Annotated in this window: 96 protein-coding genes (2 of these 96 only partly in view); 50 read left to right on the top strand and 46 right to left on the bottom strand. The window is 68.4% G+C overall.

Annotation, left to right across the window (positions count from 1 at the left end):
* The 8 genes from AB0M24_RS23445 to AB0M24_RS23410 form a co-directional block, all read left to right on the top strand.
* On the top strand, window positions 1-439 hold the 3' end of the coding sequence (locus AB0M24_RS23445) for an ATP-binding protein (RefSeq protein ID WP_363771433.1). It extends 842 nt beyond the left edge of the window; the window shows 439 of its 1,281 coding nt (coding positions 843-1,281); the start codon falls outside the window, past its left edge; its stop codon occupies window positions 437-439.
* A gap of 446 nt (window positions 440-885) precedes the next feature.
* Window positions 886-1,497 (top strand): DUF4360 domain-containing protein, encoded by a 612-nt coding sequence (locus tag AB0M24_RS23440; RefSeq protein ID WP_363771430.1) that lies wholly within the window; start codon window positions 886-888, stop codon window positions 1,495-1,497.
* Window positions 1,498-1,703: 206 nt separating this feature from the next.
* On the top strand, window positions 1,704-2,210 hold the full coding sequence (locus AB0M24_RS23435) for an ATP-binding protein (protein ID WP_363771427.1): 507 nt from the start codon (window positions 1,704-1,706) through the stop codon (window positions 2,208-2,210).
* Window positions 2,211-2,610: 400 nt separating this feature from the next.
* Window positions 2,611-3,240: a DUF4360 domain-containing protein gene (locus tag AB0M24_RS23430; RefSeq protein WP_363771424.1), complete on the top strand. Its 630-nt coding sequence runs from the start codon at window positions 2,611-2,613 to the stop codon at window positions 3,238-3,240.
* Between the two features lie 301 nt (window positions 3,241-3,541).
* Complete coding sequence (locus AB0M24_RS23425; protein WP_363771421.1) at window positions 3,542-4,735, top strand: MFS transporter; 1,194 nt, start codon at window positions 3,542-3,544, stop codon at window positions 4,733-4,735.
* A 6-nt stretch (window positions 4,736-4,741) separates the two neighbouring features.
* Entirely contained in the window at window positions 4,742-6,184 is a 1,443-nt protein-coding gene (locus AB0M24_RS23420) for an L-tyrosine/L-tryptophan isonitrile synthase family protein (protein ID WP_363771418.1), read from the top strand.
* Window positions 6,181-7,536: a hypothetical protein gene (locus AB0M24_RS23415; RefSeq protein WP_363771415.1), complete on the top strand. Its 1,356-nt coding sequence runs from the start codon at window positions 6,181-6,183 to the stop codon at window positions 7,534-7,536. Before AB0M24_RS23420 ends, AB0M24_RS23415 begins: the two co-directional genes overlap by 4 nt.
* Complete coding sequence (locus tag AB0M24_RS23410; protein WP_363771412.1) at window positions 7,533-8,192, top strand: HAD-IA family hydrolase; 660 nt, start codon at window positions 7,533-7,535, stop codon at window positions 8,190-8,192. Before AB0M24_RS23415 ends, AB0M24_RS23410 begins: the two co-directional genes overlap by 4 nt.
* Here the strand turns inward: AB0M24_RS23410 and AB0M24_RS23405 are convergent.
* The 7 genes from AB0M24_RS23405 to AB0M24_RS23375 form a co-directional block, all read right to left on the bottom strand.
* Window positions 8,151-8,975, bottom strand: coding sequence for an extensin family protein (locus AB0M24_RS23405; RefSeq protein WP_363771409.1), 825 nt, complete (start codon window positions 8,973-8,975; stop codon window positions 8,151-8,153). The genes AB0M24_RS23410 and AB0M24_RS23405 overlap by 42 nt on opposite strands.
* Window positions 8,976-9,083: 108 nt before the next feature.
* Complete coding sequence (locus AB0M24_RS23400) at window positions 9,084-9,980, bottom strand: SRPBCC family protein (protein WP_363771406.1); 897 nt, start codon at window positions 9,978-9,980, stop codon at window positions 9,084-9,086.
* 17 nt (window positions 9,981-9,997) lie between these two features.
* Window positions 9,998-10,504 carry a helix-turn-helix domain-containing protein gene (locus AB0M24_RS23395; RefSeq protein ID WP_363771404.1) on the bottom strand — a complete coding sequence of 169 codons (507 nt, stop codon included), beginning with the start codon at window positions 10,502-10,504 and terminating at the stop codon, window positions 9,998-10,000.
* A gap of 113 nt (window positions 10,505-10,617) precedes the next feature.
* Window positions 10,618-10,761, bottom strand: coding sequence for a hypothetical protein (locus AB0M24_RS23390; protein ID WP_363771401.1), 144 nt, complete (start codon window positions 10,759-10,761; stop codon window positions 10,618-10,620).
* Between the two features lie 694 nt (window positions 10,762-11,455).
* Window positions 11,456-12,655, bottom strand: coding sequence for a DUF222 domain-containing protein (locus AB0M24_RS23385; RefSeq protein ID WP_363771398.1), 1,200 nt, complete (start codon window positions 12,653-12,655; stop codon window positions 11,456-11,458).
* Window positions 12,656-13,183: 528 nt separating this feature from the next.
* The gene (paaZ, locus tag AB0M24_RS23380; protein WP_363771395.1) at window positions 13,184-15,205 is read right to left on the bottom strand and encodes a phenylacetic acid degradation bifunctional protein PaaZ; all 2,022 of its coding nucleotides are present in this window, start codon (window positions 15,203-15,205) and stop codon (window positions 13,184-13,186) included.
* Window positions 15,206-15,316: 111 nt separating this feature from the next.
* Window positions 15,317-15,730 carry a pyridoxamine 5'-phosphate oxidase family protein gene (locus AB0M24_RS23375; protein ID WP_363771392.1) on the bottom strand — a complete coding sequence of 138 codons (414 nt, stop codon included), beginning with the start codon at window positions 15,728-15,730 and terminating at the stop codon, window positions 15,317-15,319.
* Window positions 15,731-15,975: 245 nt separating this feature from the next.
* On the opposite strand from AB0M24_RS23375, the gene AB0M24_RS23370 reads away from it, so the two are divergent.
* On the top strand, window positions 15,976-17,766 hold the full coding sequence (locus tag AB0M24_RS23370; RefSeq protein ID WP_363771389.1) for a trypsin-like serine protease: 1,791 nt from the start codon (window positions 15,976-15,978) through the stop codon (window positions 17,764-17,766).
* Window positions 17,767-17,827: 61 nt separating this feature from the next.
* On the opposite strand, the gene AB0M24_RS23365 is transcribed toward AB0M24_RS23370, so the two are convergent.
* Together AB0M24_RS23365 and AB0M24_RS23360 are read right to left on the bottom strand one after the other, a co-directional pair.
* The gene (locus AB0M24_RS23365; protein ID WP_363771386.1) at window positions 17,828-19,351 is read right to left on the bottom strand and encodes a S8 family serine peptidase; all 1,524 of its coding nucleotides are present in this window, start codon (window positions 19,349-19,351) and stop codon (window positions 17,828-17,830) included.
* Window positions 19,352-19,373: 22 nt separating this feature from the next.
* The gene (locus AB0M24_RS23360; protein ID WP_363771383.1) at window positions 19,374-20,924 is read right to left on the bottom strand and encodes a S8 family serine peptidase; all 1,551 of its coding nucleotides are present in this window, start codon (window positions 20,922-20,924) and stop codon (window positions 19,374-19,376) included.
* 137 nt (window positions 20,925-21,061) lie between these two features.
* Between AB0M24_RS23360 and AB0M24_RS23355 the strand changes: the two genes are divergently transcribed.
* Window positions 21,062-23,920 carry an AAA family ATPase gene (locus AB0M24_RS23355; protein ID WP_363771380.1) on the top strand — a complete coding sequence of 953 codons (2,859 nt, stop codon included), beginning with the start codon at window positions 21,062-21,064 and terminating at the stop codon, window positions 23,918-23,920.
* Between the two features lies 1 nt (window position 23,921).
* Here the strand turns inward: AB0M24_RS23355 and AB0M24_RS23350 are convergent, their stop codons facing one another.
* From AB0M24_RS23350 to AB0M24_RS23335, 4 genes are all read right to left on the bottom strand, one after another.
* Window positions 23,922-24,575, bottom strand: a complete 654-nt coding sequence (locus AB0M24_RS23350) for a response regulator transcription factor (protein ID WP_363771377.1) — start codon at window positions 24,573-24,575, stop codon at window positions 23,922-23,924.
* A gap of 1 nt (window position 24,576) precedes the next feature.
* Complete coding sequence (locus AB0M24_RS23345; protein WP_363771374.1) at window positions 24,577-25,785, bottom strand: histidine kinase; 1,209 nt, start codon at window positions 25,783-25,785, stop codon at window positions 24,577-24,579.
* Window positions 25,782-26,894: a glycosyltransferase 87 family protein gene (locus AB0M24_RS23340; protein WP_363771372.1), complete on the bottom strand. Its 1,113-nt coding sequence runs from the start codon at window positions 26,892-26,894 to the stop codon at window positions 25,782-25,784. The genes AB0M24_RS23345 and AB0M24_RS23340 overlap by 4 nt, the downstream gene beginning before the upstream one ends.
* A gap of 92 nt (window positions 26,895-26,986) precedes the next feature.
* A complete protein-coding gene (locus tag AB0M24_RS23335; RefSeq protein ID WP_363771369.1) occupies window positions 26,987-27,895 on the bottom strand; it encodes a LysR family transcriptional regulator in 909 nt (302 codons plus the stop codon).
* Between the two features lie 42 nt (window positions 27,896-27,937).
* Between AB0M24_RS23335 and AB0M24_RS23330 the strand changes: the two genes are divergently transcribed.
* Both AB0M24_RS23330 and AB0M24_RS23325 read left to right on the top strand, forming a co-directional pair.
* Window positions 27,938-28,624, top strand: a complete 687-nt coding sequence (locus AB0M24_RS23330; protein WP_363771366.1) for a nitroreductase family protein — start codon at window positions 27,938-27,940, stop codon at window positions 28,622-28,624.
* Window positions 28,625-28,653: 29 nt separating this feature from the next.
* A complete protein-coding gene (locus AB0M24_RS23325) occupies window positions 28,654-29,517 on the top strand; it encodes an AraC family transcriptional regulator (RefSeq protein WP_363771363.1) in 864 nt (287 codons plus the stop codon).
* On the opposite strand, the gene AB0M24_RS23320 is transcribed toward AB0M24_RS23325, so the two are convergent.
* From AB0M24_RS23320 to AB0M24_RS23305, 4 genes are read right to left on the bottom strand one after another with little or no spacing between them, the layout of a single operon-like run.
* A complete protein-coding gene (locus AB0M24_RS23320; RefSeq protein WP_363771360.1) occupies window positions 29,495-30,658 on the bottom strand; it encodes a hypothetical protein in 1,164 nt (387 codons plus the stop codon). The genes AB0M24_RS23325 and AB0M24_RS23320 overlap by 23 nt on opposite strands.
* A gap of 15 nt (window positions 30,659-30,673) precedes the next feature.
* Complete coding sequence (locus AB0M24_RS23315) at window positions 30,674-31,489, bottom strand: SDR family NAD(P)-dependent oxidoreductase (protein ID WP_363771357.1); 816 nt, start codon at window positions 31,487-31,489, stop codon at window positions 30,674-30,676.
* Window positions 31,490-31,517: 28 nt separating this feature from the next.
* On the bottom strand, window positions 31,518-33,452 hold the full coding sequence (locus AB0M24_RS23310; protein ID WP_363771354.1) for an NB-ARC domain-containing protein: 1,935 nt from the start codon (window positions 33,450-33,452) through the stop codon (window positions 31,518-31,520).
* Between the two features lie 10 nt (window positions 33,453-33,462).
* Window positions 33,463-35,118 carry an AMP-binding protein gene (locus AB0M24_RS23305; protein ID WP_363771351.1) on the bottom strand — a complete coding sequence of 552 codons (1,656 nt, stop codon included), beginning with the start codon at window positions 35,116-35,118 and terminating at the stop codon, window positions 33,463-33,465.
* 94 nt (window positions 35,119-35,212) lie between these two features.
* Between AB0M24_RS23305 and AB0M24_RS23300 the strand changes: the two genes are divergently transcribed.
* Complete coding sequence (locus tag AB0M24_RS23300; protein WP_363771348.1) at window positions 35,213-35,974, top strand: LuxR C-terminal-related transcriptional regulator; 762 nt, start codon at window positions 35,213-35,215, stop codon at window positions 35,972-35,974.
* A gap of 3 nt (window positions 35,975-35,977) precedes the next feature.
* On the top strand, window positions 35,978-36,400 hold the full coding sequence (locus AB0M24_RS23295; protein WP_363771346.1) for a nitroreductase family deazaflavin-dependent oxidoreductase: 423 nt from the start codon (window positions 35,978-35,980) through the stop codon (window positions 36,398-36,400).
* Here the strand turns inward: AB0M24_RS23295 and AB0M24_RS23290 are convergent.
* A complete protein-coding gene (locus AB0M24_RS23290; RefSeq protein WP_363771343.1) occupies window positions 36,356-36,919 on the bottom strand; it encodes a hypothetical protein in 564 nt (187 codons plus the stop codon). The two genes, AB0M24_RS23295 and AB0M24_RS23290, sit on opposite strands and share 45 nt — an antisense overlap.
* Entirely contained in the window at window positions 36,916-37,479 is a 564-nt protein-coding gene (locus AB0M24_RS23285; RefSeq protein ID WP_363771340.1) for a WHG domain-containing protein, read from the bottom strand. The genes AB0M24_RS23290 and AB0M24_RS23285 overlap by 4 nt, the downstream gene beginning before the upstream one ends.
* Before the next feature lie 131 nt (window positions 37,480-37,610).
* Between AB0M24_RS23285 and AB0M24_RS23280 the strand changes: the two genes are divergently transcribed.
* Window positions 37,611-39,047 carry a trypsin-like serine protease gene (locus tag AB0M24_RS23280; RefSeq protein WP_363771337.1) on the top strand — a complete coding sequence of 479 codons (1,437 nt, stop codon included), beginning with the start codon at window positions 37,611-37,613 and terminating at the stop codon, window positions 39,045-39,047.
* A 259-nt stretch (window positions 39,048-39,306) separates the two neighbouring features.
* Window positions 39,307-40,485, top strand: a complete 1,179-nt coding sequence (locus AB0M24_RS23275) for a family 16 glycosylhydrolase (protein WP_363771604.1) — start codon at window positions 39,307-39,309, stop codon at window positions 40,483-40,485.
* A 99-nt stretch (window positions 40,486-40,584) separates the two neighbouring features.
* On the opposite strand, the gene AB0M24_RS23270 is transcribed toward AB0M24_RS23275, so the two are convergent.
* Window positions 40,585-41,040: a hypothetical protein gene (locus tag AB0M24_RS23270; RefSeq protein WP_363771334.1), complete on the bottom strand. Its 456-nt coding sequence runs from the start codon at window positions 41,038-41,040 to the stop codon at window positions 40,585-40,587.
* A 222-nt stretch (window positions 41,041-41,262) separates the two neighbouring features.
* Here AB0M24_RS23270 and AB0M24_RS23265 point away from each other — a divergent pair, with 222 nt between their 5' ends.
* Both AB0M24_RS23265 and AB0M24_RS23260 read left to right on the top strand, forming a co-directional pair.
* Window positions 41,263-44,982 carry an ALF repeat-containing protein gene (locus AB0M24_RS23265; protein WP_363771331.1) on the top strand — a complete coding sequence of 1,240 codons (3,720 nt, stop codon included), beginning with the start codon at window positions 41,263-41,265 and terminating at the stop codon, window positions 44,980-44,982.
* Between the two features lie 55 nt (window positions 44,983-45,037).
* Complete coding sequence (locus tag AB0M24_RS23260) at window positions 45,038-45,433, top strand: hypothetical protein (RefSeq protein WP_363771328.1); 396 nt, start codon at window positions 45,038-45,040, stop codon at window positions 45,431-45,433.
* Here the strand turns inward: AB0M24_RS23260 and AB0M24_RS23255 are convergent.
* On the bottom strand, window positions 45,426-46,283 hold the full coding sequence (locus AB0M24_RS23255; protein WP_363771325.1) for an ornithine cyclodeaminase family protein: 858 nt from the start codon (window positions 46,281-46,283) through the stop codon (window positions 45,426-45,428). The two genes, AB0M24_RS23260 and AB0M24_RS23255, sit on opposite strands and share 8 nt — an antisense overlap.
* A 69-nt stretch (window positions 46,284-46,352) precedes the next feature.
* Here AB0M24_RS23255 and AB0M24_RS23250 point away from each other — a divergent pair, with 69 nt between their 5' ends.
* The gene (locus AB0M24_RS23250) at window positions 46,353-46,991 is read left to right on the top strand and encodes a hypothetical protein (RefSeq protein WP_363771322.1); all 639 of its coding nucleotides are present in this window, start codon (window positions 46,353-46,355) and stop codon (window positions 46,989-46,991) included.
* Here the strand turns inward: AB0M24_RS23250 and AB0M24_RS23245 are convergent.
* Entirely contained in the window at window positions 46,988-47,149 is a 162-nt protein-coding gene (locus tag AB0M24_RS23245) for a DUF397 domain-containing protein (protein ID WP_363771319.1), read from the bottom strand. The two genes, AB0M24_RS23250 and AB0M24_RS23245, sit on opposite strands and share 4 nt — an antisense overlap.
* A gap of 10 nt (window positions 47,150-47,159) precedes the next feature.
* On the bottom strand, window positions 47,160-47,990 hold the full coding sequence (locus tag AB0M24_RS23240; protein WP_363771316.1) for a helix-turn-helix transcriptional regulator: 831 nt from the start codon (window positions 47,988-47,990) through the stop codon (window positions 47,160-47,162).
* Between AB0M24_RS23240 and AB0M24_RS23235 the strand changes: the two genes are divergently transcribed.
* A complete protein-coding gene (locus AB0M24_RS23235) occupies window positions 47,914-48,306 on the top strand; it encodes a zinc finger protein (RefSeq protein WP_363771313.1) in 393 nt (130 codons plus the stop codon). The two genes, AB0M24_RS23240 and AB0M24_RS23235, sit on opposite strands and share 77 nt — an antisense overlap.
* Window positions 48,288-48,530 (top strand): hypothetical protein, encoded by a 243-nt coding sequence (locus AB0M24_RS23230; protein WP_363771310.1) that lies wholly within the window; start codon window positions 48,288-48,290, stop codon window positions 48,528-48,530. The genes AB0M24_RS23235 and AB0M24_RS23230 overlap by 19 nt, the downstream gene beginning before the upstream one ends.
* Before the next feature lie 46 nt (window positions 48,531-48,576).
* Here the strand turns inward: AB0M24_RS23230 and AB0M24_RS23225 are convergent, their stop codons facing one another.
* Complete coding sequence (locus tag AB0M24_RS23225) at window positions 48,577-49,422, bottom strand: hypothetical protein (RefSeq protein WP_363771307.1); 846 nt, start codon at window positions 49,420-49,422, stop codon at window positions 48,577-48,579.
* A gap of 23 nt (window positions 49,423-49,445) precedes the next feature.
* On the opposite strand from AB0M24_RS23225, the gene AB0M24_RS23220 reads away from it, so the two are divergent.
* Both AB0M24_RS23220 and AB0M24_RS23215 read left to right on the top strand, forming a co-directional pair.
* The gene (locus AB0M24_RS23220) at window positions 49,446-52,553 is read left to right on the top strand and encodes a phosphodiester glycosidase family protein (protein WP_363771304.1); all 3,108 of its coding nucleotides are present in this window, start codon (window positions 49,446-49,448) and stop codon (window positions 52,551-52,553) included.
* 48 nt (window positions 52,554-52,601) lie between these two features.
* A complete protein-coding gene (locus AB0M24_RS23215; RefSeq protein ID WP_363771301.1) occupies window positions 52,602-54,266 on the top strand; it encodes a DEAD/DEAH box helicase in 1,665 nt (554 codons plus the stop codon).
* Between the two features lie 61 nt (window positions 54,267-54,327).
* Here the strand turns inward: AB0M24_RS23215 and AB0M24_RS23210 are convergent, their stop codons facing one another.
* The gene (locus tag AB0M24_RS23210) at window positions 54,328-56,253 is read right to left on the bottom strand and encodes an RICIN domain-containing protein (RefSeq protein ID WP_363771298.1); all 1,926 of its coding nucleotides are present in this window, start codon (window positions 56,251-56,253) and stop codon (window positions 54,328-54,330) included.
* 421 nt (window positions 56,254-56,674) lie between these two features.
* Between AB0M24_RS23210 and AB0M24_RS23205 the strand changes: the two genes are divergently transcribed.
* From AB0M24_RS23205 to AB0M24_RS23195, 3 genes are all read left to right on the top strand, one after another.
* Window positions 56,675-57,586, top strand: a complete 912-nt coding sequence (locus AB0M24_RS23205; protein ID WP_363771295.1) for a hypothetical protein — start codon at window positions 56,675-56,677, stop codon at window positions 57,584-57,586.
* A gap of 49 nt (window positions 57,587-57,635) precedes the next feature.
* Entirely contained in the window at window positions 57,636-61,814 is a 4,179-nt protein-coding gene (locus AB0M24_RS23200; protein ID WP_363771293.1) for a hypothetical protein, read from the top strand.
* Window positions 61,815-61,882: 68 nt separating this feature from the next.
* Complete coding sequence (locus AB0M24_RS23195; RefSeq protein ID WP_363771290.1) at window positions 61,883-62,656, top strand: hypothetical protein; 774 nt, start codon at window positions 61,883-61,885, stop codon at window positions 62,654-62,656.
* On the opposite strand, the gene AB0M24_RS23190 is transcribed toward AB0M24_RS23195, so the two are convergent.
* From AB0M24_RS23190 to AB0M24_RS23170, 5 genes are all read right to left on the bottom strand, one after another.
* Window positions 62,653-63,396, bottom strand: coding sequence for a methyltransferase domain-containing protein (locus AB0M24_RS23190; protein WP_363771287.1), 744 nt, complete (start codon window positions 63,394-63,396; stop codon window positions 62,653-62,655). The genes AB0M24_RS23195 and AB0M24_RS23190 overlap by 4 nt on opposite strands.
* Before the next feature lie 155 nt (window positions 63,397-63,551).
* Window positions 63,552-66,926, bottom strand: coding sequence for a S8 family serine peptidase (locus tag AB0M24_RS23185; RefSeq protein ID WP_363771284.1), 3,375 nt, complete (start codon window positions 66,924-66,926; stop codon window positions 63,552-63,554).
* A gap of 85 nt (window positions 66,927-67,011) precedes the next feature.
* Entirely contained in the window at window positions 67,012-67,410 is a 399-nt protein-coding gene (locus AB0M24_RS23180) for a VOC family protein (RefSeq protein ID WP_363771282.1), read from the bottom strand.
* Window positions 67,411-67,415: 5 nt separating this feature from the next.
* Window positions 67,416-68,207 (bottom strand): helix-turn-helix domain-containing protein, encoded by a 792-nt coding sequence (locus tag AB0M24_RS23175; protein WP_363771279.1) that lies wholly within the window; start codon window positions 68,205-68,207, stop codon window positions 67,416-67,418.
* Between the two features lie 10 nt (window positions 68,208-68,217).
* A complete protein-coding gene (locus tag AB0M24_RS23170; protein WP_363771276.1) occupies window positions 68,218-69,192 on the bottom strand; it encodes an ROK family transcriptional regulator in 975 nt (324 codons plus the stop codon).
* A gap of 37 nt (window positions 69,193-69,229) precedes the next feature.
* Here AB0M24_RS23170 and AB0M24_RS23165 point away from each other — a divergent pair, with 37 nt between their 5' ends.
* Entirely contained in the window at window positions 69,230-70,237 is a 1,008-nt protein-coding gene (locus AB0M24_RS23165) for a Gfo/Idh/MocA family oxidoreductase (protein ID WP_363771273.1), read from the top strand.
* Window positions 70,234-70,710, top strand: coding sequence for a heme-degrading domain-containing protein (locus tag AB0M24_RS23160; protein ID WP_363771270.1), 477 nt, complete (start codon window positions 70,234-70,236; stop codon window positions 70,708-70,710). The genes AB0M24_RS23165 and AB0M24_RS23160 overlap by 4 nt, the downstream gene beginning before the upstream one ends.
* Window positions 70,711-70,793: 83 nt before the next feature.
* On the opposite strand, the gene AB0M24_RS23155 is transcribed toward AB0M24_RS23160, so the two are convergent.
* A complete protein-coding gene (locus tag AB0M24_RS23155; protein WP_363771267.1) occupies window positions 70,794-71,948 on the bottom strand; it encodes a transposase in 1,155 nt (384 codons plus the stop codon).
* Between the two features lie 538 nt (window positions 71,949-72,486).
* Here AB0M24_RS23155 and AB0M24_RS23150 point away from each other — a divergent pair.
* The 7 genes from AB0M24_RS23150 to AB0M24_RS23120 are packed head-to-tail and all read left to right on the top strand — an operon-like array spanning window position 72,487 to window position 81,061.
* Window positions 72,487-73,893, top strand: a complete 1,407-nt coding sequence (locus AB0M24_RS23150) for a family 2B encapsulin nanocompartment shell protein (protein WP_363771264.1) — start codon at window positions 72,487-72,489, stop codon at window positions 73,891-73,893.
* A complete protein-coding gene (locus AB0M24_RS23145) occupies window positions 73,893-74,969 on the top strand; it encodes a hypothetical protein (RefSeq protein WP_363771261.1) in 1,077 nt (358 codons plus the stop codon). Before AB0M24_RS23150 ends, AB0M24_RS23145 begins: the two co-directional genes overlap by 1 nt.
* Window positions 74,962-75,957, top strand: coding sequence for a hypothetical protein (locus tag AB0M24_RS23140; RefSeq protein ID WP_363771258.1), 996 nt, complete (start codon window positions 74,962-74,964; stop codon window positions 75,955-75,957). Before AB0M24_RS23145 ends, AB0M24_RS23140 begins: the two co-directional genes overlap by 8 nt.
* A gap of 12 nt (window positions 75,958-75,969) precedes the next feature.
* On the top strand, window positions 75,970-77,370 hold the full coding sequence (locus tag AB0M24_RS23135) for a family 2B encapsulin nanocompartment shell protein (RefSeq protein WP_363771255.1): 1,401 nt from the start codon (window positions 75,970-75,972) through the stop codon (window positions 77,368-77,370).
* 14 nt (window positions 77,371-77,384) lie between these two features.
* The gene (locus AB0M24_RS23130) at window positions 77,385-78,419 is read left to right on the top strand and encodes a family 2 encapsulin nanocompartment cargo protein polyprenyl transferase (protein ID WP_363771252.1); all 1,035 of its coding nucleotides are present in this window, start codon (window positions 77,385-77,387) and stop codon (window positions 78,417-78,419) included.
* Between the two features lie 10 nt (window positions 78,420-78,429).
* Window positions 78,430-79,371, top strand: a complete 942-nt coding sequence (locus AB0M24_RS23125) for a 4-hydroxy-3-methylbut-2-enyl diphosphate reductase (RefSeq protein WP_363771249.1) — start codon at window positions 78,430-78,432, stop codon at window positions 79,369-79,371.
* Window positions 79,364-81,061: a 1-deoxy-D-xylulose-5-phosphate synthase gene (locus AB0M24_RS23120; protein ID WP_363771601.1), complete on the top strand. Its 1,698-nt coding sequence runs from the start codon at window positions 79,364-79,366 to the stop codon at window positions 81,059-81,061. Before AB0M24_RS23125 ends, AB0M24_RS23120 begins: the two co-directional genes overlap by 8 nt.
* Here the strand turns inward: AB0M24_RS23120 and AB0M24_RS23115 are convergent.
* The gene (locus AB0M24_RS23115) at window positions 81,024-82,121 is read right to left on the bottom strand and encodes an acyltransferase (RefSeq protein WP_363771246.1); all 1,098 of its coding nucleotides are present in this window, start codon (window positions 82,119-82,121) and stop codon (window positions 81,024-81,026) included. The genes AB0M24_RS23120 and AB0M24_RS23115 overlap by 38 nt on opposite strands.
* A 406-nt stretch (window positions 82,122-82,527) precedes the next feature.
* Complete coding sequence (locus tag AB0M24_RS23110; RefSeq protein WP_363771243.1) at window positions 82,528-83,649, bottom strand: citrate synthase; 1,122 nt, start codon at window positions 83,647-83,649, stop codon at window positions 82,528-82,530.
* Between the two features lie 42 nt (window positions 83,650-83,691).
* On the opposite strand from AB0M24_RS23110, the gene AB0M24_RS23105 reads away from it, so the two are divergent.
* Window positions 83,692-84,804 carry a citrate synthase/methylcitrate synthase gene (locus AB0M24_RS23105; protein ID WP_363771240.1) on the top strand — a complete coding sequence of 371 codons (1,113 nt, stop codon included), beginning with the start codon at window positions 83,692-83,694 and terminating at the stop codon, window positions 84,802-84,804.
* Between the two features lie 6 nt (window positions 84,805-84,810).
* Here AB0M24_RS23105 and AB0M24_RS23100 read toward each other — a convergent pair whose 3' ends face one another.
* Window positions 84,811-84,960 carry a hypothetical protein gene (locus AB0M24_RS23100; protein WP_363771237.1) on the bottom strand — a complete coding sequence of 50 codons (150 nt, stop codon included), beginning with the start codon at window positions 84,958-84,960 and terminating at the stop codon, window positions 84,811-84,813.
* 70 nt (window positions 84,961-85,030) lie between these two features.
* Between AB0M24_RS23100 and AB0M24_RS23095 the strand changes: the two genes are divergently transcribed.
* A complete protein-coding gene (locus AB0M24_RS23095; protein ID WP_363771234.1) occupies window positions 85,031-85,975 on the top strand; it encodes a helix-turn-helix domain-containing protein in 945 nt (314 codons plus the stop codon).
* Here AB0M24_RS23095 and AB0M24_RS23090 read toward each other — a convergent pair.
* Complete coding sequence (locus AB0M24_RS23090) at window positions 85,880-86,413, bottom strand: MarR family winged helix-turn-helix transcriptional regulator (protein WP_363771231.1); 534 nt, start codon at window positions 86,411-86,413, stop codon at window positions 85,880-85,882. The genes AB0M24_RS23095 and AB0M24_RS23090 overlap by 96 nt on opposite strands.
* Window positions 86,414-86,507: 94 nt before the next feature.
* On the opposite strand from AB0M24_RS23090, the gene AB0M24_RS23085 reads away from it, so the two are divergent.
* Entirely contained in the window at window positions 86,508-87,065 is a 558-nt protein-coding gene (locus AB0M24_RS23085) for a YceI family protein (RefSeq protein ID WP_363771228.1), read from the top strand.
* Here AB0M24_RS23085 and AB0M24_RS23080 read toward each other — a convergent pair.
* The gene (locus AB0M24_RS23080; RefSeq protein ID WP_363771225.1) at window positions 87,052-87,855 is read right to left on the bottom strand and encodes a universal stress protein; all 804 of its coding nucleotides are present in this window, start codon (window positions 87,853-87,855) and stop codon (window positions 87,052-87,054) included. The genes AB0M24_RS23085 and AB0M24_RS23080 overlap by 14 nt on opposite strands.
* Before the next feature lie 84 nt (window positions 87,856-87,939).
* Here AB0M24_RS23080 and AB0M24_RS23075 point away from each other — a divergent pair, with 84 nt between their 5' ends.
* The 3 genes from AB0M24_RS23075 (at window position 87,940) to AB0M24_RS23065 (ending at window position 90,161) form a co-directional block, all read left to right on the top strand.
* On the top strand, window positions 87,940-88,590 hold the full coding sequence (locus tag AB0M24_RS23075) for a response regulator transcription factor (RefSeq protein ID WP_363771222.1): 651 nt from the start codon (window positions 87,940-87,942) through the stop codon (window positions 88,588-88,590).
* A 192-nt stretch (window positions 88,591-88,782) separates the two neighbouring features.
* A complete protein-coding gene (locus AB0M24_RS23070; protein ID WP_363771219.1) occupies window positions 88,783-89,292 on the top strand; it encodes a sigma-70 family RNA polymerase sigma factor in 510 nt (169 codons plus the stop codon).
* Window positions 89,289-90,161 carry a hypothetical protein gene (locus AB0M24_RS23065; RefSeq protein WP_363771216.1) on the top strand — a complete coding sequence of 291 codons (873 nt, stop codon included), beginning with the start codon at window positions 89,289-89,291 and terminating at the stop codon, window positions 90,159-90,161. The genes AB0M24_RS23070 and AB0M24_RS23065 overlap by 4 nt, the downstream gene beginning before the upstream one ends.
* Here the strand turns inward: AB0M24_RS23065 and AB0M24_RS23060 are convergent.
* Window positions 90,154-91,719 carry a GAF domain-containing protein gene (locus tag AB0M24_RS23060; RefSeq protein WP_363771599.1) on the bottom strand — a complete coding sequence of 522 codons (1,566 nt, stop codon included), beginning with the start codon at window positions 91,717-91,719 and terminating at the stop codon, window positions 90,154-90,156. The two genes, AB0M24_RS23065 and AB0M24_RS23060, sit on opposite strands and share 8 nt — an antisense overlap.
* Window positions 91,720-91,875: 156 nt before the next feature.
* On the opposite strand from AB0M24_RS23060, the gene AB0M24_RS23055 reads away from it, so the two are divergent.
* A complete protein-coding gene (locus AB0M24_RS23055) occupies window positions 91,876-92,523 on the top strand; it encodes a hypothetical protein (protein WP_363771214.1) in 648 nt (215 codons plus the stop codon).
* 238 nt (window positions 92,524-92,761) lie between these two features.
* On the opposite strand, the gene AB0M24_RS23050 is transcribed toward AB0M24_RS23055, so the two are convergent.
* From AB0M24_RS23050 to AB0M24_RS23040, 3 genes are all read right to left on the bottom strand, one after another.
* Window positions 92,762-93,451: a family 16 glycoside hydrolase gene (locus AB0M24_RS23050; protein ID WP_363771211.1), complete on the bottom strand. Its 690-nt coding sequence runs from the start codon at window positions 93,449-93,451 to the stop codon at window positions 92,762-92,764.
* 110 nt (window positions 93,452-93,561) lie between these two features.
* Window positions 93,562-94,719: a hypothetical protein gene (locus tag AB0M24_RS23045; protein WP_363771207.1), complete on the bottom strand. Its 1,158-nt coding sequence runs from the start codon at window positions 94,717-94,719 to the stop codon at window positions 93,562-93,564.
* A gap of 82 nt (window positions 94,720-94,801) precedes the next feature.
* Window positions 94,802-95,329 (bottom strand): ABATE domain-containing protein, encoded by a 528-nt coding sequence (locus AB0M24_RS23040; RefSeq protein WP_363771205.1) that lies wholly within the window; start codon window positions 95,327-95,329, stop codon window positions 94,802-94,804.
* A 118-nt stretch (window positions 95,330-95,447) separates the two neighbouring features.
* Here AB0M24_RS23040 and AB0M24_RS23035 point away from each other — a divergent pair, with 118 nt between their 5' ends.
* Both AB0M24_RS23035 and AB0M24_RS23030 read left to right on the top strand, forming a co-directional pair.
* Window positions 95,448-95,882, top strand: a complete 435-nt coding sequence (locus AB0M24_RS23035) for a nuclear transport factor 2 family protein (protein WP_363771202.1) — start codon at window positions 95,448-95,450, stop codon at window positions 95,880-95,882.
* A 5-nt stretch (window positions 95,883-95,887) separates the two neighbouring features.
* Window positions 95,888-96,568 (top strand): MOSC N-terminal beta barrel domain-containing protein, encoded by a 681-nt coding sequence (locus AB0M24_RS23030; RefSeq protein ID WP_363771199.1) that lies wholly within the window; start codon window positions 95,888-95,890, stop codon window positions 96,566-96,568.
* Here AB0M24_RS23030 and icmF read toward each other — a convergent pair.
* Together icmF and AB0M24_RS23020 are read right to left on the bottom strand one after the other, a co-directional pair.
* Window positions 96,565-99,771: a fused isobutyryl-CoA mutase/GTPase IcmF gene (gene icmF, locus AB0M24_RS23025; protein ID WP_363771196.1), complete on the bottom strand. Its 3,207-nt coding sequence runs from the start codon at window positions 99,769-99,771 to the stop codon at window positions 96,565-96,567. The genes AB0M24_RS23030 and icmF overlap by 4 nt on opposite strands.
* 239 nt (window positions 99,772-100,010) lie before the next feature.
* Window positions 100,011-102,731: a BTAD domain-containing putative transcriptional regulator gene (locus AB0M24_RS23020; protein WP_363771193.1), complete on the bottom strand. Its 2,721-nt coding sequence runs from the start codon at window positions 102,729-102,731 to the stop codon at window positions 100,011-100,013.
* Window positions 102,732-103,381: 650 nt separating this feature from the next.
* Here AB0M24_RS23020 and AB0M24_RS23015 point away from each other — a divergent pair.
* Genes AB0M24_RS23015 through AB0M24_RS22990 form a run of 6 tightly spaced genes read left to right on the top strand, consistent with a single transcriptional unit; the run spans window position 103,382 to window position 111,918 of the window.
* A complete protein-coding gene (locus AB0M24_RS23015) occupies window positions 103,382-105,490 on the top strand; it encodes a hypothetical protein (RefSeq protein ID WP_363771190.1) in 2,109 nt (702 codons plus the stop codon).
* Window positions 105,487-107,544 (top strand): hypothetical protein, encoded by a 2,058-nt coding sequence (locus AB0M24_RS23010; RefSeq protein ID WP_363771187.1) that lies wholly within the window; start codon window positions 105,487-105,489, stop codon window positions 107,542-107,544. The genes AB0M24_RS23015 and AB0M24_RS23010 overlap by 4 nt, the downstream gene beginning before the upstream one ends.
* A complete protein-coding gene (gene pelF / locus AB0M24_RS23005; RefSeq protein WP_363771184.1) occupies window positions 107,541-108,959 on the top strand; it encodes a GT4 family glycosyltransferase PelF in 1,419 nt (472 codons plus the stop codon). The genes AB0M24_RS23010 and pelF overlap by 4 nt, the downstream gene beginning before the upstream one ends.
* On the top strand, window positions 108,956-110,269 hold the full coding sequence (locus tag AB0M24_RS23000) for a hypothetical protein (protein WP_363771181.1): 1,314 nt from the start codon (window positions 108,956-108,958) through the stop codon (window positions 110,267-110,269). Before pelF ends, AB0M24_RS23000 begins: the two co-directional genes overlap by 4 nt.
* Before the next feature lie 15 nt (window positions 110,270-110,284).
* Window positions 110,285-111,019 (top strand): sugar phosphate nucleotidyltransferase, encoded by a 735-nt coding sequence (locus AB0M24_RS22995; RefSeq protein WP_363771178.1) that lies wholly within the window; start codon window positions 110,285-110,287, stop codon window positions 111,017-111,019.
* A complete protein-coding gene (locus AB0M24_RS22990; protein WP_363771175.1) occupies window positions 111,016-111,918 on the top strand; it encodes an NAD(P)-dependent oxidoreductase in 903 nt (300 codons plus the stop codon). The genes AB0M24_RS22995 and AB0M24_RS22990 overlap by 4 nt, the downstream gene beginning before the upstream one ends.
* A gap of 54 nt (window positions 111,919-111,972) precedes the next feature.
* Here AB0M24_RS22990 and AB0M24_RS22985 read toward each other — a convergent pair whose 3' ends face one another.
* The 4 genes from AB0M24_RS22985 to AB0M24_RS22970 form a co-directional block, all read right to left on the bottom strand.
* Complete coding sequence (locus AB0M24_RS22985; protein ID WP_363771172.1) at window positions 111,973-112,923, bottom strand: NAD-dependent epimerase/dehydratase family protein; 951 nt, start codon at window positions 112,921-112,923, stop codon at window positions 111,973-111,975.
* Window positions 112,920-114,227 (bottom strand): nucleotide sugar dehydrogenase, encoded by a 1,308-nt coding sequence (locus AB0M24_RS22980; protein ID WP_363771169.1) that lies wholly within the window; start codon window positions 114,225-114,227, stop codon window positions 112,920-112,922. Before AB0M24_RS22980 ends, AB0M24_RS22985 begins: the two co-directional genes overlap by 4 nt.
* 22 nt (window positions 114,228-114,249) lie before the next feature.
* Entirely contained in the window at window positions 114,250-115,035 is a 786-nt protein-coding gene (locus AB0M24_RS22975) for an endo alpha-1,4 polygalactosaminidase (RefSeq protein ID WP_363771166.1), read from the bottom strand.
* A gap of 235 nt (window positions 115,036-115,270) precedes the next feature.
* Window positions 115,271-115,343, bottom strand: the end of a protein-coding gene (locus tag AB0M24_RS22970) for a LuxR C-terminal-related transcriptional regulator (RefSeq protein ID WP_363771163.1). The gene runs 1,163 nt beyond the window's last position; the window shows 73 of its 1,236 coding nt (coding positions 1,164-1,236); its start codon lies beyond the right edge, outside the window — the gene reads right to left on this strand; its stop codon occupies window positions 115,271-115,273.

Genomic DNA, 115,343 nt, shown 5'->3' with positions numbered 1-115,343 from the left:
GCCCGACAACACCGGCGTGGACGCCGCGAGCGTGGTGCGCGAGCGCCTGGTGTTCTGGTCCGCGCTCGCCGACGACCAGGAACGGCCGTGGACCGTCCGCGGCGCCGACAAGCCCGCGCACGTGCCGCTCGCCCGCACCGATCTCGTGGCGGCGCTGGACGCGTTGCTGGGCAACGTCTTCCGCTACACGCCCGAGGGCACGCGGTTCGCCGTGACGCTGGTGCACCAGGCCGATCTGGTGGCGCTGGTGGTCGAGGACGCGGGGCCCGGCATCGCGGACGCCGGACGGGCGTTGCAACGCGGTGCCAGCGGTGGCGGGTCCACCGGGCTGGGGCTCGACATCGCGCGGCGCGCCGCGGAGAGCACGGGTGGTTCCGTCCACGTCGACCGCGGGCCGCTGGGTGGGGCACGCGTGCAATTGAGGCTCCGAAGGCTGTAGGGGCCTCGCAAAAGTCTTGCAGGGCCGTGGAATAACACCGCCGGCGGCGCCGGACCGTGGGACGGGTCCGAACGCCGCCGGCGGGCACCGGCCGGCTGCGCAGCACCGCTGCCGCACCACCGAGTCCCGAGCAGGAGGGAGGAACCCGATGAGCAGTGCGCGCTTGCCTTCCCACACCGGTGTTACGAGGTGGATCTGCCGGGGCTCTCGGCGCCAGGTGTGGGGACCGGCGTATTCAGGTGGTCTGGTTGATCGTTTTTCGCGATCTGTCACGAAGTTAGCCGACGGCTCACCGTCGCCAATCCACCGTTCAGACGATTAATCCGTTTTAAATATATTTAAGTTCGCCCGGTCGGCCGTCCGTCCCTTAAGTCCATTTAAGATAATGTCACCGTCACGCCGCCATCCCCATCCCCCGAAATGAAAGGCGCCTCATGCTCAGTGTGATGGCAGCTACGACTTTGGCTCTGTCGCTCCTCGTCGCCCCCGAGGCGCCGAGCACCGCGGATGTCGTTCCCCCCGGAAAAATCACCGTCGACGTGGTGACCGTGAACGGTTCCGGCTGCCCCGCCGGAACTGCGGCAGTAGCCGTCGCGGACGACAACACGGCATTCACGGTGACTTACAGCGACTACACGGCACAGGCGGGTGCCGGCTCCACACCGACGCAGTTCCGCAAGAACTGCCAGCTGAACCTTCGCGTGCACTACCCGCAGGGCTTCACGTACGGGATCGCGAAGGCCGACTACCGCGGCTTCGCGCACTTACCCAGAGGCGCGAAAGGCATGCAACGCGCGAGCTACTACTTCTCCGGCTCGTCGTCGACCGGCACGAGCACGCACAACATCGCCAGCCCCACGAGCGACAACTGGCAGTTCACCGACGCCACTCCCGTCGCGGAGATCGTTTTCGCGCCGTGCGGGATGGTGCGCAACGTCAACGTGAACACCGAGGTCCGGGTGTCCACGAACTCCTCGAACCAGCCCGCCTTCGTGTCCATGGACTCGACCGACGGCAGCGTCAACACGCGCTACCAGTTCGCTTGGAAGCGATGCTGACCCGATTTGATCACAGAGCGCTCCCGGCGTTCTACCCAGAGTGAGCGCCGGGGCGTCTCGCCGTTACCCGGACGTGACTTTTGACGGGTGAGTCAACCAGGCCATTGCTTCCCGCGTATACCCATGTAGATTCCCGCACACCGCGACGGCCATTCGGGTGACCGTCGCTGGATCGCGCGCCGCACGCGAACGGAGGCTGCATGCCGGTGAACGCCCAGACTGCACAGGTCGACGACCTGACACTCATCGCGCTGCCCACCGCGGTGAACTGCGCAGATCTGTTCGTACGCTTCACACTCGGCGAGTGGCGCCTGCGCAACATGATCGGCGAGTGTTCCGCAGTGGCATGTGCGCTGGTGGAGGCTGCGATCGAGTCCGCAGACCCCAAGACATCACGGCTGATCACGCTGCGTTTGCGGCTGAGCGGCGACTACCTGGTGGTGGAGCTCGAAGCCGCGCGCTTCACGATGCCTCCCACCTCTCCCGACCTGCGCACCGGCGAGCTGCAGCTCGGTGGCGGGGTCAAGCTGATCTGGTGCGAGCTGCCGCTGCCGACGGGCGTCAACGCCAACGCGGTGCCGCTGCCCCGGCGCGAGAAGCGCCGCTCCCCAGCCGCCGAGGCGCTGGGTGACGAGCCGGACGTCGATCCCGAGCTCATCCAGCGGATCCTGTTCGGCCTGGGCGGCTCGATGGGCGGCGGTCCCCAGAGGTAAACCGTTATAGTTCGAGTTTCACCCACAAGGGCGCATCCAACTGAGGATGCGCCTTTGTCGTGTCCAGGGCTTCACGGGTGTGGACGCTTCACCAATTGAGTTCCGCATCTCAGACGGCCATTGCTCCGTTCGATGCGTGTTACATTCGCGCGCGCCGTTGAGCATGACGTTCCTGAATCGCGTTCTTTCGGTACGGGTGGAAATTGACCGACGGGCGCCTCGAGTCGCCTATTAGTGCGGTAACCGATCGACCGCAAAAGGTGACAAATGGTCGATGCGCATTGACCTCGGCTCTTGCCGTCCAATGTTGCTCTGGTTGGCGGACGTTCGTTAACACCCTTTCCGATACGGTCTCGTACCACGCCGCCCGAACTGTCCTGCACATTCGGAAAGGTGTCCCATGATTAGCACGTTGGCTGCGGCCGCCTTGGCTCTGTCCACCATCGTCATTCCACCGGTCGCGGATCCGCCCCCGACGGGCCAGATCACCATCAACGTCGTGACGGTCAACGGCTCCGGCTGTCGCCTCGGCTCGGCCGCGGTCGCCGTCTCCCCTGACAACAAGGCTTTCACGGTCACCTACAGCGACTATCTGGCCCAGGTCGGCCCGCAGTCCAAGCCGACCGATTTCCGCAAGAACTGCCAGCTGAACCTCAAGGTCAACGTTCCCGGCGGATTCACCTACGGAATCGCGCAGGCCGACTACAGAGGCTTCGCCGACCTCCAGAGGGGCGCGAAGGGAACGGTGAAGGCGAGCTACTACTTCCAGGGAATGTCCGACACCGACCAGCGCTCGAAGACCTACAACGGCGCGTTGAGCGACAACTGGCAGGTCACGCACAAGACCGATGTCGCCTCGATCGTCTACCACCCCTGTGGCGAGAAGCGGAACTTCAACATCAACACCGAGCTCCGCGTCGACAAGGGCACGTCCGACCCGAAGAAGACCAGCTTCATGGCGATGGACTCGACCGACGGTTCCATCGAGACGATCTACCACTTCGCGTGGAAGAAGTGCCCGAAGCTGTAGCCCTCGCCAGCTAGCGGACACATCAGCCGAACAGCAAGGCCGCCGGGCCCCTTGGTCTCCTGCCAAATGAGACCAAGGGGCCTCCTTGCGTCTCAATTCAATGCGGCCAGTGCTTTCGTTCCAGGTAACTAGGCGTTTCCCCAGGATCAATCTGGGACAAGTAACCGTCATCTGGGCCGTGTGCCCGGACACACCCGTTGTGTCGATATGAGAAGGTCAAGTAACCTTCCTTCCACAACAGATGTAAAGGGTTACACACAAGCATCATTGTGTTCCTGATTCTGAGTGGACGTGCATCTGAATGAGTATTTCCGCGGCGCCTGCCGGGCAACGCACCAGGAACATGTCGCTGCTCACCGCGGCCCAGACGCTCTACCAGTGCTGCATCAGCGTGGACCTCACGCTCACCGGAATCGTCGGCCTCTCGCTGGCGCCGTCCCCCGTTCTCGCCACCGTCCCGTTCGCGCTGATCAGCATCGTTTCCTGGCTGACCACGTATCCCGCTTCGGCGTTCATGCGCAGGCACGGCAGGCGCGCCGGATTCCTCGTCGGCTCGCTCGCGGCGGTCATCGGCGGGCTCATCTCGGTGCTGGCCGTGACGCTGCACAGCTACCCGCTGTTCTGCCTGGGTGTGGCGTGCATCGGGGTGTTCCAGGCGCTCGCGGGCTACTACCGCTACACCGCCGCCGACATCTCCCCCGCCGACCAGCGCGCCAAGGCCATCTCGACGGTGCTCAGCGGCGGCATCCTGGCCGCGGTCGCAGGCCCGTTCCTCGCGACCGCGGTCTCCGACGTGCTGCCGGTCGTGTTCGCGGGCTCGTACGCGCTGGTCACGGCGCTGGGTCTGGCGTCGACGGCGGTCGTGGCGTTCATGACCGTCGACAGCGCGGAAAAGGCCGTCGAGAAAACCGTTCCCGCCGGTGAGCCGCGCACGTTGCGACAGATCGCGCGGCAGCCGGTGTTCCTCGCCGGTGTCGCGGGTGCCGGCGCGGGCTACTTCACGATGACGCTGGCCATGACCGCCGCCCCGATCGCCGCGTCCGGCTCCGGCCACTCGGTGCACGAGGCCGCGTCGGTCATCCAGTGGCACATGGTCGGCATGTACGCGACGGCGTTCGTCTCCGGCCGTCTCGCGGCACGAATCGGCGCCGCACAAACGGTTCTGGCCGGGGTGGTGGTCAACGCGGCAGGGGCACTGATCGCGTTGAGCAGCTCGTCGCACACCGCCTTCGTGGTCGCGCTCGCACTGATCGGCATCGGCTGGAACCTGATGTTCGTCTCCGGCACGACGCTCCTGGCCGGCTCGTACCTGCCCTGCGAACGGTCCGTCACGCAGGGCGTCAGCGAGATGTTCACGCTCGGTGCCTCCGCGTTGGGCGCTCTCACCGCGGGACCGCTCCTCTCCGCCACCAGTTGGCCCACGGTCAACGCCTTCCTGCTCGTGCCCCTTGCCATCAGCGCCGTGTTCGCGGTGCTCCACCTGGTGAAGAAGTGAAGGCTCATGACGCAAACCCTCCAGAACGCTCTCAACGCCGAGCAGCGTCGCAGCCAGATCTCCGGTGGCCACCGGCTGATCTCCCAGGTCCGCAGCAAACCTTTCCAGCTCTACTCCCAGCGTGAGTTCGCCTCGCGCGCGGTGGCTCTCGACGCGACGTACTGGGTCGACGAGGTCATGCCCGCGCTCGCCCACGCCGTGAGCCGGGCGGCAGCCGCCCGCGTGGACGCCGCACTGGGCCGCGCCCGCAAGCAGGCCAAGGAATACGGCGTCGCGAAGCCCGGTGCGGCCGAGCTCGTCGCCGAGGCGTTGTTCGACGGCAGGTGGTTCAAAGCGCGCAAGGAGAACTTCGGCCGCGCGGAGCTGCGCGACCAGGTGCTCGGCATGATCTCGTCCGGCCGGCCGGTCGAGCTGGTGCTGCCCCTGTTCTCCCGCAAGCCTTTCTCCCCCGTGAAGAATCGCGGCCGGGCACCCGACACGGCCGAGATCCACTCGCTGGCGCGTTGTGCGGCGTTGGCGCACACGTTGAACGCCTTGAGCCCCACGGGTGCCGTGTTCCGCGTTTTGGCGGACGGCCGCAAGTACAACCGCGCCTGCCGCACACCCGACGACCTGGTGCTGGACTACCAGGACTCGCTGCGCTTGTGGGTGCGCGAGCTGGGTGCGTCGGACGTGCTGGAAATCTGCGACTACGAGGACTGGGTGCGTGCCGGCATCACGTCCTCGCACTGGGACCAGCGCGCGTCCCGCTACGCCGAGTGGGTCGTGGATCTGGAGCGCGACCACACGCCGTTCTTCGACGAGACCGACCCCGTGGCGTCGCTGGACGCGATGACCGCTGGTTCCGACGTCGGTTCGCAGCTGGCGTTCACGTTCTGGTCCATCGCGACGTCGGCCTGCTACTCGACGTTCGACGGCCTGCTGGACCGCGACCACGTGGTGAACGCTTACAGCCACTACGTGACGTCGCTGCGGCGGCCGTTGACCGAGGTGGCTCCGCGCGCGGACATCGGCTTCGAGATCGACCACGGTCTTCTTCGTCGCGAGGCCTTCTCCGCGGCCTGCCGGTACGTGGCGATCTCGTTGGCGGACCGGGATCTCGACGTCCTGCGCACCGTCACGCCGGACGCCGTGAAGCTGACGATCCACGGCAAGCCGGGTGAGCTGCACTTCGTCACGGCGACCTCGCGCGACGCCAACATGACCGCGCAGCACTGCACCGGCGGCTACGACTTCGAGGGTGGCGAGGCGAAGCCGACGTTCCGCTACCTGATCGAACGCGAGGCCGCGGGCGAGATCCCGGTGCTCGTGTCGGGCGCTCGGCACCAGCCTGACGGCCGCTTCCGCGCTCTGGCACGGCTGGAGGAAGCGATGCAGCCCATCGCCTACGTCACGGACGCCGCGCCAGTGCTCGCGTTGCACCAACTGCTGGAGAGGGCTGAGGTATGACCATCAGCACCACTGAGAAGGTCGTCAGCGAAAGCCGCCTCCTCACTCTTCTCCGCGAAGACTCCCAGGCCTGGATGACGTCCTCCGCCCTGGACCGTCCCGGCGTCACCGTGTCCGACGACTTCCGGCCTCCCTGGCGCGACGGCGTCCGCAAGCAGGTCAAGCGCTTCACCAAGCGCGCCCGCGGCATGCTCGAAGTCCTCGCCGGTGACGCCCTCTACTCCTCACTGGGTGATCCCGCCGCACGCCGGGCAGCGCTGGTGGCCGAGCTGTTCCGCGACCACGTCATCAGCCGCAACGCCGGTCGCCTCGACGTCCGCACGCTCCAGCAGCGGATCCTCGACCGCTCCGGCTCGCCCTTGCGGTTCGAAATCGCTCTGGGCCAGCCGAAACGCGATGCGGGCGGCCTCAAAACCGCTGGACCGCACGCCGATCTGGCCGAGGTGTTCGCGGTGGGCAGGCTCGTCGCGCTCGTGGAGTCCGCGGCAGAGCTGGCCGAACAACCGGTCTCGTTGGCCGTGCGATCAGGTGGCGAGCGGTTCGCCGACGCGTTGGTCACCGACGCCTGGCCGCGCGAGGCCTACGACGCGCAACGCGAGCAGATCGCGAACTTCTTGGCGGACAAGGCTTCCGTGACGTTCGACGACTTCCGCCAGTCGACGCCGGACGACCCGCGCTGGCCTGACTTCTACGCCGAGGAGGTCGCCGCGATGCCACCGGAAGCCGTCACCGCCAGGGTGCACACCATGGTGATGAACGTCGACTGGGACAACGTGTTCGCGCTGGCGTTGCGAGGTGAGGCGGTGCACGACGTCCTGCTCTCGGAGCCGCTTTCGACTTGGCTGCGGGAAGATCCCACGCGGGTGCGCATCATCACGCGGGCCGGCGTCAGCTCGTTGGTCAACCCGAGGCACCAGGCCGCGTGGCGCGAGGTGATCGGCCACGAGACCGCGGTGGAGGACGGTCTCGCGTTCGTGTCCGCAGTGGCGTGGGAGGCGACAAAGCGTTACGTGGCAATCCATGCGGCGGATCGACGGGTGGCGGCGGCCGGGTCGTCGTCGATTCGGCTGACCGTGCACGAGAAGAAGGACAAGCCCGCGATGCCCGCGATCCTGACGCTGGGAGCGCGCGGCGGCGGGTTGCTGTCGCACCACGTTCTCGCCGTGGCGGACCGCAAGAAGCCGGTGGAGTTCCTGACGATCGCGGAGATCACCGCGCTGACCGAGGCCGTGCCGGTGAGGTTCGCCGGGCAGGGGCCGTTCTCGTGGCTCGACCAGCAGCCGTTGTGCTTCGCGCACGGCACGGAGGAGGAAGTCGTGCGTTCCATCAGCGGTGCGGTGGATCCGGAATGATCGACACGGTGGTCTTCGACCTGGACGGGACGCTGGTCGACACGGTCTCCGGGATCACGCACGCCGTGAACATCGCCCTGCGCGCGCACGGCGTGGCCGAGGTGGAGGACGACGAGACGCGACTCTACGTCGGGCTGGGCGGCAAAGCGCTGGTGCGTGCGGCGCTGGAGAAGGCCGGAGCCCCGGAAGAGTGGGCTCCGGCCGTCCAGGAGGCGTACCTGTCCGCGTACGCCGCCGACCCCGGACACCGCGCCCACGCCTATCCGGGGGTGGAGGAACTGCTCGAACGGCTGCGCGACAGGGGCGTCAGGCTTGCCTTGTGCACCAACAAGTCCGGTCGCATCACCGGCGGAATGCTCGAAGCACTGGGCCTGCGGGCCGCGTTCGACGCGGTGGTGAGCGGCGACGAACTCCCTTACCGCAAACCGGATCCGCGTCATCTGCTCGAAGCGGTCCGGCGCGCGGGCGGCACCTCGGCACTGATGGTGGGTGACAGCATCAGCGACGTCGAGGCCGCCCGCGCGGCGGAAGCGCCCGTCGTGTGCGTGTCGTTCGGCTACGGAATCGCCGGCCTGGAGCCGGATTCCTGGATCGACAGCTACGACGAGTTCGAATCAGATGTTCTGGTTCGCGAAGCCCTTGGTCGCGATCTTTGAACACATCGACTGCCACACCGAGGAGCTGGTGTGCGGGTCGCCGGTCACGCCGAGCGCGGACTTGAGGCCGTTGAACGCGTTCTGCGTGTTGGTGCCCCAGATTCCGTCGATCACGAGACCCGAACCGCGGAAGTTGTTGCACACCGCCTGGACGAACTTGGTGTCGGACTCGGAGTCCTTCAGCACGCGCACCGGCAGACCACCGAAGTCGGAGTGGATGTGGTCGTGGTGGTCGGCGTTGTACCAGCCGTCGAGCACGTACCGGAACCGGCGGCGGCACACGGCCTCCGTGGCGAGGTAGCGCTTGCGGATCGCGGCGTTCGACGACGCGTGGTGCTGGTCCAGCGGGGAGATCGTGTTGCCGCCGGACCAGCGCACGTGGTCGAGGTCCATGGCGGTGCCGGCGCCGTGCTGGCCGGGCTTGTTGACGTAGAAGCCCGCCGACACGATGTAGCTGATCGAGCCGTAGCTCGACGAGAGCGAGCGCAGGTCCCGGATCCAGGCGACGAGCGCGTTGTAGAACGCGTCCGTGGCCTGCCAGTTGCGCGCGGTGGTGTTGCCGCGGTTGGAGCGCCAGTAGTAGACGGGCGTGCCGTCGATCTTCTGGAACGTCATCATCGCCAGCGCGCCGACCTCGGGGGCCATCTCGGCCTCGGTGTGCTGGTCATTGGTCTTCGGTGCGGCACCGGCCAGCCCCGGAGCGATGGTGGACAGACCGGCGAGACCGGCGACGGCCGCCGCGCCCGTGACGAAGCCGCGCCGTGTGACGTTGTTTTCGAACACCCCAGTACTCCCTCTGTGTCCTAGCCGGTCTCACGAACCGGCGCGAGGGAGTCTAGGGATCACGTTTGGTCCGGGGAATCCAGCCTGAGCTGGGGTTTTCCTTCTTCTTTACCGCACGTCGCCCAGGACCCGGATGAGGTTCTTCTCGGTGTCGCTGCCCAGTTTCTCGAGCGCCAGCTTCGCCACCGGTGCCCCGAGCTTCGCGAACCCGCGGAAGTCGACGTGGGCGTGGTAGCGGATGTTCGTGGTGCCGGGCGACGATCCAGGGGTGATCGCGATGTCGTCCGTCGAGGTGGCGGCGTCGTTGGTGCCGACGAACTGCAGGCCTTTCGCGTCGTCCCTGGTCAGCTCGTAGACCAGCTCGGTCTTGCGGCCCAGGAACGTCGAGACGTTGTGCCAGCGCGAGCCGACCTCGACCGGGCCCTCGTCGAGCCGCGTGCAGGAGACCGTGCCGGGGTCCCACTGCTCGGCGCGCGAGAAGTCGCGCAGGTACTCGACGACGTTGCCGGGTTCGGCCGCCACGGTGAAGGTGCGCTCGACGTCGACGCCGGACACGTGGGGCGAGCTGAAGGCCTTGGGGGCGAGACGCAGGCGGTACTGGTCGACGAGGTCCGCCTGGCTCTCGGCACGGCTCAGCAGGCGATCGAAGCGTTCTTCCGGCTGCAGCGTGGTCAGCGCACGCCACAACGCGGCTTTGCCCTCGATGCCGACGCGCAGAGTCTCCAGCTCCAGCACGTCGCTCAACGGCGAGCGACCGAGCAGTCTGCCGTTGAGCTTGAGCCTGCCCGCCTTCTCGGTGAGCCAGCCGATCGCGGCCTTGTGCGGGCGCGGTTCGACGCCGTAGGAGCGCATGACGTCGAGCAGCTCCTTGCGGTCGGACTCGATGTCGTCCGCCACCGCGCGCAGCTCGGGATGCGTGCGGCTGATGCGGCGGGCGAGCTCGGTGCCTGCCATCGCTCCGGCCAGGTGGTCGTTGAGGTAGATGCCCAGCAGCTCCGTGTTCATTCCCGCCGGGTACCCGCTCAGGGGCCCGCCGGACCCAGTTGGTAGCCCTGGTTCCACAAAGTCTTGATCGCAAGGCCGAGCGGAGCGATCCGGCGCCTCAGCCGCATGATGTGCAGGTGCAGCGCGTTGCTGGTGTCGCCGTCCTTGCTCGGCAGGCACAACAGCAGGTCCTCGCGCGTGGTGAGCGCACGGAACCGTCTGAGCAGCTCGGCCACCAGCGCGCGCTCTGTCGGTGAGAGCACCACAGAACGCGTGCGGAAGCGCAGGATGCCGGACATGTCCAGCTCCGGCACGGCATAACGGGCCGCACGGGCACGCAGCATCGCGATGCGCACCGCGAGGTCCTGGTGCGGCACCGGAGCGCGGACCCAGTCCTCCCGCATGTCGGTGAGCACGGGCGCGGGCACGTTCTTCTCCAGCACGAGCAGGCACAACGTCCCGCTGCGCTGACACGCCTCCCGTGCCGCCGCGTCCACCGGCCATCGCACGACCTCGACGGGCAGTTGGTTCACCAGGTTCGACATACGTCCACTTCCCAGCCGTCGCCTTTGGTGGACGGTAGAAGCGCCTGCTATTTCCGCTCTATCGCACGTATCGGTTCGAGGATGATCGGCTGCCCGTGACCAGGTGATCCCCTTCAAGCGCCTTTGATGTCCGCGACCGCGTCACCAGGTGAAATGGTCGCCATCACGCCCTGCTCGAGGTACTTGAACGGCTTGCCGGCACGGCTCTTCAGGCGTGCGGGCTCGGCGATCCCCGGCAGACCGTCCAGGTTCACCACGTCGCCGATCGCGAAGACCTCGTCAGGTCACAGGGCAGTCTGCGGGATTCACCAGAATCCGGCTCTTGCGGTCGACCTCGGCGTTCGCCTCGGCGAGCTTCCGTGCCAGCGGGACGCCCGCGCCTCCGCCCGGTCGCCGTCCTTGGTGATCGAGTCCATCTCGTCGATCGCCTCAAATCGTCGCCGTGGACGCCGGTTCCAGCGGGGTTGGTCGCGTTTTGTGGTTGGGTTGCCTTGCATTGGTGGGCGCGCGGGCAACCTTACGGGCTTTGGTTTCGTCATCGCCGCTTCGCAACGATTGCGATTGGGGCTTGACTTCGGGTCCCTTGCGAGGCGCTTGTTCGGGCGAAAAAGGTCGGATGCTTCGCACCCGCCCGATCCGAAAAGGGTAGCACCTCGCACCCAAAGTCAAGCCCCAATCGCTTCGCGTGCGTGGTTGCGTTTTGTTGTTCGGGCGGCGGTTATTACCGGTGTTTCGCGTTGTTGTGCTCTCGTTCGGCTCGGCTTCGCCATCGCCGCTTGCCTTCGGCTTTGCGGGAGTGCCGCGCGTGCCGCGCGGGACGTTGTCCGCTCGTGGCTGGCTCTCGGCTCGGCGCACAACGTTTCGGCGCACAACGGGGCAGCCGACAATCGCTCAGCCGATGATGGCCCGACCCCAATAGCCCGGCCTCCAATTACCCGCTCGCCTGGCAGTTCAGGCGGCGGTGTGGAGTTGGTTGCGTCTGGGTTTTCGTTCTGGGTCCAGCCATGGCGGTGGATAGAACGTCGGGATGCCGTGGACGAGTTTCACTTCCCACTCGCTTTGGTGGATCAGCGTGTGGTGGTGGCCGCAGAGTAGGACGGCGTTGTCGACCGAGGTGTCGCCGCCGTCGGCCCAGTAGCGAACATGGTGGGCATCGCAGTGCCGGGGCGGTCTCGAACAGCCCGGGAAGGCGCAGCCTCGGTCCCTCGCGACCAGGATTCGGCGGATTCCCGCCGGGAAGGTCCGGGTCTTGCGGCCGATGTCCATCGGCTGCGACTGGCCGCCCAGCACCAGCGGGATGACTCCGGCGTTGCAGGCGAGCTGGCGGACCTGGTCGGCCGGGATCCGCTCACCGTTGTCCAACAGGGCCTGGCCGGTCTTCGCGGCCAGGTCGTCGTAGCTCATCGTCAGCGTCAGGGTGACCGGCTCACCGCCGTGCTCCGGCAACTGGTCGGCGCGCACCATCAGGTTGACCAGCTCCGCGAAGGCCTCACCCTCACGCTCCGAGCGGTCGCGCTGGTCCGGGCCTTCGCCGGTGTCCGGACGGGGCTTGGCCAGCGGGGACAGGGCGGCCTCGTAGGCCGCGCCGGTTACCTTCTCCAGCAGCATCTTGACCTCGAAGTAGCCGTCCTTGCGCCAGCGACTGAAGTGCTGGTTGACCAGCCTCTCCAGCTTCGGGTCAGAGGGCTCCGGGTCATCCTGGTGCAGCGTGTAGGCGATCCGTGCGCCCAGCTTGCGCACCGCGGCGGGATCGAACTGCCGGGCATAACCCACCACTTCGGCCTCACGCTCAGCAGGCAGCTTCTTCATCACCTCGGCGACCACCGCGACATGTGCGACGGACAAGGCGCCCTCGGCCGCGGCCTCAGCGGTCAACGGAAGCTTCGGGACCAGCTCACTGCCGGTCGGAGTGATCTCGCCACTCAACAACCCGGCGTTCGCCACCCACTGCCTGGCGACGTGAATGTCCCAACGAACCACATGCCGCAACACCTGCGGCAAATCCTTGTATCCGAACTCGGCCGCAGCGCCACGCCGCTCCAACTCGGCGATCTTCCGCATCGCCGAGTTCTCACGCACCCGCATTTCCTTCACATCATCGGCGATGCTCTGCAAGAGCTCGTCGGAGGAAAGAAGCCGGGGATCGCTCACATGTTCGATCCTACCTCAAGATCACGACCAGATAACGCCAAAAACAGAACACCATCGTGTGAACCGCCCAAACAAACACACCCCCGCGAAGCCGAAGGCAAGCGGCGATGGCGAAGCCGAGCCGAACGAGAGCACGGCAACGCGAAACACCGGTAATGACCGCCGCCCGAACAACAAAACGCAACCACGCACGCGAAGCGATTGGGGCTTGACTTCGGGTGCGAGGTGCTACCCTCTTCGGATCGGGCGGGTGCGGAGCATCCGACCTTTTCCGCCCGACACAGCGCCTCGCAAGGGACCCGAAGTCAAGCCCCAATCGCTATCGACGCGCCAGCGGCGATGACGCAACCAAAGCCCGTCATGCTTTTAAGCCCGCGCGCCCACCCACGCAAGGCAACAAGACGCACGGCACGCGACCAACCCCGCTGGAACCGCAGCCCAACCACAAACAGCACCACCGCAGAGCGGCAGAGCACAGGCTCGCGGCTGGAGGGACCGGCGACCCGGCCCCTCCCCAAGCGATCCCCGCTAGCTCTTGGCCACCAGCGTCAGCACGTCGTACCGGGCGACCGACTCGCCCTTCTGGTTCGTGACGTCGGCATCCCACCGCACCTCGCCGTACTCCTGGTCCTCGCGCGGCGTGATCTGCTTGACCGTCAACGTCACCGTCAACGAGTCCCCGGGGAACGTGGGCGTGACGAACCGCAGGTTCTCCAGGCCGTAGTTCGCCAGCACCGGCCCGGGCTCCGGCGACACGAACAACCCGGCGGCGAAGGACACCACCAGGTAGCCGTGCGCGACCCGCCCGCCGAAGAACGGGTTGGCGGCCGCGGCTTCCTCGTCCATGTGCGCGTAGAACGTGTCGCCGGTGAACGACGCGAAGTGCTCGATGTCCGAAAGCGTCACCTCACGCGGACCAGCCACCACGGTGTCGCCCAGCCGCAGCTCGGCCAGCGTCTTGCGGAACGGGTGGACGGACTCCTCGGTGCGAGGCGCCCCGGTGACCCACCGGTTGGTCACCGCGGCCAACGCCTTGGGGCTGCCCTGCACGGCCGTGCGCTGCATGTGGTGCAGCACGCCCCGCATGCCGCCCATCTCCTCGCCGCCGCCGGCGCGACCGGGTCCGCCGTGCACCAGCATCGGCAACGGCGACCCGTGCCCGGTCGACTCGCCGGCGTCGTCGCGGTCCAGCACCAGCAACCGCCCGTGCCAGGGCGCCACACCGATCACGATGTCGCGCACGAAGTCGGTGTCCGCGGACACCACCGACCCCACGAGCGAGCCTGCCCCGCGAGCCGCCAGCTCGACGGCGTCGTCGACCGACGTGTACGGCATCAGGGTCGACACCGGCCCGAACGCCTCGACCTCGTGCGGCTGCACGGCATCGGCCGCGGCGCGCAACAACATCGGCGACATGAAGGCACCGCGCGACGCGTCAGCGTCCACAAGCGACAGAGCGCCATCGCCGTAAACCACGGAAGCGTTCTCCCGCAACGCCTTCAGCGACCGGAGCACTTCCTCGCGCTGCTCCAGACCGGCCAGCGCCCCCATCTTCACCGACTTGTCGGCCGGGTTGCCGATCACCACGGAGGCCAACCGGGCTGCAGTTGCCTCGGCCACCGCGTCCATCAGCGAGGCAGGCACGAGAGCACGTCGGATAGCCGTGCACTTCTGCCCGGCCTTGGTCGTCATCTCGGACACCAGCTGACCGACGAACAGGTCGAACTCCGGCGTGCCGGCGACCGCGTCCGGCCCGAGGATCGAGCAGTTCAGCGAGTCGGCCTCGGCGTTGAAGCGGACGGAAGACCGGATCACGGCCTGATGCGTGCGCAAATGCTGAGCGGTGGACGCGGATCCGGTGAACCCGACCAGGTCCTGCGGCGTCAGGTGGTCCAGCAGATCTCCGGCCGACCCGCAGACCAGCTGCAACGAGCCCTCGGGCAGCAGACCGGAGGCGAGCATCAGCTCGACCATCTTCTCGGTCACGTAGGCGGTCTGGGAAGCAGGCTTGATCAGCGACGGAACGCCGGCGATGAACGCGGGGGCGAACTTCTCGAGCGGCCCCCACATGGGGAAGTTGAAGGCGTTGATCTGCACCGCGACACCGCGCAACGGAGTGCAGATGTGCTGGCCGACGAACGTGCCGCCACGCCCCAGCGGCTCGACAGGGCCGTCGACGTAGACCCGGTCGTTCGGCAGCTCGCGCTTCGCCTTGGACGCGTAGCCGAGCAGCACGCCGAAGCCGCCGTCGATGTCGATCCAGGAGTCGGACTTGGTGGCACCGGTGCGCGCGGACAGCGCGTACAGCTCCGCTTTGTGGTCCTTCAGGTACAGCCCGAGAGCCTTCAGGATCTGCGCGCGCTGGTGGAAGGTGAGCTCGCGCAACGCGGGCCCGCCGACCGAGCGGCCCCACGCGAGCGCCGCGCCCATGTCGACGCCCGCGGACGAGATCCGGGCGATCTCCTCACCGGTCACGGCGTCGTGCAACGGCGCGCCCTCGACCGAAGGCGTGTGCCACCGGCCCGACACGTAACTGCGCAGCAAGCTCATCGAGCCAACCCCTTCTCACGAAGGCCGGTGGATCCGCACCGACCCGTCCACCAGCAACGTATCAGCACGACCTCAGCGCCTCAGACCGGAGAAAATCGCGGACGCCGGGACTCAGGCAGCAGCCGCGCCCGCCCGCACCTCGAAGCCGTCGACGAACTGCGCCTGGATGCGCAGCAGCTGATCCGCGCCGGCGTCGTGGTGCGCCCACAGCGGCAGTATCCTCTCGAAACGCTGCACCTCGGCCGCGTTCACGACCCGGTCGGCCATCCCGGTCACCACCACGCACCAGCCGAGCCAGGTGTGCTGGTCGATCTGGTCCGCCTCGTAGGTGAGCACCAGGTCCTCCGGCGGCAGGTCGACGCCGACGCGAATGACCACCGAGTTCCCGTCGACGACGTGGTTGACCAGCCGAATCGCCGGCAACGCCTGATGGGAGAACACCATTCGGCCGAACGAGGAACCGTCGAGCTTGTGCATGGCCGCGCTGGTGGACAGTTGATGCAGATGACGCGTTGGGCCGCTCATGAGAGCGCCTCCGTCGTGGGAAGCGGGCCAGCCGCAGACGGAGATCCCGTATATGACCGCGATACGCGCGCTTGAGTGTTTTGAACCGTACCACCGCGCTGAGCCCGCGCCCCGGAGAAAGTTCCGTACCCCTACTGATGCCGTCCCTGATTGTTCCGCTCCCGCGCCGCTGGTGACAGTGATCGCAGCGAACGGCCGCCATCCCTGCCCTGAGGTGGGCGTTCTCGATCCGGAGAGGAACCGAAGTGACAAGAACACCACGGTCCTGGGGTCTGCTGGCCCTGGCCGCGTGCGCTGTGCTGGCATCTGTCAGCCCAGCGCACGCGGCACCGAACGCCCCTGCGGCCACCTATCTCGGCGACACCGTCCCGGCCGACCTCGGCGACGTCTCCCCCACGTTCGCCGGCGGCCAGAACGCCACGGTGAGCGAGTTTCCCGGCATCGTCGCCGGCATTCGCGCGGGCGGGTCACGACCTGAAGGACAGACCTGCACCGGCACGGTCGTGGCGCCGCGCAAGATCCTCATCGCGGCGCACTGCGCGGATGCCCAGGGAGAGAAGAAGTTCGTCTACGGGCTCGACGACCTCAAGGACTACCGGGGTGGCGCGGGATCCGGGTTCGCCGTGAACGTCGTCAGCTACAAGAAGCACCCGAAGTACGTCAACTTCGACCAGGGCTACGACGTGGCGGTCGTGACCGTGGACCGCGACATCGCGCTCAAAGGTGGTGCCGCGTATCCGAAGTTCGCGACCTCCGCGGACTCCGGCGGTGCCGCGCCGGGCAAGACCGGGCTCGGGTTCGGCTACGGCAAGAAGGACTTCAACGACACCTCGCAGGACGTCACCCTCGACAAGGCGAGCCTGCCGATCGTCAACGGCGACAGCGTCTGCCAGGGTGTCGGGGCGGGTTTCAAGTCCGCGTACATGATCTGCGCCGGCTACAACGACGGCCGGATCACCATCCTGCCCGGTGACAGCGGTGGTCCGCTGATCGTCGACGGCAAGATCTTCGGCGTCGCGTCGTGGAGCCGGTCGGACTTCAAGTGGTACTCGATCTACGGCCGCCTCGACAACGAGATGGGCGACTGGGTGAAGACCGAGGTCGGCCAGCAGCCGCCGGTCGGTGACTTCGGGCTGTCGGTCGCGCCGGGCAGCGGTTCGGTGGCGCCCGGCAAGACGATCTCAGCGGGCATCACCACCACGGCCGGGTCCGGTTGCGCGGAGAACGCCACGCTGTCGGCATCCGGCCTGCCCGGTGGCGTGAAGGCGGTCTTCCAGCCGACCTCGGTGACCACCGGCGACCCGGCCAAGGTCACGTTCGACGCGAGCACCTCGGCTCAGCCCGGCACCTCCGAGGTGACGATCACCGGCACCACGTCGAGCGGCAAGACCGCGTCGGCCAAGTACTCGCTGACGGTCACGGGCGATCCGCAACCCGGCGACTTCACGCTGTCCGCGTCGCCGAGCAGTGTGAAGGCCGCCAAGGGCAAGTACGTCTCGACGACGGTCAACTCGACGGGTGGTGGCCAGTCGATCACCCTGTCGGCGAGCGTGCCGAGCGGGGTGAAGGCGACCTTCCAGCCCAGCTCGATCGGTGCCGGTTCGTCGTCCAAGCTCACGCTGGACGTGTCGAGCACCGCCACCGCGGGCACTTACGACGTCAAGGTCACCGGCACCGACTCGAACGGCAAGACCGCCACCACCTCGGTGTCGCTCACGGTCGAAGGCAGCGAGCCGCCGACCGGTGACGTCACCGTGACCGCGACGCCCTCGTCCGCCAGTGTCCGCCAGGGCCTGCTCGCGCAGACGCTGGTGAAGGCGAGCGGTGGCACCGGGAACCTGACGCTGACCGCGTCGGGTGTCCCTGCGGGCGCGCAGCTGTCGTTCAACCCGGCCACCATCGGCCAGAACGGCAGCAGCAACGTCTGGATCTTCACGAACTTCTCCACCCCGCCCGGCACCTACCAGATCACCCTCAAGGCCACCTCGGCCGACAACAAAACCGGCACCACAACCTTCACCCTCACCGTGACCTAGCCCGCTTGCGATGAAGGGAACCTTCATCCACCTCACGTGGATGAAGGTTCCCTTCATCGAGCTAGACGGTGAGGGTCCAGGTGTCGAGAGTGCCGGTGTCGTAGGTGTAGACGTCGGTGAGCTGGAGTTTCCAGGTGCCGTTGCGGGGTTCGGTGGAGAGGTCGACGGTGTAGGTCTCGTGGATGCCGGTGGAGGACGAGGCGCCGCCTGGCTTCTTGAGGCTGTAGGTCTTGCCGGACGGGCTGATCAGGTCGACGGCCAGGTCACCGGTGTAGGTGTGGTTGACGTCGACCTTGACCGTGGCCGACGCCGTGGAGTTGCCGGTGCAGCCCGAGATCGTCACCGAGGACGACACCGCGGTGTTGTTGTCCGGAATGGACACATCGTCACCGTTGGTTCCGGGGCCACAGACAGGATCCGGACCGCCGCCGATGAAACCGCTGTAGAGCAGCTTGTTCGGCGATCCCGAGCCGGGGTTGGTGACCTTGCCGGAAGTCGCGTTGTTCACCAGTGCGTCGCGCAGGGCCTGCGGGCTCGCGGACGGGTTGACCGACAGGTACAGAGCCGCGACGCCGGCGACGTGCGGGGTGGCCATCGACGTGCCGGACATGTTCGCCGTGCCGCCGTTGAGCCCGAGCGAGGTGATGTTGTCGCCGGGCGCGAAGATGTCCGTGCAGGTGCCGTAGTTGGAGAACGAGGCACGCGCGTCGTTGGACGAGGTCGCGTTGACGGTGATCAACGACGAGATCTTGGCAGGGCCTGTGCTGCAAGCGTCGGTCGAGCTGTTGCCGGACGCGACGGCCATCTGCACACCGGACGCCACCATCCCGGCGATGGCGTCGTTGCCGATGTCGGCGGTGTCGAACGTCCAGGAAGCGTTGACCACAGCGGGTTTCCTCGCGTTGGCCGTGATCCACTCGATCGCCTTGACGCCGGCCGAGTCGGGACCGTTGCCGGTGCAGCTGGTGCCGAGCATGCGCACCGAGACGATCTTCGCCTTCTTCGCCACGCCATAGGTCTTCGAGCCGATCGTGCCCGCCACGTGGGTTCCGTGACCGGAGCAGTCCTGCCCGTTCTGGCCGTCTTCGATGAAGTCGGCGCCGACGGACGCCCTGCCCTCGAACTCGGCGTTCGACGTCTTGACGCCCGTGTCGGTGACGTAGACCGTCACGTTCGACGCGCCACCGCTGGGGTAGTTGTACTTCTTGTCCAGCGGCAGTGCCACCTGGTCCACGCGGTCCAGGCCCCAGGTCGGGTTGGTCTGGACGTCCAACGCGCGAGCCGTGCCGTCCTGGTACACGGCTTTGACGGCGGGATCGGCCGCCAGTTTCCGCGCTGCCGCTTCGGTCAGGTTCTTGACCTGGAAACCGCGCAGGGCGTGGGAGAACACGGTGTCGAGCTTGCCGCCGTAGCGCGCGACGAGGGTGCTGGACGTGGCCTGCACCCCGGGCTTGAGGGACACGATGAAGCTGCCTCCGGGCGCGGGGTGCTGAGCCCTCACGAAGTCGGCTTCCGCAGCCTGGGCCGGGGTGGTCGTCACGGTCAGCGCCGCGAGGACGACGAGCCCGAAAGTGGTGCGTCGCATGGGAAATCTCCTTCCGGTGTCGTCAGAACGTGAGGGTCCAGGAGTCGATGGTGCCGCTGTCGTAGGTCCACACGTCCGTGACCTGCAGCTTCCACGTGCCGTTGCGGTTCTCCTGCGAGGCGTCGACAGTGAACGTCTCGTGCACGCCGGCACTGGACGTGGCGCCGCGGGCCTTCTTGAGGCTGTAGGCCGCACCGGACGGACCGATCAGGTCGATCGCCAGGTCCGCGGTGTACGGGTGGTTGATGTCGACCTTGACCTTGGTGGCGGTCGAGGCCTTGCCCGTGCAGTTGCTGACGTTCACCGACGACGTGACGGCCGTGTTGTTGTCCGGAATGGACACATCTTCGCCATTGGTGGCCGCGTTGCACGGCTCCGGGTCAGGACCGCCTCCGATGAAGCTGATGTTGAGCAGCTTGTTCGGCGAGCCCTGGGTGTCGGTGATCTTGCCGGACGTCGCGTTGTTCACCAGCGCGTCGCGAACCTGCGCCGGGGTCGCCGACGGGTTCGCGGACGCGTAGAGGGCCGCCGCGCCCACGACGTGCGGGGTGGCCATCGAGGTGCCGCCCATCGACGCGGTGCCGCCGCCGTTGCGCGTGGAGGTGATGTTCGAGCCGGGGCCGAAGATGTCGACGCACGAGCCCCAGTTCGACGCCTGCCCGCCGGTGTAGATCGAGCGCTTGTCGGCGGAGTCGCTGGCGGCCACCGTGATCGCTTCGGGTACCCGTGCCGGAGACGTCTGACAGGCGTCGCCGTTGTTGTTGCCCGCCGCCAGACCGAACGTGATGCCCGCCGCGATCGCCCGCTTCACCGCACTGTTCACAGTGGAGTCCGCACCGCCGCCGAGGCTCATGTTCGCGACGGCGGGCTTGCGGGCGTTCTGCGCCACCCAGTCGATGCCCTTGATGATCTGCGAGTACTGCCCGCTGCCGTTGCAGTCGAGCACGCGGACCGCGACCAGGTTCACCTTCTTGGCCACGCCGTAGGTCTTCGAGCCGATCGTGCCCGCGACGTGCGTGCCGTGGCCCTGGCAGTCCGACGCGTCCGAGTCGTTGTCGATGAAGTCGTACCCGTCCTTCGCCCGGCCCTCGAACTCGGTGTGCGCCTTGTAGATCCCGGTGTCGAGGACGTACGCGGTGACGTTCGACGCGGTGTTCGGGTAGGTGAAGCGCTGGTCGAGCGGCAGGTTCGCCTGGTCGATCCGGTCGAGGCCCCACGTCGGGTCGGTCTGGGTGTCGGACATCCGCGCCCAGCCGTCCTGCCGCACGTAGGCGACCTCCGGATCAGCTGCGAGCTTGCGTGCCGCCGCTTCGTCCATTTTCACCGCGAAACCGCGGACGGTCGCGACGTAGATGTTGCTGACCTTGCCGCCGTGCTTGCGGGCGAGGTCGAGCGCTTTGGCGTTGGTGGCAGGGGCGTCGGTGGCGCCGTCCTTGAAGACGACGACGTAGCTGCCCGCGACCGGGTTCTCCACCATCTGGATCGAACCGGTCTGCGCGAACACCGGGCTGGTCAGGAGCGCGAGTCCGATCCCGGCTGTGGTGAGCACACTTGCTGTGCGAACAAGTCGCATCTCGGGTTCTCCGTTCCGGCTGCCTCGGCAGGGGTGGGCAGCCACGTGCGGATCACCATCAGGCGAGCCGGAACGGTGAACAATCCGGATATGACTACGTAGGGATACGGGTCTTTCACCATTAGCATCGGTCGGTGATGAGCCGGACACCGAAATCGCGGCTGATGCGGACCAGCTCTCCGGTGCTGGTCGGCCGGGGTGACCAGCTCGGCGCGCTGCGGGCCGCCGTGCCGGACCAGCCCGCCGTGATCATGATCGAGGGCGAGGCCGGCGTCGGGAAGTCACGCCTCGTGCGCGAGCTGCTCGCCGCGGACCTGGGCCCGATCGCCGTCCTCATCGGTCACTGCCAGCCCGTGGGCGAGCCGTTCCCGTACGGCGCGGTGCTGGAGGCCTTGCGCGACTGCGTGGATCGTCTGGCGCGCAACCGGTCGAAGCTGAGCCCGGTGGCGGGCGCGCTCACCGGCCTGCTGCCTGAGCTCGCCGAGCACCTGCCCGCGCCGCCGCCGTCCACCGGCGACCCGCGGGCGGATCGGCACCGGTTCTTCCGGGCCGTGCGGGAGCTCCTGGGCGTGCTCGGGCCGGTGCTGCTCGTCGTCGAGGACCTGCAGTGGGCCGACGACGGGTCCAGACAGCTGCTGCGGTTCCTGATGGGTGATCCGCCGGCGTCGCTGTCCATCGTGGTCACGTACCGGCGCGAGGACGTGCCGGGCGGGGTGCCGCTGGGGTCGGCGTACCGGCCGCCGACCGGGATCACCAGCGCGGTGCTGGAGCTGAAGCCTTTGGACGTCGCCGAGGTGCGGACGCTGACCGCGGCGATCCTCGACGGCGAGACCGTGTCGGCGGAGTTCGCGGCCAAGCTGCACGAACGCACGGCGGGCATTCCGTTCGTGGTCGAGGAAACCCTGCGGGCGCTGCGAAACCCGGCCGGCGCGGTGCACGCGGACGGCGCCACGGCCCGGCGGCTGCTCGACAACGTGGACGTTCCGGTGCTGTTGCGCGACGCCATGGCCGAACGCCTGGCAGCACTGCCTTCCGACGCCACCCGGCTCGTCCAGGCCGCCGCCGTGCTGGGTGTACCCGCGTCGGCTTCGCTGCTCGGCGAGGTCGCGTCCATCGGCGACACCCACGCCGCGTTGATGGAGGCGCTGTCCGGGCACGTCCTGCACGAGGTCGACGCACGGCGGTACGGCTTCCGGCACTCGCTGGCCCAGCAGGCCGTCTACGACACGCTCAGCGGCCCGGATCGCCAGCAGCTGCACCACCGGGCCGTCGACGTGCTCGATGCCGTCGAGCCACGCCCCCTGGTCCAGCTCGCCGAGCACAGCGAACGCGCCGGCCGCACCTCGGCGTGGCTGCGTTACGGAGAAGCCGCCGCCGATCGGGCCGCCGAGCTCGGTGACGCCGGCACCGCGACCGCGTTGCTGCAACGGTTGCTGCTCGACCCGGGGTTGCCCGCGTCCGATGTGGACGGACTCGCGATCAAGCTGGGCCGCGTCGCCCACCACGGCCTGGACCAGCACGACCCGGCCGAGACGTTGGAACGGCTGCTGTCCGACCGGCGCCTGTCGACGTCCGCCCGCGGTGAGGTGCGGCTGTACCTGGGCGTGCTGCTCATCCGTCAGGCGGGCGGCATCGCGCAGGCCCGTGTGGAGATCGAGCGGGCCATCTCCGAACTGGACGCGCGCCCGGACCTCGCGGCCAGGGGCATCGCGGTGCTCGGGCTGTCGTACCTCGGCACGACTCCGATGAGCGAGGTCCAGCCGTGGCTCGACCGCCTCGACCGCGCTCGGGTGGAAGCCGGCACGGTCGAGCTGACGATGGCCCTGTACGCCAACCAGCTCGGCTCGTCGATGCACACCGGCGACCCGTCCGTCCTCCCCTCGCTGCACTTCCTGCCCGCCACCACCCCCGGCGAGCTGCGCCAGCTCGCCCGCGCCCACTGCAACCTCGCCGACGCGCTCACCTCCACCGGACACCTCGGCCTCTGCGGCGACCTGCTGCGCGACGGGCTGCGGTTCGCCGCCGAGTGCGGCGCCCTGTTCGTGGCGAGCACCGCCTACGCGACCAGGGCCCGCCTCGACTGGCTGACCGGCAACTGGTCCGGCCTCGCCGAACGGGCGCGGGGGCTGCTGGACGAGTACCGCGACCTGCTCCCGGTCGCCAGCGAACTGTGCCTGGTGCTGGGGTCCTTGGCGATCGCGCGCGGCGAGTGGGCGGAGGCCACCGGCTGCCTCAGCGAGACCGGCGCGTTCGCTCCCGAGGAGTCGATCACGCCGGTCGCCATCGCGGGGTGCGCGGCGTTGGCGAGGACGATGCTCGCGCAGGACGAGGTGACGCGGGCCTGCGCCGACGCCGATCGGGGGCTGGCGATCGTGCGCGCCAAGGGGGTGTGGGTGTGGGCGACCGAGCTCGGGCCCGTTGCGGTGGCGGCGTTCCTGGCGGGCGGGAGGGAAGCCGACGCGAAGAAACTGGTCGACGACTTCGCTCGGGGCATTGAGGGCCGGGACGCGCCGATGGCGGTCGCCGCACTCGCGTGGTGCCGGGCGCAGCTCGCAGAAGTTCGCTGCCCGCACGACGCCGTCTCCCTTTACCGCGAAGCCTCCGACCTCTACTCCGCCCTCCCCGCCCCCTACCTGGCCGCCCTCGCCGCCGAACGCGAAGCCACCTGCCTCCTCCCGTCCGAGCACGAGAAGGCGACCGAGCTCCTCTCCGCACTGGTGGACACGTTCGACGCCCTGGGCGCCACCCGTGACGCGGCTCGGTGCCGGCATCTGTTGCGCAGCAGCGGAGGTGGGAAGCCGTCGCGCCGCGGCAGGCGCGGGTACGGCAACGAGCTGTCGCCCCGCGAGCAGGAGGTGGCACGGCTGCTCGCGGCGGGCCACACCAACCGCAAGATCGCCGACGTGCTGTTCCTGTCGCCGCGGACGGTCGAGCAGCACGCGGCGCGGGTGCTGCGCAAGCTCGGGGTGTCGTCGCGGGCCGACCTGCAGGACTGAGTCATTCGCCGGGGACGACGATGCCCATCTCGTAGGCCGCCACGATCGCCTGGGCCCGGTCGCGCACGCCGAGTTTGGCGAACACCCTGCTCACGTGTGTTTTGGCGGTCTGCTCGACGATCACCAGAGAAGAAGCGATCTCGGAGTTCGACATGCCGCGCGCGACCAGGCGCAGCACCTTCAGCTCCTGTGCGGTGAGGCGGTCGGCCTGCGAGGGCACGCGCGGCTTGCGGGCGGCGAACTCCGCGACCAGGCGACGTGTCACGGCCGGGGCGAACAGGGCGTTGCCCGCCGCGACCACGCGCACGGCGTTGACCAGGTCGTCCAGCGGCGCGTCCTTCAAGAGGAACCCGCTCGCGCCGACCCGCAACGCGCCGTAGACGTACTCGTCGATGTCGAACGTCGTCAGCATGAGGATCCGCACGTCCAGAGAGGAGTCGGCGAGGATCTGCCGAGCGGCTTCCAGACCGTCCATCACCGGCATGCGGACGTCCATCAGCACGACGTCGGGACGGTCGCGCACGGCAATACGCACGGCCTCGGCGCCGTTGCTGGCCTCGCCGACCACGGTGATGTCGGGCTGTGCGGCGAGCACGGCGCGAAAACTCTGCCGGACCATCGTCTGGTCGTCGACGATCAGCACCCGAGTGTCCAACTCATCCCCCGTTCAACGGCAGCGTGACCGCCACGACGAACCCGCCCATCTCACCCGGCCCCGCCAGCAGCGTCCCCCGCAGTGTCGCGACCCGTTCCCGCATGCCGAGCAGGCCGTGTTTGGGCCGGTCGTCGGGTGGCGGCGACTCGGCCGGGCTGTTGGTCACCACCAGCCGCAACTCCTCCGCGGAAACCGAGATGCGAACGTCCACAGTGGAGCCAGGAGCGTGCCGGACGGCGTTGCTCAACGCCTCCTGCGCGATCCGGTACGCGGACAGCGCCACGCCGGAAGGCACGCCGGCGACGTCACCGGAGATCTCCAGCGACACCACGACTCCGGCGCCCCGCAACCGTTCCACGAGCTCGGCGATCTGCTCCACGCGCGGTTGCGGCGCGGTCTCGACCTCGCCGTCGGAGTTGCGCAGCACGCCCAGCAGCCGCCTCATCTCGGAAAGCCCCTCGCGGGCCGTCTCCTGCATCTCCGCGAACTCCACCTCCAGTTCAGGCGGCAGGGAGAACCGATACCGCGCACTCCCCGCCCGCAACGCCAGCACCGACATGTGGTGCGCCACGACGTCGTGCAGCTCGCGGGCGATCACCGCACGCTCCTCCAGCGTCGTGGCCCGCGTCTCCTCCTCTTCCAGCCGCCGCCGCTGGTCGACGCGTTCGGCCTCCGCGATGCGCCGCAACCGCATCGCGTTGCCGAGCACCAGCACACCGCCCGCGACAGCACTCAGCAGGAAGAACTTCTCGAACGTGAGCAGGTGCGGCAGCCACAGCGCGACCAGGGAACCCGCGAACACCCACACCAGCACGGCCTGGCGGTAGCCCTGCGCCACCACCAGCAGCACGACGGCACCGCCGAGCATCGTTCCCGGCATCCACGGCCAGCCCCACGCGTCGGCGAGTCCTCTGAGGACCATCGGCGACAGCACCAGCAGCACCGCCGCCGACCGCCACGCCCACAACGGGTGCACCAACGTCAGCAGCACCACCACCGCGCTGAACCCGGTGAGAAGCAGTGCAGGGATCGAGGCGTAAGCGACCGTCGGCGGCAGCGGTCCCGGATCAGAGTTGAGCGCCACGACCACCAGCGCCGCGCCCAGGGTCGACACCAGCCGCAGGAATCGCCACTTCGTCGACTGAGGCGTCCTGACCAGCCGGTTCGCCCGGAAGAACGTGGACACACCGGCAGAGAAGAACGATCTCATCGGTTCCACCGTCCCGGCACGTCACCCGCTCCCACGCTCGAACGTACATCAACTCCGGATCGGCCGCGTGCCCACCAGACAGCGCACCCGGCCAGCGCCGCCAGCACGTAGAGGTTGTCCAGCAACGCATTGCCCGACGGAGCCCACATCGTCGCCCCCAGGAAGACCGCCCAGACGAGCACCAGCGCCACGCGAGACCCGCGGGCCACCAGCAACGCCACCAGCGGCACCACCCACACCCAGTGGTGCGACCACGAGATCGGGCTGACCAGCACCCCGCACCCAGCCGTGATCAGCATCGCGACCACGGGCTCACCGCGCAGATGCGCCCGCCGCGCCAACACCGCCGCCACGACGACATAGACCACGCACAGCACCACCGCAACAACCGGAGCCCCACCCGTGAGCCGTTGCACCACACCGGAGATCGACTGGTTGGTGAAGTAGCCGTTGCCCGTCGCGTTGTTGCCGGTGAAGATCGCCGAACCCCAGAACCGCACCGAATCCGCAGGCAGCAAAAGAAATCCGAGCACCTGCAACCCGAGGAACGTACCCAGAGCCCGCGCCGCCTCCCGACGCCGGCCGGTGACCAGCAGGTGCAGCACGAAGATCAACGGCGTCAGCTTCACCGCCGCCGCGACCCCGATCAGCACACCAGACCACCGGGAGTCGTTGCGCAGCAGGTCGAACACGACCATCACCATCAGCAGCACGTTGATCTGCCCGAGCCCGATCGTCCGCCACACCGGCTCCAGGCTGAACACCAGCAGGAACAACAAAGGCGACGGCCCGGAAGTCCACCGCAGCACCGCGGCGACCCCGAGCACGGACACCGCGGCGAACAGCGCCCACACCAGCTGCACCGGCAGCAACGCCAGCGGCGTGAACAACACGGCCGCGATCGGCGGATACGTGAACGGCAGGTCGATCGACCAGGACGGCGTCGCGGTCAGGTGTTCGTACAGCGCCTCACCGTGCAGTACAGCCCACGCACCGGACCGGTAGACAGCGCTGTCGAGGCCGAGAGGCAACCCGGCGAACCACCCCACCAGTCCGATGAGGACGAACGCACCCGCGAGAACCGCTGGGGCAGAACGGATTTTGAGCACACCAGAACGCTAGGAAAACGCGACGACGAAATCGTCGTACCGCGGCGCCCTCTTGATCCGCTACCGCCGTAGCCAAAACCGCCGTGTACTACTCAAGTAGCACGGAACAGCTCCGCACAATGCGAGATGAACGCCTCAGCCCGCCGCGTCAACGGCCCACCGGCAGCCCAGCCGAGCACAACGGGTGTAGTCGGCACGGCATCGCGCAACGGCACCGCCACCACCTCAAAACCCTCGTACGACTGGTAGATCTCCGGCTGCTGCACGGTCACCGAGTACCCGATCCCCCGCGCCACCAACGACCGCGCGAGCTCGAAGCTGCGAGCCCGGTGCGTGACGACCATGTCCACGCCCGCGGCCTCGAACACCGCGCGGAAGTAGCGTTCGCTCGGCGGGACGTCCAGCAGCACGAACGGATCGGCAGCCAACTCCCGCAACGACACCGCACGCCGCCGGCGCAACCGGTGAGAAGCCGACAGCAGCACCTTCGGCGCCTGGTCGTACAGAGTGTGCACGGCGATCCCCGGCTGCACGTCCTGGTCGTAGAGGAACGCGATCTCGCACCGCCCGGCGAGCAGGTCCTCCTGGATCTCCGGCAGGCTCCCCTCCACGAACCGCACCGACACCTCGGGATGCTCGCGTTCGAACGTGGCGATCGCCGCGGGCAGGTGGAACGGCGCGATCGGCGCGTAACACCCGACCGTCAACACGCCGCTGACCTGCTGCGACAGTCCGCGAGCCGCCAGCCCGAGCTCACTCATCGCCGCGACGACCTGGCGAGCGTCCCCGAGCACCCGCGCACCCGCCGCCGTCACCGCGGCCCCTCGACGCGGCGACCGGACGACCAGCCGGAGATCCAGCACGCTCTCCAACTCGCTCAACGCCAACGAGATCGCCGACTGCGAGACGTGGCAACGGGCAGCCGCCGCCGTCAACGACCCCGTCTCCGCCACCGCGATCAGGTACTCGAGCTGCCGCACGGTCACGTTGGGCAGATTCATGAGCAGATCTTATTACTCATACAAGAAACTTGAGCTGGTCAAATGACTGTGACCGGGGGCATCGTCCAGATCGTGACCCGGACGCACCGCCACCCGTTCATCCCGTACACGCCCGCGAGACTCCCGATCGAGGAAAGCCTCAACCGCGGCAAAGCCTTCTACGAGAAGCTCGACGCACGCCGTTCAGTGCGCTGGTTCTCCCCCGACGAAGTCCCACCGGAAGCGATCGAACTCGCCGTCCACGCCGCGAACACCGCCCCGAGCGGCGCCCACCAACAGCCGTGGCGGTTCGTGGCCACGAAAGACCCCGAGCTCAAACGCCAGATCCGCGAGGCAGCCGAACAAGAAGAACGCCGCTTCTACCACGAACGGGAGATCCCGGAGTGGCACGCGGCCCTGGCCCCGCTCGAAACCGACGCCGACAAGGAGTTCCTGACCACGGCCCCGTGGCTCGTGATCGCGTTCGCACAGAAGCAGCAGAACGGCAAGAAGACCTACTACACCAACGAAAGCGTCGGCATCGCGTGCGGCTTCTTCATCGCCGCCCTGCACCACATGGGCCTCGCGACGCTGACCCACACCCCGAACCCGATGACGTTCCTCAGCGACCTGCTCGGACGGCCAGGCGAACGCCCGTACATCCTCTTCCCGGTCGGTTACCCGGCCGACGACTGCGAGGTCCCGGACCTCCGCCGCAAACCGCTCGCGGAGGCCCTCACACTTGCCTGATAGTCCCACCGCCAGGAACACTCGAAGTCGTGGACGAACTGCGCGCGTTGCTCGCCAAGCACGCCCGGCCGGACATGACCACGTCGATCGAGGACGTCCTGGTCTCCAAGGTGACCGCGGGCGAGCTCCCGGAGCCGGGCATGACCGGCACGATCCTCGCGTTCGTCGCGCAAGGCCGCAAACGCATCGCGCTCAACAACCGCGTCTACGACTACCGGGCCGGCCAGTACCTGGTGGCCTCGATCGACATGCCGATCACCGGCAACTACGTCGACATCAGCCCGCACGAACCAGCTCTCGGCATCGGACTCGTCCTCAGGCCCGACAAGGTCGCCGAACTCCTGCTCCAGCACGACCTGCCGAAGACCCAGGGCACCCCGGAAGGCCTGGCTGTCAGCGACGCCACCCCGGAGCTGATCGACGCCGTCACCAGGCTCGCGCGCCTCCTCGACACACCACAGGACGCGCGAGCACTGGCCCCGTTGATCAAGCAGGAGATCCTCTGGCGGGTGATGACCGGCGAGCAGGGCGCGGTGATCCGCCAGTTCGGCACGCAGGACAGCAGCCTGCGCCACATCTCCAGAGCCGTCAGCTGGATCCGCGAGAACTACGCCGAGTCGTTCAAGGTCGAGAACGTCGCGCGGATGGCGGGCATGAGCGAATCGGCGTTCTACCGCAACTTCCAGGCCGTCACGGCGATGAGCCCGATCCAGTTCCAGAAGCAGATCCGCCTCCAGGAAGCCCGCCTGCTCCTCGCCACCACCAGGGACGTCACCAGCGTCAGCCACAAGGTCGGCTACGACAGCCCGTCGCAGTTCAGCCGCGAGTACCGCCGCCAGTTCGGCCTGCCGCCGAGCCGGGACGCCGTGCTCAGGCCTGAACCCGCCCTCTGACCTCCAGGTACACCGCGCGAACCTCCAAAGTCCGCTCGACCTTCTCGATCAGCGGCGCGAAGAAGCGCTGGCGGTGCTCGGCGTCGCTCATCGAGATCACCGAGAAGTACATGCTGCCGAACGCCGCGAACAACGTGGCGTTGCGCAACATCGCCGACGGCACTCCGATCCACGACATGGCCACGGTGTCCCCGATCCACTGCTCGGCGATCTTGGGCGTGACGACGATCAGGCCGAGCACCACGAAGAACGCGAACAGCGCGAGCCCGACCACCGCCGCCTGCACGAGCTGCCGGATTGCGAGCATCACCAGCAGGTTGCGCAGCTGCCGGCCGTTCAACCGCCTGGGCTGCAACGGTTCGGCGATCTCGATCCCGGCCAGCGGTGTGCCCCTGCAGGCGCCCGCGAGGATCTCCGGCCGCAGATCCTGTTCCACCCGCCCGATCTCGTCGCGCAGTCGGGCCGCCGCGGCCAGCACGGTGATCGCGGCGAACAGCAGCACGATCAACGAGACCCGCGGCCACGGCAGCTGGTTCATCGCCTGCCACAGCTCGCCGGTGAAGAACAGGAAGAGTGTCACGAACAGCATCGGCGGCAACGCCCGCCCGAGCAGGTGCACGCTGTTGCGCAGGTCGGCGATCACGTGCCGGATGGCGGCCTTCAGCAGCGCGCCCAGCCCGTACGTGGTGGCCAGCATCGTCGCCACGAACACCAGGCCGAAGAACACGACGAACCACACGAGGACGAGCCACTCGTTCTCGATCTCCGGCACGCCAGGTGTGGAGACACCGTCGTCGACCAGGATCTGCAGCACCGGCACGATGATCGGCATCGCCGCGTACACGACCAACAGCACGATGGTGGTCCGCCGGGAGAAGCTCGGCATCCTCCGCACGAACAGCGAAAGCACGATCCACGCGGCCACCGTCACCGCGGCGACCACGCCGAGCATCAGCCACTTCGACAGCCCCGTGGACTGCAGCAGCACCAGCCACGCGAGGCTGCCGACGGCCACGAACGTCAGCGCGGGCAGCATCCGCGGCAGCACGTGCGAGCGGAAGCCGTAGCCCTCGATCATCGTGGGCGCGCCCTGCCGCACGAACCACTGCTCAGTGCGCCGCACCACCGCCGAGGAAGCCACGGCGGAGATCATGCCTCACCGGTCGAACAACCGCGCCATCACGCTGAAGTAGTGCGTCGGAGCGATGCGGGCGAGCGCGTCGAAGATGTACGCGTCAGGCCCGACGAGGATCCGCGCCTTCCCCGCCTCGACACCGCGATGGATGATCTCGGCGGCCTTGTCGGGGGTGGTCAGCGCGATCTTCTCGAAGTCCTCGGCCATCTGCTCGTGCGACCGGCCGCGCCCGTCGGGATCGCTGTGGATGCGCCCGTTGCGCACGATGTTGGTCTTGATGCCGCCCGGATGCACGGTGACCGCTGAGACGCCCGTGCCACGCAGCTCCTGCCGCAACGAGTCGGTGAACCCGCGGACCGCGAACTTCGCGGAGCAGTACGCGCTGTTGTTCGGCATCCCGACCAGCCCGTACACGCTGGAGGTGTTCACGATGACGCCGTAGTTGCGCTCCAGCAGCAACGGCAGGAACGCCCGAGTGCCGTTCACCACGCCCCAGTAGTTGATGTCGAACAGCCACGCGTCGTCCTCGGGCACCGCGTCCCGCACACTCGTGGCGATCGCGACGCCGGCGTTGTTGAACACCGCCGCGATCGGCAGGTCCAGCCAGTCCTTCACCTCACCGGCGAACCGGTGCACGTCGTCCGCGTCCCGCACGTCGAGCACCCGGCTGAGCACCGGGCCGTGCAGCGACTTGGCGGTCTCCTCCAGGCCTTCCGCGTTGACGTCGGCGATCACCACGGGCGAGCCGTGCCGGGACAGCCGCTGGGCGAGGCTGCGGCCGATTCCCGAGGCGGCCCCGGTGATCACGGCCGGGCGACCGGCGATCTTGCGCACCATGCGAGGACTCCCTGTCGTCGTGGGAGCCTCACGTTTCCAGTGATCGCTCCGGCACGCCAGTGTCGATCAGCTTCAGCCGAACGTCCGCCAGGTCCGGATGTCCGAGCGTCGCCAGCACGCTTTCCGCCCGTGACCACGCCTTCCGCGCGCTTTCCCGGTCTCCCGCGGCGGCGAGTGCGTCGCCGAGCTCGTCGGCACATTGGGCTTCGCCGTACCGCTCCCCCAGCCCCGCGAACTGGTCGACGGCGAGCGACAGCACGACCGCCGCCCGATCGTGTTCGCCCAGCTTGTGGTGCACATAGCCCAACGTCCGCAGCGCGTACGCCTCGCCGTCGATGTCGCCGAGCACCCGCAACCGGTGCAGCGCCTCGGTGGAGTGGTCGAGCGCCGCGTCGAGGTTGCCGGCCATCGCGCTCACCCAGCCGAGCGCGCCCTGGATCAGCGCGATCCACTGCGGGTTGCGGTGGAGCACGAACGCGTCCAGCGCCTTCCGCGCGTGGTCATGCGCCGCCGCGAAGTTCTCGTTCAACGCGTGCGCCCAGGCGATCGAGAAGTGCGTGACGCCGACGTCCGCCTTGTCGTCCTGCGCCTGGTGCAACGCCAGCGCGGCCGCGAGATCTCGTTGTGCGCCTTCGTGATCGCCGAGCATCGCCCGGCCACGGCCTCTGAGATGCAGCGTCACCGCCTCCGCCGAGCGGTCCTCGAGCCTTCTGGCCGCCGCGAGCGCGGTGTGCTGGGTCGACGCGCGGTCGTCCCACCTCCCGCTGCGGTACAGGTACGTCGACATCGTCCACGGCAGCTGCCAGGCGTGGACGTCGAAGCCTTCCCGCACAGCGAGTTCGGTGGCCGCGAGCAGCACCGGCAGCTCGGCCTCCAGCCACGCCGCCGCGTCGTCGTAGCTCGCGAAGGACGCCTCCGACTCGACTTCGATCGACGGCCAATGCGGTGCCAGCATCCGTTCCGCGGCGAACGCGGTGTGCAGGTAGAAGTCCAGCACCCGTTCGAGCGCCTGCCGTGCTTCTTCCGGTGCCGCCAGCTCGGCGGCGAAGGTCCGCAGCAGGTCGTGCAGGCGGAACCGGCCGGGCACGTGCTCGTCCACCAGGTGCATCCGGCTCAGCTCGGCCAACGGCTTCCGCGCCTTCGCACCGAGCAGCGCCCCGGCCGCGCCGAGCTCGACGTCTGGTCCACAGTGGACACCCAGCAGCCGGAACAGCGTGGCGGCCTCGTCCGACAACGCTATGTAGGACGCCTCGAACACCGCGTCCAGACCCGTCGGCTCACCGACCAAGGCGCGCAACGGAAAGCCCGGATTCGCCAACGCCCGTGCCGCCACCACGGCCAGCGCCAGCGGCAACCCGCCTGTCTGCCGCACCAGTTCCGCGACCGCCTCGGCGTCGTCCAGCCGTTCCGCACCGAGCCGCTGGGTCAGCAGCGCAACGGCTTCGTCGTCCGCCAGCACCGGCACGGTCAGCGGCTGGGCCTGCTCGAACACGACCAGCCCGTCCATCCGGTCGCGGCTCGTGACCACCACCAGGCTGGCACTCCCGCCGTGCAGCAGCGGCCGGACCTGCTCCTCGCCGCGGGCGTTGTCGAGCACCACGAGCATCCGCCGGTCCGCCACGAGCTCGCGGAACAACCCCGACCGCGCCTCCACGTCGTCCGGAATCCGTTCCGGCGCAACGCCCAAAGCCGCCAGGAACCCGCGCAGCACCACCGCGGGCTGCGACGGCGCGGCAGCCGGGTCGAACCCGCGCAGGTTCACGTAGAGCTGGCCGCCGGGGAACCGTTCGACGTTGTCGTGAGCCCATCGCAACGCCAGCGACGTCTTGCCGGACCCACCGGGACCGCAGACCACGGCGATCCCGGACTCGACGGCGTCCAGCGCCTTGAGCTCGTCCCGCCTCCCGACGAACACCGGGGGCCGCGCGGGCAACTGGCGTGGCACAACGGTTTCAGGCGTCACGGAACCGAAGTTACCCGCGCAACTCAGGAAACTGGTCGTCTCTCCACTCCCCCGCGCCGTCGATACCCTTTTCCTCCCTTGTGCGCAGATCAACCCGCCGAATCTTCCCCGACACCGTCTTCGGCAGCTCGAAGAACTCCAGCCGCCGAATCCGCTGGAACGGCGCCAGGTTCTCCCGAGCGTGCTTGAGGATCGCGAACGCCGTGTCCCGATCAGCTTCCCATCCCGCGCTCAACGCCACGTACGCCTTGGGCACCGCCAGCCGTAGCGGGTCCGGCGCGGGCACGACCGCGGCCTCGGTGACAGCCGGGTGCTCGATCAGCACGCTCTCCAGCTCGAACGGCGAGATCTTGTAGTCCGACGCCTTGAACACGTCGTCGGTCCGTCCGATGTAGAACAGGTAGCCGTCTTCGTCGCGCGACGCGATGTCGCCCGTGTGGTAGTAACCGCCGGCCATCGCCTCGGCGTTGCGCTCCTCGTCGCCGTGGTAGCCGACCATCAACGACATGGGCCGCTGTGCCAGGTCGATGCAGATCTCGCCTTCCTCGGCGAGCAAACCGCTGATCGGATCCACGAGCACGACCGGAACGCCCTGCAACGGCCGTCCCATCGAGCCGAGTTTCACCGGAGCACCGGGCACGTTGCCTACGGACAGCGTGGTCTCGGTCTGCCCGAACCCGTCCCGCAACGTCAGGCCCCACTGCTTCTGGACCTGCTCGATCACCTCGGGGTTCAACGGCTCCCCAGCGGCGACGACCTCGCGCAACGTGCCCGGCCCGCCGCTCAGGTCGGCCTTGATCAGCATCCGCCAGACCGTCGGAGGCGCGCAGAACGTCGTGACGCCCTTGTCCCGGATCTGGCCGAGCAGCGCGGCCGCGTCGAACCGGCCGTAGTTGTAGACGAAGATCGTCGCTTCGGCGATCCACGGCGCGAAGAAGCAGCTCCAGGCGTGCTTGGCCCAGCCGGGCGAGCTGATGTTGAGGTGCACGTCGCCGGGCCGCAGACCGATCCAGCGCATCGTCGTGAGGTGCCCGACCGGGTACGAGGTCTGGGTGTGCTCGACCAGCTTGGGACGGTTGGTCGTGCCGGACGTGAAGTACAGGAGCAGCCGGTCGTCGGCCCTGGTCTTCGGGTGCGGCAACGGGTTGTCCGGCGCCTCGGCGGTCTCGGCGAAGTCCAGCCAGCCCGCGGTCGCTCCCCCAACGGCGATCAACACCGGGCCGTCCTCGAACTTGTCGGCGTCCTCGACCCGTGCGATGACGTGCCGGACGTTGCCGCGCTTGAGCCTGTCCGCGAGGTCGGCCGGGCCAAGCGCGGTGGTCGTCGGCATGATCACCGCGCCGAGCTTCATCACGGCGAGCATCGACTCCCACAGCTCGACCTGGTTGCCGAGCATGATCATCACGCTGTCGCCCTTGCCGACGCCGTGCCAGGCGAGCCAGCGCGCGACCCGGTTCGAGCGTTTGCGCAGGTCGTCGAACGTGTAGGCGCGCTCGGAACCGTCCTGCTCGACGATGTGCAACGCCGTGGCGGTGTTGCCCTCGGCGATGAAGTCGAACCAGTCGTGCGCCCAGTTGAAGCAGCTCTCGAAGCTCGGCCAGGCGAACGAGGCCGGGTCGGTGAGCATCAGGTCGCGGGCCGCGCGGTAGGTGTCGTGACTGGACATGGCACAGAGGGTGGAGAGACCTCAGGCGCAGGTATACCCCCGAACGAGGGTGCACCCCTTTTCGAGGGTGCTTCCATCGGCAAAACTGCTGGACGTGCTGCAAGACCGCTTCCAGGCGCTTCTGCCGCAACGCCTGGACATGCTCCGCCGTGCCACCGGGTTGCCCGTCGTGTTCGGCGGCGCCGTCACGCCCACACGTGACCTGTTGCTCAGCAGCTTCTACGGCACGCACGGCACGTCGTTGCACGGCCTGCGCGTCGGCACCGGACGCGGTCTGGGCGGCACGGCGATCGCGATGGGCACGGCGGTGCGCGTCAACGACTACGCCTCGACCCGCGCGATCACCCACGAGTTCGACCAGATGGTGGTCGTCAACGAGCGCCTGACCTCGGTGTTCGCCTATCCGGTCACGGTTCGCGGAACTGTGCACGGCGTGCTCTACGGGGCCGTGCGCGGGCAGCTGACCGTCGGTGACCGGTCGATCAGGATGGCTGGCGCCATCGCCCAAGGCTTCGCACAGGACCTGGACATGCCTTCGATCAACACCCAAGCAGCCCTGCGCGAACTCGCCGAAGTGACCCGCCTGGTCGGTGATCCGGCGTTGCGCGAACGGTTGCGCCGCGTTCACCAAGATCTCGGTGGTGAAGCTCCTGTCACCGTCCCGAGCGGACTGACCCCGCGCGAACTCGATACGCTCCGCCTCGCCGCGGTGGGTGCGTCGAACCGGGAGATCGCCGCCGAGCTCGGGTTGAGCACCGAAACCGTCAAGGCCTACCTCCGGGGCGCGATGCGCAAGCTGGGGGTGCACAACAGAACCGCCGCCGTCCACGCGGCGAGGTCGACGGGAGCGCTGTAAGAGATGTCGTGGTTCGAGAAGGCCGTGATCGGCACCGACCGCCTGCTGTACAAGCTGACCGGCGGCAAGGTCATGACCGTCTCCATGAGCAAGCAGACAGGGCTCACGTTGATCACGGTGGGCGCCAGGTCCGGTGAGCAGCGGCTGAACCAGGTCCAGTACGTGGCCGACGGCCCGTCGATGCTCGTGGTGGGCTCGAACTGGGGCAAGCCGCACCACCCCGCGTGGACCGCGAACCTGTTGAAAACCCCGGACATCCAGGTGAACGTCCGGGGTTCTGTGCAGGACGTGCGCGGCACGTTGCTGGCAGGGGAAGAGCGCGAGGCCGCGTGGAAGAAGATGGTCGCGGCCTGGCCGGCGTTCGAGGACTACGTGGCCCGCTCAGGAGGCCGCGAGCTGCGGGTCTTTCGCCTGACTCCGCGCTGAGTCCCACGCGAGCCACGCACAGCCGACGATCATGAGCACGCCGTGCGCGATCCGTGCTGCGGGCGGCGTGAAGAACTGCGGCAGGAACAACGCGAACCCGGCGGCGAACAGAATCGCCGGCACCGTGCGAAGCCTGAGCGCGACCATGATCGCGGCGACGCCCATCGTCACGAGCCCGACGGCGAAAGTCGTTACCGCGACCGGGTTGTAGCGGATGGACTCCGCGAGTTCGAGGATGTTCGGCTGCGCGGCGAGCTCGTGCAGCCCGAAGTCCTCGGCGCCGTAGTACGGCAACGTGAGGCCCGCGCCGACCCAGAACGTGATCGCGGCGGTGCGGTGGATCTCCAGCAACGCGATCGGCACCAGGATGAAGCCGATCATCGCGAACAGGTGCGACGCGACCCACGCCGGTGAACCCATCGCGGCTTGGGCGCCCGCGGTGGTCGTTTCGTCCTCCCACGGCCGTAATGCCGGGTACAGCAGGAAAAGCAGGCCCGCGGCGGTGAGCGTCCACTTCATCTTTGCCCCCTGAGATCGGTGAGGTACATCCGGACGAGCTGGTCGTAGGTGTCGTCGAGTCCCTCCGGCAGGCCGAAGCCGCCACCGGACTCGATCGACGCGAAGCCGTGCACGATCACCCGCAGCCTTCGCGTGGCGTGGACGGCGTCAGAGCCCTCCAGGCCGTAGCCGCGCAGCGTCGCGAACATGACCTCGATGAGCTTCCGGCCCGCTGCCTGCTGCAGTTCGTCGTGCAGCGGGTCCATCGGCGCGATGGCGTAGCGCTTCGGGTTTTCCTTCACGTAGGCGCGATAGGCGTGCATGAGCGCCTCGACGGCCGCGTCTCCCGACAGGCCGAGCACGGTCTGCGTGAACCTGTCGGTCATCTCCTCCAGCACCCGCACGCCGACGTGTCCGCGCAGCTCGGCGAGGCTCGCGACGTGCTTGTACAGCGAGGGCGTGGCGACGCCGGTGCGGGCGGCGACGGCGGCGAGCGTCAGTCCCTCGACACCCTGCTCGTCGACCAGCTCCAGTGCGGCGTCCACGACCTTGGCGGTGGTGAGACGTGAGCGAACGGCCATAGCCCAAAAGCTAACACCATTAGCCTGTGGGTGTCCACCGAAGGTTTTGTGAAGATCTTGCGGATTCCCCGCGAAGCTCGGTGCTTCCCCGCTAAGAAGGTCAGGTCAATCGCATCGGCAAGGAGAATGCATTGCGACTAGCCAAGATTCTGGGGGCGGTCACCGCGGGGCTGCTGTCCGCGGCGACCATCACGGCTGCGCCGGCGACCGCCGGACCGTTGCACACCTCGATCGACCCGAGCTCCGTCCGCGAGTCGATCAACTACCTGAAGGCGACGTACAAGGTCAGCGAACGTGAAGCGTTACGCAGACTCGAGCTCCAGAACGACGCGTCGAAGCTCGAGGCGACGCTGAAGCGCGAGGCCGCCGGCGAGTACGGCGGCATGTGGATCGACCAGGAGGCGGGCGGCAAGCTCGTCGTCGCGATGACGAAGCCCGTTGCCGCGCAACGACACATCGCCACCCTGCCCGACCGCAGGAACGTCACCGTCCGCACGGTGAAGAACTCGCTGGCCTCGCTGCAGGCGGCCCACGCGCGGATCAGCAAGCAGGTCGGCGCCGGCGCGGAGTCGGTGTACCTGCCGGCCGTCAGCCAGACCGAGAACCGCGTGGTGGTCTGGGAACGCTCGTGGCTGAAGAAGCCCGCCGTGTCCGAGCAGACCGACATGCGCGCGTTCGACGCGGACCCGAGCCTGGTCTCGGCCCGCGTCCTGCCGAAGCCGACCCCGTACTCGGCCGACCCGGTCGACTGGGGCTTCTGCCATCCGTTGTACTGCACGGGATACGGCCCGATGCGCGGCGGCCTGCGCCTGGACATGAGGCGTGACAACGGCACCACCGGCGGCTGCACCAGCGGCTTCAACCTGCGCACCACCGGCGGCGCGTTCCCGAACGCGCCGTGGGTGCTGACCGCGGGCCACTGCATGGCGACCAAGACGAACAACGTGCCGACCGAGCACAACCGCCAGGCGATCCTGAACCAGCACGGCATCGAGAAGAACTTCTACCCGTACGACTACGCCGCCGTGCGGTACGTCGACACGGCGACCGCGAACACGTGGCTGGAGAACCAGACCAACCGCAACATCGTGCTGAAGTACTGCCGCAACGGCGGTCTGGACAGCAACGGCGACACCCCGTGCGGCCCGCAGGCGACCTCGCAGAACCAGGAGATCACCTCGGTCACGCCGCTGAACCAGATCCTCACCGGCGCGGTCGTGTGCGCCACGGGCTCCGGCGCCAGCTCGGTCAACTACCCCGACTCCTACGACAGCGGCGCGGGCGTCGACTACCTCGTCGGCACGCGCTGCGGCCGGGTCCTGTCGACCGACGTCGGCATCAACACCGACCTGTGCGCCCGCGCGGGTGACAGCGGCAGCCCGCTGTTCAGCCAGGTCACCAAGGCGGGCCTCGGCATCCTCGAAGGCAGCCAGCAGGCGCGCAGCGGCCCCTGCCAGGTCGGTGAGCTCAACAACTACGCACCTCTGTCGACGATCCTCGAGGACCTCAGCGCTCGGCAGGCGAGCGGTGGTTCGGTCTTCAACGTGATCACCACCCCGCAAGGCTGACCCACCAGGTCTCCGGAAGGCCGTTTCCCGGTCTTCCGGAGACCTTTCAACGTCCAGAACCGTCCAACCTCCCCAAACCCGCCTGGTAGAGCCCTAGATCGTTTGGGAGCGCTCCCACCTGACCGAAATATGAAAAGGTTTACACGTTGACCGAGAGTCACGGCGTGACAACACTTCCGAACCACTGGGCGCACAACTAAATCCCGGAAAGGTCGGTTCGATGCAGCGACGCATCGGGACGGCCCTCGCTGCCGCCTTGATGGTTGCCGCGGGGATCACCGTCGCCACCACCACCCAAGCTCCCCCTGCCAATGCGGCGGTGACCTGGGCCGACGAGTTCAACGCCCCCGCCGGCACCGGTGTCGACGGGAGCAAGTGGCAAATGGAAGTGGGCAACAACAACGGCAACAACAAAGAGCTGCAGTGGTACAAGTCGGGCACCTCGAACGCGGTGCACGACGGCAACGGAAATCTCGTGATCACCGCCAAGCGCGAGAACCCGGGCCAGCAGTGCTGGAACGGTCCCTGCCAGTACACGTCCGCCCGCATCAACACCGCGGGCAAGTTCACCCAGACCTACGGCCGGTTCGAAGCGCGCATGAAGATGCCGCGCGGCAAGGGCATTTGGCCGGCCTTCTGGATGCTGGGTGCGGACATCAACAGCGGCAACCCGTGGCCGGGTTCCGGTGAGATCGACATCATGGAGTTCCTGGGACACCAGCAGAACACCGTGTACGGCACGATCCACGGACCGGGCTACAGCGGCGCGGGCGGCAAGTCCCACGCCTACAACGGCCCGAACTTCGCCGACGGCTTCCACAACTTCGCGGTCGACTGGCGTCCCGGCGAGATCGTGTGGTCCGTGGACGGCAACGTCTACGCCCGCAACACGCCGACCGACGTCAACGGCAACCCGTGGGTGTTCAACAAGCCGTTCTTCATCATCATCAACCTCGCGGTCGGTGGTGAGTGGCCGGGCTATCCCGACGGCAGCACCACGTTCCCGCAGCAGCTCGTGATCGACTGGGTCCGCGTCTCCAACGACAGCCCGCCTTCCGGTGGTGGCTCGGAGATCCACGGCATCGGCGGCAAGTGCGTCGACGTCCCGTGGGCGAACACCGCCAACGGCACGCCCATCCAGATCACCGGTTGCAACGGCAACGCGGCGCAGAAGTGGAGCCGTCCCGGTGACGGCACCATCCGCGCGCTGGGCAAGTGCCTCGACGTCAACGGCGGCGGGGTCGCGAACGGAACCGTGGTCCAGCTTTGGGACTGCAACGGCTCCCCCGCACAGCAGTGGGCCGTCAGCGGGGCTCAGGACATCGTGAACCCGCAAGCGAACAAGTGCCTCGACGCCGTGGGAGGTTCCTCGGCCGACGGCACGAGACTCCACATCTGGGACTGCCTCGGCGTCGCCAGCCAGAAGTGGCAGGTATGAGGTTTCTCCCGGCCGGGTAGCGCATGATCCGGCCGGGAGAGTCACCGCGCTGGACGAGAACCCCTGCGGCGGAAGGGTTCGCGTCCAGCGCGGTTTTTTCTAGCTCCAGGCCTTCAGCTCGAGCAGCGTGCCGCCGTCACCGGAGTTGATCGGCGTCCAGTTGTTCACCTTGATCGGCTCGGTGCGGGTCGTCGCGCCCTCGTCGGTCGTGATCTTGGCCTCGCCCTTGTGGCCGTCGCCCTTGATCGAGTAGACCTCGGGGATCGACAGGCTGAGCCAGCCGGTGGCGCCGGTCACCTTGAAGCAGATGGGTTCCGCGTGCTGCGAGCTGCGCAGCGCGATCTGGCCCGTCGCGTTCGTGACGCAGTTCTCCAGCAGGATGTGGCCGTCACCCTTGAGCAGCGTGATGCCCTTCTCGGCGAGGATCTTGTCCGCGCCAGGGTAGGCGAAGTCCTCGACCAGCGACGGCTGCTGGTCGTTCGGCGCGTCCTGCGCCATCGCGTAAACCCCAACGGTGCCAAGGACAACGGCTGCCGCCGCCGTCACCACGGCCACCGAACCTCTTCGGATTGAACGCACTTCTACCTCGTTTCGACGAACAGGGGAGTGCATCCTGCGCAGCGCGGGCGCCGGAAAATCGGCGCGCGTCGGCGCGACCTTGCCGCTCATGCGTGAGTCCCCCCAGAGACAGTTGCAGACGGGACTCTAATCGCACCGCCGAGTTGTCGCTACCATCCCCGGCGGATACGTCGTTTTCCATCTGGGGGAAGTGAAGACATGCGCGTGCAGACGCGCGGTTTCCGCATGGGCCGCGCAGGTGTTGTGCTCGTCACGGTGTTCGGACTCGTTGCGGGAGCAGTGACTCCTGTCACCGCGATCGCCGCAGTTGAACAGAGTGAGCGAGCGAGAACGCTGGAGCTCGTGAGAACCGGCGGCGAGCTCGTGGTGAAAGCCGCGAGTGCCGCGCTGGTCGGAACCGACGAGCAGGTTCACAAGTTCATCGCCGAGGACTACCCGGTCATCGCCGAACACGACGACCGCATCAAGCTCACCAGAATGATGGCCACCGCGGGATCCGCGGTGCGCAACGCGGCCAACACCGCGATGAGCGGGTCCATTGAGGACGTTCGCGCCTTCCTGAACACCGGCTACCAAGAACCTTGGCGCAACGACCAGTACCAACTGGTCAACAAGATCATCGCGCGTGGTGGCGCCAAGACGAAGCAGGCCGGACAGGCCGCGCTCAACGGCACGTTCGACGACGTCCTGAGGTTCATCAACACCGGCCAGTACGCGGCGGCCGAGCACGACGACCGGATGGCCGTCAACAAGATCGTCGCGACCAGCGCCGAGGGCTCGAACGTCTACGTCGCGGCGCAGCGCGCGCTCGACGGCACGATCGACGACGTCCGCGAGTTCCTGCGCAGCGGATGGCAGGTCGCCGCCCAGCGCGACCAGGAGACGATGACCGTCGCCGCGCTGGCGACGCTCGCCGACGCCGAGCAGCGCCGTGCCGCGGAGCAGACCGACGCGGCCAAGGAGGCGAGCGACCAGGCGGTGCTCGCGGCGGAGAAGGCCAAGGCCGCCGCGCTGAAGGCCGCGCAGGAAGCCGACGCCGCCCGCAACGACTCCGCCAAGGCCGCGCAGGCCGCGTCCAGGGCCGCGACCGCCGCTCAGGGTGCTGCCGCGGCCGCGCAGACCGCGATCAACGCCGCGGGGCGGGCGAACCAGGCCGCCAAGGTCGCGGCCAACGCGGCGGGTCAGGCCGCCATCGCCGCGTCCATGACCGAACGTGCCGCCGGACGCGCCCACGACGCCGCAGCTGCTGCGGCGTCCGACGCGGGCCGTGCGCACGACGCGCGCGTGGCAGCAGAGGCCGCGCGTGACGTCGCCAAGACCGCGACGGCGGCGGCTGCGGCCTCCGACGCCGCGGGCAAGGCCGTCACGGAGGCCGGCAAGGCTTCCGGTGCAGCCACGAGCGCGAGCTCCAACGCCGACCTCGCGGCCAAGCACGCCGAGGACGCGGCCGCAGCGGCTCGTGCCGCCGGTGCCAACGCCCAGGAGGCCGAGCAGGCGGCGGCACGTGCCCGCGCGGCCGCCGCGGAAGCCCGCCGGGCAGCGAGCACCAGCCAGTCGCTGGCCGGACAGGCGGCGAAGGCCGCGTTCGACGCACGCGACGCCGCGAACGGGGCGGCGGCCCACGCACGGGCAGCCGCCGACGCCGCCGACGAGGCCGCGAACCACGCCGGTGAGGCCGAGAAGGCAGCCGAGAGGTCCGCGGCCGCCGCGGCAGAAGCGGACAAGGCCGCGGTGGCCGCGAAGAAGGCCGCCGACCAGGCCCATCTCGTGGCGAAGACCTCGCGGGACGCCGACGCCGAGCGGCTGGAGCAGGCCAAGTCCCAGGGCGTCCGCGACGCGCAGGACGCGGTCGTGGAGGAGGGCCGCACCCGCGACAAGATCACTTGGACGCCGGGCAAGCGCGAGACCTTCGACGCCGAGACCGACCGTCTGCTCACCGAGGCCCGCAAGCCGGACGCCCCGGTGACGACCGGTCGTCAGGCCGCGATGCGCCTGCTGACCCGCGGTGGCCCGTGGGTCGCCTCGGCGGCCGAACAGGCGCTGAGCGGCAACGAGTTCGCGGTTCGCAGCCTCCTCGCCAGGAACCTCGCGTTCGCGGTGGAGCAGGACGACCGGGCGAGCGTCGGCATCATCGGCCGCACCACGACGATCCCGAAGCAACGCGACGCCTCACTCGTCGCCGAGCGCGGCAGCTACGACGTCGTCAAGGAGTTCCTGCGCACCAAGGACTACCCCGGCAAGCGGGAGGCCGACCGCCAGGAGGTCAACCGCGTCATGGCGGCGGCCGGCAGCAGCAGCGTCGTGTACGCCAAGGGCAACGAGGCGCTCAACGCCGAGCTCGCGGGCAACGCCAACGCGTTGCACGAGTTCCTGGAGACCGGCCGGTTCGCGGCGGCGCTGCACGACGACCGCAAGGCCGTCAACAAGGCCTACGAGCAGGGCGGGGACGAGGTCAAGGCGGTCGCCCAGGCGGCGCTGTCCGGCCCGGACTCGTACCTCGCGAAGTTCTTGCTGCTGCAGCTGCCGAACGCTCAGGTGGCCGACGCGGACGCGGCCAAGCACGTCGCGGTGATCGACGGCTACCTCGCCAAGGCCGACCAGTCGGCCGCACTGGCGCGGGAGAACGCCAACAAGGCGGCCGAATGGGCGGCGATCGCCAAGAAGGCCGCCGAGGAGGCCGCGCAGTGGCGGGACAAGGCCGCGGCTTCGGCCGCGGAGGCGAAGGAGTCGGCGCGCCAGGCGCAGTCGCACGCCGAAGCGGCACAGCGTTCGGCGGACCAGGCGGCGGCGTCGGCGAAGCGGGCCAGGGAAGCCGCGGCTCAGGCGCAGAAGAGCGCCAACGCGGCTTCCGCGTCCGCCGCGTCGGCCTCGGCGTCGGCGGCGACCGCGAACCACTGGGCCGCGGAGGCGAAGAAGTCCGCTGACGCCGCGCGCAAGAGCGCGGACGAGGCGCACGAGGACGCCAAGAAGGCGCAGGAGGCGGCGGACGCGGCCATCGAGGCCGCCGGCCGGTTCGCCTCGACGGCCGAACAGCAGCGCAACGCCGGTGACGTGCCGAAGGAGGCGGACGTCAGTCCGTTCGGCATCGAGTACGAGCCCTCCGACATGAAGGACGACGCGCGCGAGATCCCGGACTCCGGCACCTGCTGGGGCACCCGCGCGGGCGGTGCGAGCTGCGTCTACAAGGTCGAGCACCACATCACCGGCACGATGAGGTACTTCACCTTCAAGTGCCCGCCTGGCGCCACTTCGAAGTCGCAGTGCGAGCGGTTCGAGATCGGCAGCGTCCGGATCGACTTCAAGGTCGTGAAGGAGCACTCCGTCAACACGATGGAGATCGCGGGCCACATCCTGCTGGAGTTCGCCAAGGCGGTGCTGAGCGACTTCCGCAACTGCGCGACGGACAAGAACCTCCTGAGCCAGGCGGAGGCGTGCGGGTGGAGCGCGATGGCGATCCTCCCGCCGGGCTGGATCCCGAGGTTCGGCCGGATCGGCGTGCTGGCGGCCAAGGACGGCGTCAAGATCGGCGACGACTTCCTGAACATCGCGCTGAGGGACGGCTCCGACATGGCCACCGTGCTCACCAAGCAGGGCCGGCTGGAGATCGCGATCGAGGTCGCCGAGGACAGCCGTTCGAAGGGCGTCGGTGGCGACATGGTGAGCCGGGCGTTCGACCAGTTCGCCGGCCAGATCAAGTCGGTGGCCGGCATCTGGGGCACGAACATGCCGTCCAACCTCAACTCGTTCAACAAGAACATGAAGGCGGGGATGTCGTTCGAGGACGCTGCGCGCGGCACGTTCACCGGGCACATGGCCGGCAAGTACGGCTTCAACAAGGTGATCTTCGTCGAGACGAAGCCGCCGGGTGCGCCGATCGGTGAGTACACGAACGTGTACGTGATCTTCGGACCGGGCTGACGACCAGGGGACGGGGGCGCCGCTCCCGTCCCCCTTTCCTCGTAGGGTGACTTTCGTGATGAAGGATCTGCTCGAACTCGCCGCCACCGGCCACCTCGGCGCGGTGCGGCTCGGCATGCCGCTGTCCGACGCGGAAGCCGCGCTCGGCCCCGGCAGGCCGCACCCGGCACTCCGGTTGCGCCCGAACGCCTCCGGCTACCCGTACCACTGGGGCGAGCTGTCGTTGTTCGTGGCGGACGGCAGGGTCGACAAGATCGCGCTGGAGCCCGAGCTGGGTGCCGTCGAACGCGAGGAGTTCCTGGACTCGTTGCGGCAGAAGGACATCACGTTCGAACCGTGGGCCGCGCTGACCCACGGCAACCAGATCGCGGTGCGCACCTCAGCGGGCGCGGAAGTCGTGTTCACGCAGCACGACGGCGGCTACTACCTGATCGTGCTGCAGGTCAGCTGAGCAGCCGGGCGACCGCCCAGTCCTGCACCGCGACGCCGACCGACTTGAACACGGTCCGGCCCTCGCGCAACGGCGGATTCCCCAGCGCCGCACCGAGTTCGACGAGCGACTCCAGCCGCAGCACCCCGGACCGCACCGCCCGGATGATCTCGCCGGCCTCGGTGAGCGCCGCCTCGACCTGGTCCACCACCACGACTTCCGCGGACTCCAGCAACGCCTGCGGCAGCTCCCGCATCACCGGCCGGTACGAGCCGATGGCGTTGACGTGCACCCGGTCTTTCAAGGCGTCGCAGGAGAACAGCGGCACCGTCGACGCCGTCGCGCAACACACGACGTCCGCGCCCTCCACCGCTTCCTCGGCGTCCAGCGCCACGTCCATCACGGTGTCCGGCAGCTCGTCCTTCAGGCTGTCCAGCAACGCCTCGGCCTTGCGCGCGTTGCGGTTGAACACCACGAGCTTCTTCAACGGCCGCACCGCGTGCACGGCCCGCACCTGGTCCCTCGCCTGCGCTCCCGCCCCGAGCAACGCGAGGTGCGAGGCGTCCTCGTCGGCGAGCAGATCCGTCGCCACACCGACAACAGCTCCGGTGCGCAACGTCGTGAGCGGCACCGCGTCCGTGACGAACTGCCCGTCCGGATCCGAGTAGACGACCGTGCCGGTGATCACCGGGTCGCGCTCGATCTCGATGCTGATCACCTTGACCGCCGTGGACGCCGTCGGCCGGTGGTGCACCGCCATCACGAGCGAACGGCTGTCGCTGAACGCCTGCCGCGCCGGTAGCTCGAACTCCCCCGCCGTCAGCCCGATGAACGCTGCGCGGACGGCCTCGATCGCTGCGGGCATGGTCATGGTTCTGATGCTAACGACCGGACCGCGGCGGGGATCCACGGCCCGGCTGTCATGTGATCCCATGACCCGGTGACAACTCGGGACCCGTTCGAGACAGTGCGCACCGCGTTGTGGATCGGCGGCGCGCAGTGGGCCGGCAAGTCGACCGTGGCACGGATCTTGGCTCTGCGACACGGCATCACCGCGTACCACTACGACTACCACGACGCCCGCGCGCACAACGACCGCCGCATCGCCCGCGGCGAACCGCTCCCGAGCTCCCCGGACGACCTGTGGGTGCACACGACACCGGAAGACATGGCCGCTCGGACCCTGGCCGGGTTCCCGATCCGGTTCGGGTGGGCGCTCGACGACCTGTGCGCCCTCGTGTCCGGCCGCCCGATCCTCGCCGAGGGCTGGGGCCTGCGCCCGGAACTGGTGGCGCCACTCGTCGACTCGCCGCGCCGGATGGTCGTCATGGTGCCGGCGCCGGAGTTCCGCGAACACCAGATCCGCAGGCTGCCCAGGGCGGCGGCGCTCGGCGCTCAGGTCAGCGATCCGGCGCGCGGGCAGCAGAACCGTCTGGACCGCGACCGCCTGGTCGCCGAGGACGCCGTGCTGCGTGCCCGGGAACTGGGGATCCGGGTGATCGAGGTCGACGGCACCCGTGACGCCGAAGCGGTCGCCGACACCGTCTCAGACCACTTCTCCCCCTACCTCGGAGGCTAGCGGTCGCGCTTGACCGTGCTCAGGAACGAGGTCCACGCCGCCGCGCCCACCTCGACGTGAGCGGCGGGCGCCTTGCTGTCCCGGACACCGACACCATTGGCGACCTCGACGCAGTTGCTCGCATTCCCGCTCCGGGTGCTCTTGCGCCACTCGGCCATCGGAGTCTCCTCATGTCAGCAGCCGCTTGATCAGCTCCTTCGAGTCTTGCACACCCAATGCGACCTCATCGAGCGCTTCCAGCACCCGCTCGTACGACATCAGGGCGTACGGCGCTTCGACGATCAGGCTCGAGTTCTCGTTGTCCAGGAACACGACCGGCTCGTACCTCTCGAACGTCAGCAGGTCGAACGACCCCGCGAGCCCCGCGTGGGCACCGGCCGCGAACGGCACGATCCGGAGCTCGACGTACGGCCGCCTGGCCATCTTGAGCAGATGGTTCCGCTGCGCCCTCATCGCCTCTTCTCCGCCGATCGGTGGCAGCAGCGCCGACTCGTGGAGGTAGAAGAGGCAGTCCAATCCCCTGTCCAGCACCGTTTGCCGCTCGATGCGGGCCTGCACGCGTTCCTCGACCTCGTCGTCGGGCACGTTCGCACCTGCCGCGATGACCGCCCGCGCGTACGCCGGCAGCTGAAGCAGGGCGTGCACCAGCGAGACCTGCCAGCTGATCAGCTTCGTCGCGCTGCGTTCGTGCTCGATGAGCGTGCGTGGGCGAATGGGCGTGCACGCCCCGTGTTCCTGCCACCAGCCCTTGAGGTTCGCCTCGTTGAACAGCACCAGCAGGTGGTCGCGCTCGACCGGCGGCGTCCGGCACGCGCCGAGCAGCATCGCGAGCTCCAGCTCCGTCGCGCCGCCCTTCCCGTTGACCACGTCGGACATCTTGGCCTCCTGCCACCCGACGATCTCGGCGACAGCGCGTGCGGTCATGCCGGTGTTCGCGATGGCGGCGCGCAGCCCGTCACCGAACTCCCGACCCCTCGCAGTGGAGAATCTTTTAGGCATGGCGAGGACGGTAGACCCATTCTTGGGCCTCTTAGAGAGCCCAGTTAAAACTCAACCCGAAAGGGCGTTAGCTTGGAGGACCTCCAAGAATGACAATATATTCGTGAGGTTCAGATGGACACCCCTCGGGGGACTCAGGCACGCCATTGTCGACCAGCCGGCCAGGGGGCAGCTGGTCGAGACGCTCTGCGGCGATCCTTATGTACCGCAAGACGTTGACCTGTGGCGAGACAAGATCTGCTGGCCGACGTGCTGGGACTGCGACGGCGTTTGGCGAGAGAGTGAGGGGATCAGGCCATGGCCGCGGAAATCCTGACGGAGGACTTGCTGCGCATATCTCTTCAGCGCCTCTCGCGTGAGGTGGTGAAGAGTTATCCACAGTTCGGGGAGATGCTCGCGCAAAACATGTTGCGCACGTGCGGCCTGATTCCCGACCTCAAGCGCGCGGAGCACTATCGGGAGCTGGGGACGCTTCTGATCGACCTCGGCCGGTTGTACCTGGCCGAGGCCGACGCGCTCTCCACGGTGGAGTCGACTTGAAGGGGCTCCGACCGCGTCCTGAACCTCACTCCGAGCGCTGTGTCCGCTAAACGGACGTCACGACGGCGCGGCCGTTGGTGTCGAACTCGTGGGCCAGCACGGTCAGGGCCTGCCCACCGGCGGCCCACGCCGCCGTCCAGGTGAGGCATTCCGCCGCACCGTTGCCACCGCGCTCGACGAGGTCGACGCCGATCTCGTCGAGCCACTCCCAGGACGTCCCGCCCACGCCCGACAGGAAGGCCTCGTCCCACGTTCGCACCAGTTCGCGGATCGTGCCTTCGGAGCGCGCCCGCTCGTTCACCGACTTGATCCACGCCTGGCGCTCTTCCTCCGACAGCTCCACGCCCGTCTCGGGTTCGCGGAAGCCCGGCAGGTCGTGCGCCAGGCCGCCCGACCCCACGTACAGCACGCGCTTGTCCGCGAAGAACTCGCCGACGCGGCGTCCCAGCGACGCCGCGCGGCGGAAGGACGCGTGCGGCGGTGAGGCGCAGTTGATGAACACGGGCAGCACCGGCTTGGCGTCGATCTCGCCCAGCAGGTCTCGAGTCGTGTGACCGAACGCGTGGTCCAAAGCCGCCGTGTAAGCGGTCGCGATGTCGAAGTCGTGCGCGATCAGGTCCGCCACCAGCGCGCGTCCCAGGTCGGAGGGGACGTCGTAGGAACCGGACGGGCCCGCGACGTCGCCCTGAGCCGTGGCCGACAGCACCACCGCGAAGGTGGGCACGACGGCGCGGAACGCACGGCGGTGGTCCGTGCCGAAGAAGACGACGAGCTCCGGATCGAACTCGGACACCGCGGCGGCGGCGTCGGCGATCGCCGCCCGCACCGGGCCGTGGGGCGCCCTGGGCAGCGTGATCAGGTGCGAGGAGCAGACCGTTAGGCGTTTCTTCACCGGGCCAGTCTAGGTTCCGGCGCGTGACGAGACGTGCACTTGCGGTGATCATCACCGCTGCCATCCTTGCGCCCGTTTCCCCTGCTCACGCCGACATCAGCAGACGCATCGAGACCGAGCGGACCGAGAGACCTGTCGCTCCCGGCGTCACCCTCGGCTCCTTCGACTGGTACCACCCCGACGGCTGGATCCGCGGCGACGCGCTCGCCGTCGACCTCGGCCAGGCCAAGGTCGGCTACGTCGACAACGGCCATGTCGCGCAGGCCGCGCCCCTCTCTCACCAGACCAAGAACGCGGTCGCGGCCATCAACGGCGACTTCTTCGACATCAACAACTCCAACGCACCCGAAGGCGTCGGCATTCAAGAGGGCGCGCTCAGGAAGTCCGGCAACGGCAGAGCTGTCGGCATCGACGCGGCCGGCGTGGGCAGCGTGATGGAGACCTTCTTCGAGGGCACGCTCAACGGCACTCACAAGCTGACGCAGCTCAACAGCGCGAAGATCGACGTGGACGGCATCGGCGTCTTCAACCCGTTGTGGGGCACCTACAGCAGAGCACGCGCCACACAAGGCGCCACCAACACGGCCGAAGTGATCGTCAAGGACGACATCGTCCAGAAGATCGGCAGCCCGAGCGCCGAGCCGGTCGAAGGCTATGCGCTGGTGGGCCGCGACAAGGGCGCGGACGTGCTCAAGACCTTCAAGCCCGGCGACAGGCTCACCATCACGTACAACAGCCGCACCAGCGACGGCAGCCGGCCGCACACCGCGATCGGCGGGCGCCAGCTGCTGGTCGAGGACGGCAAGAACGTCGCGCCGACAGACCCGTTGCACCCGCGCACCGCGGTCGGCTTCTCCCAGGACGGCAAGAAGATGGTCATGCTGACCGTCGACGGACGGCAGGCGTTCCTTCCCGGTCTCACCCTCAAAGACCTCGCCGACGCCATGATCGAGCTCGGCGCGTACAACGCCCTCAACCTCGACGGCGGCGGCTCGTCGACGATGCTCGCCCGCGAACCCGGCACCACCGAGCTCAAGGTCGTCAACACGCCCTCGGACGGCGGCGAACGCCCGATCCCCAACGGCCTCGCCCTCTACGCGCCGGTCGGCACCGGCAAGCTCGTCGGGTTCGACGTCCAGACCACGAGCGCACGAGTCTTCCCCGGCATGACCAGGCGCATGACCGTGCGCGGGTACGACGAGACGTTCGGTCCGGCCGACAGCGACCACGTCACGCGCGCCACGGGCGGCTGGGCGATCGGCGACACGTTCCACGCGGCGCCCCACCGAGGATCGGCGAGCTTCACGGCGTTCCGCGGCCTCACCACGAAGACCACCGAGCTGACCGTGCTGGGCGAGCTCACCCGCCTCGCACCGGAAACCACCCGGATCAGCCTGCAGCCGGACGAGCGGAAACCGTTGCGGATCAACGGTTTCGACGCGAAGGGCTTCAGCGCGCCGATCGAACGCGCCGACCTCGCCCTCACCTACGATCGCACGGTCGTCGACATCTCCCCCGACCTCCAGATCAAAGCTCTCAAGACCGGTGCCACCACGATCAAGGCACGAGCACAGGGCAAGGAGACCCAGCTGGCGGTCACGGTCGGCGCGAACGAACAGCTGATCGCCGGCGTCGACGACGCTCCACAGTGGACCTTCGGCTCGGCGAGGGCGTCCGGCTCGGTCGCGCCGGAACCCAACGGCCACACCGGACAGGGACTGAAGCTGAGCTACGACTTCACGCAGTCGACCGGCACGCGCACGGCCTATGCGATACCGCCGAAGCCACTCCAGGTCGACGGGCAACCCCTGTCGCTCGGCGCCTGGGTCCAGGGCAGCGGCAAAGGCGAGTGGACGGCGTTCACCGTGACGGACGCGGCCGGCCAGTCCAGATCGCTCTACGGCCCGTACATCACGTGGAACGGCTGGAGACAGGTGGAAGTCCCGGTGCCGTCCGAGCTGAAGTTCCCCATCCAGGTCACCAGGTTCTACACGATCGAGACGAAAGCCGACCGCTCCTACAAAGGCGAGGTCATCGTCGACGACATCACCGCCAAGGTCCCGCCGACCGTCACCCTCCCACCGACGCCAGAACTCCGAGAGAACGTCATCGGCCCGGCGCAGGGCTGGAAGTTCGCGGTCATGTCCGACGCCCAGTTCGTGGCGCGCAACCCCGACAGCGACCTGGTGAGGTCCGCGAGACGCACGCTGCGGGAGATCAGGAAGTCCGGCGCCGAGTTCGTCGTGATCAACGGCGACCTGGTCGACGAGGCCTCACCCGACGATCTCAAGCTCGCGCGCAGGATTCTGGAAGAGGAGCTCGGCGACTTCCCCTGGTACTACGTGCCGGGCAACCACGAGATCATGGGGCCGGGCACGATCGACAACTTCCGCCGCGAGTTCGGCGTCACCCACCGCACGTTCGACCACAAGGGCACGCGGTTCGTGCTGCTCGACTCGTCGACCGGGACGTTGCGAGGCGGCGGCTTCGACCAGATGGAGATGCTCCGCACCGCACTGAGCACCGCCGAGGGCCAGGCCGTCGTGATGATGCACCACCCACCGAACGATCCGACGCCCGCGCGCACGAGCCAGCTGTCGGACCGGCTGGAAGCGCGGTACTTCGAGAAGCTGCTGTCCGAACGCGACAAGCCCACCACGTTCATCGGCGGGCACGTCGGCGGTTTCTTCGCGTCCACAGTGGACGGCGTCCCGCACGTGATCAACGGCAACTCGGGCAAGGCACCGGCCGAAGCGGGAGGCTTCACCGGCTGGACCCTCGTCGGCGTCACTCCGAAAGGACTGAAGGCCGAGATCCGGCCCCATGTGGACGAACTCCAGGTCCAGGCGCCGGGCACCGTGCGCATCGGCAAGCCGGAAACGGTTGCGGCAACGCTGAAACAGGGCTCGCGGACGTTGCCGGTGAAGTATCCGATGGGCGTGGTGTGGGAAGGGTCACCCGGTCTGCACGTGGGCGACGCGTCCGGGCTGAGGCCGTGGCACGTGGCGTGGCTCGATCCCGGTACCGGACTGCTCACGCCGATAAGGCCAGGTCAGGTGAAGATCTCGGCCACGGTCAACGGCGTCAGCAGCAGCGCCGAAGTGCGAGTCGGCCTCACGGAAGCTGCCTGAGCTGGTCTGAGTGAGTGCGATGTCGGGCGGTGGGGGAAGATACTCGCCATGACCACCGCCGACAACGGTTTCGCCGACCTGGGGCTGCGGCCCGACATCCTCAACGCGCTCACCACGCTGGGCTACGAGGAGCCGACGCCGATCCAGAGTGAAGCGATCCCGCCGCTGCTCGCGGGCAACGACCTGCTCGGGCAGGCCGCCACGGGCACGGGCAAGACGGCGGCGTTCGCGTTGCCTCTCCTCGAACGCATCGCCGACCGGATCGGCAAGGGCGAGAAGCCTCTCGCCCTCGTGCTCGCGCCGACCCGTGAGCTCGCGGTGCAGGTGTCCGAGGCGGTGCACCGCTACGGCCGGCACATGGGCGCGCGCGTCCTGCCGATCTACGGCGGCCAGCCCATCGGCCGTCAGCTGCGCGAGCTGTCCCGCGGTGTCGACGTGGTGGTCGCGACCCCGGGCCGCGCGATCGACCACCTGCAGCGCGGCACGCTGCAGCTCAACGACCTGCAGATGGTCGTGCTCGACGAGGCCGACGAGATGCTCGACATGGGCTTCGCGGAGGACATCGACGCGATCCTCGCCGAGGCGCCGGCCGAACGGCAGACGGTGCTGTTCTCGGCCACGATGCCGCCGCGCATCAACCGCATGGCCAAGAGCCACCTGCGCGAGCCGGTGCTGATCCAGATCGAGCGCGAGAAGACCGAGCCGGGCGAGGCCCCGCGCGTCCGGCAGACCGCGTACCTGGTGCGCCGCGAGCACAAGCCCGCCGCCCTCGGCCGCGTCCTGGACGTCGAGGCGCCGACCGCCGCCGTCGTCTTCTGCCGCACGCGTGACGAGGTCGACCAGCTCACCGAGACGCTGAACGGCCGCGGCTACCGCGCCGAGTCGCTGCACGGCGGCATCAGCCAGGAGCAGCGCGACCGCGTGATGGCCCGCCTGCGCGGCGGCACGGCCGACCTGCTGGTGGCCACCGACGTCGCGGCCCGAGGCCTCGACATCGAACAGCTCACGCACGTCGTCAACTACAACGTCCCCTCCGCCCCCGAGGCGTACACGCACCGCATCGGCCGCGTGGGCCGCGCCGGCCGTGAGGGCGTCGCGATCACCCTGGTCGAGCCGCGCGAGAACTCGATGCTCAAGACCATCGAGCGCGTCACCAAGACCAAGATCCCGATGGAGAAGGTCCCGACGGTCGCCGACCTGCGCGCCCGCCAGCTGGAGCTCACCCGCTCCTCGCTGCAGGAGTCGCTGATGGAGGACGACCTCAGCCGCTTCCGCGTCGTCGTCGAAACCCTCGCCGACGAGTTCGACGTCATGGACATCGCCCTCGCCGCCGTGAAGCTCGCCCACGAGGCCTCCGGTGCCGCCGCGGACGAGGAGGAGATCCCGGAGGTCCGCCCGCGCGAGGACCGCGGTCCTCGCCGCGACGGTGCTCCCGCCGGTCCGCGCCGCGAGCGCCGTGGCCCGTCCGAGGGCATGACGAGGCTGTTCCTGGGCGCGGGCCGCTCGTCCGGCATCCGCCCGCAGGACATCGTCGGCGCCATCACCGGCGAGACGAACCTGAAGGGCCGCGACATCGGCGCGATCGAGATCGCGGACCGCTTCTCGCTGGTCGAGGTGCCTGGGCCGGCCGCGAACTCCGTCATCGAGCAGCTGCGGGACGCGACGATCAAGGGCAAGCGCATCACGATCCGCCGCGAGCGCCAGCCGCGCTAACAGAGGCAACGACAACGGCTCCCTCCCGGCGAACCGGGAGGGAGCCGTTGTCGTCAGCGGGTCAACCCACGTCGTAGACCAGCGTCCATCGCTGGTTGTTCTGACCGGTGAGGTCCCATGTCTGGACCGCCGCGCCGTTGTGCGTGGCGTGCCCGACGGCGTCCGCGAACTGGCCGGTCAGCACGCTCTGCAGCCCAAGTGTGTTGTCCACCGCCTGGGTGAAGTTGAACTGTTCGCTGCCTTCGTAGTGGCACTGGAACTGGACGATCGATGTCCCGTTCACGTACCGGCCGTGCTTGACGTCCAGGCACTTGCCGGACTGCTTGTTCTTCAGCGAGTACCGGTTGTGACCAAGCGGGATGACCTCCCACTTCGCCTTGTCGAGGCCGCAGTCCCACAGCTCGGTCACTGCCAGGTCAGCGTTCGCGCCCTCGTTCGACCTGTCCCAGGGACCGACGATCTGCAGGCAGCGACCGGACTCGACGCCCTTGATCGTCACGATGCCAGAGCTCACACCCACCACGTCCGCGCGGTGCGTCGGATCGATGAGACGCCAGCGCTGGTCGGCCGCGTTGGTGTTGCTGCCCAGGCCGATCAGCGTCGCGTTGGTGGTGCCGCCGTCCTTCGCGGTGGCGTACCGGCCCGTGGCGATGTTCTGCAGCTGGAACGAGCCGTCGGCGGCGTTCTCGATGAACCTCCAGCGCGCGCTCGGGCTGTCACACCAGTTTTGCGCTACGGCGTCACCGGAGACGTCCAGACAGAACACAGAATGCAGGTTGCGGATGATCCACTCGTTCTCGCTGACCTGGAACAGTTCCCAAATCTGCTTGTAGCCGCGCACGCAGTCCCACAGCTCCTGCTGCTGACCGGCCCTCTGCGCGTCCTCCCACGCACCCCAGACCTGCAGGCAGCGGTCCGATCCGACGCCTCGCATCTCGACCACTCGGCGGTTCTCCGGCTTGATCAGGTCCAGCTTGAGTGCCTCGTGCTGACCGACGTCGAGGAACATGTGGCGTGCGCCGAGATCACCCGAGAGCGCGACACGTGCCGCTCTGGCGAGGTTCGGCTTGTAGCCGTCACGCTCGGCAGCGGTGAGAATCTCGTTGATCCGCTTCTCAGTCTCGATCGCGTCCGCGTGGTTCTGGTCTTCGAGATCCTTCTGGTGCGCGGCATGCACACCGGTGAAGATGTACGCCTTCCACGCCTTGGGGTCGTCGGTGTCACTCGCAGCCCGCGCGTTTGCCTTGACCCACTTCCCGTTTCCGCGGCTGAAGATCGCGTAGACGAACTCTCGGTCCGTCATGAGCTTGAGCTCCTGGGTCAGCACCGCCCCAGCCGCGACCTGCCAGGCGTGTGCCCGCTTGTCCTCGTTCTCTTGCCGTTCCCGCGCTTCCCGGGTCCTGCGCTCGTCTTCCTCGATGCGACGGAGCCTGTCGGTCTCCCGAGCGGCGAAGATGTCGGTGACGATGTAGGTGATGCGCTGCTCGTCGGTCGACGTCGTGGTCAGCACAGCCGCTGCCTTGTTCTTCACCTCGCTGTTCGCCTCAGCGCGTTCCCAGAGACGGAAGACGAACTCCTTGATCGTCGTGTCGAGATCGCCCTGGGTCAGGTTGTTCCAGCTGACAACGGCAGCCGCGGCGATGCGCTGCTTGTCGCGTTGCGCCTTCCGCAACTGCTCCATCACATCAGCCTGGTGCGCCGTGTAGATGCCTTCGGTGATGAAAAGGAAGCACGCTTCCGGGTTGGACGTCGCCATGAGCGCCGTGTAGGCGGCGTCGTTCACCGCTGCGTTGGAGGGCTGCCTCGTCTGGCCCCATACCCACATGGTGAAGTTGCAGTCGGTCATCTGGTACTGGGTTGGCGTGATGGCGAGAGGGATCTCCCTCGCCGCCGCGATCTTCTGGTCGGGCGTCGACTCACGCACCGCTTGAGCGCTCGCCAACGCGGGCGCCGCCGTGGCGAACGAACCGCAAACTAACGTGGACACGACCGCGAGCGCGGCGAATGCGCGCATGCAGCGGCCGCCCAGACCGAATCTGGACAACTGCGAATCCCCCCGGACTCAAGGCATCACCAACGGTTTTGTGGCCAGACCCCCAGCCTGCCGGATGCCGTGGCAGACCTTCCCACGGCGGCAATACGACCCGCAACGCATGTGACTTGAGTCACATTGGTGGCGGGCCGGGGCCGTGCTAAAAACCTGTGGGCAACTCTGCTCGCCGCCTTTTTCCGGGGGGAAATGTATGGGGCGTAATACTTTGCTGCGCTCACTTCTGATCGCCGTGCTGGTGTTCGGAACGGTCATGACAGCAGCGACCACGCCGTCGATGGCCGAGACAACGGCCACAACCACTGCCACGCAAGCAGATCTGGCCACCGCAAGACGTGACACAGTCAGACGTACGGCCATGTCCGAGTTCGTGTCGGCAGAACTCCGCGCAGAAGCGTTGCAGGCACTGCTGAGCAACCGCGGCGACGAGGCGATCGACGAGTTCTTCGCCACCGGCATCGCCAAGGCGAGAGACCGAGCGACAGAACGGGAGACGAACAACCGCCGCTACATCCAGGAGATCAGCCGGTACTCGCCCAGCGGAAGCGCGGTGCGGTTCACCTCGGACCAGGCGCTGGTCAGCTCGGCGAACGCGCAGGACGTCTACGTCCAAAGTGGATACGAGCGCGCCAGGGCTGCGGATGAGGCCAGCGACAACCAGCACCAGGAACACCTGGCGCGCCTGGCCGGAGAAGACCGCGAGTACGTGGCCTACCTGGCCGCTAACGATCCCGGCACGCAGGTCCGAGCGGCCGCCCAGCGCGCACTCTCGGGCGACGACACGAGTGTGGGCCTGTTCTTCAAGTACTACTGGGGCATCGGAGCAGATGTCGACAACGAGGGCTTCCGCCGCAGGACGCTGGAGCAGAACGAGATCTGGCATCGCAGGATCCTCGCGCTGACCGACGCTGCCCTGGCCGCGGAGAAGGCCGAACGGGAGTCCAGCGGCGAACTGGCCCGCAAGGCGCGCCTCGACGCCATCGCCAGGTGGGACGAGGTCAGCCGCGAAGCAGGAAAATCCTCCGTGGACTGGAACGTGGAGAAGGCCAAGGCGGACGCCCAAGCGGCGGCTTGGGCACAGGTGGCCGAGCATGCCCGTGCCGCGCAAAGCGAGCAGGACTGGGCCGCGATTCTCGACCGTGCCGCCTCGTCCAACAACTCGTGGTCGGAAGAGGCGGCTTGGGCGCTCGGCCAGGCGAAGTTCTGGCAGGACCTGGCGGTCAACGCCAAGAAGAGCGCGGACGCAGCCCGCGACCGGGGGGACCAGTAACCACATGAGTCTTTCACCCAGCGCCGCCTCGTCGCGGCGCGGATCAGTCATGGCTGTCGTCATCATGCTGGTGCTGGCGTTGCTGGGCGGCAACGCCCACGCACTCGCCGCACCCCAGCCGGTGCTCCAGCAAGCTCCCGCCAACACCGAGCCGACCGAACCGGTCGACGAGGAACTCGAGTTCTACAAGCAACTCGTCGGTGACATCCGCGACCACGCGGAGGACGTCGAGGTCCGGGACGCAGCCGCGGCCGCGCTCACCGTCGGCACCAAGGAAAGACTGGTCTGGTTCCTCGACGTGGGCCTGGCCGAGGCTCAGACTCGCGCCGAGCAGCGCAAGAGCGTCGAACGCGCGGAGAACCGCAAGAAGGTCGATGAGTGGGCCCGTACCGGCGGCCCGAACGTCAAGGCGGGCGCGCAGGCCGCGTTGAACGCCGGCGACCGCGCGATCGCGGACTTCGTGGCCTTCGGCTACGAGATCGCCCTCAAGCGGGACAAGCAGCAGGCCGAGGACGACAAGGCCGAGCAGGACCGGATCATCGCCCGTGTCAAGGACATGGTGGCGCACGGCGGACCGCAGGTGCAGCTCGAGGGCGGCGCGATCCTCGAAAGCAAGGACTACCCGCGGATTCGAGAGTTCTACCTCACCGGGTATCACGAGGCTCACAAGCGCGACGCCGACTTCCAGAAGGTCATCGAGAAGGCGCTCGAGGACCGCAACCGCGCGGTCGCGGAGCTCGACCAGCTCGCTCGACGCAGCACCGCAGCCGCAGACGCGCGAGCCGAGATCATGCGGGCGAACATCGACGCGGTCAAACACCTCGACGACGTCCTCTTCGCCATGCGGATGTCGGTCAAGGCCGCCCACAAGGCAGACCGGATCTTCCAGGAGGACAAGGCCGGTCGCGCCAACGGCCAGAGGGGGCGCGACCAAGAGCTGGACGCGGCGCGTGCCGAAGCGGCCGAGTACGCCGCCCGTGCCGAACGGGTCGCGACGCTGGCCGAGAGCACGACGCAACGCGCACGCAACGCGGCAGAGCGTCTGGTCGACAGCGGCATGACCAATGGCCTCGACTGGGCAAAGGTCACGATCGGGATCGGATCGGCCGTCTCTGCTGCGGCCTCCGCCGCAGAGGCAGCGCAGCAGGCGGCAGTGGCCACGCTGGCCGACAGTCGCGCGCTCGACGCCGACCGCAACGCCCAGGAACACGCCGGCAACGCGCAGAAGTACCTCGCCGAGGCCAAGCGTCAGGAGTTGAGGGCGGCCGAGCTCGCCGAGGCGGCCAAGAAACAGCAGGAGATCGCAGCGGCGGCGCGTGATCGTGCCGCGCGGCAGAAGGAGATCGCCCAGCAGAAGGCCGCGCAGGCCCAGCAGCACGCCGCGAACGCCCGCGGCGCCAGGGTGAACGCACAAGGTGCGGCGACGAACGCCGCGGTCAAGGCGAAGGGTGCGTTCGAGGCCTACGCCAGGGCAGGGCAGCTCGCCGCGGAGCACGACGCGGCAATGGGCAAAGTCCGCAAGGTCCAGACCGAAGTGGACATGGTCACGACGCTGCATTCGATGCGGCTCATCGGCGCTGACCGGCTCCAGGGCGAGCTGGAAGCGGCCGAGCAACGGGCACGCGAGCAGGGCCAGAACGTCGAGGAGGTCACCCGCGAGATCCGGGGTCAGGCCACCACGGCGCGTTCAGAGGCGAACGCCGCCGCGGCGTGGGCCGAGCGGGCGAGGGCCGCTGCGGCGGCGGCACGAGCAGAGGCGCAGCGGGCGGAGACCGCGGCACGCGACGCGCGTGCGGCCGCGGCACGGGCTAACGGCGAGGCGGTGACCGCACGCCGGGCGGCCGATGAGGCACACCGGCTCACGTTGGAGGCGACTAACGCTGCCCTGGCGTCCAGGGCATCGGCCGAGATGACCCAGCAGGAGGCTGAAGCCGCCGTACGTGAGGCCAACCAGTCGGTGTTCCAGTCCGTGATCGCGGACAGGGCCGCTGCCGCGGCGAGCGCGGCGGCGTCGATCGTCGTCGACTCGGCTCGCGTGGCCGAGGCGATCCTGCGTCAGTTCGCAGGAGTCAGCGCCGACGCGCGCAAGGCGCTCGAGGTCACCTCCCAGGCACTGCTCGTCGGCGAGGAGCAGTCCCGGTCGGCCAGGGAGAAGGCGGATGAGGCCGACAAGGCGGCGATCAGCGCCCGGAAGGCGGCCACCGACGCGCTCGACACCGTCAAGCCGGCCTACGAGGCTGCCGCTCGTGCCGCCGAGTCAGCGAAAACAGCGGCACAGCACGCGCTGAACGCCACCAACGCGGCGGACGACGCCGCGAAGCAGGCTGCAGCGGCCCACGGCGCGGCAAGCACGGCCACACAGTGGTCGAACACGGCGCGCCAGGACGCGGTGCTCGCGGGCAACGCCGCGGCCTTGGCCGGCGCCTCGGCCGCGAGCGCGAATCGGGCCGCCTCCGCGACGGAGCAGATCGCAGACCTGGCCGAGGAGGCCAACAACCAGGTTCAGCAGTTCCTGGAGCACGTCGCGGAACGGGTCAAGGACGTCCACGAGTTCCGTCTGCGCCGGGACATGGCCGAGCAGATCGCACGGGAGGAGGCCGAGCGCAAACGGCAGGAGCTCAACAACAAGTTCGCGGCCGGCTTGGCGTGGGCGGCGGTGTGCTCCGAAGGCCCGAGCAAGAGCGACCTGGTGAACAAGTTCTGCCGAGACGGTCTGGACAGGCTCAAGAACTACGCCAACCGCGCCGCGGACACCATGAAGGACGGCCTCAACGAGTCGCTGTTGCAGGCCGCGCGGTGCGCGGGCGGCGATGAGCACGCGTGCCAGATCATCAGGGACGGCCAGACGCCTCTCCAGCAGTTCCGGAAGACCGTCGGCGAGGGCATCGTCGAGTCCGCGACGGGCGCGCTGGATGGCCTGATCGCCCTCGGGGACTGCGTCACCTTCGGGCTCAGCTCGTGCAGGCAGATCGCCGAGGGTCTCTGGTACACGCTCCAGAACCCGCACGTGATGATCCACTTGGAGGAGTGGCTCGACAACCCCGCCAAAGCCATCGGCATGACGTGGTTCGACCTAACACTCACGCTGAGCACAGCGGGAATCGGCAGCGGCGGCACCGCGATCACCAAGGGCCTCGGCACCTTCGCCAAGGGAGTCGGCCGCGGTGCGGGCAAGTTCTTGAAGGACGTCGCCCACCTCGAGAGTCTGTTGACCAAGCTCGCCGACAACATCCCGACGAGGTTGCCCAACCCGTTGGTCGAGGTCCTCAACCTCCAGGCGCGCATGGAGAACGGCCTCGTCAAGATCGACGGGGCGATCGCGGAGATCGACGGCCAGCTCTACCGCGTGGAGAGGATCGAAGTCCGGCCGGACGGCGACCTCACGCACCTCGACGGCTCCATCGTCCGCCTGGAGATCGACAAGCTGCGGATCGAAGGCGGCATCGCCAAGGTCGAGAATCCCAGGGTCAAGTTCGAGCAGCCCAAACCGTGCGGCACGGCAGTCAGAGCGGCGGCCGGTGATTGTGTCCCGTCCTACCGGGAGGGCCGCACCGACCCGAATACCGGCATCTACACCGCACGGGAGAACCACAAGGAGATCGAGCTCTCGGCACAGGAGAACAGCAAGGCGGACGAGTTGCTCAGGAAGGCGGAGGAACTCGAAGGTCCCGTCACCACGGTGATCGAACGGCTCAGGAACGAGATCCCCGGCGCTGAGCGCAGGGGAGAAACGACTGCACGCAAGGGAGAAGAGTCGCTCAAGCGCAAGCTTGACGAGGCCTTGCGCCCGGAAAGGAAGGAGGGCGACACCAGCCCACTGCCAACGCTTCAGGCAGCGCTGCGCAAGATCAACGACTCGCTGCGCTACACCCTTGTCTTCCCGGAGGAGACCTACACGCTCAGCGTGATGGAAGGGCTCCGCAAACTCGATGCCAACCCCGACATCCGGGTGACCGTCGTGAAGAACAAGTGGGCCACGAACATGGCACAAGAAGGTGAAAACTACAAGGGCATCAACATCACCCTGGAGACAAAGGACGGTTTCCAGTTCGAACTCCAGCTCCACACACCGGCCAGTTACACCGCCAAGGAGGCGGAACACGGCTTGTACGAGCTGGCGCGCACAGCCAGGACCAAGGAGGAGAAGGACGCGATCCAGCTCCAGTCCGACAAGATCTTCGGCCAGATGAAGACTCCTGTTGGCGCGCCGGGAATCCCACAACGCTAGTGTCGGATCCGAACCGGGCCCCGGTCACCCGGCCGGGGCCCGCTCTCATCACCGCCGAACGAGGACTCATGAGCACGACGTACCGCTACTTCGCCCTCCTCACCCCGACGCACCCGACGCTGACTTCCCCGTCCATCGTCTGTCGCCAGTGGACGGACGCGAGCGGACGCGTGCACGAGGAGGAGTACACCCAAGACCTCAGGTGGCGGCCCAGCAACACGGAACAACAGGTACTGAGAGCGGAGCTGGACGGTGAGATCCGACCGATCACCGAAGAGGCCGCCTTGCGGTTCGTGGAGGAAACCCAACCGGCACGCGTCCGCAGTTACGAACCAGCGGACGGCCAGTACTTCTACTCGGTGATCGTGACCAACCTCAACCCACTGGAGAACCCTCGCGCGCTCCTCCGCACCTGGCTCAGCCCTCAGGGATACTCGATGGAGCAGGCCTGGACACACACCACCGGCTGGGTGAACAGCAGCTACATGTACGACCTGCATTACGACCACCTCGACGGTGACGCAGTGGGCATCACCGAGGAGGAAGTCCCGCGGTACCAGGAAATCGCCGAGAAGAACTACCTCGAAGCCACCCGCGTGATCAACTACCGGTACTACGCGATCGTCGACGAGAGCCACCCCGTGGACGACCCGTTGACGATGGTGCGCCAGTGGAACGACGGCGACGTGGTGAAGGAGGAGCAGCTCACCGACGAGCTGCTGTGGGAACCGGCGGATCTGGTGGGACCGCGAGGTGACCGGGCCGTGCCCTTGGACGCTGACACCGCCGCGAAGATCGAGTACGTCCTGGTCAAGCGGTTCCGTGCGAAGCACGGGCTCTAGGGCTTGCGCGCCTCGATCAGGAACCGGGTCGAGGTGCAGACGAACTCGCCGTGCTCCTGGATGTGCTCGTGCATGTCCAGGAGCCGGTCCCGATAAGCCTCGACCGTGAACCCCGGCACCGTCCACAGCACCTTGCGCAGGAAGTGCACCACCGCGCCGACGTCGAAGAACGCCACCTTCAGCTCAGCCGGTTCGAGCCGCAGCACCTCCAGCCCGGCTGCCTCGGCCTCCGAGCGAGCACGTGAAGTGCTGCGCTCGTCGCCGACCGGCTGCGGTCCCATCATGAAGTCGGTAAGCCCGCTGTTCGTGCCGGCGCCGATCTGCTGCGAGAAGTAGGTGCCGCCGGGCTTGAGCACCCGCGCGACCTCCTGCCACGGCGTCACGACCGGGTGGCGGCTGATGACCAGGTCGAACAGCTCGTCGTGGAACGGCAGCGGTCCGTTGTCCGGCGCCTGCACGACGAACGCGTCCGGCAGGTTCCGTTGTGCCACGGCGGCGTTGGGCGGCCACGACTCGGTGGCGGCCATCAGCGGCGGCAGGACAGCCGTGGACGCCGTGACCTCGCCTCCGCCGGTCTGCAGGTCGAGAGCGGACTCGACGGCCGCCAGTTTCGACGCGATCAGCGATGCGTAGCCCCACGGCGGGCGCTCTTCGGTGGCACGGCCTTCGAACCAGGAGAAGTCCCAGCCCGGAAGCGGAACCGCGTTGCCCTCTGCCACCAGCTCGTCGAACGACCTCATGATCCGCAATGCCACCACAGCGACGCGGGACGGGCCACCGGATATCGGCGGCCCGCGGCACCTGCCTCGGGCGCTGAGCCGCCGCGTCCCTGGTCCGGCTCGCGCACGGCGAGGCAGGTGCCGCAGGGGTTTACAACGACTCAGCGCCCGCCCGGTTACGCCTTGAGGCGGTACGCCCGTACGACCGTTTGGTCGACCGAGTTACCGTTCGCGTCCGTCGCCACTACGCGTAGCGACACGTAACCCCCAGGTTTCCCACCCGGTGGCACGATCGACTTGACCGGCACCCAGTTCGCCCCGTCGTCGAACGATGCGTAGGCGCGCAGCTCACGCACGGCCCCCGACGCGGTGAACTTCGCGGGCATCGGTGCTCCGGCCTTCCAGCTGTTGCGCAGGTCGAGCGGCAACGTGTAGTCGACCTCGGGCAACGCCAACCGGCCGTCAACCGAAGCCGAGAACTCCCACGTCGTCCGCACCGAGGTGGACAGCGCGGACGTCTGCCGCGAGGCGTTCAGCGCCAGCTTGTACCGACCGGTCCGCGAAGGAGCGTTGAACGCACCGGAGTACGCGTCCTGCACACCCAACGACGTGCCGTTGTGCGAAAGCTCCAGGGTGCCGGACCCGCTGTAGACCCAGTTCTCGACCGCACCGGACCAGCCGAACGGCGAGATACGAGTGGTCAGAGCGTCGCCGGAACGCGAGACACCGCCGCCCTGCGACCACTGCACCACCGTCGGCGCCCCCAGCCGTGGCGAACTGACACCGCGCAACTGAGAGCGTTCGTACCGATGGCCCGCAGCGAACGTCACCGGCCGCAAATCCGCCCACGAAGTGACGGTCGGGTCGTCGCCGCCACCGAAACCGCGGCCGTCGAAGCCCTCCTGGAACCACGTGCCGGCCGAGTAGTACTCGGTGCGCTCCATCGGCGCCCACAACGGCTCGTCGAGCACGGTGTCGAAGTCGACCGCGCCGTCACGCACCGGGTAGTTCCGTTGGCGCACAAAGCCGTCGGCACCGGACGTGTGGTAGCGCGCCTTGACCTCGGCCAGGTCGGACCGCCTGACCTGATGCGTGCCGACAGGCAGCTTTCCCTTCTCCTGCAACGAGAGCGTGTACGACACGGGCGAACCCTGCACAGCCCGCAACGTCAGCTTCCCCGGCACCGCGAACTGCGGCGCCACCGTGACCACCGGGATCGCGGTCTGCTCGTCGTACGGCAGCGGAACAGGTCCCGAGTACAGGACCGCGACGGCTCCGGCCGCCTTCATCTCCTCGGCCAGCACGAGCAGGTCCTCGCCCTCCGAACGCACCAGAGCGAGCTTGCCGCGCACGTCAGAGCCTCGCTCGGCCACGTCGAGCACGTGGTCGCCCGGAGCCAGGAACTTGCTGGAGTCGAAGTACCGCACCGGGAACCCGCCGGGCACCGAGATGATCGGCTGACCGCCCTTGAGCCCCTGGTCGTACTTCAGCTCCGGCAGCGCCGCACCGAACTGCGCGCTGTACAACGGCACGCGTCCGTCCATTGTCGAACCGATGCCGTTGATGCGACCGGCGTTCATCGGCACGCTGATGTCGGACGAGCGGTACCACAGCGCCGCGGACGAGTCCGGCAGCGTGACGCTGAAAGGCTTGGCCTGACGAGCATCCACGTGCACAGAAACGTCGGCCGCCAGCGAAACCCGCCCGGCCACCTCGGTCGCGGAGACCGGCGTGAACCAGCTGTAGCTCGCCGGGAACTCCTCGATCCGCGCCAGCACCGCGTAGTCGGCGACGGGCAGCTTGACCTCACCGACGCCGTTCTCCCCGATCGACAGCACTTCCGCTGCACGGGTCGACAGGTTCACCAGGATCGCGAACTCGTTCCTGGCCGGCTTGCCGTCCCGCCCGGTGAGCTTCAACGACAGCTTGTGCCGCTCCTCCTGCACGTACGCGCCGACCGAGGTGGTCAGCGAAGCGCCGCCGCCGGACGCCTTGACGTGCCCGAAGAACTGGCCGAGTCCGACCCGCGGATCGAGCACCACGTCAACGGAAGCCGTGCCGGCGGCCGGGACGACGACCGAACCGGGAACCGTGAAGTTCGCACCCAGATCATGCGTCAGCGCAAGGGAAACCGGCGCGGAACCGTCGTTGCGGTAGGTGATCGTCTTCGTGAACGTCCTGGTGTGCGGGAACTCCAGCAGCCCGAACGACAGGCTGCCGGCAGAAGCCCGGACCTGCTGGGTGACCGCACGGCCGACGTCGAGCAGGCCGGTGCCGACGTTCGACGGCGAGTCCGCGACCGGCTTCACCGTCGCCATCAGGTGCGCCTTGAGCTCGGCAGCCGTCCAGGAGGGGTTGCGCTGCACCAACACCGCCGCCGCACCCGCCACGTGCGGCGACGCCATCGAGGTGCCGCTGATCCGAGCGTGCAGGTCGTCGACCGCGAACTCCTCCAGCGTGCCCTTGGCTCGCGCCGCCACGATGTCCGTGCCGGGCGCGCCGAGGTCGGGCTTGACCGCGAAGTCCCCGATGCGCGGCCCGCGCGACGACCCGTCGTTGATCACCCCGGTCTTGGTCATGTTCGCCACGGCCAGAGCGGCATCGGCCGACGCGGGCGAGGAGACCTTGCGGAACGTCCCCGAGTTGCCGGCCGCGATCACGAACAACGCACCCGTCTCGGCGGTCAGTTCGTTGACCTTCACCGACATCGGGTCGGTGCCGTCGGTCTGGTCGCTGCCGAGCGACATGTTGACGACGCGAGCCTTGACCTCGCGTGCCGCCCACTCCATGCCGGCGACGACCGCGCTGTCGTAGCAGCCCTCGAACTCGCAGACGCGGCCGATCGCGAGCTTCGCACCCTTCGCGACACCGGTGTACTTGCCGCCGTGCCCGGCGACGGTGGCCGCGACGTGCGTGCCGTGACCGACGTCGTCCTGGATTCCGGACGGCGTGAAGTCCTTCGACGCCGACACCACTCCGGCCAGTTCCGGGTGGTTCTGGTCGTACCCGGTGTCGAGCACGGCGACCGTGACGCCCGTGCCGTCGAACCCGGCCTCCCACGCGGCGGGCGCGCCGACCATCGGCACGCTCTGGTCGAGCAGGAGCTTCGATCTACCGTTGAGCCACAACTTTCCGGCACCGCGCGCCGGGTTCCACTGTTGCCGCGCGTCCTTCTTGGCGACCGCTCCGGCCGCGCGGAAGTTGTTGTCCAGCACCGGGATGCTGTCCACGCGGTCGTCGGTGTAGCCGAACTGGTGCAACGCCGTGACGTCGAAGAACCTCTTGTCCACGCGATCCTGCCCCACCGCGTCGACAGCGTCCGCCGGCACCACGTACTGGTGGTCGTTCTGGACGTACTTGGCGAACGACATCCCCGGCCGGCCGTCGACCCGCAGCAACGAGCCGCGCTCGTCGACGACGACCTTGTCACCGGTGATCAGCGTGATCGTCCGGGACTCGTGCCCCGTGACGACCGGTGCCGCCTGTGCAGCCACCGGGCTGACGAGCCCGGCGGCGAGCACAGCGGCTGCCAAACAGCGTGCTGAACGCACCTGTCCTCCCCTGAGTGTGAGTCTCACACTCAGGTCAGTGCGTCCCCGCCCGTTTTGGTTGCCTCGTTCATGATCTCTTCACAATTCAGGCGCCGCGGTAGGTGCCGAAGCTCCAGCGGTTGCCCTCGGGATCGGCGACGGTGAAGCCGCGCGAACCGTAGTCCTCGTCTTTGAGGCCACGGACTTCCGTAGCCCCGTGCGCCATGCACTGCGCGTAGATCTCGTCTGGCCGATCGGTCACCACGTAGATGGAAGCAGCGCCGACGTGCGTCGCCGTGACCTCGCCGACCGAACGCTGGTCGGACCCCAGCATCACGCCGCCGCCCTCGGGCCAGACCATCTCGCAGTGCACGACCTCGCCGTCGGCCTCACCGGGCACGACGAGGTGCTCCTTGAAGCCGAACCCTTCCACGAGAAACCGGATCGCGGCCGGCGCGTCCTGATAGGACAGAGTCGGCCAGCAGGTAGGTGCGGGTGTAGTCATGGGAACTACCTTGCGGCCGGTGCACCCTCGCTGCCTTGTACGAATGGAAGCTCCGCCGCGATCCACTCCGTCGGGGTCGCCCCGCACAGCGCCCGCCAGTCGCGGTTGAAGTGCGCCTGGTCGGTGTATCCGCAGGCCACGGCCACCTCGGTCAGCGTCGGCCGGACCTCGCCGCGCAGCATCCGGTTCGCCCGCTCGAACCGCATCACGCGCGCCATCACCTTGGGCGTCAACCCGTACTCGGCGGCGAACCGCGCGCTCAGGTGCTGGCGGCTCCACCCGACCTCGGCGGCGATCTCCCCCACCTGCGCACCGGAAGCGAGTCGCTGCCACGCCCACGCGACCTCGACCTGCTGCTTGACCGGCCGCACCAGCCCGCCGAGCACGAGGTCCAGGTGGGCGAACCGATCCACCCACGTCGTCGCCTCCTGCAGCCGTTCGCGCAGCTGCGAGGCCGGAGCGTCGAGTGAGTCGAGGCCGACGGTGGTCGATGACAACTCACCGGCCGGCATGCCGAAGAACGCGCGCATCCCCAACGGCGTCAGCTCGCACTGCACGCCGTGCTGGAACCCGTCGTGCGTGATGATCACGGCCTCGTCGTACAGGCCGCCGCACAACGTCGCGAACCGGCCCTCCTCCAGGTCGACCGTGCCGTCGATGGTGACCACGAGGGTGAGCGAGCGCGACGGCAGGCCGCGGTGAATGCCGGGCTCGGTGCGCATCCGATACCCGGAGTACCGCGTCACGAACGGCCGCAGCCTCGGGTGCGGCAGGCCGATGACGTGCTCGACGTCCACGTTCCCGATGCTAGAACAACTCACCCAGAACGAGCAGGCCCGCGCCGACGGGCACCAGGTCGACGCCGTACGAGGTGACGCTCACGTCCACGTCCGGCATCGCCCGCAGGTAGAGATCCGGCTGACGCAGCACCTTCCGTCCACTCAGGACGATCTGGTCGAGGTCCAGCAGCTGCACCAGGTTCGTGACCGCCGCCGCGAGCACCCGCGCCGCTTCCACGCCGGTCGCAGCGGCGTGCACCGCCTCGACGCACCCGCGACGTCCGCAAACGCACAGCGGCCCGTCGAGCTGAATGGTCGTGTGCCCGAACTCGCCCGCGCCGGACCGCGCGCCCCGGTGCACCTCACCGCCGAGCAGCAAACCGACACCCAGACCGGTGCCGACGAACACGAGAGCCGCGTCCTGAAGCGGTCTTCGCCACGCTTCAGCGAGCACGGCGGCGTTCGTGTCCTTGTCCACCACGACCGGCAGCCCGAGCCGTTCCTCGGCCAACGCCTTCAACGGCACGCGCGACCAGCCCGGCAGACCGTTCGGCGACACCACCCCGCCGACGTGGTCGAGCGGGCCGGCGATCCCGATGCCGAGCCCGAGCACCTTCTCCCCCGGCTCGATCAACGGTTCCAGCGCGTCGAGCACGTCGTCAGGGGTGAACATCGGCGCCAACGGCACCACGGACGTCGACACCACCTCGCCGGTCAGGTCGAGCCGCACCACCCGCAGCTCGTCGCGGTCGACGTAAGCCCCGTAGGCGTACGCGCCGCCGGCCTTGAGCTGGAGCGCGATCCGCGGCTTGCCCCGGCCCCCGTCCCGCACCGCGCCGGTCTCCTCCAGCAGCCCCGCCGCCATCAGCCGCGCCACGATCTTCGACACGGCCTGCGCGGTCAGCTTGGTCTGCGAAGCGATGGACGCCCTGCTCAGAGCCCCTGAGCGGACCAACCGGAGCACCGTCCGGTCGTTGTGCGAACGCAGCGAGGTGAGGTCCACGTAGCAATTATGCAACAGCGTTGCTTTAATGAGAAGCATGACACGAGTCGGACTTCTGGGCTACGGCATCGCGGGCCGCGTCTTCCACGCGCCGCTCATCTCCTCGACGGAGGGCATGGACCTCGTCGCGATCGTCACGGCGAACCCGGAGCGGCAGGCGCAGGCCCGTGCCGCCTACCCGGACGCGAAGATCGTGACCGCGGACGAGCTGTTCGAGATGGACCTCGACCTGATCGTCGTCGGCACGCCGAACCGCACCCACGTCGAGTACGCCCGGAAGGCGATCGACAAGGGCGTCGCGGTCGTCGTGGACAAGCCGTTCGCACCGACTTCGACTGAGGCCGAGGAGTTGGTGGCCTCAGCGCAAGCGAAGGGCGTGCCGCTCACCGTCTTCCAGAACCGCCGCTGGGACAGCGACTTCCTCACCGTCCGCAAGATCATCGGCCAATTGGGGGACATCCGGCGGTTCGAGTCTCGATACGAACGCTGGGTGCCCGAGATCTGGGACAACTGGCGCGAGTTCGGCTCCCCCGAGGAGGCCGGCGGCCTGCTCTACGACCTCGGCGCGCACCTCGTCGACCAGGCGCTGCAACTCTTCGGCCCGGTAAAGCACGTCTACGCCGAACTGGACCTCCGTCGCCCCGGCGTGCAGGTGGACGACGACGTGTTCGTTGCACTGACGCACGAGAACGGCGTCCGCTCACACCTGTGGGCCAACGCGCACGCAGCTCACCACGGTCCCCGCTTCCGCGTGCTCGGCAGCGAAGGCGCGTTCGTGATCAGCGGCATGGACGAGCAGGAGGACGCGCTCGACGCGGGCCGCCGTCCGACCGACCCCAACTGGGGCTACGAGACCCGCACCGGACAGCTCGGCATCCTCGGCGACACCGTCGAGGTGCCCGTCGAGCTCGGCGCCTACGAGACCTTCTACGCCGAGCTGCAGGCCGGCCGCATCCCCGTCGACCCCGTCGGCAGCGTCCACGCGCTGGAGGTCATCGAGGCCGCGTTCACGTCCGCGCGCGAGAACCGGGTGGTGGAGCTGTGAACTCGGACGAACTCCTCGCCCAGGAGCGGAAGCTCCAGTTCACCCGGTTCGGCAACGACGTCGCGATCGAGCTCGGCCTGCACCTGCTCGACGCGGCCCGCGAACAGGGCCTGCCGATCGCGATCTCGGTGCGACGCAACGGACACAGGCTCTTCCACGCCTCGCTGCCCGGCACCGCGCCGGACAACGACAGCTGGCTGGAGCGCAAGGCCGCGGTCGTCGACCGGTTCGGCCACAGCTCGTTCTACGTCGGCACGACCTACCGCGAGAAGGGCAGGTCGTTCGAGGACGAGCCGCACCTCGACGCCACCCTGTACGCGGCGCACGGCGGCGTCTTCCCGGTCATCGTGCGCGGCACCGGCCCGGTCGGCACCGTGGGCGTCTCCGGGCTGCCTCAGGCCGAGGACCACGAGTTCGTCGTCACTCAAGTGGAATCGTTCATCAACTACCTCTCCCAGAAGGACGGAGTCTGAGGACTCGGCCCCACGGGCGTGGTTTGCGCTCCTCGTACACGGCTGGCTGCGCGTGTACGGGTCGCATCCACCGACAGCACCGTTCAAGCAGCTACCGGATCGGGCACGTTGATGTGCACCCACACCGACCGTGCCCGGTTTCGGACGTTCACGGCGGCGACGACATCGGCGGGTCCGGCGAGACCGCACCGACGACAGCAAAAGTGGTCCCTGGTGGGACGGTTGGCACGGTCCGTGTGTCTACACCGCGGGCACATCTGGCTGCTGTAACGCGCGTCCACCAGCAACACAGGCACGCCAGCGCGTTGCGCTTTGTAGCGAATGTGCAGTTCGAGCTGACGGAACGGCCAGCTGGCGAGTATGGCTCGCTGGTGCCGGGAAACCGTGACCCGGTCGCGGATACCGCCCAGATCCTCAAGGGCGATACCGCGACCGGTGCGTTCGGCAACAGCCACTACTCGTTTGGCGATCCGATGGTTCACGTGGGCCGCATGCCGGGCTTCACGCTTGGCGCGGCGCTTCAACCGGCGGCGCGCCGACTTCGTCTTCCTGGCCTGCAGCTCAGCACGTTTGCGGGCATGCCAGCGCCGATAGCGCTGCAGGCGACGCCCTTGGAAGTTGTCGGCGTCCGACGTCGTGGCCAGGTTCACGACGCCCCGGTCCACGCCGATCCAGTCGACTGGACCGAACGCGGGCTTCTCCTCGACGTCACAGGTGGCGATCAGGAACCACATTCCGTCCCGCGACACCAGGTCTGACTCACCCCGCCGATGCTCCCGCAGAGTCGCGAGCTGTTGCGGCGAACCTGTGAACCGCAGCTTCTTCACGCGACCCGAGACAGTCCAGATCGACACCGTGCTCGCGTCGTACTGCCATGACAGGCAGCGGTCGTCGAACGGCTGCGCCGCATCCCTGCGGAAGCTGATCGGCTTGGACTCCGCCCGAGCCCGGCGCTTGCTGCCGGCAGCACCGAGATTGCCGTTGCGGACGTTCGCATGCAGCGCGGTGTACGCGTCTGCGACCTTCTTGATCACATGCTGAGCGGCCTGCGCACCCAAGCCACGGGTCTTCAACTCGCCATAAGTGGGCTTGCGCAGTGCGTACTCGCGAAAGACGCCCTTCTGGAACGCCACCCGCGACACCGCATCAGCCGCCTCGTTGCAAGTGTTCAAGGTCGACCGCAACGCCACCAGCTGTTCTGCGGTCGGCAGCAGCTTCACCTGCACGACGACCTTCACTCCAGCAGCCTAACCGAACGCATGTTCGAGACAGTCGCCCGGGGTGCGGACAACCTCCACCCCGCGAGACCGACAGAAGCATTCCCCCTCCGACCGAAACGCCAGATGTTCCTAGACTCCCGCGACGCGTAATAGCACGAATAGTCCTTGGTACAAAATCCGGGCTTGAGTTCCACTCGACACCCAGAGGCGCAATGCCGCATTGATACACACCACTTCGAGTGGTTTCCGATCCACTCGGAGTGGTGTTGTATAGCATCCGAGGATGTCTCACCAATGCGCACGAAAGAGTGATCCTACTGGGCCAAACGAGTGCCCTATTCCACAAAAATACGAATAGAGACAGCTCACCCGCCTGCCGATACACAAGTGGTTGCGTGATGCACCAGTTGTACGCTCCGTAGCATCCACAGGCGTAAGACACCCACCCGAATGTCGCCTTTTTGGCCGCTTCACAGCTATCAATCGCGAGAACTAACGTCCGTTCCGGCTTATCGGATTGGTCCATTAGCGCATTGAGATTGATGGGGTGTGGGTTGTGACTGTGACGGATTCTGACCTCAATGAGGGCCGTCAGCAGCTGAGTTTGGGCACGGCCGCCGCACGTAATCTGGCCACGACCACCAAGTCCGTCCCGCAGATGCAGGGAATCACTTCCCGCTGGCTGCTCAAGGTGCTGCCCTGGGTCCAGGCCGCGGGTGGTGCGTACCGCGTCAACCGCCGTCTCACCTACACGTTGGGCGATGGCCGCGTCTCGTTCACCAACATCGGCGCGGAGATCCGCGTCGTGCCCCAGGAGCTGACCGAGCTGTCGCTGCTGAAGGGCTTCGACGACGAGGCCGTGCTCGCCGCGCTCGCCGGCCGGTTCCGGCAGCAGGAGTTCGGCATCGGCGACCTCATCGTCGAGAAGGGCCGCGCGAAGGACACCGTCGTGCTGATCGCGCACGGCAAGGTCGACAAGATCGGCACCGGCGAGTACGGCGGCGACACCGTGCTCGGCAACCTGGCCGACGGCGAGTACTTCGGCGAGACCGTGCTGGCCGGGCCGCAGGGCGAGTGGGAGTACACCGCCAAGGCCGTCACCCCGGTCACCGTGCTCACGCTGTCCTGGGACGACTTCCAGGCCCTCAACGGCGAGGCCGGCGGCCTGCGCGCCCACATCCAGCACGCCTTCAACAGCCGCAGCAAGCCGCAGAACGACTTCGGCGAGGCCGAGATCGGCATGTCGGCGGGCCACGACGGCGAGCCCGTGCTGCCCGGCACGTTCGTCGACTACGAGCTCTCGCCGCGCGAGTACGAGCTGAGCGTCGCGCAGACCGTGCTGCAGGTGCACACGCGTGTCGCTGATCTCTACAACCAGCCGATGGACCAGGTCGAGCAGCAGTTGCGGCTCACGATCGAAGCCCTGCGCGAACGCCAGGAGCACGAGATCGTCAACAACAGGTCGTTCGGCCTGCTGCACAACGCGGACCTCAAGCAGCGCATCCACACCCGGTCCGGACCGCCCACCCCGGACGACTTCGACGAGCTGCTTTCGGTGGTGTGGAAGGATCCCGGCTACTTCCTGGCGCACCCGCGCACGATCGCGGCGTTCGGCCGTGAGCTCAACAAGCGCGGCATCTACCCGCAGCACATCGACTTCAACGGCCAGCAGGTGCCGGCGTGGCGCGGCATCCCGGTGCTGCCGTGCAACAAGATCCCGATCTCGGACACCCGCACGTCGTCGGTCATGCTGATCCGCACCGGCGAGCAGAACCAGGGCGTCATCGGCCTGCACCAGACCGGCATCCCGGACGAGTACCAGCCGGGTCTTTCGGTGCGGTTCATGGGGATCAACGACCAGGCGATCATCAACTACCTGGTCAGCGCCTACTACTCGGCGGCCATCATGGTGCCGGACGCGATCGGCGTTCTGGAGCACGTCGAGCTGGGCCGCGAAGGCTGATGTCGTTCACCATGCCGGAGTTCTACGTGCCCCACCCGGCACGGATGAACCCGCACCTCGAACGCGCCCGCGCCCACTCGACGCAGTGGGCGCGGGACATGGGGATGCTCGACACCGGGGTGTGGACGGACGAGATCCTCGCGGGCGACGACTACGGGTTCATGTGCGCGTGGACCCATCCGGACGCGCCCGCGGAGATCCTCGACCTCATCACGGACTGGTACGTCTGGGTCTTCTACTTCGACGACGAGTTCTTCGAGGAGTTCAAGAAGTCCACGGACGTGGCGGGCGCGAAGGCGTACCTGGACCGGTTGCCGGCGTTCATGCCTCTCAACGGCACGGACCCGTGGCCGGAGCCGGAGAACCCGACCGAACGCGGCCTCGTCGACCTCTGGCAGCGGACGATCCCGCTCATGTCGGAGGACTGGCGGCGCCGCTTCACCACGAGCACCCACAACCTGCTGCTCGAGTGCATGTGGGAGATCAAGAACATCGAGTCCGGCACCGTCGCCAACCCGATCGAGTACATCGAGATGCGCCGCAAGGTCGGTGGCGCGCCGTGGTCGGCGAACCTGGTGGAGGTCTCCGAGGCGGCCGAGGTGCCCGCGTCCATCGCGAGCACCCGGCCCCTTCGGGTGCTGTCCGACACGTTCTCCGACGCGATCCACCTGCGCAACGACATCTTCTCGTACGAACGGGAAGTCCAGCGCGAAGGCGAGAACTCCAACGGGGTGCTGGTGTTCGAGAAGTTCTTCGGCCACGACACGCAGACCGCGGTCGAGGCCGTGAACAACCTGCTGACCTCGCGGCTGCACCAGTTCGAGAACACCGTGTTCACCGAGCTGCCGCAGCTGTTCTCCGAGCACGGGGTGGATCCTGTGGAGCAGGCCCGCGTGCTCAAGTACGTGAAAGGCCTGCAGGACTGGCAGTCCGGCGGGCACGAGTGGCACCTGCACGCGGGGCGCTACACCAAGGTCGAGGGAGGCGCGGGCAACTCCGCGTTCTTCCGCACGATCCTGCGCGGGCCGACCGGTCTGGGCACCTCCGGCGCGTGGCTGGGGGTGTCGCGTGGCTGAGTTCGACATGCCTTTCGCGGCAAGGCTTTCCCCGCACGTGGACCGCGTCCGCCAGCACACCAGGACATGGGTGCGGGACATGGGCATGCTGAACGGGGCGCCGTGGACCGAGGCGTTCTACGACGCGGCGGACTACGGCGGCTTCGGGCCGTTGACCCACCCCACGGCGTCGTTGGAGGACCTGAAGCACATCAACGACTGGCACACGTGGGGCTTCTACGTGAGCGACGCCTTCCTGGACGGCTTCCTCAGGACGCGCAACGTCCTGGGCGGCAAGGCGTTCGTCGCGGGCCTCAAGTCCGTGCTGAGCGGCTCCGCCCCGATGAACCCGGCAGAGAAGGGGTTGGCCGACCTGGTCTCCCGGTCCACTTTGGACGACGAGGACCACGCGCATCTCGGCGAGTACCTGGACGCGCTGCTGTGGGAGCTGCACAACACCGCCCAGGGCCGCGTGCCCGACCCGATCGACCTGGTGGAGATGCGCAGGCGCTCGATCGCCACCGAGCTGTCCGCCAAGCTCGCCCGCAAGTCCGTCGGCGCTGACCTGCCCGCGGAGTTGTTGCGCAACAGCACGATGAGGGCGCTCGTCGACTCCTTCGGCGACGTTCCCGCGCTGCGCCAGGAGATCATGGGCTTCGACCACGTCTACGCCACCGGTGGCAGCACCACCAGTGCGGTGCTCGCCGTCCAGCAGTTCTTCGACTGCGAGCTGCCGCAGGCGACGTCCGTCGTGGCGGACCTGATCGCGGCACGGTTGCGGCAGATCGTGTCGATCATCGCCGAGCTGCCGTCCATCGCGGCCGAGTACGCCCTCGACGAGGACGCGAAGGCCGGGCTGCACCGGTACGTCGAAGCGCTGAAGTCGTGGCTCGCCGGCGAGCTTCTGTGGACGCAGAGATCCGGAAGATTCAGCTTCTCCCCCACCCCCACCCGGAAGTCGTTCCACTCCCCCTCGGGACTCGGCACCGCCGCGGTCCTCGTTCGATAGATTGGATTTGCAGTGACTGTTACCGATCCGGGCCTCGGGGTCGACGAGAAGCAGCTGAGCCTGTCCAGGGCAGCGGCGCGCAACCTCGCCACGACCACCAAGTCCGCACCGCAGATGCAGGGGATCTCGCCCCGCTGGCTGCTGCGCATGCTGCCGTGGGTCGAGGCCAAGGGTGGCGCGTTCCGGGTCAACCGGCGCCTCACGTTCGCGATCGGCGACGGCCGGGTGACGTTCACCAGCGTCGGTTCCGAGGTGCGGATCGTGCCGCAGGAGCTGGCGGAGTTCGTGCTGCTGCGCGGGTTCGAGGACGAGGAGGCGCTCACCGCCGTCGCGAACCGCTTCGAGCAGCGCGAGTACCAGCCGGGCGACGTGATCGCGGAACGCGGCCAGTCGGTCGACGAGATCGTCGTCATCGCGCACGGCAAGGTCACCAAGACCGGGCGCGGCGAGTACGGCGACGACGTGGCGCTGGGCACGATCGCGGACGGCGAGTACATCGGTGACGAGCCGGTGCTGTCCGGTGCGGAGAAGCAGTGGAGCTTCACCGCGCGGGCGTTGACGCCGACGACGGCAGTGGTGCTGTCGCGGGCGACGTTCAACCAGCTCAACGGGCAGATCGAGCCGCTGCGCGCGCACATCGCGCAGCAGCTGGCGAACCCGAGCAACGCGTCGAACAAGCACGGCGAGGCGGAGATCGACATCTCGTCGGGTCACGACGGCGAGCCGATCCTGCCCAGCACGTTCGTGGACTACGAGCTGCGGCCGCGCGAGTACGAACTGTCGGTGGCGCAGACGATCCTGCGCGTCCACACGCGTGTGGCGGACCTCTACAGCCAGCCGATGGACCAGGTCGAGCACCAGTTGCGGCTGACGATCGAGGCCCTGCGCGAGCGGCAGGAGTTCGAGCTCATCAACAACAAGGAGTTCGGCCTCATCGCGAACGCCGACCTCAAGCAGCGCATCAGCACCCAGTCCGGCCCGGTGACGCCGGACGACATGGACGAGCTGATCTCGCGGCGCCGCAACACCAAGCTCATCCTCGCGCACCCGAAGGCGATCGCCGCTCTCGGTCGCCAGCTGTCGTCGCGGGGGCTCTACGCGCCGACGGTCGAGGTCGAGGGCAAGCCGCTGCAGTCGTGGCGGGGCATCCCGATCGCGCCGTGCGACAAGATTCCGGTCAACAAGAACGGCACCACGTCGATCCTCGCGATGCGCCTGGGCGAGGAGAAGCAGGGTGTCGTCGGCCTGCGCCAGACCGGCATCCCCGACGAGTACGAGCCTGGCCTGAACGTGCGGTTCATGGGCATCGACGAGCACGCGATGCTGAAGTACCTGGTGTCGACGTACTACTCGGCCGCGATTCTGGTGCCGGACGCGCTGGGCGTGCTGGAGAACGTGGAGATCGGTCTCTAGTCATGACCGCAGAAATGACAGAACCTCTCGCGGCGGGGCGACCTGCCGGCGAGGTGCTCGCGTGGAGTCGGGGGCTCGTGCTCCCGGCTCTGCGCAAGGCCGTCGAACAGCTGCCGCCGTCCATGCGCACGATCGCGGAGTACCACCACGGGTGGCGCGACGAGTACGGCAACCCGGTGCTGGAGAACGGCGGCAAGGCCATCCGTCCGGCGTTGGTCCTGCTGGCGGCGGAGGCCGTGGGCGGGTCCGCCGCGTCCGCCGTCCCGGCGGCGGTCGCGGTGGAGCTGATCCACAACTTCTCGCTGCTGCACGACGACGTGATGGACCGCGACACAACCCGTCGGCACCGGCCCACGGCCTGGACGGTGTTCGGCGTGAACGCGGCGATTCTGGCGGGTGACGCACTGCAAGCGCTTGCGGTGGACGTGCTTGCGGCGTCTGGACATCCGCGTGCGCTGGAGGCCATCCGGACGCTGGGTGACGCCACGGTGGCGTTGCTCGACGGGCAGGCTTTCGACCTCGACTTCGAGACGCGGTCGGACGTGCGGGTGTCCGAAGTGGAGCTCATGGCGCGGGGCAAGACGGGTGCTTTGCTCGGTGCCTCAACGGCTTTGGGTGCTCTGTACGGCGACGGCACCGACGAGCAGGTCGAGGCGATGCGCGGCTACGGCGCCGAGCTGGGTCTCGCGTTCCAGCACGTGGACGACCTGCTCGGCATCTGGGGCGACCCGGCCGTGACCGGCAAGGCCACGCACTCGGACCTGGTGAGCCGCAAGAAGTCCCTGCCCATCGTGTACGCGCTGAACTCCGACGCGATCTACGCCTCCGAGCTGGCGTCGTTGTACTTCGGCTCGCAGGAGATGAACGCGGAAACGCTTGCGCGGGCGGCACATCTGGTCGATCTGGCCGGTGGGCGGGCGTGGAGCCAGACGCAGGCAGGCGAGCTGCACACGCAGGCTCTGGTCCACCTCGGCGAGGCGTCCCCGACCGCGCGTGCGGCAGTGGAGCTCGGCACGCTCGCCGAGCTGGTCACTCATCGCGACCACTGAAAGGCACTTCATGACGGAACATCCGCCGCGTTCGGTGCTGCTCGCCTCACCCCGGTCGTTCTGCGCCGGGGTGGAGCGCGCCATCGAGATCGTGGAACGACTTCTCGACCAGCGCGGCGGCCCCGTCTACGTGCGCAAGCAGATCGTGCACAACATCCACGTCGTGCGGTCGCTGGAGGCTCGTGGCGCTGTGTTCGTGGAGGAGCTGTCCGAGGTGCCGCACGGTGCTACGGCGGTCTTCTCCGCGCACGGCGTCTCCCCCGCTGTCCGTGCCGAAGCAGTCTCGCGGTCGTTGGACGTGCTGGACGCCACCTGTCCTCTGGTGGCCAAGGTGCACGCCGAGGCTCGCCGGTTCGCCGAGCGCGGGGACACCGTCGTGCTGATCGGGCACGCCGGGCACGAGGAGGTCGAGGGGACGCTGGGCGAGGCTCCCGACCGGATGGTGCTGGTGGAGACGGTCGACGATGTCGACGCATTGGAGATTTCGGGCCCTGTCTCGTACCTCACGCAGACAACGTTGGCGGTGGACGAGACGGCCGAGGTGATCGAGGCCCTGCAACGGAAGTTCCCGCAGCTGCGCGGGCCGGGGTCCGACGACATCTGCTACGCCACCACGAACCGGCAGATCGCGATCCGGGACGTCGCGGCGCAGTCGGATCTGGTGCTGGTCGTCGGCTCGAGGAACTCGTCCAACTCGGTGCGGATGGTCGAGCTGGCCTCTCGCGGTGGCACTCCCGCCTACCTGATCGACGACGCGTCGGAGATCGATCCTTCGTGGCTGGACGGGGTGTCCTCGGTGGGTCTGTCGGCGGGTGCGTCGGCGCCTCCCGAGCTGGTGGACGAGGTGGTGGCGGCTTTGCGGGCGTTGGGTTCTGTTTCCGTCTCCACGCACACGACCGCCACCGAGACGATCGCCTTCACGTTGCCGCTGGCGGTGCGTCGTGCTGGCTGACATCACCTCGCCCGCGGACGTCCGGGCACTGCCTTCGGCTTCGCTTTCGGTGCTGGCGTCGGAGATCCGGTCGTTCCTGATCTCCAAGGTGCACCGGACCGGCGGGCATCTCGGCCCGAACCTGGGTGCCGTCGAGCTGACCATCGCGGTGCACCGGGTGTTCGCCTCGCCCGTCGACGTGGTGCTGTTCGACACCGGGCACCAGTCGTACGTGCACAAGATGCTGACCGGTCGATGCACCGACTTCGACTCGTTGCGCCAGGCGGGAGGTCTTTCCGGCTATCCGTCGGCGGCCGAGTCCGCGCACGACGTGATCGAGAACTCGCACGCCTCGACCGCACTGTCCTATGCGGACGGTCTGGCCAAGGCGTTCGAGCTGGGCGGCACCGATCGCCGGGTCGTGGCCATCGTCGGCGACGGCGCGCTGACCGGCGGCATGTGCTGGGAGGCGCTGAACAACATCGGCGGCTCCACCCGTCCCGTTGTCGTGCTGCTCAACGACAACGGCCGCTCCTACGACCCGACCGCGGGCGGGTTCGCGGCGTCTCTCCTGGACGGCAGGGCTCGTGGCTTGTTCGAGGCGCTGGGTCTTGCCTACATCGGCGAGGTCGACGGCCACGACGTGCACGCCGTCGAGAACGCCTTGTGGGAAGCCAAAGCTTTGAACCGGCCTGTCGTGGTGCACTGCAAAACCGTGAAGGGCAAGGGTTACGACGCCGCGGAAGCCGACGAGGCCGATCGCATGCACGCGGTCGGCGCCTCTGGTGCTTCTGGTGGCCGGACGTGGACCGACGCGTTCTCCGAGGAGATCCTCGCGATCGGCTCGTCGCGTCCCGACGTCGTCTGCCTGACCGCGGCGATGCTGGAACCGGTGGGGCTGCGGCCGTTCTCCCTACGATTTCCCTCACGCGTTTTCGACGTGGGGATCGCCGAGCAGCACGCGGTGACATCCGCCGCGGGCATGGCGATGGGCGGCCTGCACCCGGTGGTCGCCATCTACGCGACGTTCCTGTCGCGTGCCTTCGACCAGCTCCTGATGGACGTGGCGCTGCACCGCTTACCGGTGACGTTCGTGCTGGACCGCGCCGGTGTCACGGGCCCGGACGGCGCGTCGCACCACGGCATGTGGGACGCGTCCGTGCTCCCCGTCGTGCCGGGCCTGCGTCTGGCCGCTCCACGCGATCCTTCCTCGCTGGCGGCGTTGTTGCGTGAAGCCGTTGCGGTGTCCGACGGCCCGACCGTCGTGCGCTACCCGAAGGCTGCTGTTGGTCCTGATGTGCCGGCCGTGCGCCGGGTGAGCCACTTCGACGTGCTGCGCGAGGTTCCGGACGCGGAAGTCCTGCTGGTCGCCGTCGGCCCGCTCGCCGGTCCTTGCCTGGCCGCCGCTGAGGAACTGGCTTCGCACGACGTCCGCGTGAACGTCGTCGACCCCCGCTGGATCGCTCCCCTGGACCCGCACCTCGTCAAGTACAGCAGCCAGTTCAAGCTGGTCCTGGCCGTCGAGGACACCACGTCGACCGGTGCCCTGGGCGCACGTTTGGGCCAAGCCCTGCCCGGTCATTGCGTGGCGGCTTTCGCGTTGCCACCACGCTTCCTGCCCCACGACTCGCGCGCCCGAATCCTGCGAGCACACGGCCTGGACGCGGCCGGCATCACGACGAGCGTGCTGAAGCGCCTCGCCGTGCTGTGACGTACCAGCCGATCGCGAAGGACACAGCGATCGCCCCCGCCCCCACCGCCGGCGCCTTGACCTCGGCCGGCAGCTCGAGTGGCCGCATAGCCGTGGCAAGACTCAACAAAATCGGCCCCTGCACGACGAACGCGACATAGGCAGACCGCGCCAGCCCCTCGGTGAAGGGCCCCTGGCCGGTCAGCCTGCGCTGCGCCAGCCCGATGAGCCACAAACTGCCCGCCACCACCAGGATTCCTTCTGTCAGTGCGAGCGCGAGCGCCTGCCACTTCCAGCCGCCGAGGAACGGTTCGGCGTTCTTCGCCAGATCCAGCACACCCAGGAACGCCGCCGCGAACGGCAAAACCACGATCGTGCCGATGACGACGTTGCGACACGCCTTGTAGATGTCGTCCGGCACCCGCTCAGCGAGCTTCCGCCCGCCTATCGCCCCCAGCAGGAACATGCCCAGACACTGCGGCCACCACCAGAGGTGCAGATCCCCGACCTGCCCACTTCTGGCGGGAAAGACCAGGCGCGTCAGGAACGTCGTGCCCGCGACGATCATCGTCATGCTCAGCACGGTCCTGGTGGTGATGGCACGTTCCTTTATGGGTGGTGCGATCGCGAGCGCGATGCTGAAGATCAGCAGCACCCCCACGAACCACAACGACCCGCTGTCCAGGAACGGATCCCGGTGCGTGAACGCGTGCCACCAGCTGACTGGTTGTCCAGCACCGTTGTAGGCGATCCACACGAACGTCGGCCACACGACGAGCGCGGTGATGATCCAAGGCGTGCCAAGCCTGACGAGCCGCTCGGCGATGAACCTCTTGGAGCCTTTGCGCTCGATCGAGTTCGGCGTGAAGATCCCGGCCATGAAGTAGAACGTGCCCATGAAGAACAACCCGGACGGCCCGATCAACGCCGCCAGCACAGTCTCCACGCCGGGGTGGAACGTGACCTCGTTGACCTCGTCGTACGGCCAGCCCCCGATCGCGGCGTAGCCCAGCAGCGCGTGGCCGCCGATGACCCACGCCACGAGGATCACCTTCAGGTTGTCCACTGCGGACAATCTCACGCATTCCATGGTCCGCTTCTCGTCCCGTTCACGCCACCGCCGACGGGTGGACGCGCCCTGTTCACGGCATGTGTTGGAACGAACGAGTTCCGTGGCCGAGACTGCGCTACGGGCGGTGCCAACAGCTACTTCGCTCGCACATCGCCGCGGCCGAGCATTCCGCCGGATGCGGGTGGGGCTGCTGGTCCGAACCTCGACCGGCGAGCCGACCTCTCGCGCGACTGGTACCGGGGGCGTGACCGCGACTCCCCAGGCGAGCACGCGACTGGTCTCGGGGTCGTGGCCGCGACTCCCCGGACGAGCGCGCGACCAGCCTGTCGCCGCGCCCGAACACCGTGGCCCCGCTCGAACCGTCGCCCGCCCAAGCCCGTGGGCCCGTCACGTCGGCTCGCGGCCCGAAGCCGGGCTACGGACGGTCGCCCATGTACACGCCCAGCGCGCGGAACCGCAGCCCCGGCTCGGCGTACTCCTCCATCGCGTGCGCGATCCACCCCACGATCCGGGCGATCGCGAAGATCGCCTCCCCCGCGTCCGGCGCCATCTCGAACATCACGCCGAGCTGGGCGAGTGCGAGGTCGATGTTCGGGAACGACTGCTGCTGCGTGCCGATCACCTTGTCCGCCACGAGCTCACCGTGTGAGCGGAGCAGGGCGAACAGGTGGTCGGCGCGCGGGTCTCGCCGTTCGTAGACGTAGTGGCCGAAGCCCGGGATCGGCTGGTTCGCGCGCAGGTGTTCGGCGATAGCGCCCATCGGGTCGGCTTGCGCCTGCTGCAGGAAGCGGTGGGCGAGGGTGCTGGCGGTGCCGTGCTTCTGGCCTTCGAGGGCGCCGAGGCCCGCGGACACCACGGCGTAGGGGTGGGCGCGGGCGGAGGCGGCGACGCGGGCGGCCATGGTCGAGATGGCCAGGTCGTGGTCGGCCAGCAGGATCAGCACCGTGTTCAGCACGTCTGGCTGGGGTGGCTGTGGTGAGAGACGGGCCCACAGGCGGTCGGCGATGTCGGTGCCCTGCGGGCGTTGCAGGAGAGGCAGGGACTCGACGACGTCCGCGATCAGGGCCTTGGCCGTGGTGACGGCTCGGGAGAGGTCGAAGCGCAGCGGATCACCGGCGCCGGCGAGGGCCACGGCGACTCGGACGCGGTCGGTCAGGGTGGCGCTGTCCGGGAGGGCCATCCAGATCTCCTGGCCCTCGGGGAACGTCATGCCCACCGAGTCGATCTCGGTCCACAGCCAGTGGGCCACGTCCTCGAAGCGCTTGGTGCTGGAGAGCTCGGGCACCGAACGGCCGCGGTAGTAGAGGCGGTCGTGCTCCAGCAGCGAGATGCGCGTGCGGATGCGATCGGTCACAGCCGCCACTGCTCCGCGCGCACCAGTGCGCTGGGCCAGGGCTTCCACGTCGGCGACGTCGAACATGCTCTGCCGGTTGACCTTCTTGCTGGTCAGGAGGCCGCGGCTGACGTAGGCGTAGACAGTCGCCGGTTTGACGCCCAGGCGGCGGGCAGCTTGATTCGTCGTCAACATTGATTCCATCAACATTGACTGTACATGACATGTTGACGGAGCCTGTTGTACATGTTGATTGATGCACCCAAAGGGCTTAAAGACGTCGTCGTCACCACGACCCTGATCGGGGACGTGAACGGTGCCGCGGGCTACTACCACTACCGCGAGCACGACGCGATCGAGCTGGCCAGGACGCGGACGTTCGAGGACGTGTGGTTCCTCTTCGTCGAGGGCCGTCTTCCGGACGAGGACGAGTCGGCGCTGTTCAGGGCGCAGACCGCGCAGCTCAGGGACCTGCCGAACAGCATCAGGGAGGTGCTGCCGGCGATCGCACGGTCGGGCTGCACGGCGCTGGCGGGACTGCGGACGGCGCTGTCGTTGCTGCCGAGCCAGCCGATGTGGGACGCGCCGATGAGCACCAGGAAGGCGGACGCGCTCAAGGTCAGCGCGATGACGCCGACGATCCTCGCGGCACTGCACAGGCTCAAGCTCGGACTTGATCCGGTCAACCCCAGGGTTGATTTGTCAACGTCGGCGAACTGGTTGTACATGTTGACTGGACTGGAGCCGTCAACATGGACGAGCCGTGCAGTCGAGCAGTACTTGATTGCCACGATCGACCACGGGTTCAACGCGTCGACGTTCACCGCGCGCGTGGTCGCATCAGCAGGCGCCGACGTCGTGTCGGCCGTGACAGCGGCCATCGGGACGTTCTCCGGGCCTCTGCACGGTGGCGCGCCAGACCGGGCGTTGGAGGCGTTGGACCTCATCGGGTCGCCGGACAACATCGACGCGTGGGTGCGCGAACGCATCGAGCAGGGCGACCGGATCATGGGCTTCGGCCACCCCGTCTACAAGACTGAGGACCCGCGGGCGCGCATGCTCAAGGAGATCGCGCTCGAGCACCCCAACGACCTGACCACCTTCGCCGTCACGGTCGAGCGGAAGGTCATCGACCTGCTGGAGGAGCTGAAGCCGGGCCGGCAGCTGTACGCGAACGTGGAGTTCTACGCGGGCGTGGTGATGGAACTGTGCGGGATCCCGCGAGACATGTTCACGCCGACGTTCGCGTGCAGCCGGGTGATCGGGTGGTGTGCCAACGCGCTCGAACAGTCCGAGGACACGAAGATCATCCGCCCGGTCGCCCGCTACACGGGTCCCCAGCCCCACATCGTGAGGTGAGAACGGTCAGGTGAGGTACCGCAGGTCGTCGCGCACTCGGACGCGGTCGCGGTCGCTGACGTCGGTCGAGCCCGCGAGACCGGCATTGCGGTCGCGGTGCCGGTCGAGCCAGACGGAGAGGGCTGCTACTGCCAGGACGATCGCTGCAAGAGTCATGTCTAAAGTTTGCGGCCAGCAATATCCCGCCAACAGTGGCAGATCCGACGATGCGCGTTAAAATCCTGCCATGCTGCGATCGGTGGCGGTTCCGCTCATCGACGGCGTCGCGCCGTTCGAGTTCGGCCTGCTCTGCGAGGTGTTCGGCATCGACCGGACCGAGGAGGGCGTGCCTCTGATCGACTTCCGCGTCTGCGGGGAGCTGCCGCACGAACCAGTGCCGACGAGCATCCGCGGGGTGTCGATCACGCCGGAGCACGGGTTCGACGCGCTGCAGAGCGTCGACCTCGTCGCGCTGCCGGCCGCGCGCGTGCGCCGCAACTACCCGGAGAAGCTGGTCAAGGCGCTCCGGGAGACCGGCGCGACGCTGCTCAGCGTGTGCAGCGGGGCGTTCATCCTGGGCGCCGCGGGGCTGCTGGACGACCGGCGCTGCACCACGCACTGGCGCGAGGCCGCCCAGTTCCAGGAGCGTTTCCCGAAGGCCCAGCTGGACCCGGACGTGCTGTTCGTGGACGACGGCAACATCATCACCAGCGCCGGCACGGCCGCGGGCATCGACGCCTGCCTGCACCTCGTCCGCCGGGAGCTGGGCACCAAGGTCGCCAACATCATCGCCCGCCGGATGGTCGTGGCGCCCCAGCGCGACGGCGGTCAACGGCAGTTCGTGGAGCTCCCCATCCCCGAGTGCAGCTCCGACAGCCTCGAGCCGGTGCTGGAACGGGTGCTCGACACGATCGCGGACAACCACACCGTGGCGTCCATGGCGAAGCTCGCGGTCATGTCCGAGCGGACGTTCGCGCGCAAGTTCGCCGCGGAGACCGGCACGACCCCGAACAAGTGGCTTTCACTCCAAAGAGTGCTTCACGCGCGCAGGCTGCTCGAAGAGACCGACCTGGACGTCGACGCGGTCGCCACCAGGTCAGGCTTCGGGACAGCCGCTCTCCTCCGACACCACTTCCATCGGGTCGTCGGCGTCGCACCGAGCGATTACCGACGCACATTCGCCTGTCGTTAGGCGGGTGAAGACCTTCTCCGAAATCTCCCGCAGCGCCTCGACCTCGGTGTCGCTGAGCTGGTCGAACACCAGCGTGCGCACGATCTCGGCGTGCGAGGGCGCCGCCTCCTCGATCGCGGTCCTGCCCACGTCGGTCAGCACGACGAACGACCCGCGCCCGTCGCTGCCGCAGTTCTCCCTGCGCACCAGGCCGCGCTTCTCCATCCGAGCCACGTGATGTGAGATGCGACTCTTCTCCCAGTGCAGCAGCCGCGCGAGCTCAAGGACGCGCACGCGTCCGTCGACGGTGTCGGTGAGCTGCACCAGCACGGCGAAGTCGGCCATCGAGATCTCCGAGTCGACCGACATCTGCCTGCTCAGGTGCGCATTCAGTTCTCCCTGCATGCGGACGTAGGCACGCCACGCCCGCTGCTGTTCAGGTTCAAGCCATCGTGTCACGTGCTCAGCATACGGGAATAGTTGACACATCATCCACGTTCCGGCAGGGTGGATGACACATCAACCGAATCGAACGACCGAAGGACTGACCACCATGACCACCGCCACCAACCTCTCCGAACTGACCGGCGACTACGTCATCGACGGCTCGCACTCCCGCATCGGCTTCGTCGCACGCCACGCGATGGTCACGAAGGTTCGCGGTGCGTTCAACGAGTTCGACGGCAAGATCTCGATCGACGGTGACAAGCCGGAGAACACCACCGCGCAGGTGACCCTCAAGGTCGCGAGCATCGACACCCGCAACGCGCAGCGCGACGGCCACCTGGCCACCAACGACTTCCTGGACGCCGAGAACCACCCGGAGATCACGTTCGTCTCCACCTCGGCCAAGCAGGTCGACGAGGACAACTTCGAGATCACCGGTGACCTCACCATCAAGGGCGTCACCAAGAGCATCTCCATCCCGTTCGCCTTCGAGGGCGTGGCCATCGACCCGTACGGCCAGACCCGCGTGGGCTTCGAGGGCTCGCACACCATCAACCGCAAGGACTACGGCGTCACCTGGAACGCGGCGCTCGAGACCGGCGGCGTCCTGGTGAGCGAGAAGGTCGTCCTGGAGTTCGAGATCTCCGCGGTCAAGCAGGCCTGACGACGGCCACCGGGCACGGGGCGTGGTAGATCAGGGCCTGCGAGGTAGACCCGAGCAGCATCCCGGCGAATCCACCACGCCCCCGTGAACCCACCACGAGGAGCGCGGCCCGTTCCCCCAGCTCCAGCAGCAACGGAATCGGCCGCTCCCCCACCACCAGCTGTTCCACCGCGACGTCCGGGTACTTCTCCAGCCACCCGGACATTCGCGCGTGCAGAAGTGACGACTGCTCGTCGACGCGCGCCATCGCGGCCACCAGCGGCACTCCCTGAGCGGCCGCCTGCTCGAACGCGAAGCCGATGGCCGCGTCCGACTCGGGCGACAGGTCGACGCCCACCACCACGGGCCCCTCATGCCGGTTGCCCCGCACCACCACCACGGGACACTCACCGTGCTGTGAGAGCGCCACGGCCGTAGAGCCCACCAACGCTCCGGTGAACCCGCCCAGCCCGTGCGACCCCACGACCACCTCCCGCGCGCGTGCCGACTCCGCGAGCAACACGGGCGTGGGATGTTCCATGCGCAGGTCGTGCTCCACGACCACGTCAGGCGCCTCTGCCCGTGCGACGGCAACGGCCTGAGAGAGCCACATCCGCCCCTGGTCGTACATCGCCTCACGCAACTCACGCGCCGATGAGATGACCTCGGGATACCCGCGCGTCGGCAACGTGTACGCGTGCACCAGCCGCAACGGCGCGTCGTGCAACTTGCACTCACGAGCAGCCCACGCCACCGCTGCCAGCGCGGACGAGGAACCGTCGACTCCGACGACAACGGGAAGACCGCTCATGATCCCAAAGTAGGCCCGAACGTTGTAGCGAGCCGCGTGCCGATGGTCCCCTTCTCGCAGGGTCTTTGGGCTACCGTGTCACGAATGGCGACGCGTGTTTTCCTCGTCGACGACCACGAGATCGTCCGCCGCGGCATAGCGGACCTGCTCGGCGAGGAGTCCGATCTGGAAGTGGTCGGCGACGCCGCCTCGGTCGCGGAGGCCCTGGCCAAGGTGCCGTCCGCCGAGGCCGACGTGGCGGTGCTCGACATCCGGCTCCCCGACGGCAACGGCATCGAACTGTGCCGCGAGCTGCGCAGCCGCATCCCCGGCCTGCAATGCCTGATGCTCACGAGCTTCGCGGACGACGAGGCCCTGTTCGACGCGATCATGGCAGGCGCCTCGGGCTTCGTCCTGAAACAGATCCTGGGCGCAGACCTGGTCAACGCCGTCCGCACGGTGGCCGCGGGCCAGTCCCTCCTGGACGCCCGCACGACCTCCGCCCTGCTGAACCGGATCCGCCGCGAACGCGAGGAGGGCGACCCGCTGCGCATGCTCAGCGAGCAGGAGCGCACCGTCCTCGACCTCATCGGCGAGGGCCTCACCAACCGGCAGATCGCCGAGCGCATGTTCCTCGCCGAGAAGACCGTCAAGAACTACGTCTCGCACCTGCTGGCGAAACTCGGCATGCAACGCCGCACGCAGGCCGCCGTGTTCGCCTCGCAGTTCCGCAAGGACGGCGAGAAGCCCCGCTAGCTCTTTCGAGTGAAGCTCGCCGTGCCGGTTCACGTTCGGCTCGTTCGGCGCCCCTTCTTGCCATGGACCCCACAGTGATCGCGTTGATAGGCGGGCTCGGCAGCCAGGTGCTGACGGTGGTCGCGCTGGCAGTGCGTGTGAGACGGCCCCGGCGACGGCGCGTGATCCACTTGCGCATCACGCGGGACGGCGATGTCTGACGAGAAACCCGCGCACACACGGGTGCGGGCGGGTTCCGAGTCGACGGACGAGTTCGCGGCCTTCTACCGGACGAACTTCAAGCCGCTGACGGCGTTCATCCTGATGCACGGCGCATCACTGGTCGAAGCCGCCGACGTCGCGCAGGACACGATGATCGAGGCCTACCGCTCATGGGACCGCATCGACCACCACCGCGCCTGGGCCTACCGCGTCGCCTCGAAAACCTTCGGGCGCCGGAGGTTCGCGGCCGTCGAAGATCCGGTGGCCGAACCTCCCGAACCCGCGCCGCCGTTGTGCGGGGACATCGAGAACTGGGAGCAGCAGCAGGACCTGCTCACCGCACTCGCCGTGCTTCCGCCGCGACAACTACAAGTCATGGCATGGACGTTGTCGGGATTTCGTCCAGCGGAAATCGCTGACGAGCTCGGCATCACGCCCGAGGCGGTGCGATCAAGCCTGGCGAAGGCTCGGCAGGCCCTCAGCGCGCGAGGTGAGCGATGAACATCGACCAGCAACTGGCCTCGCTGCTCGGCGCGCTCGACGACGTGGTCGACCTGGAACGCGGTCTCGCGGACGCCACGCTCCCCCGCGCACACGCCGCGCTGGTGGCCGGACTCGACGACGCGCTGGACCTCAATACCGGACTCGCACAGGTGGTGTCGCCCGCGACCGGGCGTCCGACGGAAGTGCTCGACGGTTTCGTCTCTTTCGCGGCAGAAGTCTGCGGACTACCGGCGGCGGAACGCCTCGCCGCCCGCGCCTGGCTGTCGGTGGATCTTCTCGTCGAGGCGTACGTCCTCGCCGAACACGTGCCGACAGTCCTACGCCTGGCCGTCGATCTCGGCAAAGCCAAGATGTACGTCCAGACCACTGTCAGGATGGACGCACGGCGTGTCTTCAAGGACCTCGACCGGCTCGACCACCGGCCCATCGATCTCCACCACGTCGCACGCGCGCTCGTGCGCAGGTTGGAGCGTGGAACCGCGGAAACAGTCCGTCAGGCCCACAAAAACGCTCTGCAGCTTCGTGAACTCTTCGGCATGCGGCTTGCCACCCTGCTTCGGGAGATCGACAGGAGGGCGCGTGGCGCCGCCCTGGGGCACCGAATCCACGGGGGTCTCGTCAACGCCGCGTTCGCAGAAGCTCTGCTGGAGCCTCTCAGCCGACTGATCACGGCAGTGACGAGCGTCGCTGGGGCCGACCTCACCGCAGCCGACCTCGCAGGCCTTCCGCTCGACGGTGTGCGGTGGTCGTCGGACACGCGCTGGCCGCCTGCCTGGGAGGTGTGGGTGCGCGACAACTCGGTGGCGGTCTCCGCCGATCTGTTCGAGATCCGGGGGGGCGAGACAGGCAGCCGGTTGCCTACGTGAGCGGCACCCGCCAGACCACGCAGGCGCCGCCGCCCTCGGTTCCCCGCACCGCGAACGTCCCCCCGAACTGCTCCGCCCGCCGAGCAAGGTTGCGCAGGCCGCTGCGCGAAGCATCGGACGGGATGCCGATTCCGTTGTCCTGCACGGTGATCACGACGTCCTCGCCCGCGTCGATCAAGACGGTGAGCTCGGTAGCGGAGGCGTGCCGGACGGCGTTCGTCACGGCCTCACGCACCACGGCCTCGACGTGTTCGGCGAGTTCGGGTGGGACTGAGTTGTCGACGGTGCCGGACATGCGCACCGCGGGCGAGAGGTGCGTGGCTTCGGTCAGGCCGGCGACCAGGTCCAGCAGGCGGCGGCGCAGGGAGGTGTTGTCGGTCGAGTGCAGGTCGAAGATGGACGTGCGGATCTCGCGCACCGTCTCGTCGAGCTGCTCGACGGCGGTCTGCAACCTCGAAGCCACCTCGGGCTCGGTGATGCGGCGCATGGTGGCCTGCAACGTCAACCCCGTCACGAAGAGGCGTTGGATTACGTGGTCGTGGAGGTCGCGGGCGATGCGGTCGCGGTCTTCGAGGACGTCCAGCAACCGTTGGGAGCGTTGCTGTTCTGCGAACTCCAGGGCGACGGCCGCCTGGTCGGCGAAGGAGGCGAGCATCGGCACCTGGTCCGGCAGGAAGCGGGTTTCGCCGCCGCGGCGCAGGACGATCAGGGCGCCGGTGACGCCCGCGCCGGATCGCAGCGGCACGGCCAGGGCCGGGCCGAACGCGGAACCCAGGTCGTCTACCAGCAGTGGGATGCCGGAGCGGATCACCTCGTCGACGGCGTAGTCGGCGGCGTCGAAGTCGTCGATCTTCATGCCCGCGCTGGCCGCCACGGCCAGCGGGGTGTCGTCGCCGTCGCCGAGCACGACCAGCGCCGAGTCCGCGCCGGCCAGTTCGACGGTGCGCTGGGTGATGAGGCGCAGCGCGTACTCGCCGGACGCGCCGCCCAGGAGTTCGGAGTTGACCTCGCCGATCGCTTCCAGCCACCGCTCGCGCATGCGGGAGCGTTCGAAGAGCCGGGCGTTCTCGATCGCGATGCCGGCCGCTGCGGCGAGGGCCTGCAGGACGGCTTCGTCGTCCGCGGTGAACTCGGCGGCGTCGATCTTCTCGGTCATGTAGAGGTTGCCGAACACCTCGTCGCGCACACGTACGGGCACGCCCAGGAAGCTGTGCATCGGCGGGTGGTTGGGCGGGAAGCCGACGGACATGTCGTGCTGGGTGAGATCGCGCAGCCGCAACGGCGTCGGGTCCTTGATGACCAGCCCGAGCAGGCCCTTGCCCTCGGGCAGGTGGCCCATCGACGCACGCGTGGCCTCGTCCACCCCCACGTACACGAACTCGGACAGGTCGTCGCGCGTGCCGAGGACGCCGATCGCTCCGTAGCGGGCACCGACCAGGTCGACGGCTGCTTGGACGATGCGCTGCAGGGTCGAGTCGAGCTCCAGCCCGGCCGCGACGGCGAGGACTGCGCCGAGCAGCTCCTGCATGTGGTCACGCGTGGTCACGATCTCGTCCATGCGATCCCGCACCTCGTCGAGCAGCTCGTCGAGGTCACGGCGGCCAGGCGCGTCAGACACGCACACTAGATTCGCACATTTTCGCCCACTCAGGGCCCTATCAAGTTGGGACCTTCGACCGTGGCCTCGTACGCGCACCGGCCGGAGAGTGTGAGCATGACGATCGCCGTGCCCGACTCACTCGGACTCGCGGGTGAGGACGTGCGCGGCGTCCTTGCGCTCGCGAGAGCCTCCGCGACCGGTGTCCGGTTCGAGGTGCGTCCCGAGCAGATCGAGCTGCACACCACCACCCCGCACAGCAGGGAGACGCGGCTCGCGTGCGGCGTCGCGCTGCTCAACGTCCGGCTGGCCCTGCAAGGTCACGGCATCCGTCCACTCGTGACGCTCCTGCCAGGCCAGAGCGCGAACGACGCCGCCGCGGCCGTGCGGCTCGGTGGTTACCAGGAGCCGAGTCCGGACGTGCTGGCACTGCTGCACGCGTTGCGCACGAACCGTCGCACGTGGACGACCTTCCCGGAACTGGCTTCGTGGCGCGGGTTGCTGTCGCGAGCGGCCGAAGTGGAACGTGCGTGGCTGCACGTGCGCAACGGGGCCGAGCTGGTGCTGTGCACGTTCAGCCAGGGGGCGGCGGCGGAAATCCGGGCGGGGCAAGCGATGCAGCGCGTGATGCTGACCGCGGGGACGGTCGGGGTCAGCGTCGGGCCCGCCCACGACGCCATCAGCCTGTCCGCGTTGCGCGCGGACCTGCGCCCGTGCCTCGGCAACACGCTGGTGCCGCAGATGGTCCTGCGGCTGGGGAGGTGATCACTAACCTTCGCCGCGCGATTTCGCCGGCCAGGTGGGTGCATCGCGGGTTCGACCCCGCACCCGCATATCGGGCATATGGGGGTGCGGGGTCGAACCCGCGAGGTGCCCTACTGGTCGCCGAAAGCGCGTGGCGAAGATTGTGATCGCCTCCCCAAAGACCGTGTCCGTCCCACGGCGCGCGGGGGTCACATGACTCGCGGCGCGGGACGGACACGGTTCCCTCTACCCAGAGGTCTTATGTGGTGATGAGCTTCGTCGGGTCGGCGACCGGCGACTCGACCACGAGGTCCTTGTACTCGTCCTCGATGCCCTTGTTGTGGATCTGGATGGCCAACGGCGCCTCACGGCCGGCAGGCTCCTTCTTGTCCTCGAACTTCAGGACTTCCGTCGCCTTGCACTTCGCGGCGCCTTCCGGCAACGGGCAGCAGGCCATGCGCGCGATGCCGGTCTCACCGTTCGCCAGGATCTCGCACTGCGCCCACTTCTTCACGTCCCAGCTGGGGTGCGGGTACTTGGTGAAGAGCTTGCCGCCGCCGTTGTTGTGGCCCGGCCGGTAGTCCCACGCGCCGCCGTTCGGTGGCTGGAACTGGATCGCGCCGAGGCCGTTGAGGGGCGGGGTCGCGATCTTGCCCCAGATCAGCACGGTCGGCTTGTGGTCGCCGGAGACCTGGCGCAGCTTGAAGATCCAGCGGAAGCTCTTGTACTGCTGCTTGTTGTAGTAGATCCAGCCGCGCGAGGCGTTCTTCTGGCTGTGGATCGCGCCGCCCTTCACGACGAACGCGTCCTTCGCGTGCATGGTCCAGCCGTCGAGCGTCTTGCCGTCGAAGATGGGCACCAGCACGGGGTCCGCGGCCCGCGCCGGTGTTGTTCCCGCGACCAGTGCCAGCACGAAGGCAGCGACTATCCACAATGGACGACGAAACATTTGTTACCGTCCTCGGCTCCGAGGTTTTCGGCAGCGACGGTGCATCCCACGTTAGAACTGAGACATCGGAGCAGTCAACGGAAACGCGTGTTTCTGAAAACGGACAAACCCTATCGGGCCAGCACCGCCCTCCACAGCAACCGAGCCATCTCCGGGTGGCAGATGTCGTTGTGCGCTCCGGCGATCCCGTCGATTCGCCGGATCACGGACGTGCAGTCGACGTTGTGCACCCGACCCGGTGACAGCTCGCCGGGAGATCCGATGTTGTGCCCCTGCGCGTAGGTTCCCTGCACGCCGTGCGAGCCGATGCCGCCGTACTTCGGGTACGAATCGAGGTCCACCTGACGGCCCGAACGCGCGGCCAGCGGGTAGAACCGGCCGATGGCGTAGTCGTGCGTCGAGGTCGTCACGATGATCGGACCGGGCACGCGACCCAGCACACCGCGGAAGTAGCCGGAGCCGGGTTCGCCGGGCAGCCGTTCCGCGAACGACCACAGCGACATCGCGCCCTGCACCAGGGTGAGCGTCGCGGCGGGCACGACGTTCGCCATCGCGGTCGCCGTGATGCAGCCGAAGCTGTGCCCCATCAGGTGAATCCGCGCAGACGGTGCCGCCTGGGCCACCTCGCGGGCGATCCTGGCCGCGCCGCTCTCGCCGAACACCTTGGCGCGCCGCTTCATCTTCCAGAACGTCAGGATCCGCAACGGCGACAGGATGCCACCCAGCGCGGGATCTTCCAGGCACGCGCGGTAGAGCTGCTCGGCGTCGAACGGCATGCCGTCCTCGCCCGGCAGGTCAGGGACCGAGCTCTCCAGGTAGTCGTAGGCCTGTTTGACCGCGGCCGACATCCGGCACGGGTGCTGCCGTGCGGCTTCGACGATCGTGCGCACGGCGGCCGCGCGACCCGCTCCCCCGCCGAGGCGTTCCGCGGAGGCCTTGATGAACTCGTCGGAGCGCACGTCCTCGTCGCCCCACGCCTTCGACGGCCAGTGCAGGCCGACGAGCAACGACTTGAAGCCGCCCGGAAGCCGGTGTGCCGCTTCACGTTCGGCCCGGCAGTCGGCCATCGTCGCGACCCACTGCCCGTACTGCAGACGGGCGGCGGGCACGTCGCCGTTCCACCCGTGGATGAAGAAGAACACGTCGGTGACACCGCGGCGGGCGTCGTACAAGACGTCCGCGCTCTCGCGCCCCCGCTCGTTGCCGGTCTCGTCGAAGCAGACGAGGTGATAGCTGATGTCGTGGCCTGGCACGGATTCTCGGGACATCGCGGATCACCACCACACAAAAAGCGCGCCCTACTGTTCTCCGGTTATCGGAACCAGGGCGGCTCATGGTTAGCCCTGGCGATCAGGAAAACCCGTTCGGACCAGGGGATTCACCCCGATTGCGCCGGTAGTGGCGGGCCGCGCGGACCCTGTTGCCGCACGACGGCGAGCACCATTCACGCCGCGGGTGGTCCTTCACGAAGTAGAGAACACACCCCGGCGCATAACAGGCGCGCAGCAGAACCCGGTCCTCGCCGGTGAACAGCTCGACGGCCTCCGCGGCGATCGACGCTCGTTCACGGTCGGCGAGCGAGCCCTCGCTTTCGTTGTCCCGCAACAGTTCTCCGTCACGCACCGTGAGCCGCGGCCACTGCCGCGCGCTCCGGGCGGCACGGTTCACCTCGGCCACCGCACGCGACAGGTCACGATCCTGCGCGACCGCACGCGTGTCCTCGGTGAGCACACCCGCGAGGTCTCGCAACGCCTGCCGCAGCGCCCGGAACGCGTCCAGGTCGGCCTGGTCCGCCGGCACGCCGAGGAAGTCGCGAAGCCCACCGACCGTGGTCAGGTCGTCGTGCACCTGCGACCGGTTGGCCCAGATGGTGTTCATCAGCAGGACCGGACGGGGTTCGTCGGGCGTCAGCACACCTAACGGTAACACGGGCTTGCATCCGTTAGACACACGTTCTAACGTTTGCAGCGTCGCCCAACCGTTGGAAGGATCTCTCGTGAACCTCGTGCCCCCGTTCGACGCCGACACGGCCCGCCTGAAGGTGAGGGCCGCGCAGGACGCCTGGAACACCCGCTCGCCGGAACGCGTCGCGGGTGCGTACACGCCGGATTCGGTGTGGCGCAACAGGTCCGAGTTCGTGCGCGGCACTGACGAGATCGTCGCGTTCCTGACGAAGAAGTGGGAGCGCGAGCACGAGTACGTGCTGCGCAAGTCGCTGTGGGCGTTCGGTTCCGATCGGATCGCCGTGCGCTTCCAGTACGAGTGGCACGACGACGACGGCCAGTGGTGGCGCAGCTACGGCAACGAGAACTGGGAGTTCGCCCCGTCCGGCCTGATGAGCAGGCGTGAGGCGAGCATCAACGACGTGCGGATCGCCGAAGCGGACCGCCGCATCGACCCCGAGTCGACCTACGAGATCCCGACGGAGTAGCTGAGATGCACGTCGAAGCGTTGTGGCGCTATCCGGTGAAGTCGCTCGGCGGCGAACCACTCGACCAGGCCGAGTTCACGAACGACGGCGTGGCGGGCGACCGGCTCGTGCACGTCCAGGGCCCGCGCGGCGTCCTGACCGGCCGCACCCGGTACGGCCTGCTCACGATCCCCGCGTCCACCGGCCCCGACGGCCCGCTGGTGGACGGACACCCGTGGGACAGCTGGGCGGCCCACGCCCTGGTGCTCCCCTACGGCGGCCGGTTGACGCCCTACGCCGGACCGGAGCGCTTCGACGTGCTCAACGTCCTCGTGGCCACCGACGGCCAGGTCGCGGCCTCTGGCGTCGACGTGCGGCGGCTGCGGCCCAACATCCTGATCGGCGGCGTCGAGCCCGGAGCCGAGGACTCCTGGCCGGGGCACGCTCTGGTGATCGGTGACGTCGTGATCGGGATGTACACCAAGCGCGCCCGGTGCGTGGTCACGACGATCGACCCCGACTCCGGCGCGCAGGACCTGGACGTGCACCGGCGGATCCGGCACGAGTTCGGCGGCAAGCTGTGCCTCGACAGCTGGGTGATCCGGCCCGGGACCGTCAGCGTCGGCGACCACGTCGAGGTGGTGCCGACCGACGAGCTGCCCGACCAGGTGGGCGGGTGGATCGTCGGCCGGCCGTACGCGGTTTAGATGTTGCGGCGGTACTGCCCGCCCACCTCGAAGAACGCCTCGGTGATCTGCCCGAGCGTGCACACCCGAGCCGCGTCCATCAGCACGGCGAACACGTTCTCGTTCGTCTGCGCCACCTCCCGCAACCGCGCGAGTGCCTTCTGGGCCTCGTCGCGGTGCGCGGACTGGTAGGCGCGGGTGCGGTCGACCTGGGAGGACTTCTCCTCCTCGGTCGCGCGGGCGAGCTCGATCTTCACGACCTCGCGCGTGCCGTCCTCGGGCAGGAAGGTGTTGACGCCGATCAACGGCAGCGAGCCGTCGTGCTTGCGCTGTTCGTAGAGCATCGACTCGTCCTGGATGCGGCCGCGCTGGTAGCCGGTCTCCATCGCGCCGAGCACGCCGCCGCGTTCGGAGATGCGGTCGAACTCGGTCAGCACGGCCTCTTCGACGAGGTCGGTCAGCTCGTCGATGACGAACGAGCCCTGCAACGGGTTCTCGTTGGCGGAGAGGCCCCACTCCTTGTTGATGATCATCTGGATGGCCATCGCACGGCGCACGGACGACTCGGTCGGGGTCGTGATCGCCTCGTCGTAGGCGTTGGTGTGCAAGGAGTTGCAGTTGTCGTACAGCGCGCAGAGGGCCTGCAACGTGGTGCGGATGTCGTTGAAGTCCATCTCCTGCGCGTGCAGCGAACGGCCCGAGGTCTGCACGTGGTACTTGAACTTCTGCGAACGCTCCTGAGCGCCGTAGCGGTCGCGCATCGCCACGGCCCAGATGCGACGGGCCACGCGGCCGATCACGCTGTACTCGGCGTCCATGCCGTTGGAGAAGAAGAACGACAGGTTCGGCGCGAAGTCGTCGATGTTCATGCCGCGCGCCAGGTACGACTCGACGTAGGTGAAGCCGTTGGCCAACGTGAAGGCGAGCTGGCTGATGGGGTTCGCGCCGGCCTCGGCGATGTGGTAGCCGGAGATCGAGACGGAGTAGAAGTTCCGCACCTGCTGCTGGATGAACCACTCCTGGATGTCCGCCATCATGCGCAGCGAGAACTCCGTGGAGAAGATGCAGGTGTTCTGACCCTGATCCTCCTTGAGGATGTCGGCCTGCACCGTGCCGCGGACGTTGGCCAGCGCGAACGCACGCAGCTTCGCCAGCTCGTCCGCCGAAGGCTCGCGACCTTCGTCCGCCGTGAACTTCGAGACCTGCTGGTCGATCACCGTGTTGAGGAAGTAGGCGAGGATCGTCGGCGCCGGACCGTTGATCGTCATCGACACCGAAGTCGTCGGCGCGACCAGGTCGAAGCCGTCGTACAAAGCCTTCATGTCGTCCAGCGACGCGATCGAGACACCGGACGTGCCGATCTTGCCGTAGACGTCCGGCGGGGTGTCGGGGTCGCGGCCGTACAGCGTCACCGAGTCGAACGCCGTCGACAGGCGCGTGGCCGGGTTGCCCTTCGACAGGTACTTGAAGCGGCGGTTGGTGCGGAACGCGTCGCCCTCGCCCGCGAACATGCGCGCCGGGTCCTCGCCCTCGCGCTTGAACGGGAAGACGCCCGCGGTGTACGGGAAGAAGCCCGGGAGGTTCTCCTTGCGCAGGAACCGCAGCAGCGAGCCCTCGTCGTCGTAGCGCGGCAGGCTGACGCGGCGAACCTGGTTGCCGGACAACGTCTCCCGCGTCAACGACGTGTGGATCTCCTTGTCCCGCACCTTGAACACGAGCTCGTCGCCGGAGTACTGCTCGCGGGTCGCGGGCCACTGCGCCAACAACTCCGCATTGTCGCGGTCGACCTTGCGCTCGGCGGCGGAAGCCAGCTCGGCGATGTCCTCGACATCCTTTCCGGCTGCCTCCAACGCCTTCTGCGCGCCGGTCAGCTGGAGGTGCGTGCGGACCGCGAGCACCTGTTCGTCGGTCTTGCGGTGGTAGCCGCGCACGGTGTCCGCGATGTCGGAGAGGTACCGCGCACGGGAGGCGGGGACGACCGTGGACGCGGAAGTCGACGTCTTGCCGGAGACGGGAAGGAGCGCGCCGTCCTCCACGGACAGGCCGTGCGAGACCAGCCCGTCGCGCAGGAACTGGTACAGCGCGGTGACGCCGTCGTCGTTGAACGTCGCGGCGGACGTGCCGTACACCGGCATGTCCTCCCACTTGACGCCGAACGCCTCGCGGTTGCGGACCATCTGCCGCGCCACGTCACGACGCGCGTCCTCGGCGCCACGACGTTCGAACTTGTTGATCGCCACGGCGTCGGCGTAGTCGAGCATGTCGATCTTCTCGAGCTGCGACGCGGCACCGAACTCCGGCGTCATCACGTACAGCGAGAAGTCCACGAACGGCACGATGGCCGCGTCGCCCTGACCGATACCGGGCGTCTCGACGATGACCAGGTCCGCGCCGGAAGCCTTGCACGCCTTGATGGCCTGCTCCAGGCCGTCCGGGATCTCGCTGCCCGCACGGCGCGTGGCCAGCGAACGGAAGAACACGCGGTCGCCGTCGAGGCAGTTCATCCGGATGCGGTCGCCGAGCAGCGCGCCACCACCGCGGCGGCGGGTCGGGTCGACGGCCAGCACCGCGATGCGCAGCTTGTCCTGCTGGTCGAGGCGGAACCGGCGCACCAGCTCGTCCGTCAGCGACGACTTGCCCGAGCCACCGGTGCCGGTGATGCCGAGCACGGGAACGGTGCGGGTGGTCTCGACGTCGACGGTCTCGCCGGCCTCGATGTGCGTGATCGCGCGCGCCAGGGCCTCGTCGGACCCGGTGAGCAGCGCGTCGTGGCTGAACGGTGACGTGAGCGCGTGGTCGCACTCCTCGATCATCAGGTTGATCATCCGCGCCAGGCCGAGCGACTGGCCGTCGTGCGGCGAGAAGATCCGCGCGACCCCGCGGGAGTGCAGCAGCTCGATCTCCTCGGGGACGATGACGCCGCCACCGCCGCCGTAGACGCGGATGTGCCCCGCGCCGCGCTCGTTCAGCAGCTCCACCAGGTACGAGAAGTACTCGACGTGCCCGCCCTGGTACGCGCTGATGGCGATGCCCTGCACGTCCTCCTGGATCGCGGCGTTCACGACCTCCGCCACCGACCTGTTGTGGCCGAGGTGGATGACCTCCGCACCCTGCGACTGCAGGATGCGCCGCATGATGTTGATCGCCGCGTCGTGCCCGTCGAACAGGCTGGACGCCGTCACGAAGCGGACCGGGTTCACCGGCCGGTGCAGAGAGGTCGCCATAGGAATAGTTTGACTTCCTACTATTGGACGTGCAACCGAGGGTGGTTCACGTCTCTGAATCGAGCACGAAGCAGAGTGTCGCGCCCCGCGCCACAGGTTCGCTCGCGGAGCGCTTCTGCCCAGGTAGCGTGCCTTCATGGCTGCCGTGGATGACTACTTCGAACGGGTCCGCGCGCTGGCCGAGGAGTCCGCGACCTGGTCCGGCTGCGGATCGACGAGATCGGCTGATCATCGGCTGATCAGAGCCGGTCGAGGCGGGCACGCACCGGGTCCGCGTCGGTGGAGCCCAGCTCGTCGAGGATGTCGAGGGCGCCCTGCCAGCTGGCCCGTGCGTCGTCCCCCGCCTCGTGCTGCGCGTCGCCGAGGTGGATGAGCGTGTCGGCCTCGTAATAACGTTCGCCCAGGTCGCGGTACAGAGCGAGCGCGGACTCGTAGTGCTCGACGGCCTGAGTGTGCTCGCCGAGCTTCAGGTGCGCGCCGGCGATCGTGTCGAGCACGCTGGCCTCGGCGCGGCGGTCGAGGTTCACCCGCGCGATCCGCAGCGCCTCGAGACCACCGCCGACCGCCTCGCGGAACCGGCCGAGCTTCACGAGGTACCAGGCGACGGCGTTCAGCGCGTTGCCCAGGCCGGGCGGACCTCCCAGACCTTCGAAGAGGGCCACCGCCGCGCGAGAGTGCTCCAGCGCCTCCTCCGTGCGGGACTGACGGCCCGCGATCGCGGAGAGGTTGAGGTGGCTCCACGCCTCCTCCGCCTGGTCGCCCAGCCCGCGGAACAGGTCGAGGGCCTGCTCGAACTCGGCTCGGGCGCCGTCGTAGTCACCGGAGCGGGCCGACGCGACGGCGAGTCCGCGGCGGGAGTGCGCCTGCCCCACCCGGTCGCCCAGGCGCACCGCGGCGGAAAGCGCTGCCCGGCTCATCGCGGCCATGTCCTGCCAGTGGCCGTGGCGGTCCTGGTGCGGGATCAGGGTTCTGGCGAGCTGCCACGTGTGCGTGTCGAAGCCGTCCTCGCCCGACCGCAGCCCGGCCGCGAGCAGCACCCGGTACTCGCGGGTCAGCCACGCGTGGGCCTCGTCGTAGCTCTCGAACTTCTCGGGCGTCACGCCGTCGGTCAACGGCGCGAGCGTGATCGGGATGGCCGTCGGGTTGCACTGCTCCATCGCCGCGTAGCCGCTGTGCAGGTAGTGGTCGAGCATCCGGCGCTGGGCCGCGTGCAGCTCGGCGGGATCGTCCGCGACCAACTCCGTGGCGTAGGCCCGCAGCAGGTCGTGGAAGCGGTACCGGTCGGGCATCGGCTGTTCGAGCAGATGCGCGTCGACCAGGTCCTCCAGCAGGTCGCCCGCAGTGTCGACGTCGGTGCCCAGCAGGGACGCGGCCGCTCGGGCACTGGTGTCCGGGCCGGGTGCGAGACCCAGCCACCGGAACATCCGCTGCTGCCCCGCGGACAGGTCGCGGTAGGACTGCGTGAACGCGGGGGCCACGCCCCGGTCTCCCCCGAGCTCGCCGAGCAGTCCGCGCCCCTCCCGCAGCCGCGCGTTCAGGCGTTCGACTGTCCACGTTGGACGCGTGCGCAACCGGGCTGCCGCGATCCTCAGTGCCAGCGGCAGGTACCCGCACAGCCGCACCAGCTCGTGCACCGCCTCGGGTTCCGCCTGGACCCGCTCGGCGCCGATCACCTGTTCCAGCAAGCCGATCGCGTCCCGCTCGGGCAGGACGTCCAGCGACAGCACGCGTGCGGCGTCGAGATCGAGCAACCGGCGCCGGCTCGTCACCAGGGTCAGGCTGCTCGACGTGCCCGGCAGCAGTGGACGGACCTGCGCCGCGCTCACCGCGTTGTCCAGCACCACGACGGCTTTGCGGTCGGCCAGCTCCGTGCGCCACATCCCGGCACGTGCGTCCAGGTCGGCAGGGATGCTCGCGCCGGGCACGCCCAAGCCGCGCAGCAACGTGTCCAAAGCCGAACCGGGATCGACGGGATCACGTCCGGCCGTGTGGGCGTGCAGGTCGAGGAACAGCTGTGCGTCCGGATACCGGTCGGCCAGGCTGTGTGCGAGGTGGACGGCCAATGCGGTCTTGCCGACACCGGCCATCCCGTCGATCGCGGAGATCACCACCGCGCCGCCGGAGTCACCGGGCACCATCGACAGCAGCTGGTCCAGCTCCGCACCGCGACCGGTGAAGTCGGCGACGTCGCCGGGAAGTCCGTTGCGCCGCACCGGTTTCGGCACCGCGAGACCGGGATCGTCGGCCAGCACGCGTTCGTGCAACGACCGCAGGTCGCGCCCCGGATCGAGACCCAGTTCCTCGCTGATTCTCCGCCGCACGTCCGCGAACACCCGCAGCGCGTCCGCCTGACGTCCGTTGCGGTGCAAGGCGAGCATCAGCTGACCGGCCAGCCGTTCGTCCAACGGGTGCTGGTCCGCCAACGTGGCCAGCGTCGACACGAGCGCGGTGTGCCGGCCCGCCCGCAGTTCGAGGTCGTGGTGGTCGAGCCGCACCTCGAACCGCTCGCGCTCCAGGATCTCCCGCAGGTCGTTCAGCCACGCCGTGTCGAGGCCCTCGAACGCCTCACCACGCCACAACCGCATCGCCCGCTCCAGCAGGCGGCGTGCCTGCTCGTCACTGGTCGCGGCCCGCGCCTGACTGGCCAGCTGCCGAAACCGGTGCAGGTCAACGGATTGCTCGTCGACCGTCAGCACGTACCCGCCCGAGCGCGTGGCGATGCGCGCGGGTGTCGGCTCCAACGCGATCCGCAGACGGGCCAGGTAGCTGTAGAGGGCGTTGCGCACACGCGGCGGTGAGTTCTCGCCCCACACGCGGTCGACGAGCCTGTCGGCGGGCACCGCGGTGTTCGCGTCGGCCAGCAACACCGCCAGCACGCAACGCTGTTTGGCGGGTCCGATGTCGACGAGACGTCCGTCGACAGCGACCTCGACACTCCCCAGCACGCGACACTCGAACACCGAGTTCCCCCTTCGCCGACCATTGTGCAGGCACGGCAGGACGGCGTGGTGCGGCACCGCTGAACTCGTGACCTGACGAGCTCCGCGCCGAGCCGGGGACAATGGCGGGCCGAAACAATTCCAATTGCCTCGGAAGACGCGGCTAGGCCGATCCGGGAATGCCACCCAATTGCGATCGAGGCGCACAGGACTTGAAACTCCGATGTTTCGCCCTGATGCAATCGGGTACCGCGTGCGACTGCCGCTGCGCCGGGCCGTTCGTACAGAGTCATAAGACCCGGAAACGGACCTGAAGACCACTCCGCGCAGCCATCCGCCTCACCGGCTCGTATAGGTACACCTGCGGTCGAGTAGCCCGTTCGGACCCTAACGTTGCTCCTCGAAAATTTCTGGATGTCGCACGATCTGAGGTACCGGACAAGACGTTTGCAACCTAACCTTTTTTCTCGCGCCAATCAGGGGAGGGCAAATGCGCACACCCGGACGATCACCCACCGGCTGACGGCGGAACACCGCCGCAACAGGACAACCCGAGATATATCGGCGTACGCCGTATCACCTTCGCGAAGCATTCCTCGCGAAGGCTGGCTCGCGCACGCCCGAATTCGCCGAGCAACCCGAGACGACGTGAGTCCCAGGAGGGACGCAGCATGGCGGCATCACCCCAGAAGTGGATCTCCGCTGTCGTCGCGCCGCTGGTCGTGGCCGCACTGGTCACCGGCCTGCCTGCCGCGCGAGCAGCGGGGAACGAGGACAGACCCGGACACCGGCACGGCCTCGTCAGAGGAGACGTGGCCAGACCTAAACCGCCCGCACCGCCGAAGCTGCGGGTGGTGAACGGACCGCTCAAGCCGCAGGTAGCGCCTGTCGCACCACTGGCCGCGACCGACCGGGTAGCGCTGCGGCCGCTGGTGATCGCGCTCGACCAGGCGGACTTCGGCCTCGCCACCTGGAAGGCCGTGCTGGACCGGATCGGCACGCCGTACGACGTGCTCCTGGCGCGCACGGAACAGCTCACCGCCGCCCGCCTGCAGCGGCCCGACGGCACCGGACGCCACAGCGCCGTGCTGCTCACCGACAACGCGCTGCTGCAGCCCGACGGCTCCGGCGGCTACGTCAGCGCGTTCGACGCGGCGGAGTGGCAGACGTTGTGGAACTACGAGCGGACCTACCGCGTGCGCCAGGTGTCGCTCTACACCTCGTGGGGCACGTTCCCCGAGGACTACTGCCTGCGGCCCGGCCTCGAGGGCGGCGTCGGCGGCACCGGCCTGCAGGCAGGGCTCACCGCCGCCGGACGAGGTCAGTTCGACCGGCTCGCCGCCGGCGCGACCGTGCCGATCACGTTCTCCTACGTCTACCGGTCCACCCTGGCACCGGGATGCGCCGCCCAGCCCACGCTGACGGCGGGCGGCTACGTGCTGGGCGTGATCAGCACCTCGGCGGACGGGCGCGAGCGAGCCGCGTTGACGTTCTCCTCCAACGAGTTCCTGCCCCAGACCGACATGCTGGGCTACGGGCTCGTGCGCTGGGCGACCCGCGGTGTGTTCGTCGGCGAGCTGCGGCACTGGATCAACGTCGACGTCGACGACTGGTTCAACTACACCGACCACCTCTACCCGGACGGGCACCTGGAGACCGATCCCGGGTTCCGGCTGGCAGGCTCCGACGCCGCCTCGGCCAACGCGCAGCAGAGCTCCTTGCGCAGCGGCTACCCGGCCGCGGCCGGCTTCACCCTGAACCTGCCCTACAACGGCGGCGACCTCACGCCGTCCGCCCCGTCGCAGTGCTCCGCCACCGGCACCCCGGACGCGCTCACCAGCTACTCGAAGTGCCTCGCGGGCAGCTTCCGGTGGGTCAACCACACCGTGACGCACCCGGAGATGAACTTCACGGACTACGCCACGAGCCGGCGCGAGATCGTCGACAACCTCACCATCGGACGGCAGGCCGGGCTCACCGTGCCGACCGAGGTGCTCAAGACCCCCGCCTACTCCGGGCTCGGCGTCTACAACCCGGATCCCAACGCACCTGACACCGAACCGCCGACCGACTTCGGGTTGAGCGCCTCCAACCCTGCCTTGCTCACCGCGGCCCGCGACGCCGGTGTCCGCTACCTGCACGGCAACATGTCGTTCCCGAGCCACCGGCCGGCTTGCTTCAACTGCGGCGTCCGCCACCCGCTGCAGCAGGAGCTGATGGTCGTGCCGGACTGGCCGACCAACATCGGCTACCAGGTGACCACACCGGCCGAGGAAACGTTGCTGTACAACAGCCTCTACGGCCCGAACGGCAGATTCCCCTACCACGACCACGATCTGAGCTACCCCGAGCTGCTGTCGTACGAGTCCGAGGTGGGGCTGCAGCACGTGATGAGCGGGTCGGTGTACAGCCACACCCTGCACCAGGGCAACCTGCGCCAGTTCTCGCCCGGCCGCAGCCTGACGTTCGACTGGCTGCGCGCGATCGTCGACAGGTACAGCGCGCGGTTCTCGGTGCCGTTGCGCAACCCCACCTGGCCGGCGCTGGCGTCGTACGTCGAAGCGCGCACGAGCCACTTCGCCGAGATCCGCGGCGCCGACGCGGTCTGGGATCGCAGCACCAACAGCGTCACCCGCACGGGCACCTCGGCCGGTTCGCTGTTCCTCACCGGCGTGACCCACCCGACGGGCACGATCGACCGCTACGGCGCCGACATCATCACCCGTCTCCCGGTCGCGGTCGGCGCCACCGTCACCGCCACGGCGGTGCCCAGGCCATGACTTCCCAGTCGTCCAAAGTGGTCGGTCCGCTGCTGGCGGCCGTCGCGCTGGCGGTCACCACGATCACCGTGCTCAGCCCGCCGAGCGTGCAGCCGGCACGCGACCAGCGGGTGAGCGCGGTGCCGTATCCGTTGCCCGCCAAGCGATTCGTACCCGTGCGCGCGGACCGGCCGCCGGAGGGCAGCGGCCGGCTCGGCGACCGGGTGGCGTTGCGGCAGCTGGTGATCGCGACCGGCCAGGACGACTTCGGTCTGGCCACCTGGAAAAGCGTGCTGGACGCACTAGGCTCGCCTTACGACGTGATGCAGGCGAACACCGAACCGCTGACGTCCGACCGGCTCGTCCGGCCGGACGGCACGGGCAGGTACAACGCGGTTCTGCTCACGAGCAGTGCACTGCTGACGAGCAAGCCGGACGGAACGTACGCGAGTGCGTTCGACACAGGACAGTGGGCGGTTCTGTGGGACTACGAACGCACGTTCAACGTCCGGCAGGTGTCGCTGAACACCCACCCTTCCACCACACCGGAGGACCTCTGCCTGCGGCCTGGTGGCGAGGGCGCGGTCGGCGACACGGGGGTCGGGATGGCGCTGACCGCGGCAGGCGGCGCCATCTTCGACGAGCTCAGGCCGGAAGCACGGATTCCGCTCGTGCGCTCCTACGTCTACCGGGCGAGACTCGCGGCCGGATGTGCCGCCGAACCCGTGCTGACTGCGGGCGACGCGGTCGTCGGGGTGCGGAGCACGGCACCGGACGGCAGGGAACGGCTCGCGCTGACGTTCTCCATGGGCCCGGACGACCTTCCCGCGCTGTTGCTCGGTCCTTCTCTCGTGCGGTGGGCGGCGAAAGGTGTGCTGCTGGGCGAGCAACGGCACTGGTTCACGGTCGACGTCGACGACTGGTTCAACTCCACCGCCCGCAAGCGCGTCGACGGCGCCACCGACCTGTTCCGGCTGAGCGCGGACGACGCGAAGTCGGCGAGCGCACAGCAACGTGCCCTGCGCGTACGTCATCCCGAGGCCTCCGGGTTCACGCTCACGTTGCCGTTCAACGGCAGCAGGCTGAACCCGGACTCGGACCCGCTCAGCAAGAGCTCCCTCGAGCTGGTGCGGGAGTTCCGCTGGGTCAACCACACCGCGAACCACCCGCAGATGAACGACACCTCCTACGACGTCAGCAAGTCCGAGATCACCGAGAACCTCGCCATCGCCGCGGAAGCCCGGCTGCCCGTGCCCGCGAGTGTGCTCAAAACGCCGGAGTACTCGGGACTCGGTGTCTACACACCGGATCCGCGGTCGCTGGAACCGCCGACGGACTTCGGTCTCACCGGCTCGAACCGGGCGATGCTCGACGCGGCGCACGACGCCGGCGTGAAGTACCTGCAGGGCAACATGTCCTTCGCCGGTCACCGGCCGAAGTGCGTCAACTGCGGTACTCACCACCCGCTGCGGCCGGAGTTGCTGGTCGTGCCGGACTGGCCGACCGCGATAGACTTCGAGGCGACCAGTCCGGAAGAGCAGACGAAGCTCTACAACGGACAGTACGGCCGCAACGGAAAAGCAGCCGACCACCGCGACCACGACCTGACCTACGAGGAGGCGATCGACGCGGAGGCCGAGGTGGCGGTGCGGCACCTGATGAGCGGCTCGGCGTACGCGCACACGCTGCACCAGGGCAACCTGCGCGAGTACGCGCCGGGCCGGTCGCTCGCCTTCGACTGGATCACCGCCACCGTGGCGAAGTACTCGGCGCTGCACAGGGTTCCGCTGCTGAGCCCGGACTGGCTGACCCTCGCCCGGTACGTGGAGGCGCGGACAGCGCACTTCGCCGAGCTGGGTTCCGGGCGCGACGCGGTGTGGGACCGGAGCACCGACGCGATCACGTACGTGCCCCAGGCCGGCGGGACGCTCTTCCTGACCGGCGTGCGGCAGCGTCCGGCGACCGAGGCCGACCAGGCGGGCGGCGACGAGAGCGACACGTACGGCGCGAGCACGACGGCGCGGATCGACCTGGCCGCGGGGCAGACGGCGGTCGTGATGGCGAGCCCGCGGTGACAGGTGACCAGGACGGACTGCGCATCGCACTCGTCTCGGAGGGGTGCTACCCGTTCCACCCCGGCGGCGTGAGCCTGTGGTGCGACCAGCTGATCAGGGGCATGCCGCAGCACGACTTCACCGCGGTCGCGCTGACGGTGGACGGCACCGAGCAGCCGTGGTGGCCGAAACCCGCCAACCTCACCGAGGTGGTGAGCATGCCGTTGTGGGGCAGACGGCCCCGGCGGGCGCGTCGGGGGCCCGCCGGGTTCGACGAGGTTCACGAGGCCTTCGTGAGGTCCTTCATCCCGCATGCGGACGACAGCCCCGAGAAGCTGGCGCACGCGCTGCACCGGATCTTCGACCTCGCGCGGAGGTCGGACGTCGGCGCGGCGCTGGTGTCCAACGACTCGGTGGCCCGGCTGATCCGCGCCGTGCACGACTGCGGCGAGGGGCCGATCTCCCTGCGGGACGCCGTGATCGCGACCGACCTGCTCGAACACTCGTTGCGGCCGTTGATGTTCCCACCGGTCCGCGCCGACGTGTGCCATCTCGCGATGAACGGGTTGAGCGCGTTGGCCGGCATGGCGGCGAAGTGGGCGCACGGAACGCCGTTGATGATGTCCGAGCACGGGGTCTACCTGCGCGAGCGGTACCTCGGCGCGGTCGGCGAAACCCTGGCTCTGCCGGCCAAAGTCGTGCTGCTGGGCTTCCACCGCGCGCTCGCGGGCGCCGCCTACCGCACGTGCGACATGCTGACCCCGCACTCCGACTACAACCGGCGGTGGCAGCTGCACAGCGGCGCCGACCCCAGTCGCATGTGGACGATGTACAACGGCATCGACCCCGCGGAGTTCCCGGTGGCACAAGGAGAACCGGACGTGCCGACGATCGTGTTCGTCGGCCGGATCGACCCGCTCAAGGACCTGCACACGCTGATCAGGGCGTTCGGTGAGGTCCGGCGCGCTCTTCCGGACGCGCGGCTGCGCGTGTTCGGACCGGTGCCCGAGGCGAACAAGGACTACCACGCGAGCTGCCTGCGCCTCGCGGACCAGCTCGGGCTCACCGGAGCCGCCGTGTTCGAGGGGCTGGTACCGAGCCAGGTCGACGCCTACCACGCGGGTCACGTGGTCGCGTTGACCAGCGTGTCGGAGGGGTTTCCGTTCACCGTCGTGGAAGCGATGTCCACCGGCCGCCCGCCAGTGTGCACCGACGTCGGCGGAGTCAGCGAGGCAGTGGCCGACGCGGGACTCGTTGTGCCGCCACGTGATCACGACGCCGTGGCACGGGCGTGCGTGCGGCTGCTCACCGACACCCCGCTGCGCCATCGGCTGGGCAGGCTCGCACGGCAGCGGGTGGTCGAGCGCTTCACCGTCCAGCGGTGGAACGACAGCTACCGCACCAGGTATGCGGAGCTCACGGAGGCCGGCCGATGATCCTCGACGAGCTGGTGACGCGGATCGCCGCGCTGCTGCCGGATCCGGTGGACGAGCTGCAGGTGGCGGCGTTGCTGGAGAGCCAGGGCGTCACCGACCAGGTCGCGGTGGACCGCTACGCGCGCGCCGACGTGTTCGCGTTGGCACAAGAGGTTTTCGAACGGTTGCCGCGCACGAGCGTCACCGCCGAGGACCGCGAGCGCCACCGCACCTGGCCACATGCCGTGCGAGGACCGCTCTACCTGCTGCCGACGACGGTCTTCCCCGCGGTGGCCGCGGTGCTGGGCGGTCCTGGCGCGGTGCGGGCGATGGTGCTCGCCACCGTCGTGACCTGGGTGTGGGGCGCGGGTACGAGTGTCGTGGCGCATCAGCTGCTGGGGCGTGGGGCCCCGGCGACGGCGGCCAGGTCGTTGCGCCTGCTCGGGGTCGGCGGGGTGGTGATCGCCGCGTCCGTCGCGAGCGTGGTGCTGGGCTGGGCGTCCGCTCTGTTCGTGCTCCCGTTGGCCGGTCTTCAGCTCGCGATCGGCGTGCTCTTGTTCCACGGCAGGGAAGTCCTGTTGTCCGGCGCGGTGCTGCCGGCCGGTGCGGGAGGGGTTGTCCACCTCGTTTCCGGCGCCACCGGGATCGCGCTGGCGCTGGGTGGCGTCACGGTGCTGCTGGCCGTCGGTGTCGCCTGGCGCTGCGGGCGCGGCACCCACGACTCCGCCGGTGTGCGGCTGCCGCGGGCGGGCGCGCTGCTGGGTACCGCGCTGCCCAGCAGCGTGTACGCGGCGGTGTGCGCGGCCTTGTTGCTGTACACGGATTCCCGTTACGCGCTCAGCGCTCTCGACCTGGCCGTCGCCGCCGCGCCACTCGTGCTCGGGATGGGTGTCGTCGAGTGGCGCGCCCACCGGTTCTTCGACACGGCGGCGGACGAGCTGCGCGGATGTGTGCTGCCGCAGGACTTCGGCGCGGCGACGTGGCGCGCGTTGCTGCGAGAGCTCGGCATCTGCCTGGTGGCGCTGGGTTCCGCCGCGCTCGTGCTGCTCGTGGCACTGCGCTGGTCCGGTGCGCTCACGTCGTCCGGAGCGTTGCTGATCGACGGGCACGTCCTGCTCGGCGGCGCGTTCTTCCTGGGGTTCGTGCTCGTCCGGACGGGCGGGGTGACGCGCGCGGCGCTGATCACGTCGACCGTGCTGGCGGGGACGGTCGTCGCGACCGAGCTCACCGCCGATCCTCCGCCGGTCTTCCTGTTCAGCTGCACCGCTTTGTCCGTCTTCTTGCTCTTGGCGCTCCGCGAGAGCGTCGGACAGGTTCGCCACTACCGATGAGGAAGTGATCTCCACATGCATGCGGTGATACTCGCCGGTGGCAGAGGAGTGCGACTGCGGCCGTACACCACGGCGCTGCCCAAGCCACTCGTGCCGATCGGCGAGGAGTACGCGATCCTCGACATCATCCTGCAACAGCTGGGCACGCGCGGCTTCGACCGCGTGACGCTCGCGATCGGGCACCTGGGTTCGCTGATCCGCGCGTTCGTCGGCGACGGGTCCCGGTGGCACATCGGGGTGGACTACGCGGAGGAGAAGACGCCGCTGTCCACCATCGGCCCGTTGCTCAACATCGTCGACCTCCTGCCGGAGCACTTCCTCGTGATGAACGGGGACGTGCTCACCGACCTCGACTACTCGGCACTGCTGGACCACCACGTGGCACTGGGCGCGCCGCTCACCGTCGCCACGTACCAGCGCAAGGTGAAGATCGACTTCGGCACTCTGTCCACAGAGGAGGGTCGGATCGTCGACTTCGTGGAGAAGCCGGAGCTCTCCTACGGCGTGAGCATGGGCGTGTACGCGATGGCCCGCAAGACGCTCACCCCGTACCAGCGCAACGTGCCGTTCGGGCTGGACGAGCTGGTGCTCGACCTGCTGTCCCGGGGTGAGGAGCCGGCGGCCTACGAGTTCGGCGGCTACTGGCTCGACATCGGCCGGCCCGACGACTACGACGACGCCAACCGGAACTTCGAGCGGTTGCGGCCGATGTTGTTGCCCGGCAACGCCTCCACGGGCGTGACGTCATGACCGTCGTGCTGTTCGGCGCGGCGGGCTACCTCGGCCGCGCGGCGGAAGCGGCCTTGCGCGACCGTGGGGTGCGGGTCGTGCGGGTCAGCAGAACCGGGCCGCGCGACGACGGTTCGGTGCGCCACGACCTGGTGCACGGCGGCACCGACGAGCTCGTCGCCCTGCTGAGACCGATCGCACCCGACGCCGTGGTCAACTGCACGGGGCTGCTCGACGGCACGACGGCGGAGCTCGTCGCCGCCAACGTGACACCCACGGCGAGGCTGCTCGACGCGCTCCCGGTCGCCGCGCCGTCCGCGAGGCTCGTCGCACTAGGCTCCGCGGCGGAGTACGGGCCGGTTTCCCGTGGTGTCCCGGTCGCGGAGAACGCGGCCGCGAACCCGGTGTCGGGCTACGGGATCACCAAGCTCGCGAGCACGTTGCTGGTGCGGGACGCGGTCGTCGCGGGCCGGGTGGACGGCGTGGTGCTGCGGGTCTTCAACCCCATCGGAGCGGACCTGCCGGCCGGCACGGTGCTGGGGCGTGCGACGGACGCGATCCGCGCGGCGCTGCGGCACAGCGCCACCGACATCACGCTCGGCCCGCTCGACTCCTACCGCGACTTCGTCGACGTCACCGACGTGGCGAACGCGATCGCGGACGCCGCCCTGGCACCCGAACCGTCCGAGCCGGTGCTCAACGTCGGCAGCGGCAGAGCCATCGCCGTCCGCGACGCCGTGGCAACCCTCGCCGAGGTGGCGGGCTTCGAGGGCAAGATCCTCGAAAGCGCTCCAGTGCCCTCGCGTTCGGGCGCGGTCGACTGGATCGCCGCGGACATCACCCGCACCCGGCACGTCCTCGGCTGGTCCCCGCACCAGGATCTGATCACGTCCATCCGCGCGGTGTGGAAGAACGCCTAACGCTCCCGATGAACGGCGCTTTCGTCCAACTGACGAAAGCGCCGTTCATCATTTTCACGAGATGTGGGTTCGGTACCAGGCGAAGGTTTGCCGAACGCCGTCGTCCAGGGACACCGCGGGTTGGTAGCCGGTGAGCGAGCGCAACAGAGTGAGGTCCGGGCAGCGGCGGGTTACTGAGCCTGGCGGGGCGGCGGCGCGTTGGACGGCCGGTGCGTGGCCGGAGATCTTCAGGACCAGCTCGGCCAGTTCGCCGATGTTGGTCTCGGCGGTGTCGTCTCCGATGTGGACGATCCGGCCGATCGCCGCGTCCACGCCCATCAGCCGCACGACCGCCTCGACCGCGTCGTCCACGTGGCAGAACGCGCGGAACTGGTCGGTGCCGTAGACGAGGAACGGATCCTCGCGCCGCAACGCGCGCAGGCACAGCTCCGGAATGACGTGGTCGGCGCCCATGCGCGGCCCGTACACGTTGTGGAAGCGCCCCACGACAACGGGAACGTTCTTCGCGCGGCCCGCGTGCACCACCGCCGCCTCGCCCAGCATCTTGCTGATCCCGTAGGCGAAGCGGGGCGCGGCGACGTCCTCGACGACGAGCGGCACGTTCTCCGCGGTCGGCACCGGCACAAGCCCCGCCGACACCCCGCCCGCGTAGGTCTCGCTGGTGGAGGCGAAGAACAACCGCTGCCCCGACGTGATCCAGTCCAGCGTGTTCAGCACGACGAGCGTGTTGATCCGGACGACGCGCGAAGGGTCGCGTTCGACGTTGCGCACGCCCACCACAGCAGCGAGCAGGTACACGTGGTCGAAGTCGCAGGGCAACGCCGCGAACGACGCCGGGTCGGTGAGGTCCGCCGAGATCACCCGCACGTCCAGCGCGGTGAGCTCGGGATCGTCGCGGCCGCGCGAGAAGTCGTCGACGACCGTTACCTCGTGGCCGTCCGCGACGAGTCTCCTGCCGAGGTGCAGTCCGATGAACCCGGCGCCGCCGAGCAGGAGGCACTTCACCGCGTCACCTCCGGTTCGTAGCCGAGACCGGCGTAGCGGACGCCGTGCCGCGTCACCCGGTTCTCGTCGAGCACCCGCCACGAGTCGTAGACGAGCCGCACGCCCGACCCGGGCAACAACTCTTCGACGCCGAGCTGCCGGTACTCCGGGTGGTCGGTGATGATCAGCACGGCGTCCGCGCTCGAGAACCCGGTCGCGACGTCGACGGGTGTGCCGCCGTACTTCCGGATCACCTCCCCGCTGACCAGCGGGTCGTGCCCCAGGACCTGGATGCCCGCCCTGGTGAAGCCCGGCATCATCGAGGCGATCGGCGTGCCGCGCATGTCGTCGGTCGGCGGCCAGCCCTTGTACGCCCAGCCGAGCACCAGCAACCGCTTGTCGTCTCCCATCAGGTCGATCACGCGGTCCGCGACGTGCACGGGCAGGTCCTCGTTGACCGCGCGAGCCGCCTGGATCAACGGCGGCACGTGGCCGGCCTGTTCGGCAGCCGACAGCAACAGGTACGGGTCCTTGGACAGGCACCCGCCGCCGACGTACCCCGGCTTCGCGATGTCGGGGCGCGGGTAGTCGACGTTGGTCGCCCTGATCACCTCCAACGGGTCGAGCCCGAGCCGTTCGGTCAGCCTGGCGACCTCGTTGCCGAACGAGTAGATGACGTCGGTGTGGCAGTTGTTGACCAGCTTCACCAGCTCGGCGGTCTCCAGCCCCGACACCGGCACCAACTGCGCCGAGAGTCCACCGAACAACGCGAGCCCTAGCCGCAGACTCTCGTCGTCGAGGCCGCCGACCACCTGCGGCAGCTCGACCAGCTCGCGCAGCGCCTGGCCCTGGATCGTGCGTTCCGGCGCCATCACCAGCCGCGCCGACCCCCAGGCGTCGGCCAGCCGGGGCAGCACGACCGACCGGGTCGCGCCGACCGGCACCGTGCTGCGCACCACGACCAGCGTCTCCGGCGTGCAGCGCTTGGCGATGTGCTCGGCCGCGGCGGCCAGGTTGAGCAGGTACGGCTCGCGACCGGACTCTCCCACCGGGGTGGAGACGCAGATGACCGCCGCGTCCACACCCGAGTCCGGCAGGTCGTGCGAGAGGAAGATGCGCTTGCCGGCCCACTCCTGGAAGACGTCCTCGACGCCGGGTTCGAAGAGGTGCGGACGCCCCTTCGCCAGCGTGTCGAGCAGTGCGGCCTGGGTGTCCACGCCGTGCACCTCGTACCCCCGCCGGGCCATCGCCGCGGCGAGCGTGAGGCCCACGTACCCCATTCCGATGATGCCCACTCTGCGGAATTCAGGTTCTTCGACTGTCACGGTCGGTTCCTCCCTCGTACGTTCACCGGCACGGCGCGGCAGTGATGTCGAGTGCCCGCACCGTCACATATCCCTCGAATCCTTCTTCGCGATAACGGCGGCACGCCTCCGCCACGTTCTCCGGACGGCTCGCGTAGTCGACCGCGAGCACGGTCTTCCCGGCTTCCTTGAGCTTCCTGGTCGCCGCCAGGTTCGCGGCGCAGAAGTCCGCGGCGCACCGCTCGTCGGTGGCCCTGAAGAAGAGCTCCTCCATCCCGATGCCGTCAATCGCGTCGAGATACCCCGGGTGCTCGCGCAATTCGGGCGAATTCTGCGGATAGACGCCGAAAGACGGCCTCGCCCGCTTCACGTACGCGCTGATCCGCACGATCAGCTCCGTCATCCGCGCGGCGAGCCGGCCGCGGTCGGCGTCCGGCACCAGCGCGAGGTCGATCTCCTCGTACGCGAGCGGGGTGTCGAGGTACACGCCGTCGAACCCCGTGGCCAGCGCCCGGTCCAGCCGCGGCCGCACGGCCAGGTCCCACCAGCGCGGTTCCCAGTACCGGACGAAGTGCTCCCCAGGCCAGCTCGGCCACTCGTTGAGCAGCAGCCGGGCGGCGTCGGCGCGGACCGCGGCGAAGTCGGGCCGGAACGACTCGATGGACCCAATCTCGAAGTAGGCCAGCACCCGTTTTCCGGACGCCTTGAGCCGGGCGATCTCGTCCGCCCCGAAATACGACGTTCCCCCGTCGCGCGCGAGGTCCACGACGGCCGTCCGGAACGAGGACGCCGCGATCTCGTCCAGCCGTCCGTCGCGATACCCCTGCAACTGGTAGACAAAACCGCCGGGCGCCGTGGATTCACCCGAACATCCGCCCGACAACAGGGCGAACACAATTAGTGAAAGCACTCCGGAACGACATCGCGGCACTCTGACCACGGTACCGAACGGGACCAAACCATCAATGCCCCGCCTGGGCTATTTCACGTCGCTTCCCACCCCGGCCGGAATATCTTCCGGGACTTTTGACCTCGCCCCGTTGGCGGCTTGAAAAACAGTTCGGCTAACGCGCCGCGCCCCACTCGTGCGCCAGCGCGGCCGCCTCGCCGCGGGAGCCGACGCTCAGCTTCTCCAGG

It is taken from the genome of Lentzea sp. NPDC051838, assembly GCF_040681245.1.
GTDB lineage: Bacteria > Actinomycetota > Actinomycetes > Mycobacteriales > Pseudonocardiaceae > Lentzea.
The sequence above is the reverse complement of the archived record's forward strand: the minus strand, read 5'-3'. Positions and strand labels throughout refer to the sequence as shown.

Bases quoted from the DNA above. Each gene is read 5' to 3' on its own strand.
- AB0M24_RS23440 (WP_363771430.1), top strand. From the start codon at position 886: ATGGCAGCTACGACTTTGGCTCTGTCGCTCCTCGTCGCCCCCGAGGCG.
- AB0M24_RS23430 (WP_363771424.1), top strand. From the start codon at position 2,611: ATGATTAGCACGTTGGCTGCGGCCGCCTTGGCTCTGTCCACCATCGTC.
- AB0M24_RS23425 (WP_363771421.1), top strand. From the start codon at position 3,542: ATGAGTATTTCCGCGGCGCCTGCCGGGCAACGCACCAGGAACATGTCG.
- AB0M24_RS23420 (WP_363771418.1), top strand. From the start codon at position 4,742: ATGACGCAAACCCTCCAGAACGCTCTCAACGCCGAGCAGCGTCGCAGC.
- AB0M24_RS23415 (WP_363771415.1), top strand. From the start codon at position 6,181: ATGACCATCAGCACCACTGAGAAGGTCGTCAGCGAAAGCCGCCTCCTC.
- AB0M24_RS23410 (WP_363771412.1), top strand. From the start codon at position 7,533: ATGATCGACACGGTGGTCTTCGACCTGGACGGGACGCTGGTCGACACG.
- AB0M24_RS23400 (WP_363771406.1), bottom strand. From the start codon at position 9,980: ATGAACACGGAGCTGCTGGGCATCTACCTCAACGACCACCTGGCCGGA.
- AB0M24_RS23395 (WP_363771404.1), bottom strand. From the start codon at position 10,504: ATGTCGAACCTGGTGAACCAACTGCCCGTCGAGGTCGTGCGATGGCCG.
- paaZ (WP_363771395.1), bottom strand. From the start codon at position 15,205: ATGAGCTTGCTGCGCAGTTACGTGTCGGGCCGGTGGCACACGCCTTCG.
- AB0M24_RS23375 (WP_363771392.1), bottom strand. From the start codon at position 15,730: ATGAGCGGCCCAACGCGTCATCTGCATCAACTGTCCACCAGCGCGGCC.
- AB0M24_RS23365 (WP_363771386.1), bottom strand. From the start codon at position 19,351: ATGCGACGCACCACTTTCGGGCTCGTCGTCCTCGCGGCGCTGACCGTG.
- AB0M24_RS23360 (WP_363771383.1), bottom strand. From the start codon at position 20,924: ATGCGACTTGTTCGCACAGCAAGTGTGCTCACCACAGCCGGGATCGGA.
- AB0M24_RS23355 (WP_363771380.1), top strand. From the start codon at position 21,062: ATGAGCCGGACACCGAAATCGCGGCTGATGCGGACCAGCTCTCCGGTG.
- AB0M24_RS23345 (WP_363771374.1), bottom strand. From the start codon at position 25,785: ATGAGATCGTTCTTCTCTGCCGGTGTGTCCACGTTCTTCCGGGCGAAC.
- AB0M24_RS23335 (WP_363771369.1), bottom strand. From the start codon at position 27,895: ATGAATCTGCCCAACGTGACCGTGCGGCAGCTCGAGTACCTGATCGCG.
- AB0M24_RS23330 (WP_363771366.1), top strand. From the start codon at position 27,938: ATGACTGTGACCGGGGGCATCGTCCAGATCGTGACCCGGACGCACCGC.
- AB0M24_RS23315 (WP_363771357.1), bottom strand. From the start codon at position 31,489: ATGGTGCGCAAGATCGCCGGTCGCCCGGCCGTGATCACCGGGGCCGCC.
- AB0M24_RS23305 (WP_363771351.1), bottom strand. From the start codon at position 35,118: ATGTCCAGTCACGACACCTACCGCGCGGCCCGCGACCTGATGCTCACC.
- AB0M24_RS23295 (WP_363771346.1), top strand. From the start codon at position 35,978: ATGTCGTGGTTCGAGAAGGCCGTGATCGGCACCGACCGCCTGCTGTAC.
- AB0M24_RS23290 (WP_363771343.1), bottom strand. From the start codon at position 36,919: ATGAAGTGGACGCTCACCGCCGCGGGCCTGCTTTTCCTGCTGTACCCG.
- AB0M24_RS23285 (WP_363771340.1), bottom strand. From the start codon at position 37,479: ATGGCCGTTCGCTCACGTCTCACCACCGCCAAGGTCGTGGACGCCGCA.
- AB0M24_RS23275 (WP_363771604.1), top strand. From the start codon at position 39,307: ATGGTTGCCGCGGGGATCACCGTCGCCACCACCACCCAAGCTCCCCCT.
- AB0M24_RS23265 (WP_363771331.1), top strand. From the start codon at position 41,263: ATGCGCGTGCAGACGCGCGGTTTCCGCATGGGCCGCGCAGGTGTTGTG.
- AB0M24_RS23255 (WP_363771325.1), bottom strand. From the start codon at position 46,283: ATGACCATGCCCGCAGCGATCGAGGCCGTCCGCGCAGCGTTCATCGGG.
- AB0M24_RS23245 (WP_363771319.1), bottom strand. From the start codon at position 47,149: ATGGCCGAGTGGCGCAAGAGCACCCGGAGCGGGAATGCGAGCAACTGC.
- AB0M24_RS23235 (WP_363771313.1), top strand. From the start codon at position 47,914: ATGCCGGTGTTCGCGATGGCGGCGCGCAGCCCGTCACCGAACTCCCGA.
- AB0M24_RS23240 (WP_363771316.1), bottom strand. From the start codon at position 47,990: ATGCCTAAAAGATTCTCCACTGCGAGGGGTCGGGAGTTCGGTGACGGG.
- AB0M24_RS23230 (WP_363771310.1), top strand. From the start codon at position 48,288: ATGGCCGCGGAAATCCTGACGGAGGACTTGCTGCGCATATCTCTTCAG.
- AB0M24_RS23215 (WP_363771301.1), top strand. From the start codon at position 52,602: ATGACCACCGCCGACAACGGTTTCGCCGACCTGGGGCTGCGGCCCGAC.
- AB0M24_RS23205 (WP_363771295.1), top strand. From the start codon at position 56,675: ATGTCCGAGTTCGTGTCGGCAGAACTCCGCGCAGAAGCGTTGCAGGCA.
- AB0M24_RS23200 (WP_363771293.1), top strand. From the start codon at position 57,636: ATGGCTGTCGTCATCATGCTGGTGCTGGCGTTGCTGGGCGGCAACGCC.
- AB0M24_RS23195 (WP_363771290.1), top strand. From the start codon at position 61,883: ATGAGCACGACGTACCGCTACTTCGCCCTCCTCACCCCGACGCACCCG.
- AB0M24_RS23190 (WP_363771287.1), bottom strand. From the start codon at position 63,396: ATGAGGTCGTTCGACGAGCTGGTGGCAGAGGGCAACGCGGTTCCGCTT.
- AB0M24_RS23180 (WP_363771282.1), bottom strand. From the start codon at position 67,410: ATGACTACACCCGCACCTACCTGCTGGCCGACTCTGTCCTATCAGGAC.
- AB0M24_RS23165 (WP_363771273.1), top strand. From the start codon at position 69,230: ATGACACGAGTCGGACTTCTGGGCTACGGCATCGCGGGCCGCGTCTTC.
- AB0M24_RS23145 (WP_363771261.1), top strand. From the start codon at position 73,893: ATGTCGTTCACCATGCCGGAGTTCTACGTGCCCCACCCGGCACGGATG.
- AB0M24_RS23130 (WP_363771252.1), top strand. From the start codon at position 77,385: ATGACAGAACCTCTCGCGGCGGGGCGACCTGCCGGCGAGGTGCTCGCG.
- AB0M24_RS23125 (WP_363771249.1), top strand. From the start codon at position 78,430: ATGACGGAACATCCGCCGCGTTCGGTGCTGCTCGCCTCACCCCGGTCG.
- AB0M24_RS23110 (WP_363771243.1), bottom strand. From the start codon at position 83,649: ATGGAATCAATGTTGACGACGAATCAAGCTGCCCGCCGCCTGGGCGTC.
- AB0M24_RS23105 (WP_363771240.1), top strand. From the start codon at position 83,692: ATGTTGATTGATGCACCCAAAGGGCTTAAAGACGTCGTCGTCACCACG.
- AB0M24_RS23100 (WP_363771237.1), bottom strand. From the start codon at position 84,960: ATGACTCTTGCAGCGATCGTCCTGGCAGTAGCAGCCCTCTCCGTCTGG.
- AB0M24_RS23095 (WP_363771234.1), top strand. From the start codon at position 85,031: ATGCTGCGATCGGTGGCGGTTCCGCTCATCGACGGCGTCGCGCCGTTC.
- AB0M24_RS23085 (WP_363771228.1), top strand. From the start codon at position 86,508: ATGACCACCGCCACCAACCTCTCCGAACTGACCGGCGACTACGTCATC.
- AB0M24_RS23080 (WP_363771225.1), bottom strand. From the start codon at position 87,855: ATGAGCGGTCTTCCCGTTGTCGTCGGAGTCGACGGTTCCTCGTCCGCG.
- AB0M24_RS23075 (WP_363771222.1), top strand. From the start codon at position 87,940: ATGGCGACGCGTGTTTTCCTCGTCGACGACCACGAGATCGTCCGCCGC.
- AB0M24_RS23070 (WP_363771219.1), top strand. From the start codon at position 88,783: ATGTCTGACGAGAAACCCGCGCACACACGGGTGCGGGCGGGTTCCGAG.
- AB0M24_RS23065 (WP_363771216.1), top strand. From the start codon at position 89,289: ATGAACATCGACCAGCAACTGGCCTCGCTGCTCGGCGCGCTCGACGAC.
- AB0M24_RS23060 (WP_363771599.1), bottom strand. From the start codon at position 91,719: ATGGACGAGATCGTGACCACGCGTGACCACATGCAGGAGCTGCTCGGC.
- AB0M24_RS23055 (WP_363771214.1), top strand. From the start codon at position 91,876: ATGACGATCGCCGTGCCCGACTCACTCGGACTCGCGGGTGAGGACGTG.
- AB0M24_RS23050 (WP_363771211.1), bottom strand. From the start codon at position 93,451: ATGTTTCGTCGTCCATTGTGGATAGTCGCTGCCTTCGTGCTGGCACTG.
- AB0M24_RS23045 (WP_363771207.1), bottom strand. From the start codon at position 94,719: ATGTCCCGAGAATCCGTGCCAGGCCACGACATCAGCTATCACCTCGTC.
- AB0M24_RS23040 (WP_363771205.1), bottom strand. From the start codon at position 95,329: ATGAACACCATCTGGGCCAACCGGTCGCAGGTGCACGACGACCTGACC.
- AB0M24_RS23030 (WP_363771199.1), top strand. From the start codon at position 95,888: ATGCACGTCGAAGCGTTGTGGCGCTATCCGGTGAAGTCGCTCGGCGGC.
- icmF (WP_363771196.1), bottom strand. From the start codon at position 99,771: ATGGCGACCTCTCTGCACCGGCCGGTGAACCCGGTCCGCTTCGTGACG.
- AB0M24_RS23015 (WP_363771190.1), top strand. From the start codon at position 103,382: ATGGCGGCATCACCCCAGAAGTGGATCTCCGCTGTCGTCGCGCCGCTG.
- AB0M24_RS23010 (WP_363771187.1), top strand. From the start codon at position 105,487: ATGACTTCCCAGTCGTCCAAAGTGGTCGGTCCGCTGCTGGCGGCCGTC.
- AB0M24_RS23000 (WP_363771181.1), top strand. From the start codon at position 108,956: ATGATCCTCGACGAGCTGGTGACGCGGATCGCCGCGCTGCTGCCGGAT.
- AB0M24_RS22995 (WP_363771178.1), top strand. From the start codon at position 110,285: ATGCATGCGGTGATACTCGCCGGTGGCAGAGGAGTGCGACTGCGGCCG.
- AB0M24_RS22990 (WP_363771175.1), top strand. From the start codon at position 111,016: ATGACCGTCGTGCTGTTCGGCGCGGCGGGCTACCTCGGCCGCGCGGCG.